The following is a 98,525-nucleotide window of genomic DNA, read 5'->3' on the forward strand; positions in this document are numbered from 1 at the left end:
TAAATACTGACCGTCCCTTAACAAAAGTTTGGAGTACACGCCCCTGAAAACGTGCATTCTCAAAAGGTGTGTTTTTTGAGTGTGAATGCAGCATATCTACAGATAATATCCACGGTTCATCAAGATCAACTAAAATAAGGTCTGCACGAGCGCCTTTTTTTAGTGTGCCTGCATTTAAGCCAAAGAGTTTTGCAGGGGCAGTTGATAAAAGTTCAGCCAATCGTAAAAGAGGCACGGTTTCATTGTGGTAAAGGCGTAAAGCTAAACTAAATAAAGTTTCCATACCAATAGCGCCTGCTTCAGCATCTTGGAATGGTAAATGTTTTACATCGATATCCTGAGGATCATGGGAAGAAACGATAATATCCATTGTGCCATCTTTTATGGCTTGAATCATTGCTATGCGATCTTCTTCTGCGCGTAATGGAGGTGTTAATCGAAAAGATGTACGATATTCGCCAATGTCATTTTCATTAAGGGATAAATGATTAATGGATACACCAGCTGAAATTTTTGTATTACACTGCTTTGCAGTACGAATTGCGTCTGCAGACATAGCTGTTGATATTTGTGCAGCATGATAGCGTGTTTGTGTCAGTGCAGCCAGTCGTAGATCTCTTTCTAGTGGTATGATTTCAGCTTCACGTGGTATTCCGGAAAGACCAAGCCAACTTGCTAGAAGACCTTCATTCATAACACCCTGACCTGTAAGGTCTTTGTCTTGTGTTTCGTGAATCAAAGTGATATCAAAGTCACGTGCGTAAGTCATTGCCCGTCGCATAACAGATGCGTTTTGAAGCGTCTTTTTTCCTTCACTGAAGGCAACAGCGCCTGCATTTTTCAACAAACCAAATTCAGTTATTTCTCTTCCGTTGAGACCTTGGGTAATAGCGGCGACAGGATAAATATTTACCGAAGATATTTCGCGTGCTTTCTGTGTGATAAATTCGACAAGCGCTACATTATCAATGACTGGCTGTGTATCTGGCATCATAAGAAAGGAGGTAATACCACCAGCTGCTGCTGCTTGGATTGCTGAAGCAATCGTTTCACGATGTTCAGCTCCTGGCTCACCAACAAAAACGCGAGCGTCGACCAGTCCAGGTAAAATTGTTTTATTTCGTGCATCAATAATTTCTGCATCCTCTGGTGTTCCTTGATTTAAGGCTTCTTTTCCAGAGGTTGTAATAAGTCCATTTTCAACAATAACTGTACCCACTTCATCGATCGCGCGTGAAGGATCAACAATACGAGCGTTTTGAAAAACAATTGGCCGTGTCATTTTTTTTCTCCACTCCAGTTATGGCGCGAATCTAATAAAGCTTCTATAATGGCCATGCGTACAGCAACTCCCATTTCTACTTGTGTATGGATCATACTTTGTATCCCATCTGCTATATCAGAGGCAATTTCCACACCACGGTTTATTGGACCGGGATGCATGATGATGCAATCACTTTTAGCGTAAGATAAGTTTTCTTTATGTAAACCAAAATGATGAAAATATTCATGAACGGAGGGAATAAAAGCACCTGTCATGCGCTCTCGTTGTAAGCGTAGCATCATGATGACGTCAGCCTCTTTGAGGCCTTCTTTCATCGTGTTAAAAACTTCAACACTCATATCTGCAATTCTGGTGGGTAGAAGCGTTGAAGGAGCAACAACACGAACACGTGCTCCTAAAGTATTGAGACTTATTATATTAGAACGTGCAACGCGTGAATGCAGGATATCACCGCAAATTGCAACGGTTAATCCTTCAATACGGCCTTTTGTTTTTTTGATGGTTAAAGCATCTAATAAGGCCTGCGTTGGATGTTCATGTGCACCATCACCTGCATTAATTACACAACAATCAACATGTTGCGCTAAGAGGGCAGCTGCTCCAGCGCAATTGTGGCGTACAACAAGTATATCAGGATTCAACGCATTGAGGGTCATTGCTGTGTCAATTAATGTTTCTCCTTTTTTTACGGATGAATTGTTAATAGCTATATTCATCACGTCTGCACCTAATCTTTTACCCGCTAACTCGAACGATGATTGTGTTCGCGTGGAAGCTTCAAAAAAAAGATTAATTTGAGTTCGTCCACGTAATGTGGATTTCTTTTTACTAATTTTCTTGGAAAGAAGAATATTTGCATCTGCACGATCGAGTAATGCGGCAAGATCTTGTACACTTAGGCCTTTAATGCCTAAAAGATGTTTATGGGGAAAAATTGGAAAAAAAATATTTTGAGTCATAGTGCTATTTTCTATATCTCTTTAAAAAGAGATTAAACAAGTATTTATCCGAATGTAATAAATGTTTTTAACTACAAAAAGATAAATAGTCTATGATACAAATGATTCGAATGATAGGAATACACCTATGAGCGCTGTGTCTGTGCAGAACCTCCATCGAAAAAATGCATTTCTTAGTGATACGCTTATGTTGCGTATAGCATCCACATTACCTACATCTTTATTAGCGAGTTTTGAAAAAATGGGGGATTTTGTGGTTAGTCACAGAGCGCTAAATCTCTCTTATTTGGCAAATCATTATAGGCCAGTATTGCATCATGATAAAGCATGGGGGCAGTCAACAGAACAATTAGAGCTACATCCCGCGTATCATACACTTCAACAATATTCTAGAGAAGCGGGGCTAATCACTTCACTTTGGGAGAATACAACTGAAGACAATGGAGTACGTTATCAGGCACGTGCTATCCGCTTGTCTTTGATTGCTGGTTTAGAAACAGGACATTTGAATGAGATTAGTACAACAAGTGCAGTCATCGCAGTACTAATTGGGGATATTGCGTTATTTAAAAAATTGCAAAATGCACTTTTGTCGCGTCAATATGATTCATCTTCTAGACCGATTGATAATAAACAGGGAGCTTCGCTTACCTGTGCTTTTGATAATATTGAGACAAGCGAAAAATCCTCTTCTAACTTTCCAACTGCTCAAAAGGTTTCTTTTGATGGGAAGATGGGGCGTGACTTATATTGTTTAAATGGTACTAAAGCCAATGTCATTAATCCGATGGCAGACGGATATCTTGTCAGTGCAGAATTAGATGGTCATTTAAGTTGCTTTTTAATCCCACGCGTGCAAGAAAATGGTACGTTGAATGGTGTCATATCAGTCCGTTATTTAGTGCAGCGCTCTGGAGAATATTCAACACCAGAAGGTATTGTGAATTTCCAAAATAGTTATGGTTGGCTTGTAGGTAATATTGGAGAAGGCGCTAAGATAATGAAGGATATCGAAACCATGATTCGTTTCGATCAATCCGTAATATCGGCTGGTGTTTTGCGATCAGCGCTTCAATTTGGCATAGATTTTTTTCGGCAAAAAATGCAGGGTCAGAATTTCCCACCATTAACAGAACGTATTTTTGCAGATATCGCACTTGATATTGCTGGTTCACAAGCATTGGTTCTGCGTTTAGCACGAGCATTTGATAATGCTGCCAATAATCGTTCTGAAGCAGCTTTTGCACGCATCATGACACCTATTATTGCTTATCATGTGAGTCAATTGGTTGTTCCTATCGTTGGCGAAATTATTGCACAACTTGGTTTGGATAGTTTTATGGAAGGAAATCCATTGCCGCAAATGTTGCGTGATGGACCTGCACGGATTGTTAGAAATAATGGCGCGAGCCAATTGGTTAAAGATGCCATTCTCATAGCAGATAAAGCACCTGGATTATTTCAACAATCATTGGAAAAAATTGCAGCTGATATTGGGACAGCAGGGCCACGGGCAGTTGAAATTGTTAATTCTGCTGTGCAGATGGCATCAACAAACGGGGGGGCTGGCAGATTTTTCATTGAACAAGTTGCATACGCAACAGCTGTAGCAGCACTCAGTTTCTCGGAAATGGGGCATGTTGCGAATGCTTACATGGAAAGCCGTCTCGGAGGGCAGTGGAGATCATCTTATGGCATGCTAATTACACGATATAATGCGGGACAATTGTTAAATATCCTTTATCCTTCCGTATGATGAAGGATCTTGATTCTATCAAGAGCGCCTTGTAATATAAAAGCAGCGGCTGCTGAATCAATACGTGTTGCTCTTTTTGCACGTGATACATTCATTTCTAAAAGGAAACGTTGGGCTGCAATAGTCGATAATCGTTCGTCCCAAAAAACAAATGGGGTTTTTGTATGTGTTGCCATATTACTAACAAAAGCTCGAGTGGCTTGAACTCGCGAGCCACTACTTCCATCCATATTAATAGGTAATCCGATGATGGCAACACCTACATTTTCATTATCAAAAATTTGTATAAGCGCGCGAGCATCCAGCGTAAATTTCTTTCGTTGCAGAACAGGGCGAGGGTTTGAAAAAGTCAAACTGATGTCTGAAATAGCAATGCCAATGGTTTTGGTACCAAAATCCAAACCTGCTATTGTTTGCTCGGATAAAAGATGCATGCTAACTTCATCTATGTTAATAATATTCATGGAATTCACGATTGGAGCTTTGTTCTATTTTAGGTTAGTATTTATAATGAAACCACTGTGCAAATATCAATATTTTTGCTCTTAATAAACAGAGATTTGTATAGCCGAAATATGAATAGATTAATGTCGAAATAAAATTTAAGCAGAAAGGCATAATATGTCTGTTGATACTAAAACAGTCAAGCGGGTAGCACATTTGGCACGTATTGCTATCCATGATGATGAGGCAGAGCGTATGACAAAGGAGCTTAATGCTATTTTAGGTTTTGTAGAACAACTTAATGAAGTTGATGTCAATGGAATTGAACCATTAACATCAGTGATGCCAATGGCTTTGCGAATGCGTGAAGATAATATCACAGATGGCAATAAAGCTACAGATATTGTAGCAAATGCACCTGTAACGGAAGAAAATTTTTTTCTTGTTTCAAAAGTCGTTGAGTAATTTTTTATATTTTTAAATTCGAGAATCAATATGACCGATTTAACAACCCTAACAATTGCACAAGCCCGTGATGCTTTAACAAAGGGAGATCTGAAAGCAACTGAATTAACAGAAGCTTATTTAAAAGCAATTGAATTGGCTAATCCAACTTTAAATGTCTATGTAAAAGTAACAGCAGAACAAGCGATTAAAATGGCTTCTAAATCGGATGATCGTTTAGCCAAAGGGCAGGTCGGTATTTTAGAGGGAATTCCTCTGGGAATTAAGGATCTCTTTGCAACACAAGATGTTCATACTCAGGCTTGTTCTTATATCCTTGATGGTTTTAAACCAAAATATGAATCAACTGTAACCGCTAATTTATGGAAAGATGGAGCCGTTATGCTGGGCAAACTTAATATGGATGAGTTTGCTATGGGGTCATCTAATGAGACATCATATTATGGGCCAGTTATCAATCCATGGCGGAAAAAGGAATCAGATGAAAAGCTCGTTCCAGGTGGTTCCTCAGGTGGTTCTTCGGCTGCTGTTGCAGCGCATCTTTGTGCAGGTGCGACGGCAACTGATACTGGTGGTTCAATACGTCAGCCAGCAGCTTTTACTGGTACAGTGGGGATAAAACCAAGCTATGGACGGTGTTCACGGTGGGGAAGTGTAGCTTTCGCTTCATCGCTCGATCAGGCGGGGCCTATCGGGCGTGATGTGCGTGATTGTGCGATTATGCTTCAGTCAATGGCTTCTTTTGATGATAAAGATTCAACTTCTGTTGATTTACCAGTCCCTAATTATGAAAGTTATCTTGGCAAGTCTATCAAAGGAATGAAAATTGGTATTCCAAAAGAATACTATATGGAAGGAATGTCTTCAGAGATCATAGAGCTTTGGCAAACAGGAATCAAATGGTTGCAAGAAGCAGGAGCTGAGATCATCAATATTTCATTACCCCATACAAAATATGCCTTGCCAGCTTATTATATTGTTGCTCCTGCGGAAGCGTCTTCTAATTTAGCGCGCTATGATGGTGTTCGTTTTGGACTTCGTATTCCGGGAAAAGATATCATTGAAATGTATGAAAATACACGCTCAGCTGGTTTTGGTGATGAGGTAAAACGGCGTATTCTGATTGGTACTTATGTTCTTTCAGCGGGTTATTATGATGCCTATTATCTTAAAGCTCAGAAAGTACGAACATTAATAAAACGTGATTTTGACCAATGCTTTGCAGATGGTATTGATGCTATTTTAACTCCTGCAACACCAACACCAGCTTTTGGCATTGCTGATGAAAGAATCAAAAATGATGCCTTGGCAATGTATCTCAATGATATTTTTACAGTACCAGTTAATATGGCTGGGCTACCAGGAATTTCTGTTCCTGCTGGTTTATCAGCTAATGGTTTACCGCTAGGATTGCAATTGATTGGTAGACCTTTTGCCGAAGAAGTTGTTTTTCAGATAGCTCACATTATAGAACAGGCAGCAGGAACGCTGAATCCTGAAAAATGGTGGCCATAAAATAAAAAAGTTTAAGTTTTCTATCAAATCAAAAACATTTCACTTAAAGAAAAAGCACCTCTTTTAAGAGGTGCTTTTCTGGTATAGTTTTTTAATCATTATACGAGCATTTAGCCACCGAGATATGCTTCTTTGACACGTGGATCAGACAGCATATCTTTTCCTTCCCCATGAAATAAAATTTTTCCTATTTCTAGAATATAGGCATAATCAGCAATGGAAAGTGCTGCAAATGCGTTTTGTTCAATGAGAAGAACAGTTTTCCCCATATCATTAATTTTTCGGATAATCGAAAAAAGTTCTTGTACAAGAAGTGGTGCTAAACCAAGAGACGGCTCATCCAATATAACCATGTCAGGGTTACTCATAAGTGCGCGACCTACAGCGAGCATTTGTTGTTCTCCGCCTGACATTGTACCGCTCAACTGCTTAGATCTTTCACGTAAACGCGGGAATAGATCAAATATCCACTCGATAGCACGAGTGATACTAGCTTTATCATTGCGAATATAAGCTCCTAGCTGTAGATTTTCCAAAACAGTAAGATGGGGTATAATACGCCGCCCTTCGGGACTCAGTGCAATTCCTAATTTCAAAATTTCTTCAGGTTGTTTTTCAACAATGGATTGACCTTTATATATAATCTGTCCACCAATAGATCGATTAAGCCCTACAATAGAACGTACAATACTGCTTTTTCCTGCTCCATTAGCACCAATTAAAGTGACTATACTCCCTTCTTTTATCGACATAGAAAGGTCGTGAATAGCTTCAATGGCACCATAATGAACGTGAAGATTTTTTATTTCAAGAATATTCATGTATATCTCCGCCAAGATAAGCTTCAATCACTTTAGGGTTGTTGCGAATTTCATTTGGTGTTCCATTGGCAATACAACGGCCATATTCTAGAACCCAAATATCTTGGCAAAGCCCCATAACAACCCTCATATCATGTTCAATGAGAAGAATTGTAAGATTAAACTCTTCTCTTACTTTTGCTATAAATTTCCTAAGATCTTCGCTTTCCTGTGGATTCATCCCAGCAGCAGGTTCATCAAGAAGAAGCAATTTGGGTTCTGTTGCTAAAGCACGTGCAATTTCCAACCGCCGTTGTGCACCATAGGGCAAAGTTGTTGCTAATTGGTTGGCGAGATGAGCAAGCTGAAGCTGTTCAAGGAGTTTCATTGAGTGTTCATAAATCTTATTTTTCTCTTTAATTGCATTTGGTAATAATAGAGCTGAGGCAAACCATGGGTATTTTTGCCGAATATGAGCACCTAGCATAACATTTTGTAAGACTGTTAATCCTGAAAAAAGGCGAATATTTTGAAATGTCCGTGCAATATGGTATTTACAGATGATATGAGGTGGCAGCCCAGAAACCTTTTGCCCATCCAAGAGAATTTTTCCACTCGTAGGTGCATAAAAGCCAGAAATCATATTGAAAACAGTCGTTTTTCCAGCCCCATTCGGACCAATCAATCCAGTAATTGTATTCCGTTTAATCGCCATATTAATATTGTTTACAGCGATCAATCCGCCAAAACTTATCGTGAGATCATTGAGTAAAAGGATGCTGTTGTTCATGGCTTTTTCCCACTATTAGAGAGTTTTTTGCGTTTTAAAAAGCAATAAATCCAATTCCATGAAAATTCACGTTGGCCGAATAATCCTTTTCGCCAGAACAAGATAATTGCCAACAATAAAAGTGAAAAAATAACCATTCGTAGTCCTGGTATTCCTGGAATATGTATAAAACCTAAGTTTAGCGGACTTTCGATAATACGAAACCATTCAAGCATTACTGTAATAATAATACTACCAACAATACTTCCAGTAATAGAACCAAGACCACCAGCAACAACAATCATCAAAATATTAAAAGTGAGGAGAAAGTTAAACATTTTGGGATCGATGGTTGAAATAAGAGCAGCCATCAATGCTCCTCCAATGCCTGCAAAAAATGCACCAACAGTAAAGGAAAAGCTACGGTAGAAAAAAGTATTAACCCCCATTGTTTTGGCAGCAATTTCGTCATCACGAATAGCGCGTAATACGTTACCAGTATTGCTTCGTAATAGAATAGCAATAAAGATAATTGTAAACGCTAGCCAACCATAGTTCCACCACAATGAAGCATTTTGAGGTATTCCTTTAATTCCTAATGCACCATTTGTTATAGATGTTGCATTGGTAATGATAACACGAATAATTTCTGCAAAACCTAATGTTGCAATACCAAGATAATCACCAGCAAGACGTAATATAGGCAATGCAATCAATAGACCTATAGTTGCAGCACATAGACCACCGATAACAACAGAAGCAAAAAATGGCAATTGCAGATTTTGCAATGGTTCAGCTATCGGTTCTAGAATCCACATGATTTCTTTTTGTTCAGGAGAAAGCAGAAGAATTGCACATACATAAGCACCGATGGCTATAAAACCAGCATGTCCAAGAGAAAACATGCCTGTAAATCCATAAATTAAATTGAGCGAGATTGCTAATATTGCATTGATGGCAATAAGATTGATTATACGGAGTGTATAGTCGTTAAAATGATTATCAGCATAAAATAAAAAGCTGATAAGAATTATGATACCAATAAATGACAGAAAACATGTCGTTGATTTTGCCATTAGATTTTCTCCTGACTTTTTTTGCCCATTAAGCCAGTAGGCATGGCCAATAAGATAAGAATCAATAAAATGAAAGCAAAGGCATCTCGATATCCGGATAAAGCTGGAAAGAAGGCGACAATCATAATTTCGATAAATCCTAGCAAAAATCCACCAAGCATTGCTCCTGGAATTGAGCCAACACCTCCGATAACGGCAGCTATAAAAGCTTTCAATCCGGGAAGAACGCCCATATAAGGTTGAATTTGAGGATAGCGTAAAGCCCACATAATTCCTGCGACAGCTGCTAGTGCTGAACCTATAGCAAATGTGAATGCAATAATTTTATTAACAGAAACACCCATTAAACGAGTCGTTTCAATATCGTGCGAGATTGCACGCATAGCAAGACCAGGTTTTGTTTTATTGATAACCCATAGCAATAAAATAACAAGAATAAAGGAAACAGCAGGAACAATAAGAGACATGGGAACGATGCGAACAATATCGTTTGAACCTTGTCCAAAATGCCATTGAATTGGTGTTGCAAAAAAATCTGGCTGCTTTACACCTTTTGGAACACCGCTAAAGAGAACGGTTGCAAGATTTTCAATAAAAAAAGACACTCCAATTGCACCAATAAGTGCTGAAATACGAGGAGCATCACGCAGGGGCTTATAAGCAAACTGATCAACAGCAACACCTATTGCGCTTGTAATAAAAATTGAAAAACAGAGGGCTAAAATCCAAATAGGCGCAAAATCTTGAGGGTCAATTTTTGAATAATAAATAACCCCAAAGACAAGAATAAGAAAAACGCCAATCCAATAGTTTTTTGGTCTTGTTTTGAATCCTACAAATACTGAATAATAAATAAAAACAGCCAACAATATAAGCAAAACGGCGATCCACGCAGGCATAAAGCTAATTGTCGAAAAGAAAACAAAATACGCACCCAGCATGAAGACATCACCGTGGGCAAAATTAATTAATCTTAGAATACCATAAACCATGGTATAACCAATTGCGATAAGCCCGTAGAGTGATCCTAACGCTAATGCATTAAAAAAATTCTGGATGAACATTTCAGTGCTCATCTCTTATCCTTCCGTGTTTATGAATTCACATAAGATGAAATGTGATGCTTCTAAATGATCTGGTTAAAAATGTTTTTTAACTAGATGTTATTCTTTAATAAATCATTGCTTTAATGCGTCTTTTAAAAATGCGTCTTTTAAATGGCAGGTTCAGCTTCATCTAAATAAATACGTTTTCCGTTCTTTATTTCAATTACACCGATAGGCATTTTTGGGTTATGATTTTCATCTATGCTCATTTTACCAAAAGGCGTCTGAAAATCTTTTAATATGCTAAGCTCTCGTGTGATCGCTTCACGATCAGTACTGCCAGCATTTTCAATAGCTTTCATAAACATCATATAACTTGTATATCCTAAAACCGAATTCATATTTGTTTCTTTATCAGGATAAGCTGCCTTCCATTCATTTGTAAATTGTTGTGCAGATTCTGACATGTTTGGCATATTTTCATCATAGGAATGTGTTGTGTGTAAAAAGCCTTCAGCTGCTTGTCCTGCAATTGCAATCGTTTCTGGATTATCCATTGCATCGCCGCCCATAATACGGAACTTTGCACCCAGTTCACGTGCTTGTTTTATTATAATAGCGCCTTCAGAAAAATAAGATGTGATAAATAAGACATCAGGTTTTTGTGCTATAATTTGTATGAGAGCAGCTGAAAAATCTTGATCTCCAGAATTGTAATTCAAATTCGCAACAATTTCACCGCCTAATTTTTTGAATGATCTACTAAAGTAACTTGCAAGACCAATACCGTAATCGCTTGATATATCTTTTAATATGGCTGCTTTTTTTACACGTAAATTACGGATCGCGTAAGTTGCTGCACCTGCACCTTGATGAGAGTCAACAAAGCAAGCGCGGAAGTAGTATTTTTTCCCTTGTGTTACGAGCGCATTTGTTGATGACGTCGCTATGGCAGGAGTTTTTGCTTTTTCAGCAACTTCTCCGCCTGCCAATGACAATGAGGATCCATAGCTTCCAATAATACCATGAACTTTATCACTAGCAATTAATCGCATAACAGCATTAGCAGCCTCTACCTTATCAGATTTATTGTCAATGACAACAAGCTCGACTTTACGTCCTAATACTTCTGGCATTTTTTTATGTGCTAACTCTATTCCTGCAATTTCAAGCTGTCCTCCAAATGCATTTTGGCCAGTTAATGGTAGATAAACACCGATTTTTATAGGATCGCTAGCATAGGCGTTTACTACAAATGTCATCGCCGTAACCGCTGCGGTCATGAGTTTCCTCAATTTCATTGCGTATTCCCTTTAACTATAATTATAACCTTCATACATTATCTTGGACTTTATTGTCATGCAAGTTACTCAATAAAAAATAATACTGTGCATGAGAATTTTTTATCTATTATTTCCGATTAATAGTATAAAATTATACCTAATAGGATGAAGTATATGATTAAGTATTTTTACCAGAATTAATGATCTATCAATTATGAGCGGATACGACAATATGGGGAAATGTTATCTTAGGGCTTGCTTGTTCATGTAAGGACAATGTTTACTGACAATAAGAGAATCAATTTGTAGAATTTATATCTACAGAATCATTTTAATTATAGACCTACAGGATTGTGTTTATTTATGATGAGTAAGGATGCATTAAAGAATTATTCCCCGTCTGAAAACAATCTCAGTGTTGATGATGAAATTATTGAAATTAGTGGTGTCATTAAATGGTTTGATGGCAGTAAAGGCTATGGGTTTGTTGTGCCTGATATTTCTGGACTTTCAGATATATTATTGCATATTACTGTAATGCGGCGGGATGGTTTTCAAACAGCTCTAGAGGGTGCTAAAATCATTTGCGCAGTACAACAGACTAAACAAGGATTAAAATGTGTACAAGTCAAATCAATTGATTGCTCATCGGCTGTTCATCCATCAGAAACTCCAGTACGTACACATGTTATGGTTACTCCTGAAAGTGGTTTAGAACGTGCAATTGTTAAGTGGTTCAATCGTGATAAAGGATTTGGCTTTCTTAGTCGGGGAGAAGGAACAGAAGATATTTTTATTCATATGGAAACATTGCGTCGTTTTGGTTTAGCGGAACTTCGTTCTGGTCAAGTTGTTATTGTGCGTTTCGGTCAGGGAAAAGATGGCTTAATGACAGCAGAAATTTATCCTGATATAGCGCTTCCATTTACTACGCACTAAATTTTATGATTATTAAGATGACTTTTTTTTGTGATACATCTGATTTAAAGCTGGAGTAAAGTTTTTGAAGTTATTTATGAGAAAACACATCTCTTGGTTTATATTATTTTTGGAGATAGGAGTAAGTGTTTTTATACTACTAGAAACAGGTGTTGCTGGAGTAAAAAAACCTTTGGCGTTTTCGGTTCATCCAATTCCTTTAGAGATACAGACAGAGCAAAGGGTGGTTTCTTATCAAGTTGAAATTGCTTCTTCGCCTACTCAGTCTCAGGCTGGTTTGATGTATCGTACTGATTTTCCTCGTGATCGTGCGATGCTATTTATGAATCTGTTGAGTGATGCTGCAAAAGATAAGCAAGAAATTCTTATGTGGATGGCAAATACACCTTTACCTTTGGATATGATCTTTTTAAACGCTGAAGGGATAATCGTTTCAATTTTTGAAAATACTATTCCATTTTCAAGAAACGTTATTTCATCAAAGGTACCTGCAACTTTTGTTATTGAGGTTAATGCAGGTGAGGTTGTTGATAAACAAATACAAAGAGGACAGCGTGTTATTCATCCTGCTATTTGCGGGAAATGTGAAAGTGATAAAAAATGACAGCAGAAGATATTCGTTTTTTTGAAAATGATGGTTTACGATTAGCTTACCGTGAAGAAGGACAGGGTGTACCTATTCTGTTGATTCATGGCTTTGGATCTTCTGCACGTATTAATTGGTGTGCAACGGGTTGGTTTCGGACTCTTGTTGAGGCTGGTTATAGAGTGATTTCTTTTGACAACCGTGGACATGGTGATTCAGACAAGAGTTATGATCCTTTATTTTATACACCCCAAGCGATGGCGGGTGATGCAGTTAAACTGCTTCAGCATTTAAAATTATCTAAGGCTCATGTTATGGGATATTCTATGGGCGCTAGAATTAGTGCATTTATGGCGATTTTGTATCCAACATATGTACATAGTGTTATTTTTGGTGGATTAGGTATTGGCATGGTTACGGGAGCAGGGGATTGGGAGCCTGTTGCAGAAGCTCTTTTAGCAGAAGATGTTTCAAAGATCATCAATTCACGTGGCTTGATGTTTCGGAAATTTGCAGATCAAACTAAAAGTGATAAACGTGCCCTTGCTGCTTGTATTATAACATCGAAACAAGAACTAACAGCATCTGATGTTTACAAAATTAAACAACCAGCACTTGTAGCAGTTGGTTCTCTGGATGATATTAGCGGTGAAGCGGAACCATTGGCGGCTTTATTGCCACATGGTGAATCTTTACAAATTCCAGATCGAGATCATATGCTAGCAGTGGGAGATAAGATTTATAAAAAGGGTGTTATTGATTTTCTTTCTCGTTATCCTATCCTCTGAAAATTATTTATAGTTTACAGAGTCTGAAAGAAAATTTGGAATTTTACTATCTCTAGAATATAAAAAAGCTGTTTCAATTTTTTTTCTGTTGTCATGTAAAATCTGTTTGCAGGATGAAAAAGCAGAGAGGTAGTGGATTCTGTTTATAAAATTGCTTTATCTATGAGATGTGTATTTTTGATGTTTATTTTTTTACAGTTATTTAAAAGAAATTGTTTTTAAGTGATGCAACTGATTTGTAAAAAACAATTCATTTTTACAAAAGAACATATTTCTGCCTAAATTTACTTTAGGCAGAACAGATAAAAATATAACAAATAGCACTGAAAGATTCATCAATGTATGCTTTGATTGCATACACTAAATTTTGTGAAAACATTAAAGAATGCTAAAGATTCAATAATTTTTTCTTTTCCTGTTATTTAAAAATCTATCCCAATATATTCAATGAGTATAGACTCTTTAGTAAAGAATAGTCACTAATGTTTGTAAAAATCTTTCTGTTTTATGTGTGAATCACATAATTAAAGCCTTAGATTAAGGAACTTTTACTATCTTTACAAAGTTATCAGAGTATCTTATCTGCCGATAAAGAATTATTGATAATTTCAAAATACAGGAGAGCACAGTGAATGCGGATGAAATAAAAAAACTTGATAATTATTTTAAAACCACATTCCAGAATTCAGCATTGCATGTGAAAGCACGTCCGAAAAAAGGTGATTCTTGCGAAGTTTATATTGGAGATGAGTTTTTAGGTGTCATTTATCGAGATGAGGATGAAGATGAATTATCCTATAATTTTTCTATGGCCATATTAGATATTGATTTAAAAAATTGATTCGTATTTGAATAAAATTTTATTCAGTCAGTGTTTCTTATAGAAGCTTTAATGATTTAAAGCTTGTATAGTCGTTGCGTGCGATAATAAGGTGATCATGAATAGCAATTCCTAATGCATTTGCCACATCTTTTAGTCTATGTGTCATTGATATATCTGCTTGGGAAGGTGTAGCATCACCTGAAGGATGATTGTGAACTAAAATAAGTCCTGATGCGGATAATTCCAAAGCACGAGAGATTACTTCACGAGGATAAACAGGAGTATGATCAACGGTTCCAGTTTGTTGCACTTCATCAGAAAGAAGTCCATTTTTCTTATCAAGAAATAAGATACGAAATTGTTCACGTGTTTCGTGAGCCATGACAGCTTTACAATAGGCTAGTACTTTATCCCATGACGAAAAAATATCACGTTTAGATAACTGTGCGCGAATGATGCGTCCTGCTATATCTGAAATAATTTTTAGATCGGTTGCAACAGCTGGACCGCATCCTTGAATTTCCTGAAGTCTGTGAATATCAGCACCCAACACATCAGCCAATGATCCAAAACGTTCTATTAAGTTTTTGGCTATTGGTTTTGTGTTTGCTCGAGGGATAGTACGAAACAGTAATAATTCAAGATATTCATAATCTTCAATGGCACCACCTTTCGTTTTTAAATAGCGATTGCGAAGACGTTCACGGTGTCCTTTATGCTCTTGATGTGTTTGTGCATTTTTCTGAACTTTTTCATTTTTCGTCTTTGGCATTGGATTCAGTAGAGAATCTGATACCAATTCAAAACAATTGCTTTTGGCGACCTTATATTTATCTTTATTTAATTTTTTAGCCATGGCATCTTTATATTTTATTAGGATTTTTTATTTGAAATAAAAAAAATATTTTTAGGAGATTGAGTAAATATTTCGCACCCATCATTTGTAACACCAATTGTATGCTCATACTGTGCGCTAAGAGAACGATCACGTGTAACTGCAGTCCAACCATCTGGTAAAATTTTAACCTGTGGTTTACCTAGGTTAATCATGGGTTCAATTGTAAATATCATACCTTGTTTAAGTTCTTCCCCTTCTTTTCGTTTTCCATAATGCAGAATATTTGGTGCATCATGAAAAAGCTGACCAATTCCATGGCCACAGAAATCTCTTACGACTGAGCACCGTTCAGATTCTGCATAACGCTGAATAGCTTCACCAATATCGCCTGTAGTTGCTCCAGGTTTTACAGCAGCAATTCCTCGCATGAGGCATTCGTGTGTTATTTCCAGTAAGCGTTCTGCTGCACGTCTGATTTTCCCAACAGGATACATACGGCTTGAATCTCCGTGCCAACCATTAAGAATAAAAGTTACATCCACATTGACGATATCGCCTTCTTGCAAAGGTTTTTTATTTGGTATACCATGACAAACAACGTGATTTATAGATGTACAGCATGAATGGCTGTATCCATGATAATTAAGGTCAGCGGGGAGGGCACCCCGTTCAGCTCCAAAAGTAAAAACAAAGTCATCAATTTCTTGCGTGGAAATACCAGGTTTAATGATATCTGTAAGTGCGTCTAGGCATTCTGCAGCAAGACGACCGACTTTACGCATTTCAGAAAAAGCCAAGTCATCAAAAAGGCGTATTTGTCCATTAAATTTCAAGGGTGTTTTATTGTATTCAATATAATTAACCATTTTTTTTGCTATTTTCTATTTCTATTGGGTGAATTGGAAAAATACCTTTTACACTTACGTGGCATTTTATAGCATAAAATTCTACTCCTGATTTTAATGCTAAATTAAATTGGCGCCCGTAAATAGGATCAAGGTCATGACAAATTGTGAAAGCAGAGCAATCTTCTCGCTGAATTACGTATAGCATAACTGCTCGTTTTCCTTGTTGTACAATTTTTATAAGCTCTTCGAGATGGCGTGTGCCGCGTTTTGTTATGGTATCTGGGAATTCTGCTAATCCTTTTTGACGAATAAAGTGAACGTTTTTTACTTCTAGATAACATTCTGGAAGAATGTCATCGCGTAGCAGAAAATCAATACGTGATTGTGTACCGTAGCGCTGTTCACTTAAAATTGTTTTATATCCACTTAATTTAGGTAATAACCCGCCCTGAATTGCTTCCAACGCAAGTTTATTGGGCAAAGTTGTATTAATACCAACCAAGGTATTATTTGTTTCAACAATTTCTAATTGATACGCGTATTTTCTTTTGGGATTGTTGCAATATGAAAGCCAAACATTAGAATTGGGGGTTGTTAATCCAAGCATCGAACCAGTATTTGGAACTGAAACAGTGAAGATGCATTGATCATTACCTCTGACATCAGCAAGGAAGCGTTTATAACGACGAACAAGTTTTGCAGGAAAAAGTTCAGGAATAAAGAGCATATTCCCTTATTAAAAGGTATGATTTTATAATTCAATTTAAATTATAATCATACAAACTGTAATACATCAAAGAAGGTTACATTAGCGCAAAAAAAACGGTCACAACAACTAGCACTATTACTATAGGTGCAAAGGAGATTTTTTTGTTAATATTATTTAATCATTTCTTTCTTTCAGATTTTTTTATCATTTATGATTGTTCTCACAACCAATTACCTCTTATTAGAGCGGTAAAATTTGTCTATAATTTGTCTTTAAAGAGGTTATTTAATGAAATGCTTATTTAAGAGGTTAAGTATAGCAAAAATAAACCATAAAAAATTAGCATAAAGCTTAATTTACAGGGTTGATGAAAGGTATGGCTGGAACAAATCGAAATCGTGAAAATTTAACAAATGGTCCAATTATTATCTTAGTTGAACCACAATTACCTGAAAACATTGGTATGGTAGCAAGAGCAATGGCAAATTTTGGATTATCTAAGCTGCGGCTCATTAAACCGCGAGAATCATTTCCAAATGAAAAGGCGAGAGCTGCTGCTAGTAAAGCGGATCATATCATTAATGGTACGCTAATTTTTGATACATTACAGGATGCGATTGCAGATTTAAATTATGTTTTTGCTACAACGGCGCGTGAAAGATGTGGCTTTAAAAGTGTCAAAAGCGCTGTAGAAGCAGCAAGTATTTTGCGTTATCGTGAAAGTATCGGTCATAAAACAGGTATTTTATTTGGAAGAGAAAGGTGGGGTTTAGAAAATAATGAAATGAGTCTAGCTGATGAAATCATTACTTTTCCAGTCAATCCCGCTTTTGCATCACTTAATATTGCGCAAGCAGTTTTGCTTATGTCTTACGAATGGATGAAATCAGGTTTAGAAAATGCGAGCGATACAGCTTTTCGTGCAGCAGAGATGAAGCCCGCTGATAAAGCAACACTTCATGGCTTTTTGTCGCAGTTAGAGGATGCTTTAGATGCTCGTGGTTATTTTAGGCCTCAAGAACGCAAAGAGGTGATGATCATAAATATACGCTCTGTTTTTACACGCGCTCATTTGAGCGAATCTGAAATTCATTTGTTGCGGGGAATTGTATCTTCATTGGATCATTTTTTGCCTGAGTTTCCACGTGGTAGTAGAGCACCCATAGGGCTTGATCGCAAAAAAAAACAAAACAAGTGTGAATATTGATGAGTAAACAGCCACTTCTTTTTTTTGATAGCGGCATTGGTGGATTAACGATATTGAGGGAGGTGCGTGCTCTTATCCCTGAATCCCAATTTATTTATGTTGCTGATGATGCAGGATTTCCTTATGGTATTTGGAATGAGGACATTTTAAAATGCCGTATTTTAAAAATTTTTGAAAATCTTTTAAAGCTTTATAAGCCTGCGTTATGCGTCATTGCCTGCAATACTGTTTCTACACTAATGATAACAGATTTACGACAAAAATTCTCTAATACTCTTTTTGTCGGAACTGTACCTGCAATTAAAACAGCAGCTGAACAAACAAAGTCTGGTTTTATTTCTGTATTAGCAACGCCAGGAACAGTCAAGCGTGCATATACACATGAATTAATCGATTCTTTTGCTGGTCAGTGCCAAGTTCAGCTTGTTGGAAGTGAAAAGCTGGCTGGATTTGCTGAAGATTATTTACGTGGATGCCCTATCAATCATGAAAAATTGCGTCAAGAAATTCTTCCATGTTTTGTTGAAAAAAATGGTAAATGTACTGATACTATTGTTTTAGCGTGCACTCACTATCCTTTTTTAATCAACTTGTTTCGTCAACAAGCTTTGTGGCCAGTTGAGTGGATTGATCCAGCAAAAGCTATCGCTCAATATACAAGATCATTATTGCCAAACGGAATACAGAACAAAAAAGCAAAAAAGCTTAAGGATTTTGCTTTGTTTACCTCGCAAGATATAAGTTTTCCAACTAAGCGCTTGTTCCAAAAGTTTGGACTAAATACAATAAAAGGAATTGACTTTGGAGTGTAAGATAAAATAGAGTTATTTTAGCTTTTTCTTTCGAGAAAATAGCATTCACTAACGTGTCCCGTGGATATCTTTGCATTTAGCATAAAGTGTTCTGTCAGCTTTCATTTTGAAAGCAGAGGAGGGTGCGTTTCCTGGAGATCTCATTTGATCTTGTTTTTTATTTAAAAGGAAATGCGATGAGTAAACGCGAATCGACGAAGTATAAAATTGACCGCCGTATGGGAGAAAATATTTGGGGGCGTCCGAAGTCTCCTGTTAATCGCCGTGATTACGGTCCAGGTCAACATGGTCAGCGCCGTAAGGGAAAGCTTTCTGATTATGGTGTGCAGTTGCGCGCTAAGCAGAAGTTAAAGGGGTTCTACGGAGATATCTCGGAAAAACAATTCCGTAAAACTTATGAAGAAGCTGTCCGCCGTCGTGGTGATACTGGTGAAAATTTAATTGGCCTTTTGGAGTCACGTTTAGATGCTGTCGTTTACCGGGCGAAATTTGTATCTACGATTTTTGCTTCTCGTCAATTTATCAATCATGGTCATGTCAACGTAAATGGTCGGCGCACAAATATTCAATCATATCGTTGTAAACCAGGCGATGTTATTGAGGTGCGCGAAAAATCAAAAAAACTTGTTTTGGTCTTAGAGTCTGTGCAATTAACTGAGCGTGATGTCCCTGAGTATATTGAGGCAGATCATAACAAGATGAAAGCAACATTTGTTCGCATCCCTTCTTTTGCAGATGTTCCTTATGCTGTGCAGATGGAGCCAAATTTAGTTGTTGAGTTTTATTCTCGATGAGCTTTTGAATGCAGAAGTTCATTTCTCTTTATTTTGCTACATACTAAGAAAATGCTATATTATTTTTAGGTATTAGAATTAGCAAACATTTTTGAATGGAGTTATATTCAGTTTATAGTTGTTTTTCATTACATTGTTCTGTTTATAACTCTATCGCTTTTTGTATTTATATCAAATATTGCAAATGATTATACCAATCTAATCTACGCTGTATCTTTTCTGTTTATATTGTTATTTTGATGAGAACGAGTGGATTGTATGAGTATGGTATATAATAAACCCCAGTTGAATAATTGAATATCGGACAATGGAAGAAAATATAGGTATAGGTAATCCTTTGGAAGAGGAAGCCGATGATTGTCATCCAATGTTTCGGGTTGCTCCATCAACTGTAGAGTTTAATAAATTACGTAAACGCCTTTTGCGTCATATTCGGCAGGCATTTGATGATTTTTCTATGTTATCTTCAGGGAAAAAATGGCTTGTGGCTTTATCTGGCGGAAAAGATTCTTATGGTCTCTTAGCACTTCTTCTTGATTTAAAATGGCGCGGTCTTTTGCCTGTTGAAATTTTAGCCTGTAATCTTGATCAAGGTCAACCAGGATTTCCTAAGCATATTCTTTCAGATTTTTTAAATTCTTATCAAATTCCACATCGCATCGAGTATCAAGATACTTATTCAGTTGTCACAAATAAGCTGGAACATACACAAACATATTGTTCTCTTTGCTCTCGATTACGACGCGGAAATTTATATCGCATTGCACGTGAAGAGGGATGTTCTGCATTAGTGCTTGGACACCATCGTGATGATGTTCTAGAAACGTTTTTTATGAATTTATTTCATGGTGGTCGATTAGCAGCTATGCCTGGAAAGCTTATAAACGATAACGGTGATCTATTTGTCTTACGTCCTCTTGTTTATGCATCTGAAGAGGATATGGAAAGATTTTCTCAAGCAATGCAGTTTCCTATAATTCCTTGTAATCTTTGTGGTAGTCAAGATGGTTTGCAACGTACTGCCATGAAAGAAATGCTAAATGATATTGAAAGAAGAATGCCAGGAAGAAAAGATACTATGATTCGGGCTTTGGCAAATGTACGTCCTAGCCATTTGCTCGATAAAAAATTCTTTGATTTTAATTTTTTTACTATAAAATCAAATGGTAATGGATGATTTATTCAGGAAAAGATGAAAGACGCTAAATATATTAACAATAACGAAATCAATAGTTTGATGTTTGTATAAGATTTCATATTCTTCGAATCTAGGTAGGTTTGTTATAATTTTTGCAGAATTTATAAGTGATTTAGTTAATCGAAAGAAATAAACTGAATATAAGGTAAAGTCATAAATTCTTTATAAAGAGTACTATATTTATTAATTTTATTTATTAAAAAAATATAATAATGTATTATAATATTTGTATTTTTATTATTGATAATATAGTTATTATAATAAATTATATAAATTTTTCTATTAAAATATATAATATAAAGTTGTAATGAGAAAATTATTCTTTTTTTATAGAAGTGATTGGAGTATGGCTTACTTATATTTAAAAATTATTTAGTTATTCAATATCGACGAATAAGCCCAACAAGTTTACCTTGTATTTGTATACGCTCTGGTCCGTATATGCGTGTTTCATAATGAGGGTTTGCAGCTTCTAATGCAATAGAAGCTCCTTTGCGTCGATAGCGTTTTAAAGTTGCTTCTTCTCTATCAATTAATGCAACAATAATTTCGCCTGGTGTTGCTGTATTTTGGCATTTGACAATTACAGTATCTCTATCGAGAATACCTGCTTCAATCATAGAATCACCCTTTACTTCTAAAGCATAGTACTCACCTAAGCCAATCATATCTGCTGGAAGAGAAAGCGTATTCGTTTGTTGTTGTATAGCAGAAATAGGTACACCAGCAGCAATACGACCCATAATAGGAATTGTGGTATTTTTTTTCTCTTCCGCATCCATATCATCAAAATTGCCAAAATTTTTCGACATTTTTCTTTTGTTTCTTCCTATTGCACTTGGTAAAATTTTACGAGCTGAAGAAAGATCGAATGTTATTTTATCAGGAAGACGCACAACTTCCACTGCGCGGGCACGATTCGCTAAACGGCGTATAAAACCCCGTTCTTCTAATGCCGTAATAAGCCTATGAATGCCAGACTTTGAGGCAAGCTCTAATGCATTTTTCATTTCATCAAAAGAAGGTGGAACACCTGTTTCTTTTATATGATTGTGAATGAACAAGAGTAGCTCATATTGTTTACATGTCAGCATTCAACATTCCAATCAAAAAATCGAAAAAGAAACAAATAGCAAAAACATATGTGTTCTATAATGGTTCTACAAGTTTTTATGAAATAAAGCAAAACCCTTTACTTTATTTTTGAGTTTAGAAGAGACAAGAAGAAATACAAATTGAATTGCAAAATACTACTATATATATTATTAAATTGATATTTAATACCTATATTTAGAATATGTTGACTGTGCCTAAGGCATATATGATGATTAACAAACGAAGAAACGCTTAAAGTTTTGAATGCGGTTAATACATAGTTTATATTGTTTTTATATTTGTTTCTTTACAGATATACTTTATTTTCACAAATATACTTTATAATGTTATTTTTTACAGTTACGCATAAAAACTCTTTCTCAGATCAGATAAGTTTTTTCCGATTATGATTCTGTAATTTACGTTTGTACTTTTTTGTTCGTAGTGAATTGACCACAAATGGAATGCTTATTCACTATTTTTCTTGATTTTTCAGATATTTTTGAATGTTATTTATCAAGAATTTTCGCTCTTTATTTACAATTGACAGCTGTTTGTATAAGATGATTATGCCTAAATCATGCGAAAGAAAGTAGCAAAATAACAGTTAGAGATATGAATACTGGGTATTCTATTTTTACTTGGTCAACACCTTTTCTTTTTTTTATATTGTGGGTAGTGGAATATAATGGTGTAAGCTGCTGATTTTATTCTTTTTGAGTAATTTAATTTTAATTGTTTTCAATGTGCTCTACTATGTCTACACTGACCTCAGTTTTCTAATCATTTTAAAGTTTTACTAATATATACTCTTAAATATTTAGATCATTATTTCTATCTAAGCTGAACAGAATGGGATAGGATATATACAATGCTGAGAAGGAAAAAAATGAATGAAATTTTGATAAATAGAATAAAGAATAATATTTTTTTTGAAAAGGTGTTGACCAAATGAAAAGTCGACCGTATGTTCCACTCACTTCTCGTAAGCAAGATGGCTTATTCGAGAGCGCGTAGCTCAGCTGGTAGAGCAACTGACTTTTAATCAGTAGGTCCAGGGTTCGAATCCCTGCGCGCTCACCAATAGGTGGTGTCTTTATTTTTCCAGATGGTGAGAACTATAAAGTTGTTTTATTGCTTTTATTCAGCAGTGTTTTTCATTGCTATTTAATAAGAATTCCTTTGTTTTTTCACAGTTTATATTATTGTGTTTCATTGTTTTTTTTAATTCCAATGCTTGTAAATGGCAGTTGTTTTTTGCAAAATGATGTAAGTATTTCTTTACGTTGTATTAATCTTTTGATAAAAGGAAAATTCTAAGAATATCATGAATTTAGGTGGGAATGTGTAGTTTACAAGTGTAAATTTCTTTATTAATGGAAAATAAAATCAATCCCCAAACGCTCAACAGATAACAAAGGGCTAATAAATGCTTTTAAACAGCAAAGATAAATTTATTTCCTTTATTCAATTAAAACCTCAATTTATTCCTATAATAATTGTTGCTCAGTTATTAACAGCTTGTGGGAGTCAAACAACGCAGTTTGCAGTCAAAAATTCTAAAGATGATACGATACCTCAAATAGAAAATGCAAAAGTGACTTCTGTGCCTGAAAATAATTTAAATAAGCAAAATAAATCAAAAAGTATAAATGGTGGGCGTGCTGTTGTTGGAAAACCTTATCAGATAAAAGGAAAGTGGTATTATCCAAAAGATGACCCAACCTATAAACGTGTTGGAGAAGCATCGTGGTATGGGATAGATTTTCATGGGCGTTTAACTGCAAATGGTGAAATCTATGATATGAATCTCTTGACTGCTGCCCATCCTACAATGCCTTTACCCAGCTATGCCCGCGTGACTAATTTAGAAAATGGATCTTCTATCATTGTTAGAGTGAATGATCGTGGTCCATTTATGAAAGATAGAATCATTGACTTGTCAAAACAAGCAGCAACAATGCTGGGATATGTAAATGAGGGTATCTCAAATGTTGAAGTAGAATATATTTCAAGAGCTCCTGTTGATGATTATGATACATCTTATTTGATGGCTTCTTATGTTCCTGGAGATTATGCTCCCTCCGTAATGGTATCAGAAGATACTACAGAGAGAAAAGATCCTGTACTTTTTTCTGAACTTAATGCGGATAGCCAAAGACGATTAATTGAAGCTTTGGTTAGCGGAAAACGGTTAATGAACAATACTTTAATAGGATTGCCGGACGTTGGTCCTGTTTTGGTTGATAAGCCTGTATCATTTGGTCAACTAGCTTCTGTCCGATAGAGAAACAAAAATTCCGATAAACAAACAAAAATATTGTGGTGGTTCAGTTGTAATTATTTTAAAGGTAAGGAAGTGGTATCTAGCTTCACAATATGCGATCTTAAAAACAGTTATGATCTAAGATAGTGATTCGATTGAGTTAAGGCTGCCAAGGATTCAATTTTTATAATAAAAATAATTCGTTATCTCGGTTATTTTATTTTTAAAAGGAAGTTGCTTGTAGGAAGTTTGTTGTTAGAGGTCTTTCTTTGCACTTTAAAAATTGAGAGCATTATTGTTTTTTATGATTCTAAATGAGATCTGAAAATTACTAGCTCTGTCAATATATTGGATACTTTTCTTTTAAAAAGTGAATAAATCTTTTTTTGTACAATATGTTTCTTTATACTGATTCCTCGGATGGGGAGGGAATCAGCATGCTTAAAATGTTAAGGCTTTTATGGGTCTTATTTTTTGTATTAATATTCAATGAGCAGGGGAAAGCACAAAATTTTCAAACCTCTGCATCGCAAGTTTTGTTATTAGATGACAATACAGGCACAATACTTTTTGAAAAGCAAAGTGATATTGCTTTCTTTCCTGCTTCATTAGTAAAATTAATGACGGCTGAAGTGGTATTTCATCAGTTAAAGCAAGGGATACTAAGCAAAACACAAACATTTAAAGTCAGTGAAAACGCTTGGCGAAAGGGCGGGGCACCTTCAGGTACAACGACTATGTTTGCAAAAATTAATACAGAAGTTAGTGTTTTTGATCTTTTGCAGGGTTTAATTATTGTCAATGGAAATGATGCGGCCATTACTCTCGCTGAAGGGATAGCGGGAAATGAAGCGGCTTTTGCGCAACTCATGAATAAACGCGCTAAGACTCTTGGATTATTGCATAGTCACTTTGTTAACGCGACAGGGCTTCCTGAAGAAGGGCAATTTGTAACGTTACGCGATATGATTATATTAGCGCGCTATATTGCTCATGAATACCCCGATTATTATACACTTTACCGTGAACCTCATTTTACTTGGAATAAGATTTTTCAACGCAATAAAAATCCTCTTATTTCCCAAGAAATTGGCGTGGAAGGATTAGGTTTTGGATATAGTGAAAAAGAAGGGTTTTCAATGGTTACAGCTACCTATATAAACAATAGGCGTCTTTTTTTGGTAATAAATGGTTTGCAAAATAATAAAGAACGCACAAAAGAAGTGGCTCGCATTCTCCAATGGGGAATAAGGGCGTTTGATCTTAAAACAGTTTTTGCAAAAGGAGAAGTTGTTGGTCATGCTTTTGTTTATGGTGGATTGCAAAATTCTGTTTCACTTATTGTTGAAAAGCCAATAAGTTTTATGCTGTCGAACGAAAAAGATATTAATGTTAAAGCAATCATTAAATATCGTGGCCCATTGAAAGCTCCCATTTTTGTGGGGCAACAAGTTGGTTCTATTCAAATTTTAGTAGATAAAAAGATTCTTCTCGAAAAGCCAATTTTTACTGGAGCTAATGTTCAGGAAGGCGGATTCCTTGTCAAATTAAAAGGTGCACTTTATGAAATAACAATTGGATGGTTACGAAAATACCTATAATATTATATATCAAATAAGAAATTAAAAGGTGATATATGTCGGGTTATTTTATCACATTCGAAGGAGGAGAAGGAGCGGGAAAGACAACCCAAGTTTCTTTGCTTGCACAGTACTTTCGTAGCAAAGGATATGATGTTATCACAACACGAGAACCTGGAGGAACTGTCGGTGCAGAAGTTATGCGCTATATTTTATTATCAGGTAATGCGGAGCAATATGGAACATTAATTGAAGCGGTTTTATTTACAGCAGCACGCGCTGATCATGTTGCTGAAGTGATTGCACCGGCTTTACGGGCAGGTAAAATTGTTTTATGCGATCGCTTTGTTGATTCCACCTGTGTTTATCAAGGTCTAAACGGTAAAGTGAATTCTCATATTCTTTCTATTTTAGAGCGTATTGGTATAGATGGGGTAATGCCCAATTTAACGTTTTTGCTAGATATTCCAGCAGTATATAGTATGGATCGTGTAAATTTGCGTAGAAAAAAAACTAAAGAAATTGATTATTTCGAAAAAGATGAATTAAATATTCAAGAACAGAGACGACAAGCTTTTCTTCAATTAGCTCGAAATGAACCTCATAGATTTCAAATTATTGATGCAACATGCGCGATAGAAACAATCGCGCACCAAATAAAAGACATCTGTCATCGGACAATGTCGGATCATATCCTATGAATGATATAAATTTTTTGAGCAAATATGATGATATTGAGGGCGTTTTATCCCCATCACAAAACAATATCCTCATTGGCCATGAAGAAGTTCGCCATTTTTTAGCACAAATGCGTAGAGAAGAGCGTTTACATCATGCTTTATTGTTTGAAGGAGAGCAGGGAATTGGAAAGGCGACATTAGCTTTTCATTTTGCTTGGAATATTTTAAGCAATCAAAAGAATGGGTTTCTACAGCCAGAGCATAATTCAATCATATGGAACCAGATTGCACAGGGCAGCCATCCTGCTCTATTACATGTTTCACGTCACTTTGATTTTAAAACAAAAAAGTTCAAAACAGCTATAACAATTGACGATATTCGCGATGTTATGCATTTTTTAAACCAAACATCTCAAGATGGAGGATGGCGTATTGTTATCATTGATCCTGCAGATGATATGAATAAAAATGCCGCTAATGCAATTCTCAAAATGCTTGAAGAACCTCCAAAGAAGACTTTATTCATTATCATTACGCATTCTCTAGGAAAATTACTTCCGACAATTCGTTCACGTTGCCAACAGGTTTCTTTACGACCATTGCATAATGATGAGATGAAGCAAGCTATTTCACATGTTTGTTCTAATCAGATGCTGACTGATACAGAAATCGAAACAATCATGCAAAAATCCCAAGGCAGCCTTCGAAAAGCGGCCTTACTTATTTGCTATGGTGGACTTGAAATTGTTAAAACTATTGATAATCTCTTAAAAAACTCTACTTGTAATCCTGTTATTGTACACAACCTTGCCCAAACACTTTCATCTTTTGATGCAGATATCCAATTTAAACAATTTTGTGATGAAGTTCTTGATATAGTTCGAAAAAGAGCTTTCATGCTAGCTGAAAAGGGTGCCTTTTCTCTCTCAAAACAGTGTGCACAAACATGGCGAGATATTCATCAAGAGATAGTAGAACTGCGATCATTTAATCTTGATAAAAAGCAGTTTGTTATCAATATGCTTTTTAAAGTTCATAAGATCATTCACGAATACGAGCTTTTTCCGTGACAATGCAATTGACAAGCGTTATGTGATTATATCCTTTATTGCAATTCAGTGGGTATAACATGCGTGATACATATTATATAACAACTCCAATTTTTTATCCTAATGGCGCTCCGCATATTGGACATGCCTATAATGCAATTGCAAGTGATGCTCTAGCTCGGTTTCAACGATCAGATGGTAAAGATGTATTTTTCTTATCCGGTACGGATGAGCATGGTTTAAAAATGCAACAAACCGCAGAAGCATTGAATATAACACCTCAACAACTTGCAGATCGCAATAGTGCTATTTTTCAAAAAATGCTCACAGCATTAAATTGTTCTAATGACGATTTCATTCGCACAACAGAAGAGCGGCATCATCAAGCATGTCAAGCGATTTGGAAAAAGATGGAAGCGAATGGCGATATTTATCTTGATCGTTATGCTGGTTGGTATTCCGTTCGTCAAGAGGCTTACTATGAAGAAAAGGATACTGAAATTAGGGAAAACGGAGTTCGTTATGAGAAAGAATTGGGATCTCCAGTTGAATGGAATGAAGAGGAAAGTTATTTTTTTAGACTTTCCCGTTATGAAGAATCTCTTCTTGAGCATCATGAAAAATATCCTGATTTCATTGGTCCCAATGAACGACGTAACGAAATTATAAGTTTTATTAAATCAGGTTTGAAAGATATCTCTATTTCACGGACGAATTTTAATTGGGGAGTTCCCGTTCCTGGTAATCCAAAGCATGTAATGTATGTATGGGTTGATGCACTTACAAATTATCTCACTGCAATTAGCTTTTTCGATGAAACCTCAAAAACACGTGATTTTTGGCCTGCAAATAATCATATCATTGGTAAAGACATTATTCGTTTTCATGCAATCTATTGGCCAGCATTTTTGATGTCAGCTGGAATTGAATTGCCTAAGCGCATTTTTGCACATGGCTTTTTGCTCAATTGCGGTACAAAAATGTCAAAGTCTGTTGGAAATGTTGTTGATCCTTTTGAAATGATCGATCGTTACGGTCTCGATCAGGTACGTTACTTTTTTCTCCGTGAAGTGCCATTTGGGCAAGATGGCAGTTATAACCATGAGAGTTTTGTGAACCGCATTAATGCAGATCTTGCTAATGATCTTGGTAATTTGGCGCAGCGCTCTTTGTCTATGATTGAAAAACATTGTGATTTAAAAGTTCCTGTACCAGCAGCATTTTCAGTTCAAGATACGCAACTTTTAGAACAATCTCTTGAAGCGCTTGAAATAGCACGTCAAGCAATGGCGCGCCAGGCACCACATTTAGCGCTTTCAGCTGTTTTTTCTGTTATAGCTGACGCTAACCGCTATTTTGCAAATGAAGAGCCTTGGAATTTACGTAAAAATAATTCAGAAAGATTTTGTACAGTTCTTTATGTGACTGTGGAAGTTTTGCGGCGGATAGGCATTATGCTTTTGCCTTTCATTCCGCAATCAGCTGCTAAGCTTCTTGATAGCCTTGCAATAGCTGAAAAAGATCGATTATTGTACCATATAAGCAACTGTAAAATTAAAGAAGGTATAACTCTTCCAAAACCAGAACCAATTTTCCCACGTTATACTATTAAAGAAGGCTGAACTAATGATGCTCATTGATACACACTGTCACCTTGATTTTGAAGAGTTCACACAAGATTTGGATGGTGTTGTTCAACGAGCTTTGGCTGCTGATGTTGGACGTATGATAACAATTTCAACACATGTTCATAAATTGGATAAACTTTTAGAAATTGCAGAAACTTATGAACAGGTGTTTTGTTCCGTCGGCACACATCCAAATTACGCGCATGAAGAAAAAGAGAAAAATATTAAAGCTGAAGATCTTATTTGTTTGTCGAAACATCCTAAAATTGTCGCACTTGGTGAAGTTGGGCTCGATTATTATTATGACTATGCTTCACCGCAAGAACAAAAGGAAAGTCTCCTAGAACATATCACCGCTTCTCGAGAAACACAGTTACCTATTGTAATTCATTCACGAAATGCTGATACGGATATGGAGCAGATATTACGTGAACAAATGAAAGAGGGAAGCTTTCCATTTGTTCTGCATTGTTTTTCGTCTGGAATACAACTTGCTCGCGCTAGCATTGCACTTGGTGGTTATATATCTTTTTCAGGTATTCTCACTTTCAAAAATGCATCTGAAATCCGTGAAATAGCGAAAATCATTCCACATAAGCACTTACTCGTTGAGACTGATGCACCATTTTTGGCGCCGGTTCCCTATAGAGGAAAAACAAATGAACCATCTTTTGTGCGTCATACAGTGGCTGTTTTAGCAAAAACAATTGGCTTAAGTATTGAAGAAACAGCTCACATAACAACACAGAATGCTTTTCGTTTGTTTAGCAAAATGAAATAAGGTTAAAAAAGCATGTTTGATAAATATCGGTTTACAATATTAGGGTGTGGCTCATCTATGGGAGTACCTCATCCAAACGGTTATTGGGGGGATTGTAATCCGGATAATCCTAAAAATAAACGCTATAGAAGCTCTTTATTAGTTGAACGCATTCATACATCAGATAAAAAAACAACAGTTGTTATTGATACTGGTCCAGATTTTCGATTACAAATGATTAATGCACGTGTTAGCCATCTTGATGCTGCTATTTACACACATTTTCACTCAGATCACTGTTATGGTATTGGTGATTTACGGTGTTATGCACATGCACAAAAATGTTTGATAGATATTTACGCCGATGCATTTACGCTAGAGAATCTTAAAAATGCATCCAGTTTTTGTTTTCAGACCCCAAAAGATTCATATTATCCACCTATTTTAAAAGAAAATCTTATTAATGAAGAAAGCATATTTACAGTCCAAGGTCAGGGCGGGGCAATTACTTTTCGTACACATCCACAATCTCACGGTGTTATCCATTCTCTGGGTTTTCGTATTGGTAATGTTGCTTATTGCACAGATGTTAACCAATTTCCTACCAAAGCACTACCAAACCTGATGAATTTAGATGTTTTAATTATTGATGCTCTTCAATTTAAACCTCATTCAAGCCATTTTTCAGTTGATCAAGCATTGCATTGGATAGAGTATTTAAAACCGAAACGTGCTATATTAACACATATGAGTGGTTCACTTGATTATGATGATGTTGTAAATTATGTCCCATCACATGTTGAACCTGCTTATCAAGGCCTTACTTTCGAAACACGCGCTGACTAGAAATTATTCTCAATTTAAATAATCAACACATTATTGCCATAATGATGTTTTAATAATGCTCATATTATGACAATAATATGAGCATTACGTATTTATTGCGTATAAGATGGGGGGTATATCTCATATCAATCGGGGGACCCTTTTTATTATCTCATATCATATTATCGCATAATATATATTATGGAACTAAATTAGAAAGGGCATTGATATTATGGCAATGGCAGTTTGGGGTTTAACATCAACACTTTTGTGGATATTTTCTACACCCTTCAAAAGTAACTGGGATTTGTGGTGGGTACCTTTTTACTAAGTGTTAGTGTTAAATGTATTTTTAAAAATTAAAAAGAAAGTTGGGTCAGATAGTTCACTGACCCGATATTCTTTTCTCCCATAATAAAAGAAATTCTATCATTTTTTGTTATTTTTTTGCGCACCTAAGTTGGGGAATACTTGCATGATAGCACCGATACAATAAATATAAATACCAGTTGATAAAATTCCAATCTTAACCCAAGATGGAACATTCAGTTGGTAAAAAAATGCAGCAATGCTAAAGAAGCACCACATGAGAAAAATAGAAAGATTAAGTGCACGTAAACGAATAACTCTTACTGGGTGGATAAAATAAATTGGTAAAAAAGATATAATTGCTGATAAAATAACAATGGTGAAAGCAATCCATTCTTCCGGTTTTACCACAAAAAGTACGAAAACAACCATATTCCAAACGACAGGAAACCCTTTAAAAAAGTTTTCTTTTGTCTTCATTCTGGTATCTGCATAGTAAATAGCTGATGAAATGACAATAACAGCACTCAATAAAAACGATAATCCTGACCCTATAAGACCACTTTGATAAAGCGCAAAGGCTGGAATTAAAACATAGGTCACATAGTCAATGATGTTATCCAGTAGTTCACCAGACCATATTGGTAGTATATATTTAACATCAAGTTTACGCGCTATTGGTCCATCGATACCATCAACGAGAAGTGCAAGACCGAGCCAAAAAAACATAGCAGTCCATTCTTTTTCAGCTGCGGATATTAGAGAAAGAAATGCCAAAAACGAACCTGAAGCTGTAAGCAAATGGACAGAAAATGCTTTTGCCTGTGGCATTGTTACGGTTTTATGGCGTAGCCGATCAGAGTTAGTTTGGATTTTTTCTGTTAGTTTACATTTCAACGTTTTTTATCCTCTTTTCTAGAGTGTATGACTAATATTTATATAAAGATGATTACTTCTTATATTTGCAATATTTATTATATAAAATTTATTATAAAATATATTTATTTATTATATTTTAAGTATACTTAAAATATAATGGAAAGGTTCAAGCAATTGTGACATTTGAAACAAACAAAGAGAATATTGCCGTTATTGGTGCAGGCCCAGTTGGTATGTTAGCAGCACTTAGTCTTGCGCATAGAGGCTATTCTGTTGCCCTTATCGGTCCATCTACTTACGCTGATGAATTACGAACGACTGCTCTTATGATGCCAGCAATTCACATGCTTCAAGAACTCCATATTTGGAATACTATCAAAAATCGTGCAGCAGCTTTATCTTTAATTAGAATCATTGATGTAACATCCAGGCTTGTACGTGCCCCTAATGTCAATTTTTGTTCTGCTGAAATTGGCGAAGAAGCTTTTGGTTATAATATACCAAATTTAATACTAAATAAGGCTTTAAGCGATTCTATTGCGCATACGTCAAACATTATAAGGTTTTTTTCTTCAGCAAAATCTTTTCGACATCAACAAAATCATACATCTATTACTCTTACAGATAACAGAGTTATTCATGCATCACTTATTGTTGCTGCTGATGGACGTCATTCTCCAACACGTGCTGCAGCTGGGATTGGTGTCAAACAATGGAATTATCCGCAAACAGCACTTGTTTTAAATTTTTCACATGATTTGCCTCATAATAATATATCAACTGAATTTCATACAGAGAATGGTCCCTTTACACAGGTCCCTCTCCCGGAAAATCAATCTAGCTTAGTATGGGTTGTTAACTCTTCTCGCGCTAAAGAATTATTAAGTATGGGATCAAAAGCAATTGCAAAAGTAATAGAAGATCAGATGCAGTCAATGCTTGGCAAGCTAATAGTAGAAACATCAGTTCAAACATGGCCTCTTTTAGGTATGATTCCTGATTGTTTTGCTGCCAATCGAACAATTTTAGTGGGAGAATCAGCCCATGTCTTACCTCCTATTGGAGCGCAAGGATTGAATCTAGGGTTTCGTGATGTTCAAACTTTGATCAACATTCTGTCAAAAACAACTTTCGATTCTAATTCTAAAGCGCTCACTGCGCATTATAATCAATGCCGAAAATCTGATATATTTATTCGAAGCGGATTTGTTCATGCGCTCAACTATGCTTTACTTTCCAATATGTTGCCTATTCATATTATGCGAAATATTGGGCTTGAATTATTGCGTAGTTGCTCACCATTGCGTAATTTATTTATGCGAGAAGGAATACATCCCGGTGATGGCTTAAAAGAAATTATGCAGATATTCACAACAAAATAACTCAAACAATTACGCAGATATGATAGAAATAAATGGTACTGATATAGCTTATGACAAACGTATTTTGATAAATAATACACATTTTTTGCAAGTCGGTGCGCTCGTTTATCGCGTAAAAAGTGAAAATATTGAATTTCTTCTTATTACAAGTCGAGGATCTGGTCGATGGATTATACCAAAAGGATGGCCAATTCCAGGAAAAACTTTGTCACAAACTGCGCTGCAAGAAGCTTTCGAGGAAGCTGGAATACGTGGTATTGTTGAGACGTCTCCTATTGGTACTTATGAATATGAAAAATTAGATTTACCGATAGTAAAAAATGGCAAATTCTGTGTCTATGTCTTTTCTGTTCTTTATTCGCATCAAGAGAAAAAATGGCCTGAACAAAATCAACGTATATATGAATGGGTTACAGCTTCAGAAGCGGCAAAACGTGTTGATGAACAGCAGCTTAGAAAAATTTTATTGTATTATAAACCACATTAAAACCAATATAAATCATCAACCCATCAATTAATATGAATACTGTAAACTATGAAAGATAAGATTTGCAGTTAAAATTTTATAATGATGTTCAACAAAATAGATTGGGAACCAATTCGCAATGCAAAGGTTAAATTAATGTATACAAAGTAAATATTAAAAAACATTTTTTTAATAAATGGTTGCAAGATGAGACTAAAGAGAAATTTTATATCAATTCCTTTTTTTATAATGATTGTTTATCTCTCATCTATAATTATGGCGTTATCAAATGAGCTTGTTGACAATCCCTATCCCTATTGTCAAACTCTTGAGCATATCTTCATCCAAAAAAATATCACTAAAGCAGGACAAAACTCATTTACTGCTTCACAAATTAAAAAACGTATAATGAAAAATGGCCTCGATATTAAACAATTGCGTTTAGATGACAAAGGTATTTGGCGCGCTTTAGTAGAATTCAACAAGTGCCATTTTCTCATATCGGTAGATTATTCTGGAATAATTAGTATTTCAAATGAGAGAAAATAATATGATTGATTTTGAAGCTTACAACGATATTAATTCAAATATTCAAAAGAAAACTTTTTTAAAAGAAATCTATCATTCTATTAGAGAATCTGCACTCATTGGGGGAATAAATGGTAGTCTATCAGGAGCAATTGCAGCAATTCTTGCTGCTTATGGTTACATTTCTCTGCCAGGATTTGGTCCAATTATCGCCATGGGTACAAGTGTAGCGCTCCCTGCTGGCATAATAATGGGTGCTATGATAGGATCAATAGTTGGTATTGTCATTGTTACAGTTTTTAGCTTTCTATGTAATTAAGTGTTTCTATAATGTGGAATTGTGTATTATTAGTATAAAAAAGAATATATAATTTAAGAATTAGTTGTGATTAAAATATCCAAACAATTAATTAAAAATGCTTAATTTAAGTGATTGACCTTTTGTAAAAATTTTGTAAAAAGGCTTAATGTTTTCTCTAAAATAATATTTTTATTTTGGAGGGGTGGTCGAGTGGTTTAAGGCACCGGTCTTGAAAACCGGCGTGCAGGGAACTGTACCGTGGGTTCGAATCCCACCCCCTCCGCCATGCATGAATTTTTATGCTATATAAATTTTACGCTATAGTGATTTGATTTTATTAGATTTTTTTCAAGGTAAGGGATGATAAAATAAGGTTAGCGAATAGGATTTTTCAACTCGTTTTAAAAAATAGCTGATTGCTGTCCTTCAACCTCCCCTGCTATTTCTTTAAATTTTGCATCTGTAAAGTGTATAATAATATAAAAATAGAGCTATCAATAAAGTCGCTTTATTTTCATTTTAGCTGTTGCGTTACCCTCACAGACAAAAACATATTTACTCTTCAACTGCTTTCGTATCAACTGCTTTCGTAACACACACAGATCTTTTCATTTTCTTACTGAATAGCGCATCTTCCGCCATCTGAACACTGACTCACCGTAGTACTTGTTGGAAAATGCTTCGTACCTCTTCTGCCTTCTCCCTCTCCAGTGCAATTACTTTGTGACATAACAAAGTTCAAAGGCTTTGATTCTAACCCGACTAGCTGCAATGTTGTCATAAAATTAATAGAATCTTCTCCACTAAGTCGCCTATAGGCGACTTCTGGATTATTAATTTCTGCAGTATAAGCGTTAAACTGTGCACGCGTTAATTCAGCATTTGTCGGCAACAGATACAGTCCATTATTGCCACGAACTATTGGTTGTGCGTGCCCTTGTGTTTCTCCATTTGGCAAACGATAGTCTAGCACAACTATCCACATTGTTCCCGCAGATGCAGCCAGCATTTCTCTGAAGTGATTGATCATTGCAGAACGATTAGTCAATATAGGTGACCGCCTCCAAATATAACGTGGTAACATAATTTCTGTTATTGATTCCAAAATTCTCATAGTAAAATCTTGTGATACAATATTTGAATCATTTGAAGGCAAAACATAATCACGACCATACACTCGAGGAGCATCTTGCAAGTAATTGTAAACAGCAGGATATCTTTCTCTGAACGAAATCATCGGATCTATACCCGGCTGAATATCAAAGAAAAAACCTCTTCTACCAGAGAAAGAAGGATTGTTTGGATAAGATTGCTGCAGCTCCATAATCATCTCATAAGTTTGCAAAAGACACACGCCACATGCGCCTGCTGCAATTGTATCACCATCTCTTGTAGAGGTCACAATTTCATAAAGCCGTGCGCGCCATTCGTCGGTCAGTTGAAATTCACTTGGCAACTCACGCTTGACTCTTCTTAGATATTTGGAAGATGGAGTAGGAATAGGTTTAGAAATTTCAGTAGCGGCAGCTAGCTCGCTATTAACAACCGGCTTGCTATCAACAGCCGGACAATAGGAAAGTGCATCTAGTAAATTGCCATAAACGTAATGATTCCAACGCTGCAAATCATACGACACACTAAACTCAGACGTAGGTGAATCCTTTGTATCATCTTTAAGAGAAGACGTTTTTATCGTATAAGGAACGCCCCACTTGGAGCCCTGTCGAGCAACTCTCAAAGGACGGCCCTTATAATCCAAAATAGAGCCTACACCTCCAGCCAAATAACCAACATTCCAATAATTAGCATCCTTTCCTCTGTCGCTGTCTGCGCATGATATTAAAGCAACCCAATTCCGATCTTCTGAATCAGTTTGTCGGGACGTAATACAATACATTTTGCCTGTAGAATAATAATAGACAGCTATGTGACCATTTTCCGGATTGTAGTAAAAATCATAGACATCTGGTTTGGGACCATTATTTGAAATATAGTACATCTTAAAACTGTTACGCGTTACCTCTTTCCAACCTATAAATATTTTGGAGCTCAAATTGACCGGCTGCGCAATCGTTTTTATCCATCTATCCATCTCATCGCTCTTGTCGATTGTATGATCGTGATAATCTCCTGAGTTTTTTGAAATATAGGTTTTCCAATAATAGTCTTTAACCCGGAACCTCCTATCAGCCGTATAAACAGCTCTGTCTTCAATAATCCACCGTTGGTTTGCATCATTGATGACACATGGACTTAGCCGAAGATAATCCCAGCTTTCGGTTGAACGCCTACCAATACCTGTCACAGAACTCGGTGCTGTCATGCACAGCCAAAAACCATTAACCTCCCAAGCAATCCTCTGAAAAACATCATATACGGCTTTACGCGATTTGTCCTCTGAACATATGCCAAGAACAACATAGCCATCACCATTCTCAATCTTTGGAGTGTAGCAAAATACCCTATTGTCATGAGTCCGAATATTAACAAGCCTTTTATAAGGAGGAGAAGTATTCCATTCATTATACAGACCGCTATTATCCTCATAACGATCATCATTATACCTATCTTTATAAGAAAAAGAAAAATCATAATCATAAACAGCAACTGCACTGCTGATTTGTAAAAAAAAGATGAAAAAAAATAAAAATAATCTTAAACTGTAATTTTTCACAGAACTACACTCATCTTTTTAAAATGCAATTTTTCGGTACACTCATGGTGTATACACAGCTTAGTTTCACTATTTTTAATTAAATAATAAATACATTATGTATTTATATATAAAGCTGTTCCGTGATTTGACAACAATATTTTTGCTTTTCTTTTAGGATTACAGAGATCATTCAGCACTTTAAAAGCCATTTTTTCAAATGGGTTTTGTCTATTCTGTTCATTGTGCATTCCCATGGAATTGCTCTCTCAAGCAAACAAGCCACTGACTAGTGAGCTTTAGTTGTCAAAACCACTACTTTTTCTGTTCCGTCTTGTCGTTGCACAGTGAAAGTGACACAATCCATTCATTATAATCAGCAACAGCTGAAGCAATAGTGGCTATACTAAAATTCACCACTTCGGCACCAAAAGCCATTGTTCTGCTTTCGAAAACAACACTAAGACGCTCAATTAAAGATTTAGCATATTTGTTATTGGCTTGCGCGCTGAATCCTCGTTCTCTTTCATGACTAGATGCTCAAGTAGAAAATGCCCTAGAAGGGTATTATGAACCTCGTTTCAGAAGTCATCGAGGATATGAAACTCAATGGAAAAGAAATTCCTACTTCTTAAAAATATCAAACAGTTTGTCGAGAAAACTAATATTTTCTACGTTTAGCAGAATAAATTTGTTTGTGACTGAAACATTATTATTATCATTTGACGGAAAATTTTTGGGCGAAGTGTTATATTGGTGATACTTTTGTACATTGATCTTGCAAAGAGCGTCTTCCACTCGTTGTTACCAATGAACATTATCACGATCATTAAAGTAATGGGCTTGCCAAAATTCTAGTTTTTATCGTTAAATGCTCAGAGCTTCCGCCGTTCCTGAATCACTTTGCCTGCGACATCAACGCCGTTTTTTTAAAGCAATAAGTCCTTCTTTGGATAACTTTTCGATAGTTGTTTCAGCAACACTAGCTGCTAAATCAGAAAATGATGCATAACCGTTACCAACGCTTATACCTTTAGCCACCCATATAGTTTCTTGGTTTTTTGCATTTCTAAGATGCACATTAATTCTCATCAATGGTTTATCGATAGTATAGCCTCCACTCGTATAACCAGGCGTTGTGTATGTCTCAACAGTGGCAGAGTTGTCAGATACAGAAACATGACTCGTAGATTTTTCAGGGTGATATGTCGGAGGAACATATTTTTCTAATACATCACGATCATAAGCACTGATAATTAAAATAGTATCCGCACCTTGATTTTCTGCAATTTTATAAATTTCTCTGCTTTCTGCAATTTTATAAATGTCTTTTTCTGAATAACCCCTAGTCGGAGGAAAAATATCCAATCCACGCAAGATTTGAGTATCGTATTTGACGAGAGATTTTGCTAAGGTATCTTCTAGAATTTTTTGTTCATGGGTTGGCATACCAACGCCCAAAACAACCATCTTTCGAGTTTGAAAATTACCTCTATAATTTGGATCAACAATTCCGCTCAGCTGCGTCTGCGTAGCTACATTATTACAAGCAGTGAGCATTAACAAACACAATAAAAGAATAAATTTTTTCATTATCATTAGCCCCTAATTAATCTATAAAAACAAATAGTGTACTATTCTTAATATGGAACATATGAAAATATAGAAAATAAAAATTACGAATATTTCACATACTCTTATGAAACAACAAATAGTCAATCAGCTTATTCTGCCCATCTAAATACATCAGCAAAAACGCATCGCGTTATACTCAAAAATTCCAAAACGTAATCATTTATTGTCTCGTAATAAAACAATATGTAGATAAACCTGTTAGGCTTCTCAATATCACCTTTTGAAAGAAAAAAAGCACTTACACTGTTCACGATTCTTCAGTTCACGATTCTTCAAGAGAAAAAAATACTGTCCGTGAATGGAAATACGAATTTAAAAGTCTATGTTGAATTCACGAAGGCGTTAAAAGAAAAGATCTTCCTCTATCTTAATTTTTCTGCCTATTTGCACTAGGTGTGAATTTTTGTTTATTAAACTAGCGACAACAAGGTGTTTTATGCGTAATTTTTTTTTTCCTTTACTGGTTTCACTCGCATTTTTAAGTTCCAGCCTCACTGCACTGGCGACATCAATTCAAGTCCCAATCTATGAATTGGGAGAAAACAATGCAAAGAAGCCCATAGGTATAATTCAAATTGAAGAAAGTGCTCACGGTTTAACTTTTACGCCCAATTTATCTATGTTACCAAAAGGTTCTCACGGCTTTCACGTACATATGAATCCTTCATGTGAAATGAAAGACAACGTGATTGGAGGTGCTGCAGGAGGACACTATGATCCACAAAACACTAACAAACATCTCGGACCTTACAATATCAATGGCCATCTTGGTGATTTGCCTGCACTTTATGTTGATGAGCATGGCCAAGCAACAATGACTGTGCTTGCACCACGAATTAAAAAAATTTCTGAAATTAAAAATCGCTCGTTAATAATTCATGTAGGAGGCGACAATCAATCGGATAAGCCATTGCCGCTTGGTGGAGGTGGCTCACGTTTAGCGTGTGGTATTATCGAATAATAAGATCAAAATATTTTTGTTGCAGTTTTCTTTTGAACTCCTCATAGGAATAAGGAATATATATTATGTAACGCGTTGTTCTGACTTCTCCTGAAAAAGAATTAATTTCAGTTGAAAGCTTGGTAAACTTCAGAAACAGCGCCTTTTCTTCTAAGTTTGTGAAGAGTTTATCTGTTAAAATTTTTAATTTTCGTGAGAAAACCCAAATCGTAGAGTGCCATCTATATAAAAATTTTCTTCACCCGAATAAACCTTCTGTACACTGAATAAGCTCCCTACATTTGCTAAAATTGAATTTCCTGGTCATTTCGTTGGAATCAGAAAATAACTTAATGAATAACTTTATCGTATAGATTAAAATTAAAAAATTATAGCCTTTTTAGTACCATCCGACAGCGATTTGCGCTTCTTCTGACATGCATTCAGGTGTCCACGGTGGATCAAATGTCATGGTTACCTCGACATGCAAAACACCTTCAACTGCACTCACTGCATTTTCCACCCAACCCGGCATTTCACCTGCAACAGGACACCCCGGCGCTGTAAGTGTCATTTCAATTTTTACCGAACGATCATCTTCAATATCAATACGATAAATAAGTCCTAACTCATAAATATCAGCAGGAATTTCCGGATCATAAACTGTTTTTAAAGCAGCAATGATATCATTCGTCATACGCTCAATCTCATCAGCCGGTATCGCTGATACATGCGTTTGACTTTCTTCACTCTTCACATCATCAAATGGAGTAGAATGCGATTCTTCAATTGGTTCAATCATTAAAAAACATCCTTGCTTTTTCCAATGCTTCAACAAATTGATCAATATCTTCGTGATTACTATACATAGCTAACGATGCACGACAAGTAGATGTTAAACCAAAACGTTGTAATAAAGGTTGTGCGCAATGCGTTCCTGCACGTATAGCAACACCTTGCCGATCAATAAACATAGCAATATCGTGCGCATGAATGCCTTCAACTTCAAAAGATATAATAGCGCCTTTATTGGGAGACCGGCCATAAATATGTAACGATTTAACCGTTTCAAGCTTGTTATGTGCATAATCCAAAAGTGCCACTTCATGCGCGTGAATAGCAGTTCTGTTCTTTTCTCGTACGTAATCAATAGCAGCAGCTAACCCAACAGCTTCAACTATGGGAGGAGTACCAGCTTCAAAACGATAGGGAAGAGTGCTATAAGAAACTTTATCAACAGTCACTTCCTCAATCATCTCTCCCCCTCCCTGAAAAGGGTACATTTCCTCTAATCGATATTTTTTACCATAAAGAACACCGATACCTGTAGGGCCATAAAGCTTATGACCAGTAAAAACATACCAGTCACAATCAAGATCTTGCACATCAACTGTTAAATGCACTGCTCCTTGAGAACCATCAATAAGAACAGGAATAGCATTTTCATGCGCTAACTGAACTATCTCCTTAACAGGAGGTACAGTGCCTAATATATTAGACATATGTGTGATAGTGACAAGCCGTGTTTTATCGCTTAAAGCCTTTTTAAAATCCTCAATATGTAAAATACCATTCTCATCAACTGGCACAAAAATAAGCTTAACCCCCTTTTTTTCACGAATAAAATGCCAAGGAATAATATTTGAATGATGTTCCATAATTGTGAGAACAATTTCATCACCTTCATTCAATTTAGGCATTCCCCAACCATAGGCAACGGTATTAATGGCTTCCGTTGCATTTTTCGTAAAAACAATTTCCTCGGTAGTTGGAGCATTTAAAAAAGAACGAACTGTTTCGCGAGCATCTTCATAAGATTGTGTTGCTGCATTGGACAAAAAATGCATGCCTCTATGCACATTGGCGTAATGACATTGATAGAAACTACTCATTGCATTTAGCACCGATTGCGGCTTATGAGCAGATGCACCGCTGTCAAGGTAAGCCAATCGCTTACCATAAATATTACATTGTAAAATAGGAAAATCACGTCGAATAGCTTCTACATCATAACTTAATGTTTCTACGTTATTTTCTACTTTTTCTGCCTCAAACATTTTTTTCTAACCACTTACCAATAACATTATCTAGAGCAGATTTAACGTTATCCTGCTTGATATCATCAATTAATTCTGAAACGAACCCTTTAATTAAAAGCCCACGAGCAATTTTAAAAGAAATACCACGTGCCATTAGATAAAAAAGGTGATCATGGTTAATTTTAGCGACTGTCGCACCATGAGCGCACGTAACATCATCAGCAAAAATCTCTAATTCAGGTTTTATATCAAATTCTGCATCATCTGCAAGAATGAGACTATTACAAGCCATGCGTGCATCTGTTTTTTGAGCTTTTTGTGCAACACGTATCATTCCTTGGAAAACACCATGCGCTTTATCGGTAACAACATTGCGTATAATCTCTGTAGAAGTTGATTTTTCTTCAAGATGGTGAACAGTCATCGTAAGATCACTATGCGTCTTTCCAGATAATAAATTTATTACCCGTAATTGAAAATTAGATGCTTGCCCCTGTAATTCAATATCAATTTCTTGACGATTAAGTTGGCTACCTATGTTAATTACATAAAGCGATAACCTAGCATCCTCACCGAGCATAGCACGAAATCGACTAAATTGCGTAGCATCAAAACCTAGATCTCGAATAAGAATCCACGTAACGTTGCTATGCGCTGCAACATCTAATGAAAATATCGAACTAACAAAAGTATCTTGACTATTACCAATCTGGCGCTCAATAATCGTGGCTTGGCTGTTTTTACCAATTTTGATTTCCGAAAAAATATGCGACTGCCCGCTCATTTGAATATTTTGCAATTCAATAGGAGCGGCTAATTTTGTATTTTTAGAAATCTGAAAAAACCAACCATCTGTAACAAAAGCTGTATTTAATTGCCCAATAAAATCTTCATCCGCAGTGACTTGATCTATTTTTGTAGGATCTTCTTCCAACACATCGACAAAACGTTTTACTTTTACGCCTTCTATTTTCGACTGCATAAATGTTTTGCCATTTTCAATAGAAAAAATAGCACTATCTGAGAGTAAAGATTCAACCAATTGCTCACTATTTTTTTCTGAAAAATCACTAACAGATTTTAATAAAGAGCGCAGATTAGTGTAATGCCAACTTTCAATTTTACGTGAAGGAAGTTGCGCTTTTTGAAATAATTTAATAGCTTTTTTGCGTACATCACGCACGGCCCTATTACCGGGTAAATCATCAATACGTTGGTTAAAATGATTTATAATATCCGTTTCAACTGCTATCAATTCTCGCTGTGAGTTCATATGCATATTCAAGAACCTTAAGCTGCTTCACCGATAATATCAGCATATCCATTTTTTTCTAAATAAAGCGCGAGTGATTTATCTCCACTTTTTATAATACGACCTTTATAAAGAACATGAACTGTATCAGGCACAATATAATCAAGAAGGCGCTGATAGTGCGTAATAACCAAAAATGAACGCTTGTCACTACGCAGTCTATTCACACCCTCTGCAACAATTTTTAGCGCATCAATATCTAAACCAGAATCCGTTTCATCTAAAATACAAAGTGTAGGTTCAAGCAGAGCCATTTGAAGTATTTCAGCTCTCTTTTTTTCTCCACCTGAAAAACCAACATTCAATGGACGCTTGAGCATAGACATATCTATTTCAAGCTTAGAAGAAATTTCTTTAACACGTTTAATAAATTCTGGAACTTTAAGCTCTTCCTCACCACGGAGTTTGCGTTGAGAGTTCATAGCCACCTTTAGAAATTCCATTGTTGCAATACCAGGTATTTCCATGGGATATTGAAAGGCAAGAAATACACCAAATGCAGCACGTTCTGCTGGATCCATTTCTAAAATAGAGCGTCCATTATATAAAATATCACCTTCTGTTACTTCATAATCATCACGACCAGCAAGCAAATAAGATAAAGTAGATTTTCCGGCTCCATTTTGCCCCATAATGGCAGCAACTTCGCCATCCTGAACTGTTAAATTTAAACCACGAATAATTTCTGTATCGGTTTTAGAAATACGGGCGTGCAAATTTTTGATCTCTAACATATAATTAATCCTGTTTGCTGATATACACTCAACGTATCATGTGACCTAATGAACAATTAGCCTACGCTACCTTCAAGGCTGATACCGATAAGCTTTTGCGCTTCAACAGCAAATTCCATTGGAAGTTTTTGAATAACTTCTTTTACAAAGCCATTAACGATTAATGCAATAGCCTCTTCCTCAGGAATTCCCCGCTGCATAACATAAAAAAGCTGATCGTCGGAGATTTTTGATGTTGTTGCCTCATGTTCAAATTGAACTGTCGCATTTTTTGCTTCAATATAAGGTATTGTATGAGCACCACAGTTATTGCCAATTAACAAACTGTCGCATTGAGTAAAATTACGTGCATTCTGCGCTTTTCGGTGAGCAGTGAGCTGTCCGCGATAAGTGTTATTTGAAAAACCAGCAGAAATACCTTTAGAAATGATACGGCTTGATGTATTTTTTCCTAAATGGATCATTTTTGTACCGGAATCAATCTGTTGATGACCATTCGCGACAGCGATAGAATAAAACTCCCCACGTGAATTATCACCACGTAGTAAGCAAGATGGATATTTCCAAGTAATTGCAGAACCAGTCTCAATCTGAGTCCATGAGATTTTAGAATTATCACCTCTACAATCTCCACGCTTAGTTACAAAATTATAAATCCCCCCCTGTCCTTCTTTATCGCCGGGATACCAATTTTGTACGGTGGAATATTTAATTTCTGCATTCTTTAGCGCAATAAGTTCAACAACAGCAGCATGAAGTTGGTTTTCATCACGTTGAGGCGCAGTACACCCCTCAAGATAAGAAACATAGGAATCTTCATCCGCAATAATCAGTGTTCGCTCAAATTGGCCTGTATTGCGCTCATTAATCCTAAAATAGGTTGAAAGCTCCATGGGACAGCGAACACCTTTAGGAATATAAACAAATGAACCATCTGTGAAAACAGCTGCATTTAAAGCAGCATAATAATTATCACCGACCGGAACAACTGCACCTAAATATTCCTTAATAAGATTAGCATGTTCAACAATAGCCTCTGAAATAGAACAAAAAATGACACCCGCACGCGCTAACTCTTCTTTAAACGTCGTCACAACAGAAACGGAATCAAAAACTGCATCAACAGCAACTCGCCCTGATGCATACATATTATCACTGGAAGGTGAAAAATCAGCCTGTTTTTGCACTCCAGCCAAAATTTCCTGCTCCTTGAGAGGAATGCCAAGTTTTTCATAAGTGGCTAATAATTCAGGATCAACTTCATCCAAAGATTTTGGCCCCGTATGATTTTTAGGTGCTGCGTAATAATAAAGCTCCTGAAAATTAATCTTTGGATATTTTATACGTGCCCAATTAGGTTCTTCCATTTCAGACCAACGATGAAAAGCTTGCAAACGCCATGCTAACATCCATTCAGGCTCGCATTTTTTAGCGGAAATGAAACGAATAATATCTTTATTCAAACCTTTTGGCGCTTTATCTGTTTCAATATTAGTTTCAAAACCGTATTTATATTGGTCAACATCTATTTCACGTACCTGACGTATTGTTTCCTGTATTGCCGGCATAAGCTTTCTCCCTTCTTCCCGGAGTCAAGAACCGGTGATCAAGATCTTGTTTCTTTACAAGACTAAAGCAAGCAATTTACTCTCTTTAAATTATATGCAAAACAAAAGAACTTCAACCAAGCTCATTTATGATAAAAGGCTCCTTTTGTATATAAAAATGATACACAAAAATAGTTCTAAGTTTTCTAATGACGAATTCTATTTTTTTTATTAGCTAAAATTTGAGAAAAAACCAATAAAAAATCATCAATATCTTTAGCAGTCGTACAGCGCCCCGTTGAAACACGAATTGCACCATTTGGCAAATGATACCCCATTGCTTCCAAAACCCTACTTTGTTTTACTTTCCCTGAAGAACAAGCAGAACCTGCTGATACAGAAAATCCTGCTAAATCAAAATAAATTTGCATTGTTTCAGCTTTTATATCTTGTACAGAAAAATAAGTTGTATTGGGTAAACGCGGGGCATATTGGCCAAAAATCTTAACATCATTGCTTATTTGCTGTAGCCCTTCCTCTAATCTATTACGTAAAAATATCAATCGTTTTATCTCGTTCTGATTGAAGCAGTCAGTCATCGCTGCTCCAAAAGAAGCAATAAGCGGCAAAGCTTCTGTTCCACCACGCAACCCCTTTTCTTGTCCACCCGCGACAATAAGAGGATTAGGCATAAGAAGTCCACCACATGAAACAAAAGCACCAATTCCTTTAGGTCCACCAATTTTATGGGCTGATAGTATAAAAAAGTCACCCCCAATTTGATTAATGTCAATAAGATTTTTATCTACATATTGGACCAAATCAACAATTAAAATACCTCCAGCATCCCGAACAATGTCAGCTATCTCTCTTATCCTTTGAATAACACCAGTTTCACCATTTGCAGCTTGAATAGCAATAAGAGGCAAACCTTTTGTGTTATCATGTGCAGCTAATAAACATTTGAGCTTATCTTGCTGGATTAAACCATCCTGATCAACAGCAACTATACTCACCAATGCTTTAGAAAAACGCCCTCCTTTTGCAATAGATAAATGCTCACTGGCTCCAATATAAAGGTGGGAGAATCGAACTTCAGAGCGCCCCATATGATAAAGAGGCGTTAGTAAAGTCATCGCCGCTTCGCTCGCACCGGATGTAAATACAATATGGCCCGGATCTGCATTAAGCCTCTCAGCAATTTGCCGACGTGCCTTTTGCAATAACGCTTTAGCAGCGCGCCCTTCTGCATGAACCGAGGATGGATTACCAAATATCTCCAAAGACTCCAATAATGCAGCCCGCGCAGCCTCTGTAAGTGGTGCTGTTGCATTGTAATCAAAATATCGGCGCTCCGCAGCCATTTCAAATACCAATCATTAGTTCCTATAAGATTTTAAAAAAATAGCGCAATTTTCTTGAAAAACGTAGCAAAAACAGAATATCTAACGATTAATAAAGTAAAATTACTGCACAAAGCAAATTTTATGATAGAATTTGATCAAGATCAAAAAGAATTTGTAGCATTTAAGGAGCATTTTTAATGCCAGAAATCATTTTTAACGGTCCCGCAGGTCGTCTTGAAGGGCGTTATCAACCTTCACAACAAAAAAATGCACCGATCGCAATTATTCTGCACCCCCATCCCCAATTTGGCGGAACAATGAATAATAAAATTGTCTATGATCTATTCTACATGTTTCAACAACGTGGCTTTACCACATTGCGGTTTAATTTTCGTGGTATTGGTCGAAGCCAAGGTGAATTTGATTATGGAACGGGAGAACTTTCAGATGCCGCTGCTGCACTTGATTGGGTGCAAACACAACATCCTGATTCTAAAAATTGCTGGGTAGCTGGATATTCATTTGGCGCTTGGATTGGTATGCAACTTCTAATGCGCAGACCGGAAATTGAGAGCTTTATATCCGTGGCTCCTCAACCGAATATTTATGACTTTTCATTTCTTGCTCCTTGCCCCTCTTCTGGCCTTATAATTCATGGTGACATTGATAAAGTTGCCCCCCCAAAAGATGTTCAAGGACTGGTAGACAAATTAAAAACTCAAAAAGGTATTGTCATTACACAAGAAATACTAGAAGGAGCTAACCACTTTTTTAGTGGATGTAGTGAAGAGCTGATTGAAAGATGTGCAAAATATCTGGACAATCATATTGCAGGCGAATTCCCGACTCTTCCACATAAAATACCAACACTCACAAAGCGCTAAAAATTTGCAAAAATAAACAAAGATCATGTTTATAACAAAGTGATGATGCAATATGTTTTTGTCGGAAAAAATCAATAAATACCTGATTTCTGAAGAATCATAATTGATGATCTTCAAGAATTATAATTGATGGATGCAAGCGATTCTTATTTGCGTGATAGCTTACTAATCCCTGCTCTATCCATAACATAGCAACTGTTCTTAACGCTTCACATTAAGTAGTGATCGATAATCCTTATTTGATAAGAATCATAATATGTCCTCCTACATCAATGCTAACGTCATCTGTTGCAAATAAAACAGTATCACAATCAGTTTAGGAGATATCATCTTATTAAACTAACCACTATTATTATCGCCAACATTTTTCGTTCCCAACATTTTTCGTTCCTTGTGAGCTACACATTATTTATGATAGAAACAGCGCAATGATGATCAACGATATAAACAAATACAACATCAGGAAATAAAATTCATGCCTGCCTTTAAATCTGAGTTTTTACATATCATGAACGAACGTGGTTTTATCCATCAACTTTCAGATGATAAAGGCTTAGATCATCTGTTTTCAAAAGAAGTTATAACCGCTTATATTGGATTTGATCCTACAGCTTCTAGTCTTCATGCTGGAAGCCTCCTTCAAATTATGATGCTCCATTGGCTGCAAAAAACTGGTCATCGGCCTATTGCCTTAATGGGTGGTGGAACAGGTATGATCGGTGATCCTTCCTTCAAAGATGAAGCTCGACGCCTTCTCACACAAGATGATATCGCTGCAAATATCGCTGGCATTAAAAATGTATTTTCTAGCTATTTAACCTTTGGTGATGGCAAAACTGATGCGCATATTGTCAATAACGCTGAGTGGTTATGCAATTTAAACTATCTAGAATTTTTACGCGATGTAGGAAAACACTTTTCAGTCAATCGTATGTTATCATTTGATTCTGTTAAAATGAGGCTTGAACGTGAGCATTCTTTATCGTTCCTTGAATTCAATTATATGATTCTACAAGCCTATGATTTTGTTGAGCTCAATAAACGCTATGGAGTACGTGTGCAAATGGGAGGTTCTGACCAATGGGGCAATATTATCAACGGAATCGAACTAGGACATCGTTTAGGTACATCACAGTTATATGCTCTAACCTCGCCGTTGCTGACAACATCTTCCGGTGCAAAAATGGGTAAATCACTGAATGGTGCAATCTGGCTTAACGCAGATATGCTTTCACCTTATCAGTTCTGGCAATATTGGCGCAATACCGAAGATGCTGATGTCACGCGATTTTTAAAGCTTTATACCACATTGCCAATGGATGAGATTGCTAAACTTTCTGCATTACAGGCTAATGAAATTAACGAAGCAAAGAAAATTTTGGCAACAGAAATTACAACAATGTTGCATGGACAGAATCTCGCACACGCAGCAGCAGAAACTGCACGAAAAACCTTTGAAGAAAAAACACTTGGAGACAATCTTCCGACGATTGAAATCAATGCTACAGAATTAAAAAAAGGCATCGGATTGCTAACCCTTTTAGTGCAAGCAGGCCTCGCTAAATCTAACGGTGAAGCACGTCGACATGTTCAAGGAGGCGGTGTTCGTATCAACGATCGAACTATTGAGGATGAAACACGCTTTATTATGGAAGAAGATGTTAACAATATAGGAATGATTAAGCTATCCTTTGGTAAGAAAAAACATGTTCTGATTAAACCGCTATAATAAAACTATAATTTTTTTAATTTTAGCTTGTAATGCTTTACGTTTACTCAATACAAAAACCTGTATTTTTCACGTTGATCTCACTCCATTAATTCACAACTCATGATACTTATGGATTGTATACAACAGAGAAAAAATCTCTAAAATAATTGATCACACAAAATTGAATAATTATTTTTGCTATTATCCCGAAGTTCAATATTTATGCAAAAAAAGAAAGACAATACAATGACAAAACTCACAAAAGGTGATATCGCTCCTGATTTCAATTTGCCACGTGATGGTGGAGGTCAATTATGCCTTTCTAATCTTCGAGGGAAACCAATTGTCCTATATTTTTATCCGAAAGATGATACTAGTGGCTGCACAAGTGAAGCAATTGACTTTACACGATTGAAAACAAAATTTGATGAAATCGGAGTCATCATTATAGGTCTATCTCCAGATAATGTTAATAAACATAATAAATTTAAAGCAAAGCATGAACTTGATATTATCCTTGTTTCAGATGAAGAAAAAACAACACTTGAAGCTTACGGCGTATGGGTAGAAAAAAGTATGTATGGGCGTAAATATATGGGAGTCGAACGGAGCACCTTTTTGATTGATTCAACCGGAAAAATAGTAGAGGAATGGCGCAAAGTTAGCGTATCTGGACATGCAGAAAATGTTTTAGCAGCTGCGCGCGCTATTGTGTAATAGCGCTCATAAGCTCATTTGTTCAACGTACTTTTAATAGCTAACTAATACTACTGCTCTCAACCGCCTTTGTCTTATTGATTGATAAACATCTAATCATAACAGCTTAAAACCGATAAATAGAATAATAATGCCGTTATGATTTAGGTCGATATCGTTAATCAATATCCTCAATCTTTTGGTCTTTTCCGTAAACCCGTTTAGCAAGAGCAGCTTCTATGAACGCATCTAAATTACCATTCAATACGGATTGTGGATCAGTACTTTCAACACCCGTACGCAAATCTTTGACAAGCTGATAAGGCTGAAGAACATAAGATCTAATTTGATGCCCCCATCCAATTTCTGTTTTAGAGGATTCCGTGGCATTGGTCTCTTCTTCCCGCTTTTTAAGCTCTTCCTCATAAAGGCGTGCACGCAGCATAGACCAAGCAGTTGCTTTATTTTTGTGTTGAGAACGCTCCGTTTGACATTGAACAACAATGCCCGTCTTTATATGGGTAATACGCACTGCAGAATCCGTCGTATTGACATGTTGTCCTCCAGCTCCCGAGGCACGATACGTATCAATACGAACATCAGACTCTGAAACATCCACTTCAATATTATCATCGACAACCGGATAAACCCAAATACTTGCGAAAGAAGTATGACGCCTTGCATTTGAATCATATGGTGAAATGCGCACCAAGCGATGAACTCCTGATTCTGTCTTCAGCATACCATAAGCGTTATGCCCTTTTACGAGAATAGTAGCTGATTTTATACCCGCTTCTTCTCCATCATGAATTTCTAAAACGTCAATCTTCATTTTATGCTGTTCAGCCCAGCGTGTATACATACGCAAAAGCATAGAAGCCCAATCTTGGCTTTCCGTACCACCTGCCCCAGCATGAATTTCTAAATAAGTATCGTTTGAATCTGCTTCTCCTGAAAGAAGTAGATCAATTTGTCGTTTATCTATTTCACCTTTAAGTTGACGTATTGTATTTTCCGCATCCGTGATAACTTCTACATCACTTTCTTCTTCAGCCATCGCAATTAATTCAATGCACTCTTGAAGTGTTTGCGTAAATAATAAAATACCATTTATTGAATCTTCGAGATTTTGGCGCTCACGCATCATATCTTGAGCTTGTTGTGCATTATCCCAAAGTGATGGATCTTCTGCTTTTTGATTAAGATATTCAAGACGTTTCAGTGACTGATCCCAGTCAAAGATGCCCCCTTAGCAACTCAATTGCCTGCTGAATTTCATAAACTAATATCTCTATTTCTGCTCGCATAATTCAATACCTTAAATCTTTATCTTTTAACTTTTTTCCATTACAACTCCCTCAGCATTCTATATCTGACAGAAGTGATAGCAAATGTTAAATTGTATAAATCTATGAACCATAGCTTAAGAATAAAAATAGACGAATTATTTACATCCGCCTATCCTATCAACAGAATTCCCTTTCAATTAATATAACCCACCAGTGCCACTTTCAAGAGCTTTGTTTACCTGTGGAGAAGTAGTAACTATGGGAACACCTTCTTGAAAATAATTTGTTCCACCAATGACCTGATATATATCAGCAGGACCAGTTCCTGGCTTAAATGCTTCTATAATAACGTCACGATCTCCCTCTTCAGCACGCATACCTGTTTTGCGATTAATGGGCATTAAAATCATACCATCTGGTACCTTGAACGGCACATTTGGCTTATCTTTCAGGGCATCGCGCATAAATTCAGCAAAAACAGGCGCTGCTAATGAACTTCCTGTTCCTCTGGAACCTAATGAAATTGGTTTATCGTAACCAATATAAACACCCACTACAAGATCAGGTGTAAAACCCATAAACCACACATCTCTGGAATCATTTGTTGTACCTGTTTTTGCAGCGATATGACGATTAAGATAGCGTAAACGTGCAGCTGTACCTCGCTGAACAACCCCCTCCATCATTGATGTAATCTGATAAGCCGTCATAGGATCAAGAACTTGATCTCGTTCATCAATCAATATTGGTTCACTTTGATTATCCCATGATTGAGTATTACAATTTTCACATATGCGGTTATCATGACGGTAAATAGTTCTTCCATAACGATCTTGAATTCGGTCTATAAGTGAAGGTTTAATAGAACGCCCTCCATTTGCAATAACGGAATAAGCTGTTACCATTCGTAAAACTGTTGTTTCACCGGCTCCCAAAGCCATAGGAAGATAAGTCTGCAATTTATCTGTAATACCAAAACGTTCGGCATATTCAGCAACAAGTGGCATCCCCATATCATTGGCGAGCCGTACAGTCATAAGATTACGAGAATATTCAATGCCATAACGCAATGTCGAAGGCCCCGCAAATGTCCCGCCATAATTTCTAGGTTGCCAAATTTTACCATTATCTTGGCGGATTTCAACGGGACCATCTAAAACAACCGATGCCGGTGTATATCCATTATCGAGTGCTGCTGCATAAACAAATGGCTTAAAAGCAGAACCGGGCTGGCGACGAGCTTGTGTAGCACGGTTAAATTCAGATGCAGAGAAAGAAAAACCGCCCACCATTGCAAGAACACGTCCTGTGTGAGGCTCCATAGCAATAATTGCACCTTCAACCTTTGGTATTTGTCGCAAGCGATAAACATTGCCTAACTTCGATACTTTTTCAACAAAAATCACATCTCCAACATGAAGAACTTCAGATAAATCTCGAACATTTCCCCCATGCCCCTCATCATCAGCAATAGTCAATGCCCATTTTGATTCAGATACAGATAATATAGCAATTTCCCGTTTTTTCGATAATAAACCTGAAGCCTCACGCTGTGGTTGCAATCCAATTTTCACGTTATTGCCATCCGTAGAAAGAACAACCGCTAATTGCCATTCAGGTACATCACTTAACCCAGCAATATCTGCAAGTTCTACACCCCAATCATCCTCGCAAGAGATACGCTTATAAGCTCCACGCCACCCTTCAGAATAATCCAATTTAATTAAAGCATTTTGCAAAGAACGTCGCGCAATCAGCTGTAATTGCGGATCAAGTGTCGTACGGACTGAAAGCCCTCCTTCATAGAGTGTTTTAGCACCATAACGACGCGATAAATCACGGCGGATCTCTTCGGTAAAATAATCAGCCGCAAAAACATAACTATCATTACCACGTATTGTTACGCCTAAAGGTTTTTCTTTAGCTTGTTTAGCCTGTTTCGATGTTATATACCCGTTTACAACCATACGATCTATAACCCAATTACGCCGATCAATAGCGCGTTGTGTATTTTTGAAGGGATCATAATTGGCAGGACCTTTAGGAAGAGCAGCCAGATAAGCAATTTCTTCTAAAGTAAGTTCATCGACGGATTTATTAAAATAAACCAATGAAGCAGCAGCAATACCGTAAGTACTACGACCGAGATAAATTTCGTTGAGATAAAGCTCGAGAATATGGTCTTTTGAATAAGTTTTCTCAATACGCATCGCAAGGATAGCTTCTTTTAACTTACGTTCAAACGTTGTATCAGAGCTTAAAAGGAAATTTTTAGCAACTTGCTGCGTAATGGTTGACGCTCCTTCTGGACGACGTCCAGAACCGATATTACGGATATTATTAACCAAAGCTCTAGAAAGCCCTTCAGGATCTAAACCAAAATGGTTATAAAAATTCTTATCCTCAGCTGAAACAAAGGCTGCCTTCAAAAGATCTGGTACTGACTGAATTGGCAAATAAAGACGACGTTTTGTAGCAAACTCTGCCATAAGGCTACCATCAGAAGCGTGAATACGTGTCATCACAGGCGGTTCATACAAAGAAAGCACTTCATAATCAGGAAGCTCTTTGGCCTGAATATTCGTTATTGCCGCCAACATCACTACACCACAAAACCCAATAATAATAGGAAAACTAAAAAGATATCTAGAAAAATTCATCATTAAAATGGGTATCTCTTTCTTCAGAATTGGTTTAAGGAAACATATTTATCTCACCACCAATGGATATAATTTCACTGAATTGAGACAAATGCAAAGCTATTTTCTACTATTTTATTACTTTATACTAAAATTAGTGTTGATACCCTATTTTCTTACATATTTAAAGATACTGCATGATTTCTTGCCGATATTTGGCAAACTGACGAATAGAATGAGCAATAGAAATTGCCATTTGTTTTCTCCATTCGGGATTATTTAACAATTTTTCATCCTCTTTATTAGATAAATAGCCTATCTCTATCAAAACAGAGGGTATATCTGGAGCTTTTAAAACTTGAAAATCAGCATATCTATGCGGATTGTTTATCAAATTGATATTACTTTTTGATAAATTTAAAATAACACGATCAGCAAAATTAACTGAAAATGTATGGGTTTCACGTTGAGCAAGATCGAGCAAAATGTCTGTAATTTCAGGAATTTCTTCGACTGAAAATCCATCAAGAAGATCTGCCTTATTTTCACTCTCAGCTAAAGATTTCGCAATTTCATCAGATGCTTTGTCAGATATGGTATATACTGTAGCACCCCGAAGGGAACGCACATCAATGGTATCAGCATGGATAGATATGAAAAGATCAGCACCAAATTTCTGTGCTTTTTTAACTCTTTCCCTTAACCTTAGAAACACGTTAGAATCGCGTGTTAAAGTAATATCAATATTAGAATCCTTTTTTAATTCATCTCGCAATGTGCGTGCAAAAGCAAGCGTTATATCTTTTTCTAAAATTCCAGTAACACCTTGAGCACCACTATCAATTCCACCATGACCAGGATCAAGAACAACACGAAACCGACGCTTTGGATTCAGCTGTATTTTTACATCATCGTTGAGCTGTCGTTGCTTTTTCAATGTTTCATCAAATTTTTTTCGCGTACTTTGGCTAATATCCACTAATAACTGCCATAAACCATTATCTAATTTTTGCACTATACTTTTTTCAACGGTAAAATCGGTTTTGCTTGTCAAAATAATGTGTGATGATTGCACATCATAAAAACCATAATGCACATTTGAAACCATACCGGATAATATATTTTGTTCTCTTGAAGACAGATCTTGTGTGGAAAAATCAACAATAGGTAAATTTATAATTAAACGCGCAGGTGTATCAAAAATCTGTAGATAAAAATTTGGTTTAGCATCAAAAACTGCAATAATACGCGTGTATGTATCATCACCGATAGTTCGCAGATTCACAAGTTTTAGAGAATTTGCAGCGTGGATATGTGTTAGCAGCATCATAAAAAATAGTAGACAAACTGCAAAGCGCAAAAGAACACTCCAATAAGCTGCTATTTGTTTTTGGATGGAGAATTGTTTTATCATAAGTGAAACACTCTATATATTAACAATCATTTTCATCGTATAAAAGTGATACATCCAATATACGTTATAGTCTCCAACAAATTCTAAATCTTTTATCAAAAAATTAGCTTAAAATAAAAGATACAATTTATAATAGTACGTATTTATATTGTCACTTGCCAAAAGCATGATATCAACTTAAAAGAATATTTACGCTTCCTAAGCGATGATAACTGTCTAGTATTGACCTTAAATTATCAATAATTAAGTTAAGTTGTCTTTAGAGGAATTATCGCACACTATGCATTTAGGCTTTTTTATGGATAAAAGTCTTCGTGTCTCAAAAGTAGGATTGCGTTATAAAAGATTCGCTAGTTCGGACATCCGAACTGTTTTCAAATTGTTTTGCCGGAGACTTGCAAAAATATGAGTCACACAAAACAGATAGGACTGATGATTGTAAACAGTATAAATGCTGTAAGATATCTGCGCGTAATAACTCCTTCTGTTATGTCGGCACCCCCTTTTTATGGCAGACAGCCCTTTATATCCGCGAATAATTATACTGTTTATTTGGATAAAGTTGCGCATATCGCCTTCAGGATTTTAATTTATGTCAAACAAAATGCTTATCGATGCCTCTCACCCGGAGGAAACACGTGTTGTTGTTGTTCACGGCAACAAAATTGAAGAACTTGATTTTGAATCAGAACACAAAAAACAGCTCAAAGGAAATATTTACCTAGCGCGCATTACACGCGTTGAGCCATCACTTCAAGCAGCTTTTGTAGAATATGGTGGCAACCGACATGGCTTTTTAACATTTTCGGAAATTCATCCTGATTATTACCAGATTCCTGTTGCTGATCGTCTTGCTCTTCTTGAAGAAGAGGAGCAAGCTATCATTGATGAAAATAATGCAGATGACCTTGTTGAAGAAACAAACAAAAATAAAAAGTGCTCAAGAAAAACAAAAAGACATAAAAGTGATAGCATTATATCAGCAGATGTTGAAAGAGATATCATATCCGAAGCAATAATAACCAATGATGCAGAAGAAGCGCCGGATATAAGTGTTTCTGATGATTATATCGAAATGGTTGGCACAGAAGACTTAAGTGAAGAAATTCCTATTTATCAACGTAAACAAGGACGTCAATATAAAATTCAAGAAGTTATCAAACGTCGTCAAATTCTATTAATACAAGTCATAAAAGAAGAACGTGGCAATAAAGGTGCAGCACTCACAACTTACTTATCGTTAGCGGGCCGTTATTCTGTTCTAATGCCAAATACAGCTCGGGGTGGTGGCATTTCACGAAAAATAACCAATATACAAGATCGCAAACGTCTCAAAGATATTGTAAAAGAATTAGAAGTTCCAAAAGGTATGGGGGTTATTCTAAGAACTGCCGGAGCAAATAGAACAAAAGCTGAAATTAAGCGCGATTATGAATATCTCATGCGGTTATGGGATACTATTCGCACTTTGACACTCAAATCAAACGCGCCTTGCCTTATTCATGAAGAAAGCAGTCTTATAAAGCGCTCTATACGCGATCTTTACAATAAAAATATCAATGAAATTCTCGTCGCTGGCGATCAGGGATATCGTGAAGCTAAAGACTTCATGCGCATGCTCATGCCAAGCCATGCAAAAGTTGTCCAACCTCATCGTGGTTCTATCCCTATTTTCTCATGCAACAATATTGAAACTCAACTTGATAAGATATTGCACCCACAGGTTTCTCTAAAATCTGGTGGGTATCTGGTTATTAATCAGACAGAAGCACTTGTTGCTATTGATGTAAACTCTGGTCGTTCTACAAAAGAACATTCTGTTGAAAAAACAGCACTACAAACCAATCTTGAAGCCGCAGAAGAAGTGGCTCGCCAATTGCGCTTACGTGATCTGGCTGGTTTAATTGTAATTGATTTCATTGATATGCTCGATAATCGCAATATTAAGCTTGTCGAAAAAAAATTAAAAGAGTGTTTAAAAAGCGATCGTGCTCGTATCCAAGTTGGCCACATTTCACATTTCGGTCTCTTAGAAATGAGTCGTCAGCGCATTCGCATATCAGTTCTAGAAAGTACAATGCAACCCTGCCCACATTGTGCTGGAACTGGAAATATACGTTCTGAATCATCAATTGCTTTACATGTCATACGTTCAATTGAAGAATATCTTCTTCACAATTCGCAATATAATATTATTGTGCGTACATCCGTAGCAACAGCACTGTATGTACTCAATCATAAACGCAATATCCTCATTGATTTAGAAACACGTTTTAAGCTTAATATTAGCATAGAAGCAGATGATAGCATTGGCATGCAACATCTCGTTATTTCTAAAGGCACGATAGCAGAGGGAATCTCTCAAACTTCATTAACTATTGAAAATAATAGTAAAGAAGGAGAGAACAATGCAATTTTAATAGAAAACGAACCTGTAGAAAATAAAACATCAGTTAAAAAGAACCAGAGGTTTCAGCGTAAAAATCACAAAGATGAACTCAATAACGGTTCTCTTGCCACTACTCATCTTACCACTGCTCATAAAGATAGTATTCAAAACGACGAAGATATCCGCCGTCGTGGACGTCGTCGTGGACGTCGCGGAGGTCGTCGTAATCGGGATAATGATTTTTATCAGTCTCGTGTTCCTTACGCAGAACCAGTTGGGTTTAGTGAACAAATAAGTAATATGAAAAATTTAAGTGCACAACAAAATGAAATTCAAGAAGATAATACGGTTACAAAACCTAAAAAGCGTAATATGAATCTCAAAAAAACGCAGAAAAGTAAACAGATCCTTGAAAATGATCAAAGTAACGATCAGAATGAAGTGATATCAGAGCTTATTGTAGAAAAAACAGCCTCTAATAATACTCATAAGCCTAAAACAGAGAAAATGGGTAAAGCAGTTAATGAGGAGATTAAGGATTCTTCTAGAAATACGCCGAAATCAAGAAAACAAACACGAAAAAAAGCTGTTTCTAAAGAAGCAATGCCAATAATGGAAATACCAGAACTGGAATCCGTAAAAGAAAACATTGTAGAGCAAGCTACAGCCAAAGTTGAAAATACATCCAACGAGCCTGTACTTACCTCATCAACACCCGAAGATGCTCCAAAAACAAAGCGTGTTGGTTGGTGGAAACGTAGAATTTTTTCTGAAAAATAAAATAACTACAAATTGCTACAAAATATCTTGTAGCAATTTGAAAAAATCTCAATAAAGTTATTCTTTACTGTGTATTTTTCTTAGCTTTTTCCTGCTCAGCCCTCATACGATCTTCAATCTCTTTTTGCTTTAATTGAATAGCTTGCTGCAACTTCATTTGTTCTTGTCGGAAGACCTCTTCATCCATCCCAGGGCCTGTGTACGCAGATGTAAAACCATTGAGAGAAAACTCTATGGGATTAGCTGTCCCTCGGAAATTAACTGTGGTTACAACCATTTTGGAACCAGTTTTCATAGCAGCAATTAGCTTATCATCTAAAGCACCATTGGCAATGCAGCTTAACGTATTACAAATAATATAAGAAATTTTCTGAGAGAAATTATTCCCAATTTGAATATGAACACCTTCTGGTAAAAAACGACCTGTAGGAACTTGAATACCTACACGTTTTTCATTCTGTTTTCCCTTTATTTCGACCAAATTAATAGCCGTTAATGGTTGACCAGTGTTTGATACAACAGTGTTCATCGTGTTACAAATATCAACATCTTGCTGCTTATTACAAACTTTGTACCAACCTTGAGATAAGTTTTGTGCATTTGCTAAAGTATGAAATGTAGAAAAAAGAGACGCAGCTCCAGCCAATACTAAAATAGCAGAATAGGCATATTTATGCGACATGAGTAACTAATCCTTTCAACGCGCTCGTATAATCATTTCTCGTATCATTCAATGCGCTTTTAAAATAATTCCAGCATAAGAATATTCAATACGATTTTCAATTAAATGTGTTAAATTAATGACAGCCCCCGCATATTATTCACGCTAGCACAAAAAAGAAAAATCATAAAAACTCTATCATATCTTTGTTCATTGTATTAGTTTTTATGAAATGTGCTCATAAAATAACCTTACATTACGCAATAACGTAAATTACGTAAACGAATCATAATCGACTATGAGGAAAATCAGATCCCATGTCATTCTACAGTTCTCATTATCTTAAATGTTTATTTGCTTTCATAATTTTTCTCTCCAATTATGCAGCTACAGCAAGTGGTATTGCAATGCATGGAAAACCAAAATTACCAGATAAATTTGACTATTTTTTTTACGCATCTCCCAATGCAAAAAAAGAAGGCAAAGTAACCTATGGTGTTGTTGGAACATTCGACGGTTTAAATCCATTTGTTATCCGTAGTTTTCGGACAACAGCCAGAGGACTTTTTTCTGATGAGCAATTTTCCGGCCTTGTTTATGAAACAATGATGGTGCGTTCTCGTGATGAACCCTTTACGCTTTATAGCCTCCTAGCAGAAAAAGTTGAATTAAACGATGAACGAACTGAAATTACCTTTTTTCTTAATCCAAAAGCATGCTTTTCAGATGGAAAACCTATAACCGCTGAAGATGTTTTATTTACGATCGAGCTTCTTAAAAACAAAGGAAGACCACCATTTAATCGATATATGAAACGTATAGAATCCGTCGAAAAAATGAGCGATCATAGTATTATAATGCGCTTTCCAAATTCGAAAGATCGTGAATTTCCACTTATATTGGCAAGTGTAATGCCAATATTACCAAAACACGCCATTAATGTTGATAATTTTGAGAAGAATGGCTTAATTAAAATTCCAGGAAGTGGACCCTATATTATCGGACATGTCGATCCAGGTGAGCGGATTATTTATAAACGTAATCCTCATTATTGGGGAAACAATCTCCCTGTTAATAAAGGATTAAATAATTTCGATACGATTCAAATTGAATATTTTCGAAATGATACAGCACGCTTTGAAGCTTTTAAAAAAGGTTCAATTGATGTTTTTATTGAAACAAATCCAAACCGCTGGCAATTATCTTATAATTTCCCAGCTGTTCGTGATGGCCGCGTTATAAAGGAAAGCTTTTCAAAAGGAACACCTGCTGATATCATTGGTTTTGTTTTTAATACGCGCCGTGCAATTTTTAAAGATAAGAAAGTACGACAAGCATTATCAATGCTTTTTGACTTTGAATGGGTGAACCATCACCTTTTTAATGATATCTATACCAGAACAGAAGGTTATTGGGATGGCTCTATTCTTTCATCTATCGGAAAACCTGCAAGTGAAAAAGAAAAAGCTCTTTTAGCACCTTATCCGGATGCGGTTCTTCCTGAAGTAATGAATGGAATCTGGCATGTTCCCAAAACAGACGGATCAGGTATGGAGCGAATAATTGCTGAAAAAGCTTGGAAACTTCTACAAGAAGCAGGTTTTACCAGAAAAAATAATAAAGCTATTGCTCCCAATGGAATGCCCTTTCAATTTGAAATTATGACTCAAACACTTGAAGAAGAAAAGGTTGCACTTGCATTCCAAAGCACCTTATCACGTCTTGGTATTCATATTGAAATCAGAACCGTTGATGATAGCCAATATCAAAACCGCCTAGGAATGTTTGATTATGATATGATTATTGGAAAATTAAGAAGCTCTTTATCGCCAGGAAATGAACAAATAAATCGCTGGGGTTCCGTTTCTCGAGATTTAAAAGGGAGTTTTAATTTTGCAGGAACAGCTGATCCTGCTATAGATGCTATGATAACAGCAATGCTCGATGCACGATCAACAGCTGATTTTATTGCGGCAGTTCGCGCTTTAGATAGAATTCTTATTTCTGGTAGCTATTATATACTACTTTCTCATTTGCCTAAACAATGGGTAGCGCGCTGGTCATATATTAAGCACCCAACTTATACGTCCTTATATGGGTATCGCCTTCCAGCTTGGTGGCGCGAATGAAAAAAAAACGTGAAAACTCAAATATTTTATTCGTATTGTTTCATATCTCATTTTTTTAAAATGTTATTTGAACTCAATATTTTACAGATACAATTATATTTTCAATATCATTGATATCTACATATACTTTTAACAATAATTTCAATAAGATAATATGAAATTATTATCATCTTACATTAAAAAATTATAGCAAAAAAAGATGCTCTTATGAAACCGAATATGTACGTAACTAACCATGAGAAAAACGAACAATGCACCACATAGTGCGCAAAGAATAGCTTCAACTTTAGCCATTAAATCAAAGTTTATTATATTATGAAAATTCAGCTCTAAAAAGGATTTTTGCTCAATTCTCTTCAATAAACCAGTGGCTAACTTCGAATCAACAAATGCAAAAAATCACTAAACAAGATATTATTGCACCATTTCTGCAAGTTGTTTCATAATAGCTTCAGCTCCAGAGAATCTTTGATCTGCTGTTGGCCAATCACGAATAAAAACAATGCTTTGATCGGGGCGAATTTTTGCCATTGAACCTTGTTCTCCAATCCATTTAACAAGACCTGCACTATTTTCAAAATAATTATTACGAAACTGTATAACAGCTCCCTTTGGTCCAGCATCCAATTTTTCTACATGCGCTTTTCGACATAATGCCTTGATATAAACCACTTTAAGAAGATGTTGAACTTCTTGTGGGAGCGAACCAAAACGATCAATCAATTCAGCGCCCAATTCATTAATATGCTCCAAGTCATCAAGTTCCATCAAACGACGATAAAGTCCCATACGGAGTGATAAGTCAGGCACAAAACTTTCCGGTATCATCACTGTTGTACCCAGTGAAATTTGAGGAGACCATTGACTATCCTCACTATATTCGCCATCTTTTAACTCAGAAACTGCCTCTTCAAGCATTTTTTGATACAACTCAAATCCAACTTCCTTGATATGCCCTGATTGCTCTTCACCCAAAAAATTTCCTGAACCACGAATATCCATATCATGACTAGCCAATTGAAAACCTGCGCCTAACGTGTCAAGGGATTGCAAAACCTTAAGGCGACGATCAGCGGTAGGCGTTAAAACTTTACCAGAAGGAAAAGTAAAAAGTGCGTAAGCGCGTTGTTTTGAACGCCCTACTCTACCACGTAATTGGTAAAGCGCAGAAAGACCAAACACCTCAGCGCGATGCACAATTAATGTATTGGCAGTTGGAATATCAAGGCCCGATTCAATGATGGTTGTTGACAGTAGTACATCATACTGTCCATCATAAAATGCATTCATAATATCATCAAGCTGCCCTGCTGGCATTTGTCCATGGGCTACAACAAATTTAAGCTCTGGAACGTGTGTTTTAAGATACTCTTCTACAAAAGAAAGATCAGAAATACGTGGACAAACATAAAAACTCTGCCCCCCACGATAGTATTCTCGAAGTAATGTTTCGCGTACAACGAGTGCATCAAAAGGTGAAATAAAAGTACGGACCGCCATTCTATCAATGGGTGGTGTTGTTATCAATGAAAGTTCACGTAACCCCGATAAAGCAAGTCCTAAAGTTCGTGGTATAGGCGTTGCTGAAAGTGTGAGAACATGAATATCACTCTTCAACCCTTTTAGACGCTCCTTATGCTTTACGCCAAAATGCTGCTCCTCATCAATGATAAGTAATCCTAATCGTGCAAATTTGATGGATTCACTCAGTAACGCATGCGTTCCAATGACAATATCAATTGTTCCATCTGAAAGTTCCTTTTTAACTTGTACAAGTTCTTTAGCTTTCACAAGCCTTGAAACATGACCAATCTTAATAGGTTGTCCTTGAAAACGTGAAATAAAAGTTTTGTAATGTTGTCGTGAAAGTAAAGTGGTTGGAACAACTACAGCAACTTGATAACCATTCAGTGCAGCAACAAAAGCGCTTCGAATAGCAATTTCTGTTTTTCCAAAGCCAACATCCCCGCAAATCAACCGATCCATCGGTTTTCCTGCCGCTAAATCATCCAAAACAGCATCAATTGCATTCATCTGATCTTCAGTTTCTTCATAGGGAAAGCGTGCAACAAACTCGTCAAATTGCTCCATCGGTGGAACAAAAGCAGGTGCAGAATGCATAGCGCGTTCTGCGGCTATATGAATCAATTGACCTGCAATCTTTAATAAATTCTTTTTCAGACGCGCTTTTCGTGTTTGCCAAGAAACACCACCTAACTTATCTAACGTTACATCTGTCCCTTCAGATCCATAACGTGATAGAAGTTCTATATTTTCAACAGGTAAAAATAAGCGATCGCCTCCAGCATAGTGGATTTCAAGGCAATCACGTAAAATCCCTGTTGTTGTAATTGTTTTGAGACCGACAAACTTTCCAATACCATGATCAACATGAACAACGATATCACCAGAATTTAAGGAACTAATTTCAGAAATAAAAAAATGTGTATTGCGTTTACGCCGTCTTGGCGATCTTATCAATCGATCGCCAAGGATATCTTGTTCCGCTATAATAACAAAGTCTCCGGCCTCAAAACCGTGCTCAATCATGATGACAGATGCCAATATACGATCACGTGGCGTCGCCTTTACAGTTTGCAACGATTTTACAATTTCTATTTTTTTTAATCCGTGCTCATCAAGAATCTGCAACAAACGATCCATAGATCCTTCACTCCAACAAGCTAAAAGCACCTTCTTTCCAGAAGCCCGTAATGAAGCAATATGATCAACCACACTTGAAAAAACATTTTTATCTGGAGCGTTGCGTTCTTGTACAAAATCGTACCCCGGTGTTACATTTGCATGAATAACCGTTTTTCCAACAGTTTTTGGAACACTAAAGGGGGAAAAATCAATACATTGACCAGATTGTTGTGCGCGTGCAAAAACTTGCTCTGGCGTTAGATAAAGAAGGTTTGGCTCTATTGGATGATAAGAAAAACTATTCTCTTCATCGCTTTCACGCTCTTTACGGGCACTATAATAATCTTCAACCAAGCAATAGCGCTCACTCAATACTTCTTCGACGAGGTGATCAAAAACAACAGGTAAATTACCACAATAGTCAAAAAAACTATCAAGATTTTCATAAAAAAATGGCAACCAATGTTCCATACCAGAAAAACGCCGCCCTTGGGAAATAGCCTCATAAAGCATATCATTTTTTTTAGGATGACCAAATGCACGGATATAATTGCTTTTAAATCGGCTAATGAACTCAGAAGTGAGAATAATCTCGCTCATCGGCTGTAAAAAAATTTCAGTTTTATTGGCCGTTGTCCGTTGCGTAGCTGAATCAAATACGCGAATTGTTTCTAAGGTATTTCCAAAAAAATCAAGACGCAAGGGTTCAACATCACCCGGAGAGAAAATATCAACAATCCCCCCTCTTACAGCAAATTCACCAACATCACGTACAATCGCAACACGTTCAAAACCGTTACGTTCTAAATAATGGATCAAATGATTCATATTAACGCACTGACCAATACGCATATGCAGAATCTGATCAGAAATCATTGCACAAGGTGGCAATTTTTGAATAATGGCATTTGCTGTTGTCAATATAATCGCAGAATGCGGATTTTTACGCAAACTTGACATATGCGCCAAAGCCAAAATCCGACGCGCAGTAACAGCAATCCCAGGTGATACACGATCATAGGGTAAACAATCCCATGCAGGAAACTGTACCACTGGTAAATTTGGTTCAATAAAACTTAATACTTGTTGCAAATTGGCAATTTTTGTTCCATCGCGGACAACATAAACAAGCGGTTTACCTTGAGCAATTTCTGAACTCAATTTAGCAAGCGCAAAAGCTTCAAATCCATCAATAACACCATCAAAAATCATGCCAACATGAGCATCTTTTGGAATAACAATTTTTTTAAATATAGGCATCTTGATCAATTTAAATTTATACAAATACGATAATTAACAATATCACGAAAAAGTTGACTATCCACTTCAGGTGGTGGAGTAATTTCCCCACTAAACCAAGTAAGCAAATCGCGATCTTCAAAAGACATAATATATTCAAGTTCAGAGACTGTTTCATCGCTCATCCCAACAATATGCGCCTCAACATATTGTCCAAAAATTAAATCCATTTCACGAATACCTCGGTGCCATGCACGAAAAACCAATCGGCGACGACGCGTGTCCAATTGACGTTCATCAACCAACTTTGTCATAAAACCTCCCCAATAGGAAAAATAAACATAAACGATTATAAACTTTACCTCTCACATTTAAGGAAGCTCAATAATTTTACGTTCTTTGAGCGTAATTCGACGATGCATCTGTTTAGCCAAACCATAATTGTGTGTCGCAATGAGTGCAGCAAGCCCAGATTGACGTACAAGCGCAGATAAAGCTTGAAAAACATAAGCTGATGTTACAGGATCAAGATTTCCTGTAGGTTCATCAGCCAAAAGTACGGAAGGTGCATTTGCTACTGCTCGAGCAATCGCAACACGTTGTTGCTCGCCCCCTGATAATTCTGATGGGCGATGTTTGGCACGATGGTCAACACGAAGATATCTTAATAATTTAAGTGCACGATCCAATGCTATCGACTTTTTAAATCCTGCTATCATTTGTGGTATCATTACATTTTCTAACGCAGTAAATTCCGGAAGCAAATGGTGGAATTGATAAACAAAACCGATATCATTTCGTCTGATTGCAGTCCGCTCGTTATCAGAGCGTTTTGCACAAGAAATACCGCGCAACAAGACATCACCTGCTGTTGGTTTTTCCAATAATCCAGCGATATGAAGAAGAGTTGATTTTCCAGCACCAGATGGTGCAACAAGCGCAACAAGCTCCCCACGGTTAAGCGTAAAATTGGCTTTGTCTAAAATAACCAAAGGTCTGTCGTTATCAAAAAAGCGCCGCTCAATATCGACAAGCTCTAAAACAACAGACATTATTCGTACCTCAAAGCTTGTACAGGATCTAACTTAGCGGCTCTCCATGCCGGAATAAGTGTTGCAAGAAACGATAAAAATAAAGCCATCACAGTTACCATGGCAGTTTGTCCCCATTCAATCCGCGCTGGTAATTTTGCTAAAAGATATAATTGAGGATTAAAAACATCAACTTTAAAAAGCCAAGATATAAAATTTTGAATATAGTTGATATTCGCAGTCGCTATAATACCCAAAATCAAACCCAATATTGTCCCAACAACCCCAATCATCATACCAGTTGTGATAAATATACGCATGATTGCCCCCTGTTGTGCGCCCATCGTGCGCAAAATTGCAATGTCGTAGCTTTTATCTTTCACCAACATAATCAACCCCGAAATGATATTCAAAGCTGCAACAAGAATAATAAGGGAAAGAATAAAAAACATCACATTACGCTCAACCTGTAAAGCTGAAAAGAAAGCCTGATTGCGCATACGCCAATCAATCAAATAAATTTGTTGATCAATTGCTGCCTTTATCGCCGGTTTTATTTGATCAACCGCATCAGGATCATTTAAAAATAACTCTAAAGATTGAATTTTATTCTCTAAATTAAAAAACATCTGAGCTTCATGAAGAGGCATAAAAACGAATATAGAATCATATTCAGACATACCAATTTCAAAAATAGCAGTTACTTTATACGCTTTAACACGTGGCATAACTCCAAAAGGCGTTACATCACCATCTGGTGTGATAATACGAAGATCACTTCCAATAGTAAGCCCCAATTTTTCCGCCATGCCAATTCCAATTGCAACACCTTCTTCTTCATCAAATTTTGATAATGTACCCAATTTTATATTTTGAGCTACCGTTTTAAGTTTTTCAAAATCTTCCTTACGCATACCGCGAACTAAAGCACCTGTTCCTCCACCAATATCACCCTGAACAAGTGCCTGACCTTCAATAACAGGCAGAGCAGATCTTACACCGTTTATAGCCTCTAAAGAAGAAATAATAGGATTATAATCCGAGAAATCAGAATCTATTGTTTGAATAACAAGATGCCCATTCATGCCAAGAATACGATTGAGAAGCTCTGTACGAAAACCATTCATCACCGCCATAACAACAACTAAGGCAAAAACTCCCAACATAATTCCAATTAAAGAAATAACTGAAATAACAGACGTAAATATATGTTTTTTATTAGGAAGCATATAACGAAAAGCAACCATCCATTCATACGATGAAAACCTTCTACTTTTCAAACCACTCATAATACTGCCTATCAAATCGTAGTGAACCGGTTCATTGCAGCTTCAACTGTTAAGACTTCTTTATTCCCTGTTTTCCGATCTTTAATTTCAACCTCATTTTGCGCTACACTTCTCGGACCTACAATCATTTGCGTTGGCAAACCAATCAAATCCATTGTCGCAAACTTTACTCCAGGACGCTCATTTCTGTCATCTAACAACGGATCAAAGCCAGCATTAATAAGTCCCTGATAAAGAGCTTCACATATGTGGTTACATCTTTTATCATCTGGTTTCATATTGATTATAACAACATCAAACGGCGCCATCGGCTTTGGCCAAATAATACCATGTTCATCATGAAAAGCTTCTATTGCCGCTGCGACAAGACGAGAAGGCCCAATTCCATAAGATCCCATAGAAACCAAATGCTCTTTTCCATCTTGCCCCATAACCTTTGCTCCCATTGGTGCAGAATATTTTGTGCCAAAGTGAAAAATATGCCCCACTTCAATGCCGCGTGCCGAAACTCTAGCGCTTTCAGAAACATTACTCCACTCTTCTTCATTATGCATTTCTTCCGTAGCAGCATAAAAAGACGTCCATTGTTTAACGATATCGGCTAAAATAGCCTTATCCCTAAAATCGATTGAAGTATCTGGAACTGTAAGATCAAGAAACCGCTTATCGCAGAATATAGCGCTTTCACCTGTGTCAGCTAAAACAATGAATTCATGACTAAGCTCACCGCCAATAGGACCTGTATCAGCACGCATAGGAATTGCTTTTAAACCGGCGCGGCAAAAAGTGCGTAAATAAGCAACAAACATACGATTGTAGGATATTTGCGCACTTTCATAATCAAGATCAAAAGAATATGCATCTTTCATTAAAAATTCTCGCGAACGCATCACACCAAAACGCGGACGAATTTCATCACGAAATTTCCATTGAATATGATAAAGATTGAGTGGAAGATCTTTATAAGAACGAACATATGAACGGAAAATATCCGTTACCATCTCTTCATTCGTTGGACCATAAAGTAAATCTCGTTCTTGGCGATCTTTTATGCGCAACATTTCCATGCCATAATCATTATAACGACCACTTTCACGCCAAAGATCAGCAGATTGAATCGTAGGCATCAATATTTCTAAAGCACCAGCTCGTTCTTGTTCTTCACGAATAATCGTACAAACTTTATCGAGTACTTTTTTACCCAATGGTAACCAAGTATAAATTCCTGCTGTTTGCTGACGAATCATACCTGCACGCAACATGAGTCGGTGCGACACAATTTCAGCTTCTTTGGGATTTTCTTTTAAAATAGGTAGGAAATATTGAGAAAGGCGCATAAAGATTATTAACTCCTAATCAGGCTTATCGAATCGGAGAAGTTTAAACAAATTACACGCTAATCTATAACTACATTCTGAAAGCTTGCAAACATAACGATCACAATATTCAAAAAAATTATACGTTAAACTCTCAGTATTTCATTTCGTATAAAATATAGAGGATACATATATTTTAGCGATAAAACGAATCTAAAAATTTTTCTCTCTATTTTTAATTAATAAAGAAATAACGTAATATTAAAATACTTTTTTTATTTTGATCGATGCAAGAAAACGATACAGATAGGCTTCTTACCCCAAACTTTATTAACAGCAGATCTTACAGCCTGCAGTGTAGCTTTTTGAATAAGATCATTATCTTTCCGTTTAATACGCGGAATATTATTAATAGTGCTTTCGACAACGTCTAAAAGAATATCTTCCAATAATTCCCCGTTTCCATTATTTTTAGGCAAACCAAATGTGTTAAGACCAATATCATCAAGTAAATCATGCTTACTATTCATATGAAGAGAAACAGCAACATGACCAACATAACTTAATTTGCGACGCTCGCTAATTCCTAACTCATCTTCATCACCTATAAGATAACTATCCTTATAAATACGACCAACAGGTACTTGATCAATGACTCTTACTGGTTCAGGAGCAAGACGGAGCATATTGCCATTTCTAATTTCAGGAACAATTTTAATACCAGCTTGATGAGCCAATGCAGCTTGAGCAGAAAGATGCAGTGCTTCACCATGTACGGGAACAAGGATTTTTGGTTTTACCCAATCATACATCTGCAAAAGCTCCGGACGACGGGGATGACCAGAAACATGAACGAGAGCATCATCATTCGTCAAAACTTTAATGCCCTGATCAATTAAATGGTTTTGTATATCAATAATAGCTTTTTCATTACCTGGAATACTCCGTGATGAATAAATAACCGTATCACCAGGAGATAACACTATATTTTTCATTTCCTTTCGCGAAAGCTTTGCTAATGCAGCGCATGGCTCACCTTGACTACCAGTAACTACCAAGACAATATCTTTGCGCGGAATATAGCCATAATCATCTTCCGTTAGAAATGGTGCCAAACCGTCCATATAACCAAGATCTTGCGCTACTAAAACACTACGTTTTAAAGAGCGTCCCATCAAAAGAATTTTTCGCCCAGCAGCTTCAGCAGCAAGAGCGATTGAACGAACCCGACCAATATTAGATGCAAAAGTTGCAATAACTACTCGACCTTCAGCTTTCAAAATAATTTCAGAAAGACTGTCCTGAACTTGTTGTTCTGATGGTGATAGACCATCCTGAAGCGCATTAGTGGAATCACATAGCAATGCTAACACACCTTTGTTTCCTAAGGCGCGAAATCGTTTTTCATCTGTTACAGCCCCAAGAGAAGGTGTACTGTCAATTTTCCAATCTCCAGTATGAATCACACTTCCCAAAGATGTGGTGATTGCTAAGGAAACAGATTCTGGAATTGAATGATTGGCAGAAATGGCTTCAATTCCAAACGAACCAACCTGAAAAAAATCACCCGCTTTAAAAATATTCAATGGAATTGTATCAAATCCAAAATCCAATGACCTTTTGCTTTCCAATAATCTTGCTGTAAAAGAAGTACAATAAATTGGAATTTTAAGTTTTGGCCATAAATCTAAGACAGCACCATAATGATCTTCGTGGGCATGTGTTAAAATCAGAGCACGTACGTTATGTTTTTCACTTTCCAGAAAACGAATATCCGGTAAAACAAGGTTTACCCCCGGAAATTCTGGACCAGCAAAACTAACCCCCATATCAATAAGCAACCATTCACGATTTTCTTGTGAACCAAATCCATAAGCAGCTAGATTCATTCCTATTTCTCCCACCCCTCCCAAAGGTAGAAAAACCAACTCATTCTTATTGGCAGCAGCCATAAATATCTCCTAAACTATCTAAAAGATAAGCTCATGATAAAATAAAATTTTATAAATTAGTAATGATCTGTGTTAACAGAAGCAACTGAACCAAAATGAACATCTCCAGCTGTTATGATTGCTTTCTGACCATTTGTCTGCTTTACAATACAGTTAAAATCATAATCAAGGCCATCAAAAATACCTTCTATGATCTCTTCACCATTGATTATTTTGATATGTTGCCCTAGATGAGCACAATATGAAAGCCATTTTTTTCGGATTATATTAGAACCTCCTGCTTGTTTCCAAAGAAGGTAATTTTCAGCAAAATACTTTGTTAAAACCCTAAATAATTGTTTATTATCAACATCTAAACCAATATTTTTCATGCTTGATGTGGGGTATGGTGCATCTTTATAATGATGCTTTATATTCATTCCTATACCAATAACCAATGCATATTTCTGCGGCGTCAAGTCAGAAAGCTCGAGCAAAATTCCAGAACTTTTTGCTCCTTTAAGCAAGATGTCGTTCGGCCATTTCAAGCCCACAATGTTACGAGCCCGTTTTTTATCTTTTATAAATTGTTTGACCGCCTCTACCATACTTATTCCAGCAACGAAACCAAGCTGAACTGTAGCTTGATGAATAATATTATCAACTAACAACAGGCTAGAATAAAGATTTCCTTTTGGACTATGCCATATTCTACCTCTTCTGGCTCTCCCTTGTGTTTGCTCTTCCGCAACAATCCAAAGATAGCCATGATGTCCAGCTTTTGCTTTCCGCTGTGCAACAAAATTTGTTGAATCTACACTCTCATATGATTCAACATCATATCCTTGTTTCTTTGCAAAATTTGATAGTGTGTAAACCATGCTCATTAAAACAATGATATCGCTGCTTTTTCTGCCAGCTCAGAAAACCAAATCCCAAAAACTATGTAAGATAAAACAAACAATGCAGAAAGACCGAGACAAAATTTAAGTTCACTTGATAATAAAATAATGGAACTCGATTTGACATCATCAAACCACATAATTTTAATGATTCTTAAATAGTAAAAAGCACCAACAACAGAAGCCACCATACCAACGACTGCAAGTGGAATAAGTCCCGCATGAACGGCTGCAGAGAATGTATACCATTTACCTAAAAACCCCGCCATAGGTGGTATACTTGCTAAAGAGAAAAGCTGTATAGTCATTACAACGGCCATAAACGGATTGGTTTTAACCAAACCTGCAAGGTCATAAATATTTTCAACATGTCCATTACCAAATCGCAACCCTAAGATAAAAGCAAATGAACCTATTGTCATGCCGAGATAAATGGTCATATAGAGTATAATACCTTTTACTCCAAGCACATTTCCAGCCGCCAAACCAACAAGCGCATATCCCATATGACTAATGGACGAATAAGCCATTAAGCGCTTGATATTGCTCTGACCAATTGCAGCAAATGCACCCAAAGCCATTGATGCAATAGCCATGAATACTAAAATTTGCTGCCATGCAGGCATAGTGCCATCAGAACTACCTAAAGGAACAAATCCAACAACAATAATACGAACGATTAATGCCATTGCTGCAATCTTAGGAGCACCAGCAAAAAATGCTGTAATAGGAGTTGGTGCCCCTTCATAAACATCAGGAGTCCACATATGAAATGGAACCGCAGAAATCTTAAAAGCCAAACCAGCTAGAATAAAGACAATTCCAAAAATAACTCCTAACTGTAAAGTCTCACCCTTTAAAGCAACAGCAATTTCGTGAAAACCAATTTGGCCAGTAAAACCATAAAGTAATGAAATACCATAAAGCAGCAAGCCAGAAGACAATGCACCTAAAACAAAATACTTGATTCCCGCCTCTGAAGATTTCACATTATCACGATTAATTGCAGCTAAAACATACAAAGCTAGAGATTGTAATTCTAACCCCATATAAAGTGATAACATATTACCAGCTGAAATCATGATCATCATGCCAAGAGTCGCTAAAAGAACCAACACCGGAAATTCAAATATACCGAACTTCTGAGAACAAGAAAAATCAACAGACATAATGAGAGCAAATAATGCACCAATAAGTGTTAAAATTTTCATATAGCTACTAAAAGAATCAATGATGAGCGCATCTATACAGAAAAAACCACTTTTCGGAAAAATAATCATAATAATAATGATTGCAACAAGAAGAGCAATCGCTAAACCAGTGACTGTTAAATATGAGCGTGCACTAGAATAAGCACCAATTAAAAGCAACACCAGCCCTCCCAATGCAATTAACATTTCTGGAAGAATTAACACTAATTGAGCTATTATTTCAGTTTGCATAAGCGTTCATCTCTTAAATTTAGTGCAAATTATTGATAAGGGCTTTTACGGCAGATGTCGTCGTTTTTAAAATCGGCATTGGATAGACACCAAAAAATATTGTCAGAACAACCATCGGATAAAGAAGGCTCTTTTCTCTGAAAGATAGATCAGCAAGTACTTTTAAACTCTCTTTATCCAAAGAGCCAAAAACAACACGCCGATAAAGATAAAGTGCATAGGCTGCCGACAAAATAACACCAGTTGTAGCAAAAACTGCAACCAATTTATTGACTTGAAAAACGCCTACTAAAGTTAAAAATTCACCTAAAAATCCCGAACTTCCAGGTAAACCAACATTTGCCATAGTGAAGATTAAGAAAACAACAGCATAATTGGGCATGTTGTTCACTAAACCACCAAACGCCGAAATTTCACGTGTATGCAGACGATCATAAATAACTCCAACACAAAGAAATAAAGCGGCAGAAACAATCCCATGCGACAACATCTGATAAATAGCACCTTGGATACCTTGTTCAGTGGCAGCAAAAACCCCCATTGTCACGTATCCCATATGAGCTATCGACGAATAAGCGATCAGTTTCTTTATATCACTTTGAACAAGCGCAACCAACGATGTGTAAATAATCGCAATAATCGACAATGTAAAAACAAAAGGAGCAAAATCAGCTGAAGCAATAGGAAGCATTGGTAAAGAAAACCGAAGAAAACCATAACCACCCAATTTGAGCAACACACCAGCTAAAATAACAGACCCCGCCGTTGGTGCTTCTACGTGTGCGTCAGGCAACCACGTATGAACTGGCCACATCGGCATTTTAACAGCAAAAGAAGCAAAAAATGCAAGCCATAACCACATTTGCATCTGCACAGGAAACTGGTAGGTCAATAAAGTTGGTATATCAAGTGTGCCAGCTTCCCAATACATAGCCATCATGGCAACCAGCATCAATACTGAACCGAGCAAAGTGTATAGGAAAAACTTCATGCTGGCATAAACACGACGCGCCCCACCCCAAACACCAATAATAATAAACATTGGAATCAGACTGCCTTCAAAAAAGACGTAAAACAATATCGCATCAAGAGCACAAAAAACTCCAATAATCGCAACTTCAAGAAGAAGAAAAGCAATCATATAAGCTTTTAATCTATCTTTAATGGTTTCCCAACTTGCCAAAATGCAGAAAGGCAATAAAAAAGCTGAAAGAACAACAAAAAGAATAGAAATACCATCAACACCCATATGATAGCTGATGCCACCACCTAACCAATTGAATTTTTCAACCATTTGGAAATGTGGATTTTTATTATCAAACCCTGCCCAAATAACTAAAGAAATTACAAAAACAAATACAGTCGTAAAAAACGCTACATTACGTATATTACGTTTTGCTACTTCACTATCGTCTTTAATAAATAAAATCAAAACCACACCAACAAGTGGCAAAAATGTAACTGTAGAAAGAATAGGCCAGTCGGTCATCAGTTAAAACTCCCGATCATCATCCACGTGATGAGCGCTGCAACACCAATCAGCATCACAAATGCATAGTGATAGAGATAACCTGTCTGCATCCGAACAACTTTATTTGTAATATCAACAATGCGTACAGCAATACCATTTGGTCCCAACCCATCAATAATCTTACCGTCACCTATTTTCCAAAAAAAGCAGCCAATTCCCAAAGCAGAACGGACAAACAAAATATTATACAATTCATCAAAATACCATTTATTATAAAGAAAACGATACAATGCAGGCATTAACTCAGCCAGCTTCTTCGGAATTGAAGGAAAACGAATATAGAATAGATAAGCTAAAATAAATCCAAGAACCATTGCTGTAAATGGCGACCATTTTACCCAATTCGACACATCATGTGCCTCATGAAGAATATGGTTATGACTGCCCGTAAACAATGCTCCCTTCCAAAAGGTATCATAGCAATCACCAAAAAAGTAAGGTTGAAAAATCGCACCGGCAAACAATGCTCCGATAGATAAAACAAACAATGGAATCAACATAACTGGAGCTGATTCATGAACATGATGCATGACATCAACCGTTGCACGCGGTTTTCCATGAAATGTCATAAAAATGAGCCGCCAAGAATAAAAACTTGTCAATAAAGCAGATACAACAAGAAGCCAAAAAGCATATCCTGAAGCAATATTATGCGATGCAAAAGCAGATTCTATAATCGCATCCTTTGAAAAAAAACCTGCTGTCCCCAAAAAGGTTCCCGGAATTCCAACACCCGTTAATGCAATGGTGCCTATAATCATCATCCAATAAGTTGCTTTAATATATTTACGCAACCCTCCCATTTTTCGCATATCTTGCTCATCAGATACCGCATGAATTACAGAACCCGCACCAAGAAATAATAATGCTTTAAAAAAAGCATGTGTAAAGAGATGAAAAACTGCTGCTCCATACGCTCCAACGCCTAAAGCAACAAACATATAACCAAGCTGCGAACATGTGGAATAAGCAATAACGCGCTTTATATCATTTTGTACCAGCCCCACAGTTGCTGCAAAAAACGCTGTCGTTGCTCCAATAATAACAATCACTGTTAAAGCCATCGAAGAAAGTTCAAAAATTGGAGACATACGTGCAACCATAAAAACACCAGCTGTTACCATTGTTGCAGCATGAATGAGTGCAGATACAGGTGTAGGCCCCTCCATCGCATCTGGAAGCCATGTATGCAAAAGGAATTGCGCTGACTTACCCATAGCACCAATAAATAAAAGAAGACATGTAACAGTAATCGCTGCCTGTCCATTAAGCTGCCAACCCAAAAATGTCATTTCTTGTATAAAATTATTGTCCGCAGCCTTTGCAAAAATAGAGGAAAAATTAACTGACTGAAATAAAACAAAAATACTGAAAATTCCTAAAAGAAAACCGAAATCTCCAACACGATTAACCACAAAAGCTTTCATTGCTGCCTTGTTAGCAGAATCCCGTTGAAACCAAAAACCAATCAGCAAATAAGACGCAAGTCCAACACCTTCCCACCCAAAAAACATTTGGACTAGATTATTGGCCGTCACCAACATAAGCATCATAAATGTAAACAAAGAAAGATAGGAAAAAAAACGAGGCCTTGAAGGATCATGATGCATATAACCAATTGAATAAATATGCACCAATGCTGAAACACTATTGACCACAACAAGCATAACAGCTGTCAATGTATCAACATGCAATGACCAATGAAAATTTAACTCACCTACAGTTATCCAATGTAATACCGATATATCAACTGCTGGAGTATTACCAACAGCAATATTTAAAAAAGCTACCCATGATAATGCAGCAACAACAACCATAAAACTACATGTTGTCAACTCACTCGCGCGAGCTCCTATTGTTTTTCCACATGTAGCAGCAATTAAAAACCCCAAAAACGGAAGAAAGACGATTGCATAATACATCACTCATCAGCCTTTCATCATATTAACATCTTCAACCGCAATAGAACCACGATTACGGAAAAAAACAACAAGAATCGCTAAACCAATTGCAGCTTCAGCAGCGGCCACTGTCAAAATAAATAACGCGAATATCTGACCAACTAAATCATGAAGAAATGCTGAAAACGCAACAAAATTGAGATTGACTGAAAGCAATATAAGCTCAATCGACATAAGAATAATAATCACATTTTTTCTATTTAAAAAAATACCGAAAATACCAATTGTAAACATCATGGCAGAAACAGTGAGATAATGAACAATATCAATATGCATGATGATCTTTCCACTAGATACCTTTGCCAGATTCAACTTTTTTGATTTCGATTGCATTTTCTGCTGTCCTAGCAACCTGCGCTGCAATCGATTGCCGTTTTACACCCGATTTATGGCGGAGAGTCAAAACAATAGCACCAATCATTGCAACCAATAAAATCATCCCAGCAATTTGAAAATAAAAAACATAATCCGTATAAAGAATATCTCCTAAAGCCTGTGTATTTGTGCGTTGTTCTAAATCTGGCATTGGTTGTGCAGTATGCGTTTTTAAAATTGGAGAAAATCGGCTACCAACAAACACAACAATGAGCTCTACAACAATAATAATACCAACAATAGCACCAATAGGAGCATATTGAAGTGCACCACTTTTCAATTCAGCAAAATCGACATCAAGCATCATAACCACAAACAAAAACAAAACGGCCACAGCACCAACGTAAACAACCAGCAAAAGAAGCCCTAAAAATTCTGCTCCTACGAGCAAAAACAAAGCTGAAGCATTAAAAAACGCTAATATTAAAAATAAGACTGAGTGAACTGGATTACGTGCTGCAACAACAATAACGGCACTTACCAGCATCATAAAAGAAAATAGATAGAAAAATGCCGCCGCTAGACCTGTTAGCATGGGCTTCCCCTCAATTAACCAAACAAATTGGCATGAAAACTCATACCAGATTACAATTTATCGGATAAATTATCCGACCACTCACAACGATACACTTAACGATAAGGTGCATCTATCAATATATTACGGGCGATTTCTCGTTCCCAGCGATCTCCATTACTCAAAAGCTTTTCTTTATCATAATAAAGCTCTTCACGCATTTCCGTCGCAAACTCAAAATTCGGCCCCTCTACAATAGCATCAACCGGACAAGCTTCTTGACAAAAACCACAATAAATACACTTAACCATATCAATGTCATAACGAATAGTTCTACGTGTGCCGTCATTGCGCCGGGGTCCTGCTTCAATTGTAATAGCTTGCGCAGGACAAATTGCTTCGCACAATTTGCATGCAATACACCGTTCTTCACCATTTGGATAGCGACGTAAAGCATGCTCACCACGAAACCGTTCCGAAACAAATCCCTTTTCATAAGGGTAGTTAATCGTAGGCTTTGGCGAGAAAAACTGACGCATTGCCAAGAAAAAGGCACTCACAAATTCCAACAGAAGAAGTGACTTTGCTGCCTGCATAAGACCTGACATATAAAACATCCTTTTAAGAAAAACCAGTATATTTTAAGAAAGCAGCAGTCATCACAACCATTGCCAACGAAATAGGAAGAAATATTTTCCAACCAAGCCTCATTAACTGGTCATAGCGATAACGCGGCACAAAAGCTTTAACTATTGCAAACCCAAAAAAGACAAAACAAACCTTTAAGATAAACCAAATAACACCAGGAATCCAATTAAGCCACCAAACATCTAAAGGAGGTAACCAACCACCTAAAAATAAAATAGTTGCCAACGCACACATTAAAACGATAGCAACATATTCACCAAGGAAAAAAAGCATATAAGGTGTCGAAGAATATTCAACCATGTGACCAGCAACAAGCTCAGATTCTGCTTCGACCAAATCAAAAGGAGGACGATTTGTTTCTGCAAGTGCAGAAATAAAAAATATAATAAACATTGGAAAAAGAACCAACCAATTCCAATCCAGAAAGCTATTAAAAGGTAAACCCAAATGCGTTCCCAGCCCATGACTTTGTTCGCGAACAATCGTTGTGAGATCCAATGAACCACTTACTAAAATAACCGTCACAAGAACAAAACCAATTGAAACTTCATAAGAAACCATTTGCGCTGCCGAACGAAGTGCCCCTAAAAAAGGATATTTCGAATTTGATGCCCAACCTCCCATAATCACACCATAAACCTCAAGAGACGAAATAGCCAAAATATAAAGTAAACCAATATTAATATGAGCAACTTCCCAACCTTCATTAACCGGAACAACCGCCCAAGTTGACAATGCAAGCGTGGCAGAAACAAAAGGCGCTAAAAGGAAAACGCCTTTATTAGCACCAGAAGGAATGATAGGCTCCTTAAGAGCAAATTTAATCAAATCAGCAAAAGACTGAAACAAACCCCACGGACCAACAACATTTGGACCACGTCGTAGTTGTACGGCCGCCCAGATTTTCCTATCTGCATAAAGAAGATAAGCAATCAAAAGCAACAAAAGAACCAAGAGAAGAAGCGTTTTTCCAACAACAATCAGCAATGGTAACAGCCAAGTTATAAAGAAATCGTACATAATTATCCTTTTTTCCTCCGCCCTTACTTGCTCAATTCCATCACACGACTCTTTGCAAGAGATGAACATTCGGCCATAACTGCAGAAGCACGCGCTATCGGATTTGTCAAATAAAAGTCTTTAATAACAGAAGAAAATGCCTGTGTCCCCAGAACAACTATCTGTGAACCAAGCAATTGCAGATCACTTATACACGAAGGTGCTATATCATCAATAGCACAAAAATGTGGAAAATCACGAAACAAATTCTGTCTTAATTGAGATAATGAATCAAAAGGCAGTTTTTTTCCTAAAATATCAGATAAAGCACGCAAAATGGCCCAATCTTCCTTGGCTTCCCCTGGAGCAAAACCAGCACGGTTTGTCATTTGTACTCGGCCTTCTGTATTAACATAAATCCCTGATTTTTCAGTATAAGCTGATGCTGGCAAAATCACATCAGCAGCATGTGCACCATCATCGCCATGACTGCCAATATAAATTGTGAAAGCCTTGTTATTGATTAACTCCACTTCATCAGCACCAAGCAAAAATAAGACTTCACAAGTTTCAACAATATTTTGCGTCCCAAGTTCAGAAGTGAAACCAATATCCAATCCCCCAACAATCGACGCTGCATTATGAAGAATTCCAAATCCATTCCATTCTTCATTCACAGCATCAACAATATCGGCTAATTTTGCAAGACTTTTTAAAACAGATAAACCTTCACTACCTAAAACAGCTCCTTCTCCTATAAGAATGATCGGTCTCTTCGCCTCTTTCAGTACATTAAAAAATGCATTTTCTCCACGAATAAGTGCATTCAAAACATCAGTACCCGCTCCAAGATAAGAATACGGATAACGTAAGTTTACCTGCTCTCCGATTAATGCAATTGGAAACTTCCCCATTCTTTGACGCTTTAAAATACGTGCGTTTAAAACAGCAGCCTCAGCACGTGGATTAGAACCCACGATAAGCAATGCATCCGCTTTCTCAATACCTGCAATAGTTGGATTAAAAACATAACTCGAACGCCCCAATTCAGGTGATAAAGCCATCCCTCTTTGACGACAATCAAAAAGCTGTGAGCCCAATGAAGTTAGCAATGTTTTAAGCGCATACATTTCTTCAACAGACGCAAGATCCCCAGCAATTGCACCAATTTTATTTGCCGAAGTCTTAGAAATCGCCAATTTAATTTTAGAAAAAGCCTCGGACCAACTTGCAGACTGAAGCCTTCCATCTTTACGAACGTACGGCCTATCAAGCCGCTGAGTACGCAATCCATCCCAAATAAAACGCGTCTTATCAGAAATCCACTCTTCGTTTACATCTTCATTCACACGCGGCATAATCCGCATAACTTCACGACCACGACTATCAATGCGGATAGCGCTCCCAAGTGCATCCATCACATCAATTGATTCTGTTTTAATCAATTCCCATGGACGTGCATGAAATGCATAAGGCTTTGAAGTCAAAGCACCTACAGGACAAAGATCAATAACATTTCCCTGTAACTCAGACGTCATCGCTTTTTCAAGATATGTTGTAATTTCAGCATCTTCACCACGACCAATCAAACCAAGTTCCGAAATACCTGCAACTTCCGTCGTAAAACGAACACAACGTGTACAGTGAATACACCGCGTCATAACAGTTTTTACAAGCGGACCAATATATTTATCTTCTACAGAACGCTTATTTTCTGCATAACGAGAACAATCACGCCCATAAAACATAGCTTGATCTTGAAGATCGCATTCACCACCTTGATCGCATACAGGGCAATCTAACGGATGGTTGATGAGAAGAAACTCCATAACACCTTCACGAGCTTTTTTCACCATCTCTGTATTGGTAAATATTTCAGGTGCTTCACCATTGGGTCCCAACCGTAAATCACGAACCCCCATAGCACAAGAAGCCTGAGGCTTTGGAGGGCCACCTTTGACCTCAACCAAACACATGCGACAATTTCCAGCAATTGATAAAGATTCATGAAAGCAAAAACGTGGCACCTCAACACCTGCAGCCTCAGCGGCTTGAAGTAGTGTATAATAGTCAGGAACTTCAATTTCTTTACCATCAACTTTGATATTTATCATCATCAATTCAGCCCGCGGATAATCTATCTAAACCTGCATTCTATCGTTCTAGAACAAAACTTTTATTCAAGTGCTTCTAAAGCAATATTTTTGCTTTGAACTGCATTTCGCGTATAATCATCAATCCTCTGCTCAATTTCTGAACGAAAATTACGTATCAACCCCTGTATCGGCCACGCTGCAGCATCACCAAGAGCGCAAATAGTATGTCCTTCAACCTGTGTGGAAACTTCAAATAGGAGATCAATCTCACGCTTTTGTGCCTTTCCCTCAACCATACGTCCCAAAAGACGCATCATCCAACCGGTACCCTCGCGACATGGCGTACACTGCCCACAGCTTTCATGTTTAAAAAAAGCTGCTATACGCCAAATCGCCTTAATAATATCGGTTGACTTATCCATAACAACCATACCACCCGTACCAAAAGAAGATCCAACATCACGCATTCCATCAAAATCCATAATTGCATCCACCATATCCTCTCCGCGAACCACTGGGCAAGAAACCCCGCCTGGAATAACTGCTAAAAGGTTACCCCATCCGCCACGAATACCACCTGCGTGTTTTTCAATCAATTCACGGAAAGAAATACCCATAGCTTCTTCAAATGTACAAGGCGCATTCACATGCCCAGAAACCATAAATAATTTTGTTCCCACATTGTTAATACGACCAATCGATGAAAACCACGAAGCACCACGACGTAAAATCGTTGGAACAACTGCTATAGATTCAACATTATTAACTGTTGTTGGACAACCATACAAACCCATATTAGCGGGGAATGGAGGCTTGAGCCGAGGTTGTCCTTTTTTGCCTTCAAGACTTTCAAGAAGAGCTGTTTCTTCACCACAGATATAAGCACCAGCACCATGATGCACAACAATATCGCAAGCATGTCCATGTTTGGTCTTTTTGCCAAGCAAACCGGCATCATAACATTCATCAATTGCAGCCTGAAGCGCTTCACGCTCACGAATATATTCACCACGAACATAGATAAAAGCAACATTTGCTCCCATAGCAAAAGTCGCAATCACACACCCTTCAATTAAAGTATGAGGATCATGCCGTAAGATATCACGATCCTTACATGTTCCCGGTTCTGATTCGTCTGCATTCACCACCAAATAGTGTGGCCGACCATCAATCTTTTTAGGCATAAAAGACCACTTCATACCTGTAGGAAAACCTGCACCACCACGGCCACGCAAACCTGAAGCCTTCACTTCATGAATGATCCAATCACAACCCTTTTCAACAATTGCCTTGATACCATCCCAATGCCCACGAGACATTGCAGCTTTCAACGATTTATCTTTTAAACCATAAATATTGGTGAAAATGCGATCTTTATCAGCCAGCATATCCGACCCTTTTCTCTATCATCGATAGTATTATGAGCATTTTCTTAAATTCAATCCTTAACATCTTTTCAAGATTTTCTACGTCTACTAAGATGTTTGCACAATGGATAAGCAGTAGACAACCCCATCAACTAAAGCAATATTTATCCTGCTTTCATTTCTTTATCACTCTTTTTCTTTGAAGTTTTAAAGACTTCTTTTCCCCTATGTCTTCCTCAATCAAAGAAGTTAAACCGTTTATAGGCTCCGATGATTTACGGCTATTTTGCGGACCCACAGCTATATCAGCTCCCCTACCGGCCTTAAATGCATCAATAATTTCCTCAAGACGCTCAGCTGTGAGATCCTCATAAGTATCTCTAAAAATCATAACCATTGGGGCATTAACACAGGCGCCAAGACATTCTACTTCTTCCCATGATAATGTTCCATCCTGATTCGTAACAAAAGGCTCTTGATGAATTTTCTTCTGACAAACTTTAATCAATTCACTAGAACCACGTAGCATGCAGGGGGTTGTACCACAAACTTGAACATGTGCCTTTGTTCCAACTGGCTTAAGCTGGAATTGGGTATAAAAAGTTGCAACTTCTAAAACACGAATATAAGCCATGGAAAGTATCTGAGCAATATGTTCAATTGCAGCACGCGTTACCCAGCCCTCTTGTTCTTGGGCACACATCAACAAAGGAATGACGGCGGATTGTTCACGCCCTACAGGGTACTTTTTTATGGTATTTTGCACCCAAATCTGATTTTCTTTTGTAAAAGAAAATTCGACTGGTTGGTGGACATCATCTGCAAGACGGCGCACAGACATTAGCGATCAATCTCCCCAAAAACAATATCAATCGAACCCAAAATAGCTGTAGCATCTGCCAGCATATGACCTCGCGTTAAAAAATCCATAGCTTGAAGATGAGCAAAGCCAGGAGCACGTAACTTAATACGATAAGGCTTATTGGTTCCATCAGAAATAAGATAAACACCAAATTCACCTTTCGGAGCTTCTACAGCGACATAAACTTCACCAGGAGGAGTGTGAAAACCTTCCGTATAAAGTTTAAAATGATGAATAAGCGCTTCCATTGAACTTTTCATTTCACTACGCTTGGGTGGGACAATTTTACGATCCAAACTCGCAACAGGCCCATGTCTCTCAGTGCCAAGCAAACGATTTACGCATTGACGCATAATGGCCGCTGATTGACGCATCTCTTCCATACGAATGAGATAACGATCATAACAATCGCTATTCTTACCTACAGGAATATCAAATTCCATTTCATCATAACATTCATAAGGCTGGCTTTTACGCAAATCCCATGACACACCAGCTCCACGAATCATTACGCCGGAAAAACCACGCGCCCAAGCCTCATCAATGCTCACCACACCGATATCTACATTACGCTGCTTAAAAATCCGATTCGGCGTGATAAGCGCATCAAGATTACCAAGAGCAATAAGAAATGGATCAATAAAATTACCAATATCTTCAATTAAAGACTCTGGTAAATCTTGATGCACACCTCCAGGACGAAAATAATTCGCATGAAGACGCGCACCACATGCACGCTCATAGAAAATCATCAATTTTTCACGTTGCTCAAAACCCCAAAGCGGAGGAGTCAAAGCACCCACATCCATTGCCTGAGTTGTTACATTAAGCAAATGATTAAGAATACGCCCAATTTCAGAAAACAGAACTCGAATCAGCTGCCCTCTTTTAGGAACTTCAACACCCAACAATTTCTCAATAGCAAGCACAAAAGCATGCTCCTGATTCATAGGCGCAACATAATCCAAACGATCCAGATAAGGCCCCGCTTGAAGGTAAGTTTTTGTTTCCATCAATTTTTCGGTACCGCGATGCAATAATCCAATATGCGGATCTACACGCTCAACAACTTCACCATCCAATTCCAGAACCATACGCAAAACACCATGCGCGGCAGGATGCTGTGGACCAAAATTAATATTAAAGTTCCGGACATTGATCTCAGCCACAATCAACCCCCTTGATTTTCTGAACATGCTCCAATTTGAATACTAACAAAGCTCTACCTACTATGCCGTAAAAACAACCACCAACTCCATGCAAACGATCCATATGCCATATGTAAGCATATGCTATCCTTTGCCCAAAAAATACTTATTCACCTAAAGTTTCCACTACATTAATACTGTATTTATCATTTCCAACATCATTTTTCACTTATCGGCTTTTCATTACATGGAGGAATACACTCTGTCCCTTCCCAAGGTGAAAGAAAATCGAAATTGCGCATTTCCTGTCGAAGAACGACAGGCTCATAAATCACCCGCTTTTCTTCATTATCATAACGGCATTCAACAAACCCCGTAACAGGAAAATCTTTGCGCAGAGGATATCCTTCAAACCCATAATCCGTTAAAATGCGTCTTAAATCCGGATGTCCTGAAAACAAAATACCATACATGTCATATGCCTCACGCTCATACCATTCTGCCCCAGGAAAAATCGAGCAAACAGAAGCAACAGGAATATTTTCATCAGTACGCACTTTAACACGTAACCGCAGATTCTGACGAGGAGACAATAAGTGATAGGAAACATCAAAGCGTTTGTCACGAGAAGGATAATCAACACCGCTAATATCTATAATATTAATAAACTGACAGCGAGAATCATCACGTAAAAACAGTAAAACATCAGTAATTGCATCAAGACGCGATATAATAGTCAATTCGCTAAACGCAAATACACTCTCTTCCAGCTTACTCCCCAATTTCTCTTTCAAATAGGAATCAAGCTCAATCAATGATTCACTCATCATTACAAAGCCTTTATCGCTCTATAGATCCGGTACGACGGATTTTCTTTTGCAACAATAATATACCATACAACAACGCTTCCGCTGTAGGAGGACACCCTGGGACATAAATGTCCACCGGCACTATACGATCACAACCACGCACAACCGAATAAGAATAATGGTAATATCCACCACCATTTGCACACGACCCCATAGAAATGACATAACGAGGTTCAGGCATCTGATCATAAACTTTACGCAAAGCAGGTGCCATCTTATTGGTTAAAGTACCAGCAACCACCATCACATCTGATTGTCTAGGTGAAGCACGCGGTGCATACCCAAAACGCTCATTATCATAGTGAGGCATTGAGCACTGCATCATCTCAACAGCACAACAAGCCAAACCAAAACTCATCCACATCAATGAGCCAGTACGCGCCCAAGTCACCAAAGCATCTACCGAAGTTACCAAAAAGCCTTTATTTCCCAACTCAGCATTAATATCACAGAAAAATTGATCTTTAGAACCTAATAACTCGCCCGTATTTGGATCAATAATCCCTTTTGGTTTTGGAGCAACAACCGTTGAATTATTAAAGATCAATCCCATTCGAGAGCTCCTTTTTTCCATTCATATATAAATCCGATCGTCAAAACCGCTAAAAATACAATCATCGACCAAAAACCGAACATGCCTATAGAGCCAAAAGAAACAGCCCAAGGAAAAAGAAAAGCAACTTCAAGATCAAAAATAATAAATAAAATTGAAACGAGATAAAATCGAATATCAAACTTCATACGAGCATCATCAAACGAATTAAATCCGCATTCATAAGCTGATAATTTTTCAGGATCAGGAGCACGATATGCCACAATATAGGGTATAACCAAAAGAATCCCAACAATAACTGCTGAAATAACAATAAAAATTAATACCGGTAAATAAGAGCTCAATAAATGAGTCATAATCTTCTTCCGCCTTAATGAAGTGCTTGAATTAACGTAATCATTCAATATTGTCTAGATCAAAATTATTTAGATCAAACATATACAATATATACGTTGTAACGGCCACTTCATTACCCCCTACTCGAACAGCCCCAAAAGCATGCCGCGCAACATTTTTCTTATCGGCATAGGTACCGCAGAGCAAAGGAAGACGCAAGCCCCTATCCTAATAAACTATATGGAAAAAGAGAAAAACACGTTCTATATAGAATCCTAAAACCGTTGTGCGACCTACAAAGAAAAAGCAATATACAAATTAAGATGTTTCTATCACGAGAAAAAATAAAATGGCGCGAGTGACGGGGCTCGAACCCGCGACCTCCGGCGTGACAGGCCAGCACTCTAACCAACTGAGCTACACCCGCGCATCTTCTTCAAACCAATTTAAATTGGTATAAGTGGTCGTGTAAGGGGTTCATTCGTTTCTGTCAAGCGGTCTTAAGCGTTTTTTTCAAAATTCAAACAAACAACGTATTTATTTTTGCATTGTGTTTATTTCTGTATTTTTATTCTTGCGTTTGAAAAAAAAATTTCCTAATAGAGTGCTTGTCCAATTATTAGGTTATTGCATTGGGCGATTAGCTCAGCTGGTAGAGCGCCTCGTTTACACCGAGGATGTCGGGAGTTCAAGTCTCTCATCGCCCACCATTTTTTACTTCATATATTTAGTCTTGCAGCTTATACTTTTAAGGTTAAGGGTATTAGAGCCATTTCTAAAACCATCAAATATCTTTAATGGCATCGTAATATTTACTGGATCTGTTTGTAAAAACATCTTCATTAGGACATTTTTGAAATGTCTATATATAACGCCATGACTGAAAAAACTTACACAAACAATTGTGTATATCTCTTAAAAATCCACCTAATACCAATCAACTAAGTGTCGAATTATAAACTACATCTCAAAATTAAATGCCGCTCAATTCACCCTTCTTGTCCTTGAACAAACAAGCACTCTTAACACCCAAATAGCATTTGAAACATATAAAATTTCATACATCTGAGAGAAATAGCAATTCAATGTAATTCAACAATATGCAGTAAAAACAATGAGAAGCGCTAAGACTTTTTTTCTATGGGGAAATATTGCACATACATTACAAAGATCATGCTGTTGGTGTCCTTGTAAATTTCATTATTTCTCGACGAATAAATTAATTAAAATAAACGCTGCAAAAATTCATAAAGAGTGAATTATACATTTTTAAAATCAAGATACTTTCCATCTATAAATATACTCTATATAGCCTATCAAATAGCTTTGGAGATATTCTTATGTCAAATACACTAACAGTACCGATTGTTCCTATTTATCCTATAACAAGAATGTTAAAGCAATTTTTTCTTATTATTGTCTTAGCGTTTTTAGTACCATTTCTAAGTGGTTGCGGATTTAATACAATACCAACATATGAAGAAAAAGCACATGCTGCATGGAGCGAAGTGCTCAATCAATATCAGCGCCGTACAGATCTTATTCCTAATCTCGTAGAAACTGTCAAAGCTTATGCTTCCCATGAGCAAGCCGTACTTACTGACGTTGTTGAAGCACGTGCAAAAGTAACGCAACCAAACATTAATGCCGATATGTTAAATAATCCGCAAGCTATGCAACAATATCTCGATAATCAAGCAAATTTATCGAGTGCACTTTCACGCCTTATGGTTGTTGTTGAAAAATATCCTGATCTCAAAGCGAATCAAAACTTTCTTGCACTCCAATCACAATTAGAAGGAACTGAAAATCGTATTTCTGTTGCTCGCCGTGATTATATTGAAGCAGTGCGTGCATACAATACTGCACTTAAAACAATGCCAACAATGATTTGGGCGAAATTATGGTTTCGCGATGCCAAACCTATGCAAACATTTACTATTGATAGTAATGCCCAACAAACACCGAAGGTCAATTTCAATTAATGGTACCTTTCCGCCATTCTATTCAATGTAGTGTCTTCTCATATTTGTGGGCTTTCATAAGCCTTCTGTGTTGGGTCGTTACATTGAATAGTTCTGCTTACTCGCAAATTCAATTCCCCCCTCTAACTGGTCGTATCAATGATGCTGCTCATTTGCTCGATTATGCAACAATACAAAGCCTAACGAAAAAACTGGCTACGCTAGAAAAAAAATCAGGGGATCAAATTGTCGTTGTAACTGTTCCTACCCTTTCAGGTATTGACATAGAAACTTATAGTAATTCCCTTTTTCGCAAATGGGCCTTAGGTCAAAAACAAATCAATAACGGCGTGCTACTTGTCGTTGCACCAAACGAACGCGAAGTGCGTATTGAAGTAGGTTATGGTTTAGAAGGAGAGTTAACAGATGCAATTTCTTCAGTCATTATTCATAGCCTTATCCTTCCTAACTTTCGCGAAAAAAATCATCAAAAAGGAATCGTAGAAGCAGTTAATGCGCTTATCAATATCATTACAGGAAATGATTCTGATTTTACCTCTCGAATCAAATTACAAGCTAAAAATCTTGAAGTAAAACGTAAAAAAGCTGAAAAAGAAGAAATGATAGCAAATGCAGTTATATTTTTAATTTTTTTTACAATGCTTGGTTTACCTCTGTTAGCAATGATTTTTGGTCAAAAAGTAGGTCCTCAAAAATATCGCTGGATGGGTATTGTTTTTACACTCTGGTTTATCGGCTATACTGGTGGCAGACGCTATGATGGAGGTTTCAGAAAACGCTCAAATGACCGTGGATTCAGAGGTGGTGGTGGAACATCAGGTGGTGGGGGAGCATCGGGAAAATGGTAAAATAACCTCATAAATCGAGATTATATTTTGATTTGTACAACAAACTTGCTTATCGTAAAATTTACAACCACAATGTTGCAACCACCATGAACAGTAAATAATGTAGAAGCTTAGCTCCATCAAATTCAATTCATAGCTTTAATATAACATATACCTACGAACAATAGAGCATCAGATCTGTGATAAACATTAAAAGAAGCACGTAAAAAATGAGAGTAAAACTATTTCAATTTATAAAAAATAATTCATTTAAAACAATGTGATAATAGAAATTTGTAATATAAATTCTAAAAAATACGTTTTTCGACTAATTATGGAAAGTTAATGATATAATATACCATAACTGGAATAAGAGGATCTATTGCCAACTTAATATAAAGTATCTAGCCAACTTTAGAAGAAAATTGCGTTCTTTTCCAATTTATTACGCAAATTGTTACATACTTATTTTATTATACACCGATCATAAAGAAAGTGATTTCTTTCAACTAATAACAATCTTAGACAATTAAACCTCTTTGCAGAAAAAAAAGAAAAATATAAATATCTTTCTTTTCTATTGCAATTCTAACGCACAAACCAATATCTTGTTATGTTCATTACTTTTACTGACAACAAAATATTCCTCTAACATAAATAATACTGATGACTCTCAACTTGCAACATACTGATCGAGATCACTTATCGTATAATTTTAAAACAAACCACCGCGCACCACCTGTTGAATGGAAAATAAGTGATAAATTGGTAGAATATCCTGAAGCACTACACTATATGCAAGAGCGCGTAGACAGTATTTCTGCCGAAACCGCGCATGAACAAGTTTGGCTTCTCGAGCATCCATCCCTTTATACAGCTGGCACAAGCGCTAAAAAGAAAGATCTTTTAGCACCCAATTTGTTTCCTGTTTATGAAGCTGGGCGGGGTGGTGAATTTACATATCACGGTCCAGGACAGCGTATCGCCTATATTATGCTTGATCTGAAACGCCGTAAACAAGACATACGCGCTTTTATTAGTGCATTAGAACAATGGATCATAGAAACGCTTGCACAATTTAATATTAAAGGCGAACGCCGTAAAGATCGGGTTGGCGTATGGGTCATACGACCAGATCGCTCACCAATAAACGGACTACCAGCCGAAGATAAAATTGCTGCAATTGGTATCCGTATGCGCAAATGGGTAAGCTTTCATGGAATTGCTATCAATGTCGATCCTGACTTATCCCACTACTCAGGTATCGTTCCCTGTGGAATTGCAAATCATGGTGTAACCAGCTTACTTGATTTAGGTTTACCCATAACAATGCATGACGTCGACATTGCTATGAAACAAGCCTTCGAAACAATTTTTGGTCCAACAATTGATGTTCCCTGAGTGCATTGATTTTTAAATAAAAAACAGGCATAAAAATCATTTGGATTAAAAGTTTATTTTTAAAAACCTTAATTTGGATAGATAACTGAACGCTATGAGCGATAACAACAAGGATCTTTTTAGTATTTTAAGTAATACTCAATCTCGTATGGGAATGAAAACAAAAAATCAGCAAACTCCTGTGAACGCACAAACAGTACCTTCGCCAACACCTGTATCTGCCTCAAAAAACAATACAGGAGAAAGTGGCTATAATGCTTTATCTATACGGGTTCTTGAAGGTTTAGAGCCTGTACGTTTGCGGCCAGGCATGTATATCGGTGGAACAGATAGCAAAGCACTCCACCATTTATTTGCTGAAATCATCGATAATGCAATGGATGAAGCTGTTGCTGGTTATGCTGACTTAATTGATGTATCATTGGATGGGAACGGTTATTTAACGGTTACAGATAATGGACGTGGCATTCCCGTTGAAAATCATCCGCAAATGCCAGATAAGTCTACTCTTGAAGTCATTATGACACAGCTCCATTCAGGTGCAAAATTTGATGGAAAAGCTTATCAGACCTCTGGAGGATTACACGGCGTAGGTATTTCTGTAGTCAATGCTCTTTCTGACGATATGGAAGTTGAAGTAGCACGAGAGCGCAAACTGTATCGCCAACGCTTCTCACGTGGTATTCCCCAATCTGGATTAGAAAATTTAGGTGATGTTTATAACCGTCGTGGAACGCGTGTTCGCTTTCATCCTGATAGTGAAATTTTTGGCAACAAAATAACTTTTGAGCCAGAAAAAATTTATAAGATGGCGCGCTCTAAGGCTTACCTTTTCGGTGGCGTAAAGATTCGCTGGAGTTGCGATCCTTCAATACTTGAAGGCGTAAAAAATATTCCCGAAAAAGATGTTTTTCATTTTCCAGATGGACTTAAAGATTATTTATTATCGTTATTGGAAAATGAATATCGGGTAACAGCTGAAGTTTTTTCTGGTAAAACAAATCAACGTGGTGCTCATGGTTCAGTTGAATGGGCGATAGCTTGGCACGGTGGAGATGCCAATGTACAATCTTACTGTAATACAATTCCTACTGGAGAAGGTGGAACGCACGAAACAGGACTTCGACAAGCTCTTCTGCGTGGATTAAAAGCTTATGCTGAATTAATAGGGAATAAACGTGCTGCTATCATTACTGCCGATGATGTTATGATCTCAACGGTTGCAATCCTATCAGTTTTTATCCGAGAACCTGAATTTGTTGGACAAACTAAAGATCGATTAGCCACACTCGAAGCATTACGCATCGTCGAAAATGCAATACGCGATCCTTTCGATCATTGGCTTGCTAATTCTCCACAGGAAGCAACAAAACTTCTTGATTGGGTTGTAGAACGAGCTGAAGAACGCGTTAAACGACGCCAAGACAGAGAAATAAATCGAAAAACTGCTGTGCGTAAATTGCGTCTCCCCGGAAAACTAGCAGATTGCAGCCAAAATTCTGCTACCGGTGCTGAGCTATTTATCGTTGAAGGTGATTCTGCTGGAGGATCTGCTAAACAAGCACGAAATAGAACAAACCAAGCCATTTTACCTCTTCGTGGAAAAATTTTAAATGTAGCCAGCGCTGCACGCGAAAAGATGAGTGCAAGCCAAACAATTAGTGATCTTATACTTGCTCTTGGATGTGGAACGCGTTCCAAATATCGTGAGGAAGATCTCAGATATGAGCGCATTATTATTATGACAGATGCAGATGTTGATGGAGCTCATATTGCTTCACTCCTAATTACTTTTTTCTTTCAAGAAATGCCTGATCTCATTCGTAATGGACATTTATACCTTGCAGTACCCCCTCTCTACAGAATATCGCAAGGAGGAAAAGTCGCTTATGCCCGTGATGATACCCATAAAGATGAATTGCTAAAAACAGAATTTACTGGAAAAGCTAAAATCGAAATCGGACGATTTAAAGGGCTTGGAGAAATGCGTGCTGAACAGCTTAAAGAAACAACTATGCATCCTCAAAAACGCACACTTCTCCGCATTTCCATCGATGCAATTGAAATGCAAAAAACGAAAGATACAGTAGACAATTTAATGGGAACTAAACCAGAAGCGCGGTTTCGTTTCATTCAAGAAAACTCTACTTTTGTGTATAATTTAGATATTTGATTTTCGAAAATACACCTATCAGGCTACTGCAGCCGCATCTATAACGTGCAATTGTGGACTTACGTTTCCCTTCCAATAATTTAGATTGAGATGACCTGCCAAATGAATCGTGCTTCCGATATTTTCAATAAGAAAGCTACCAAGTGCTGTTCCTACAGCACGAAAAGCTATTCCTTGCAGTTTTTTGCCTTCAATATTGGAAATAGCAAGCTGGAGATGCCCTTTTCCTACTTCGCGTAAATTAATTAACCGATGAGAAGGAAAAACAAAGGTAGGTGTCGTATTTCCCAAACCAAATGGACCTGCTTTTTCAATCATATTAAAGAGATCTGCATTCGCACCAGAAGCAGAAAGACAGCCATCTATTCTGAGAGATTTTTCAGCACGCAACTGTGAAACTATTAAAGAAACTTTTTCTACCAACCATTCTCGAAAAATTTCGATTTTTGTCGACTGGATCGTGATCCCAGCTGCCATGCTATGTCCACCACCCTTTTCTAATAAATTCAATGTAACAGCTTCACGAACAAGTGCCCCTAAATCTATACCGCTAATTGATCGCCCAGATCCTGTACCACTTCCATCTGCTTTCAAAGAAATCACAAAAACAGGACAGCAAAAACGCTCTTTTAAACGAGATGCGAGGAGACCAACAATTCCCTGATGCCATTCTTGATGAGCAAGCACAAGTGACGATGGCATTTCCCCATCTTGATAAACAGAATCAATATAAGCTTCCGCTTGAGCTAATTGCATGCTCTCCATCTTTTGGCGTTCTTGATTAAGCTGATCTAATTGTTCTGCCATTCTATCGGCTTCATTTCTATTATCACAGCAGAGCAAACGTGCCCCTAAAGCCTGATCTCCAATACGTCCTCCGGCATTAATTCTAGGGCCCAACAAAAAACCTAAATGAAAACTATTAAGCGGCTCACCTATACGAGAAATCTTTGCCAAAGCAGCTATTCCAGGATTGTGTAAAAAACGTGCAACCTGAAGTCCTTTAACCACAAAAGCGCGATTAACACCTTGTAACGGAACCACATCACATACGGTAGCCAACGCAACAAGATCAAGCATACTCATAAGATCAGGAAGATCTCCACCATTCCATTTTCGCTTCCGCAATAAATGATTAACCCATACTAATGTAACAAACACCACACCAGCAGCACATAAATGCCCCTGTTCAGATAAATCATCAGGGCGATTAGGATTAACAAGAGCAACAGCCTCTTGATGAATATCCGTCATTTGATGATGATCTAAGACTACAACATCAGCACCTGCGAGCTTAGCAGCCTTCACTGCATTTAGACTATTTGCACCACAATCAACGGTAATAATCAGACTAGCTCCTTCTTGTACCAACATCTCCATTGCCTGTTCATTTGGGCCATAACCTTCAACAACACGATCAGGAATATAAATCCTAACCACTATACCAAAATAACGTAAAAAGCGTGCCAGAAGCGCTGATGAACAAGCACCATCAACATCATAATCACCGAACACAGCAACCTGCTCTTTCTTCATAATGGCTTGAATCAAACGCTCTGCTGCACATTGCATATCCATAAAACTTTCTGGATTAGGCATTAAAGTGCGCAATGTTGGGTTAATAAAACTCATGGCTTCAGATTCATCGACATCTCTTGCCGAAAGAACTCGAGCCAATTGATCTGGTAACCCAAACTTTTGAGAAATAGCACGAGCGTTGTTTATCCCCTGAACATCAAGAGCATCCAACCAAGCTCGACCACAAGCAGAAGATTTAACATTGAGAAAATAACGGAACCGCTGCATTATTACTTTTTGTACAGTAAAAACAGCCTAAAAACAATCAAGAATTAAAAATCAAGCATTCTGTAATCTATAACATCATATTTCAAATATGAACAAATCATCACAGATAAAGGTATTATAATACCTATTGCATAACACATTGTTTTACAAGTTTTATTTTTTCTTGACGCAAATCATAAGACGTTATATCAAACAAAAAACATGTATTCATGTATATTTTGTTGTGACAAAAATTCGCAACACTAAGCAACAAAAAATGCCCTATATTCATATTAAAGGGTTTCAATAGAGGATACTTCTATGGCAACTTTTTCACAAAAGCCAGCTGAAGTGGTAAAAAAATGGGTTATTATTGACGCAGAAAATCTCGTTTTAGGTCGTCTTGCTACACTCGTTGCAAACCGCTTACGTGGAAAACATAAAGCTACTTTTACGCCACATGTCGATGATGGTGATCATGTCATCGTTATTAATGCAAGTAAAGTGGTTCTCACTGGCAAAAAATATACGAATAAAAAATATTATTGGCATACCGGCTACATTGGCGGCATCAAAGAACGTACAGCTCGTCAAATACTTGAAGGTCGTTTTCCTGAACGTGTTGTTGAGAAAGCTGTAGAGCGCATGATTCCTCGTGGTCCATTAGGTCGTCGCCAGATGAAAAATCTACGTGTTTATGCTGGTAGCCAACATCCGCATGAGGCACAACAGCCCGAAGCACTTGATGTCGGTACTCTAAACCGCAAAAACAAAAGGATTGCTTAATTATGGTTGAAATTAATTCCCTTTCTCAACTTGGTGCTGCAACAGGAATTACAGAAGTGAATGAAAATGTTGCTACTGTTCACGTACAAAAGCTTGACTCACAAGGACGCGCTTATGCAACAGGAAAACGTAAAAATGCTGTTGCTCGTGTATGGATAAAACCAGGTTCCGGAAAAATAACCATTAATAATAAAGAGTTCGACACATATTTTGCACGTCCTGTTCTTAGAATGCTGCTTCGTCAACCAATTGTTGCAGCGAACAGAGAAACTCAATTCGATATTGTTGCAACCGTTACTGGTGGTGGTCTTTCTGGTCAAGCTGGTGCAGTGCGACACGGTATTTCCAAAGCTTTAACTTATTATGAACCGGAGCTTCGTGCCATCTTGAAGAAAAATGGCTTTCTTACACGTGATAGTCGTGTTGTTGAACGTAAAAAACACGGTAGAGCTAAAGCGCGTCGTTCTTTCCAATTTTCAAAGCGCTAATTTTAAGTGTTGTAGAACATATAGACCCCGTTTTCAGCGGGGTTTTTTGTTTTAAGAATTGGCAAATAAAGTCACTGTATTGAAAGTGCTCTTTCAGTATCTTTTTTCATCACTATTTATAAAGAAAGTTCCTATAAAGCTTTAGTCTAAAAAGCGCTTCACCATTGTAATAAAGTGAGGAACAGAGATAGGCTTTGACATATATTCTTCACATCCACTTGCACGAATCCGCTCTTCATCGCCTTTCATCGCAAAAGCCGTTACAGCAACAACAGGAATGAATTTAAGTTCTTCATCCGCTTTCAACTGTTTAATAATATCAATCCCTGACACCTCAGGCAATTGAATATCCATAAGAATTAGAGAGGGCATTGATGAACGAGCCAAATCTAATGCAGCTAGGCCATTACGTGTTTCAACAGTTTCATAGCCACTCGCCTCTACGAGATCGCGGAATAATTTCATATTAAGCTCATTGTCTTCCACGATCATGACTTTTTTAGACATCAATATAACTCCACCCTTCTTACATAAAGGGACATATATATAAACCAAAGTGCATTATCACCTAGCTAAAATAAAATGATAAAAAAAATTGTAAAGCATAATAAGCCACACTCGCAATAACCTTCTCTCACTGCTCTTAATAATACAAATTGGCAATGATTTCTTCAGTCCATGAAAATTGAAGCCCAAAATGTTTGTATAATCGATATATTTACCTAATTTACTCCCCGAGAAATAAACTTCCCTATCCAAAATTTCTGCTAAATTGAATAACTTTTTTATAGCAAAACACCTATATAAACACCTACTTTTAAAGGAAACCTAACCCAATAACATTACGTGATTTATACAATAGCTCTATTTTCCAAGTATGTTCCCAATCTACAAAATTGATGTCGCTCTGCAAATTCTAAAATATGATTAATCTAAGAGCAATAAGTGCTAAAATAACAGATTTGCTTTCTTTTCTAGCACTTTTCCTAAAACACAAATAACATGCGCATATTCATTACCTAAAATACGCGCATATTCATTTCTTAACAATTGTCTTTTTGTCTTGTATCACTACGACAGTAAAAATAGCATTTTAAGATTTACCTCTTCCAAAAAACACATCAATAGCTATAAATTTGTAAAAAACAGTACAACAAAATCAAAAATATAGAGTGTAATTTCTATAAAGAGCTATCAAAAACAGAGGCTAAAAATAATAGCGTAATCCCCCAGAAAAACTGGTTCCAGAAAATCCAGCTTTTGTAAGCTTATGCTGATAAGTCAAATCACTGTGAAGCTCTAGATTGGAAGACAATTGTGCATTAATACCCAAACTGGCCTCTAAGGAAGAACCAAAGTCACCTAACTGAAATGAATCTTTAAAATACGCAAACTGTTTATCTTCAAAAATACGTGCAAGATAGAGCTTACCATAAAAAGAAACGGCACGTGCATTTTCTGTAGCTGTAAGAGACTTTGTTAAACGTCCACCAAAAAGCATAATCCACCGATCTGGTTTGCCAATCTCAACATCAAAACCATCAACATCACGAACGGTGTCAAAGAAGAGACTCTGATAAACAAGCTGAATCTGTGGATCAAAAATAAAACCCGCATGTTGTGTTGCAAAAGCCTGCCCCGCAGTCACTGAAGCACTCAATGGCTGTCCCTTCAAGCTTGCCGTTTTTCCCCGCGCAAATGTTGAAACATCACCATTAAACAGGCCATAGGATAAAAGCCCATCCACGTACACGCCCTTGTCATGCTGTATACTAGCATAAGTTGTTAGTGACCATTTTTCAAAAGTACTTTTCTGACTATCTTCAACATTCTGAGGTTCAAGAGATAATCTACCATAAGTCCCCATAACACCAAAAGATGCGATACCATATTTGCCTTCTATCGTTTTCAGCAAAGCACCCGCCTCCAGAGCATTATAAGAAAGATCAGCTCCATAACCGTATTCAAAATCAGACAAATTTGAAGCATAATGGTAACTACCACCATAACCACGTATAAAAAATGCTGGGTTTTTCTCATTTATCAAAAACCCACAGGGATCAGTGCGTACAATTTCCAACCGTTTATTTTGAGTACTAATTTCCATTAAACCAGCATGGAACAAAGCATTAGGTAAAAGAAGATAGGTTGGTACTTGCGGCACAACAGCTCTTACTCTCGTCTCAAAATGGAACTCAGGAGCAGAAAAATTAGCATTAAACTGAGAATGAAAATCATAAACCTCAACTTCTGACTCAGAAATAACAGAAGTAAAACTAAGATTAGCAGAATCAGCTGAAATCTTTGCTACTGAAGTAGAATAAACACTTGAGTCCTCAGCTTTTTGCCCAGAAACATTAAAATCAGCATTGGATTGAGAACGAATATTTGAATTCTCAGTTTCTAAATCAGAACCAGCAGAGACAGAATTAAGATTAGGAGAGCTGCCTGAAAGCCCCGTTACTAAAGCTGTAGGAACAGAATTAGGATGAGAAGATGAATTATAAACCATACGATCTAAACGCGTCTCACCAGAGAC

At 37.0% G+C, this 98,525-nt stretch carries 83 protein-coding genes, 4 tRNA genes and 1 pseudogene (1 of these 88 cut by a window edge); 37 read left to right on the forward strand and 51 right to left on the reverse strand.

The features are described 5' to 3' along the window. Positions 1-1,282, reverse strand: partial view of a dihydroorotase gene (locus NPX98_RS05130; RefSeq protein ID WP_269023081.1) — the 5' portion only. It extends 20 nt beyond the left edge of the window; 1,282 of the gene's 1,302 nt are visible here — the first part of the coding sequence; the start codon lies at positions 1,280-1,282; its stop codon lies off the left edge, out of view. Further along, on the reverse strand, positions 1,279-2,244 hold the full coding sequence (locus NPX98_RS05135) for an aspartate carbamoyltransferase catalytic subunit (protein ID WP_269023082.1): 966 nt from the start codon (positions 2,242-2,244) through the stop codon (positions 1,279-1,281). Before NPX98_RS05135 ends, NPX98_RS05130 begins: the two co-directional genes overlap by 4 nt. Positions 2,245-2,371: 127 nt before the next feature. On the opposite strand from NPX98_RS05135, the gene NPX98_RS05140 reads away from it, so the two are divergent. Next, a complete protein-coding gene (locus tag NPX98_RS05140; protein ID WP_269023083.1) occupies positions 2,372-4,000 on the forward strand; it encodes an acyl-CoA dehydrogenase family protein in 1,629 nt (542 codons plus the stop codon). On the opposite strand, the gene ruvX is transcribed toward NPX98_RS05140, so the two are convergent. After that, complete coding sequence (gene ruvX / locus NPX98_RS05145; protein WP_269023084.1) at positions 3,985-4,464, reverse strand: Holliday junction resolvase RuvX; 480 nt, start codon at positions 4,462-4,464, stop codon at positions 3,985-3,987. The two genes, NPX98_RS05140 and ruvX, sit on opposite strands and share 16 nt — an antisense overlap. Before the next feature lie 157 nt (positions 4,465-4,621). On the opposite strand from ruvX, the gene gatC reads away from it, so the two are divergent. After that, positions 4,622-4,909: an Asp-tRNA(Asn)/Glu-tRNA(Gln) amidotransferase subunit GatC gene (gene gatC, locus NPX98_RS05150; RefSeq protein ID WP_269023085.1), complete on the forward strand. Its 288-nt coding sequence runs from the start codon at positions 4,622-4,624 to the stop codon at positions 4,907-4,909. 30 nt (positions 4,910-4,939) lie between these two features. Further along, positions 4,940-6,424: an Asp-tRNA(Asn)/Glu-tRNA(Gln) amidotransferase subunit GatA gene (gatA, locus tag NPX98_RS05155; RefSeq protein ID WP_269023086.1), complete on the forward strand. Its 1,485-nt coding sequence runs from the start codon at positions 4,940-4,942 to the stop codon at positions 6,422-6,424. Positions 6,425-6,534: 110 nt separating this feature from the next. Here gatA and NPX98_RS05160 read toward each other — a convergent pair whose 3' ends face one another. From NPX98_RS05160 to NPX98_RS05180, 5 genes are all read right to left on the reverse strand, one after another. Continuing rightward, positions 6,535-7,245 (reverse strand): ABC transporter ATP-binding protein, encoded by a 711-nt coding sequence (locus NPX98_RS05160; RefSeq protein ID WP_269023087.1) that lies wholly within the window; start codon positions 7,243-7,245, stop codon positions 6,535-6,537. After that, complete coding sequence (locus NPX98_RS05165; RefSeq protein WP_269023088.1) at positions 7,232-8,014, reverse strand: ABC transporter ATP-binding protein; 783 nt, start codon at positions 8,012-8,014, stop codon at positions 7,232-7,234. The genes NPX98_RS05160 and NPX98_RS05165 overlap by 14 nt, the downstream gene beginning before the upstream one ends. Further along, positions 8,011-9,069, reverse strand: coding sequence for a branched-chain amino acid ABC transporter permease (locus NPX98_RS05170; RefSeq protein ID WP_269023089.1), 1,059 nt, complete (start codon positions 9,067-9,069; stop codon positions 8,011-8,013). The genes NPX98_RS05165 and NPX98_RS05170 overlap by 4 nt, the downstream gene beginning before the upstream one ends. After that, positions 9,069-10,145 carry a branched-chain amino acid ABC transporter permease gene (locus NPX98_RS05175; RefSeq protein ID WP_269023090.1) on the reverse strand — a complete coding sequence of 359 codons (1,077 nt, stop codon included), beginning with the start codon at positions 10,143-10,145 and terminating at the stop codon, positions 9,069-9,071. Before NPX98_RS05175 ends, NPX98_RS05170 begins: the two co-directional genes overlap by 1 nt. Before the next feature lie 137 nt (positions 10,146-10,282). Then, a complete protein-coding gene (locus NPX98_RS05180) occupies positions 10,283-11,416 on the reverse strand; it encodes an ABC transporter substrate-binding protein (protein ID WP_269023091.1) in 1,134 nt (377 codons plus the stop codon). 345 nt (positions 11,417-11,761) lie between these two features. Between NPX98_RS05180 and NPX98_RS05185 the strand changes: the two genes are divergently transcribed. The 4 genes from NPX98_RS05185 to NPX98_RS05200 all read left to right on the forward strand — a co-directional run bounded on the left by NPX98_RS05185 (position 11,762) and on the right by NPX98_RS05200 (position 14,552). Then, on the forward strand, positions 11,762-12,337 hold the full coding sequence (locus NPX98_RS05185; protein WP_269023092.1) for a cold-shock protein: 576 nt from the start codon (positions 11,762-11,764) through the stop codon (positions 12,335-12,337). A 76-nt stretch (positions 12,338-12,413) separates the two neighbouring features. Then, a complete protein-coding gene (locus NPX98_RS05190) occupies positions 12,414-12,941 on the forward strand; it encodes a DUF192 domain-containing protein (RefSeq protein ID WP_269023093.1) in 528 nt (175 codons plus the stop codon). Continuing rightward, complete coding sequence (locus tag NPX98_RS05195) at positions 12,938-13,711, forward strand: alpha/beta fold hydrolase (RefSeq protein WP_269023094.1); 774 nt, start codon at positions 12,938-12,940, stop codon at positions 13,709-13,711. The genes NPX98_RS05190 and NPX98_RS05195 overlap by 4 nt, the downstream gene beginning before the upstream one ends. 628 nt (positions 13,712-14,339) lie before the next feature. Then, the gene (locus NPX98_RS05200) at positions 14,340-14,552 is read left to right on the forward strand and encodes a DUF3126 family protein (RefSeq protein WP_269023095.1); all 213 of its coding nucleotides are present in this window, start codon (positions 14,340-14,342) and stop codon (positions 14,550-14,552) included. A gap of 37 nt (positions 14,553-14,589) precedes the next feature. Here NPX98_RS05200 and radC read toward each other — a convergent pair whose 3' ends face one another. From radC to sfsA, 3 genes are read right to left on the reverse strand one after another with little or no spacing between them, the layout of a single operon-like run. Beyond that, complete coding sequence (radC, locus tag NPX98_RS05205) at positions 14,590-15,390, reverse strand: RadC family protein (protein ID WP_269023096.1); 801 nt, start codon at positions 15,388-15,390, stop codon at positions 14,590-14,592. A 17-nt stretch (positions 15,391-15,407) separates the two neighbouring features. Continuing rightward, positions 15,408-16,238, reverse strand: a complete 831-nt coding sequence (map, locus tag NPX98_RS05210) for a type I methionyl aminopeptidase (protein WP_269023097.1) — start codon at positions 16,236-16,238, stop codon at positions 15,408-15,410. After that, positions 16,231-16,947 carry a DNA/RNA nuclease SfsA gene (gene sfsA / locus NPX98_RS05215; protein WP_269023098.1) on the reverse strand — a complete coding sequence of 239 codons (717 nt, stop codon included), beginning with the start codon at positions 16,945-16,947 and terminating at the stop codon, positions 16,231-16,233. Before sfsA ends, map begins: the two co-directional genes overlap by 8 nt. 358 nt (positions 16,948-17,305) lie before the next feature. Here sfsA and NPX98_RS05220 point away from each other — a divergent pair. From NPX98_RS05220 to ttcA, 4 genes and pseudogenes are all read left to right on the forward strand, one after another. Continuing rightward, a pseudogene (locus tag NPX98_RS05220) lies at positions 17,306-18,143 on the forward strand (RNA methyltransferase). Then, positions 18,136-18,948: a glutamate racemase gene (gene murI / locus NPX98_RS05225; protein ID WP_269023100.1), complete on the forward strand. Its 813-nt coding sequence runs from the start codon at positions 18,136-18,138 to the stop codon at positions 18,946-18,948. Before NPX98_RS05220 ends, murI begins: the two are co-directional and overlap by 8 nt. 176 nt (positions 18,949-19,124) lie before the next feature. Continuing rightward, the gene (gene rpsD / locus NPX98_RS05230; RefSeq protein ID WP_269023101.1) at positions 19,125-19,742 is read left to right on the forward strand and encodes a 30S ribosomal protein S4; all 618 of its coding nucleotides are present in this window, start codon (positions 19,125-19,127) and stop codon (positions 19,740-19,742) included. A gap of 307 nt (positions 19,743-20,049) precedes the next feature. Then, a complete protein-coding gene (gene ttcA / locus NPX98_RS05235; protein ID WP_269023102.1) occupies positions 20,050-20,919 on the forward strand; it encodes a tRNA 2-thiocytidine(32) synthetase TtcA in 870 nt (289 codons plus the stop codon). A 401-nt stretch (positions 20,920-21,320) separates the two neighbouring features. Here ttcA and lexA read toward each other — a convergent pair whose 3' ends face one another. Continuing rightward, a complete protein-coding gene (lexA, locus tag NPX98_RS05240; RefSeq protein WP_269023103.1) occupies positions 21,321-22,034 on the reverse strand; it encodes a transcriptional repressor LexA in 714 nt (237 codons plus the stop codon). 1,008 nt (positions 22,035-23,042) lie between these two features. Here lexA and NPX98_RS05245 point away from each other — a divergent pair. The 8 genes from NPX98_RS05245 (at position 23,043) to NPX98_RS05280 (ending at position 30,844) form a co-directional block, all read left to right on the forward strand. Next, positions 23,043-23,118 (forward strand) — tRNA-Lys (locus NPX98_RS05245). A 346-nt stretch (positions 23,119-23,464) separates the two neighbouring features. Beyond that, positions 23,465-24,322, forward strand: a complete 858-nt coding sequence (locus tag NPX98_RS05250; protein ID WP_269023104.1) for a septal ring lytic transglycosylase RlpA family protein — start codon at positions 23,465-23,467, stop codon at positions 24,320-24,322. Positions 24,323-24,738: 416 nt separating this feature from the next. Then, positions 24,739-25,902 carry a D-alanyl-D-alanine carboxypeptidase family protein gene (locus tag NPX98_RS05255; RefSeq protein ID WP_269023105.1) on the forward strand — a complete coding sequence of 388 codons (1,164 nt, stop codon included), beginning with the start codon at positions 24,739-24,741 and terminating at the stop codon, positions 25,900-25,902. 35 nt (positions 25,903-25,937) lie between these two features. Then, positions 25,938-26,582, forward strand: a complete 645-nt coding sequence (gene tmk / locus NPX98_RS05260; protein WP_269023106.1) for a dTMP kinase — start codon at positions 25,938-25,940, stop codon at positions 26,580-26,582. After that, positions 26,579-27,631, forward strand: coding sequence for a DNA polymerase III subunit delta' (locus NPX98_RS05265; protein WP_269023107.1), 1,053 nt, complete (start codon positions 26,579-26,581; stop codon positions 27,629-27,631). The genes tmk and NPX98_RS05265 overlap by 4 nt, the downstream gene beginning before the upstream one ends. 59 nt (positions 27,632-27,690) lie before the next feature. Beyond that, entirely contained in the window at positions 27,691-29,232 is a 1,542-nt protein-coding gene (metG, locus tag NPX98_RS05270) for a methionine--tRNA ligase (RefSeq protein WP_269023108.1), read from the forward strand. Between the two features lie 7 nt (positions 29,233-29,239). Continuing rightward, a complete protein-coding gene (locus NPX98_RS05275) occupies positions 29,240-30,019 on the forward strand; it encodes a TatD family hydrolase (RefSeq protein WP_269023163.1) in 780 nt (259 codons plus the stop codon). A 12-nt stretch (positions 30,020-30,031) separates the two neighbouring features. Further along, positions 30,032-30,844, forward strand: a complete 813-nt coding sequence (locus tag NPX98_RS05280) for an MBL fold metallo-hydrolase (RefSeq protein ID WP_269023109.1) — start codon at positions 30,032-30,034, stop codon at positions 30,842-30,844. 408 nt (positions 30,845-31,252) lie between these two features. Here NPX98_RS05280 and pcsA read toward each other — a convergent pair whose 3' ends face one another. Continuing rightward, positions 31,253-32,029, reverse strand: coding sequence for a phosphatidylcholine synthase (gene pcsA / locus NPX98_RS05285; RefSeq protein WP_329957909.1), 777 nt, complete (start codon positions 32,027-32,029; stop codon positions 31,253-31,255). Positions 32,030-32,187: 158 nt separating this feature from the next. Here pcsA and NPX98_RS05290 point away from each other — a divergent pair, with 158 nt between their 5' ends. The 5 genes from NPX98_RS05290 to NPX98_RS05310 all read left to right on the forward strand — a co-directional run bounded on the left by NPX98_RS05290 (position 32,188) and on the right by NPX98_RS05310 (position 34,974). Further along, on the forward strand, positions 32,188-33,393 hold the full coding sequence (locus tag NPX98_RS05290) for a UbiH/UbiF family hydroxylase (RefSeq protein WP_269023110.1): 1,206 nt from the start codon (positions 32,188-32,190) through the stop codon (positions 33,391-33,393). A 19-nt stretch (positions 33,394-33,412) separates the two neighbouring features. Continuing rightward, complete coding sequence (locus NPX98_RS05295) at positions 33,413-33,880, forward strand: NUDIX hydrolase (RefSeq protein ID WP_269023111.1); 468 nt, start codon at positions 33,413-33,415, stop codon at positions 33,878-33,880. Between the two features lie 186 nt (positions 33,881-34,066). Then, positions 34,067-34,408 carry a hypothetical protein gene (locus NPX98_RS05300; RefSeq protein WP_269023112.1) on the forward strand — a complete coding sequence of 114 codons (342 nt, stop codon included), beginning with the start codon at positions 34,067-34,069 and terminating at the stop codon, positions 34,406-34,408. After that, entirely contained in the window at positions 34,395-34,706 is a 312-nt protein-coding gene (locus tag NPX98_RS05305) for a hypothetical protein (RefSeq protein WP_269023113.1), read from the forward strand. The genes NPX98_RS05300 and NPX98_RS05305 overlap by 14 nt, the downstream gene beginning before the upstream one ends. A gap of 178 nt (positions 34,707-34,884) precedes the next feature. Continuing rightward, positions 34,885-34,974 (forward strand) — tRNA-Ser (locus NPX98_RS05310). A 330-nt stretch (positions 34,975-35,304) separates the two neighbouring features. Here the strand turns inward: NPX98_RS05310 and NPX98_RS05315 are convergent. From NPX98_RS05315 to NPX98_RS05325, 3 genes are all read right to left on the reverse strand, one after another. Further along, entirely contained in the window at positions 35,305-37,362 is a 2,058-nt protein-coding gene (locus tag NPX98_RS05315) for a DUF1561 family protein (protein WP_269023114.1), read from the reverse strand. Between the two features lie 294 nt (positions 37,363-37,656). Next, on the reverse strand, positions 37,657-37,779 hold the full coding sequence (locus NPX98_RS05320) for a hypothetical protein (RefSeq protein WP_269023115.1): 123 nt from the start codon (positions 37,777-37,779) through the stop codon (positions 37,657-37,659). A gap of 477 nt (positions 37,780-38,256) precedes the next feature. Continuing rightward, positions 38,257-38,934: a hypothetical protein gene (locus NPX98_RS05325; protein ID WP_269023116.1), complete on the reverse strand. Its 678-nt coding sequence runs from the start codon at positions 38,932-38,934 to the stop codon at positions 38,257-38,259. Between the two features lie 478 nt (positions 38,935-39,412). Between NPX98_RS05325 and sodC the strand changes: the two genes are divergently transcribed. Then, positions 39,413-39,937: a superoxide dismutase [Cu-Zn] SodC gene (gene sodC / locus NPX98_RS05330; protein ID WP_269023117.1), complete on the forward strand. Its 525-nt coding sequence runs from the start codon at positions 39,413-39,415 to the stop codon at positions 39,935-39,937. 379 nt (positions 39,938-40,316) lie between these two features. Here sodC and NPX98_RS05335 read toward each other — a convergent pair whose 3' ends face one another. The 6 genes from NPX98_RS05335 to NPX98_RS05360 form a co-directional block, all read right to left on the reverse strand. After that, positions 40,317-40,718: an SUF system Fe-S cluster assembly protein gene (locus tag NPX98_RS05335; RefSeq protein ID WP_269023118.1), complete on the reverse strand. Its 402-nt coding sequence runs from the start codon at positions 40,716-40,718 to the stop codon at positions 40,317-40,319. Further along, positions 40,711-41,973, reverse strand: a complete 1,263-nt coding sequence (locus NPX98_RS05340) for a cysteine desulfurase (RefSeq protein ID WP_269023119.1) — start codon at positions 41,971-41,973, stop codon at positions 40,711-40,713. Before NPX98_RS05340 ends, NPX98_RS05335 begins: the two co-directional genes overlap by 8 nt. After that, the gene (gene sufD / locus NPX98_RS05345; protein ID WP_269023120.1) at positions 41,966-43,234 is read right to left on the reverse strand and encodes a Fe-S cluster assembly protein SufD; all 1,269 of its coding nucleotides are present in this window, start codon (positions 43,232-43,234) and stop codon (positions 41,966-41,968) included. The genes NPX98_RS05340 and sufD overlap by 8 nt, the downstream gene beginning before the upstream one ends. A gap of 11 nt (positions 43,235-43,245) precedes the next feature. Next, on the reverse strand, positions 43,246-44,001 hold the full coding sequence (gene sufC, locus NPX98_RS05350) for a Fe-S cluster assembly ATPase SufC (RefSeq protein ID WP_269023121.1): 756 nt from the start codon (positions 43,999-44,001) through the stop codon (positions 43,246-43,248). 56 nt (positions 44,002-44,057) lie between these two features. Further along, positions 44,058-45,569: a Fe-S cluster assembly protein SufB gene (gene sufB, locus NPX98_RS05355; RefSeq protein WP_269023122.1), complete on the reverse strand. Its 1,512-nt coding sequence runs from the start codon at positions 45,567-45,569 to the stop codon at positions 44,058-44,060. Positions 45,570-45,754: 185 nt separating this feature from the next. Next, complete coding sequence (locus NPX98_RS05360; protein WP_269023165.1) at positions 45,755-46,912, reverse strand: cysteine desulfurase family protein; 1,158 nt, start codon at positions 46,910-46,912, stop codon at positions 45,755-45,757. Between the two features lie 179 nt (positions 46,913-47,091). Here NPX98_RS05360 and NPX98_RS05365 point away from each other — a divergent pair, with 179 nt between their 5' ends. The 3 genes from NPX98_RS05365 to NPX98_RS05375 all read left to right on the forward strand — a co-directional run bounded on the left by NPX98_RS05365 (position 47,092) and on the right by NPX98_RS05375 (position 50,206). Beyond that, entirely contained in the window at positions 47,092-47,778 is a 687-nt protein-coding gene (locus tag NPX98_RS05365) for an alpha/beta hydrolase (RefSeq protein WP_269023123.1), read from the forward strand. A 475-nt stretch (positions 47,779-48,253) separates the two neighbouring features. Continuing rightward, positions 48,254-49,507, forward strand: coding sequence for a tyrosine--tRNA ligase (gene tyrS / locus NPX98_RS05370; RefSeq protein WP_269023124.1), 1,254 nt, complete (start codon positions 48,254-48,256; stop codon positions 49,505-49,507). Between the two features lie 228 nt (positions 49,508-49,735). Further along, a complete protein-coding gene (locus tag NPX98_RS05375) occupies positions 49,736-50,206 on the forward strand; it encodes a peroxiredoxin (RefSeq protein WP_269023125.1) in 471 nt (156 codons plus the stop codon). A 157-nt stretch (positions 50,207-50,363) separates the two neighbouring features. Here NPX98_RS05375 and prfB read toward each other — a convergent pair. From prfB to NPX98_RS05390, 3 genes are all read right to left on the reverse strand, one after another. After that, positions 50,364-51,492 (reverse strand): peptide chain release factor 2 gene (gene prfB, locus NPX98_RS05380; RefSeq protein WP_269023126.1). Its coding sequence is split into 2 segments (ribosomal slippage): positions 50,364-51,422 and positions 51,424-51,492, totalling 1,128 coding nucleotides; the frame shifts between segments, so codons are not numbered across the junction. Between the two features lie 179 nt (positions 51,493-51,671). Continuing rightward, complete coding sequence (locus NPX98_RS05385; RefSeq protein ID WP_269023127.1) at positions 51,672-54,137, reverse strand: penicillin-binding protein 1A; 2,466 nt, start codon at positions 54,135-54,137, stop codon at positions 51,672-51,674. A gap of 160 nt (positions 54,138-54,297) precedes the next feature. Then, positions 54,298-55,527, reverse strand: coding sequence for an N-acetylmuramoyl-L-alanine amidase family protein (locus NPX98_RS05390; RefSeq protein WP_269023128.1), 1,230 nt, complete (start codon positions 55,525-55,527; stop codon positions 54,298-54,300). A gap of 592 nt (positions 55,528-56,119) precedes the next feature. Here NPX98_RS05390 and NPX98_RS05395 point away from each other — a divergent pair. After that, entirely contained in the window at positions 56,120-58,696 is a 2,577-nt protein-coding gene (locus NPX98_RS05395; RefSeq protein WP_269023129.1) for an Rne/Rng family ribonuclease, read from the forward strand. A 64-nt stretch (positions 58,697-58,760) separates the two neighbouring features. On the opposite strand, the gene NPX98_RS05400 is transcribed toward NPX98_RS05395, so the two are convergent. Beyond that, on the reverse strand, positions 58,761-59,378 hold the full coding sequence (locus NPX98_RS05400; RefSeq protein WP_269023130.1) for an invasion associated locus B family protein: 618 nt from the start codon (positions 59,376-59,378) through the stop codon (positions 58,761-58,763). 296 nt (positions 59,379-59,674) lie between these two features. Here NPX98_RS05400 and NPX98_RS05405 point away from each other — a divergent pair, with 296 nt between their 5' ends. Continuing rightward, complete coding sequence (locus NPX98_RS05405) at positions 59,675-61,486, forward strand: extracellular solute-binding protein (protein ID WP_442864469.1); 1,812 nt, start codon at positions 59,675-59,677, stop codon at positions 61,484-61,486. A gap of 414 nt (positions 61,487-61,900) precedes the next feature. On the opposite strand, the gene mfd is transcribed toward NPX98_RS05405, so the two are convergent. The 22 genes from mfd to NPX98_RS05515 all read right to left on the reverse strand — a co-directional run bounded on the left by mfd (position 61,901) and on the right by NPX98_RS05515 (position 86,968). Next, positions 61,901-65,392: a transcription-repair coupling factor gene (gene mfd / locus NPX98_RS05410; protein WP_269023132.1), complete on the reverse strand. Its 3,492-nt coding sequence runs from the start codon at positions 65,390-65,392 to the stop codon at positions 61,901-61,903. A 5-nt stretch (positions 65,393-65,397) separates the two neighbouring features. Continuing rightward, positions 65,398-65,685 (reverse strand): FAD assembly factor SdhE, encoded by a 288-nt coding sequence (locus tag NPX98_RS05415; RefSeq protein ID WP_269023133.1) that lies wholly within the window; start codon positions 65,683-65,685, stop codon positions 65,398-65,400. 57 nt (positions 65,686-65,742) lie between these two features. Continuing rightward, on the reverse strand, positions 65,743-66,423 hold the full coding sequence (locus tag NPX98_RS05420) for an ABC transporter ATP-binding protein (protein WP_269023134.1): 681 nt from the start codon (positions 66,421-66,423) through the stop codon (positions 65,743-65,745). Next, positions 66,423-67,691 (reverse strand): lipoprotein-releasing ABC transporter permease subunit, encoded by a 1,269-nt coding sequence (locus tag NPX98_RS05425; protein WP_269023135.1) that lies wholly within the window; start codon positions 67,689-67,691, stop codon positions 66,423-66,425. Before NPX98_RS05425 ends, NPX98_RS05420 begins: the two co-directional genes overlap by 1 nt. 11 nt (positions 67,692-67,702) lie before the next feature. Beyond that, the gene (gene proS / locus NPX98_RS05430; RefSeq protein WP_269023136.1) at positions 67,703-69,028 is read right to left on the reverse strand and encodes a proline--tRNA ligase; all 1,326 of its coding nucleotides are present in this window, start codon (positions 69,026-69,028) and stop codon (positions 67,703-67,705) included. Positions 69,029-69,282: 254 nt separating this feature from the next. After that, positions 69,283-70,959: a ribonuclease J gene (locus tag NPX98_RS05435; RefSeq protein WP_269023137.1), complete on the reverse strand. Its 1,677-nt coding sequence runs from the start codon at positions 70,957-70,959 to the stop codon at positions 69,283-69,285. A gap of 56 nt (positions 70,960-71,015) precedes the next feature. Next, positions 71,016-71,825 carry a biotin--[acetyl-CoA-carboxylase] ligase gene (locus tag NPX98_RS05440; protein WP_269023138.1) on the reverse strand — a complete coding sequence of 270 codons (810 nt, stop codon included), beginning with the start codon at positions 71,823-71,825 and terminating at the stop codon, positions 71,016-71,018. After that, the gene (gene nuoN, locus NPX98_RS05445; RefSeq protein ID WP_269023139.1) at positions 71,825-73,282 is read right to left on the reverse strand and encodes an NADH-quinone oxidoreductase subunit NuoN; all 1,458 of its coding nucleotides are present in this window, start codon (positions 73,280-73,282) and stop codon (positions 71,825-71,827) included. Before nuoN ends, NPX98_RS05440 begins: the two co-directional genes overlap by 1 nt. A gap of 19 nt (positions 73,283-73,301) precedes the next feature. Continuing rightward, positions 73,302-74,771: an NADH-quinone oxidoreductase subunit M gene (locus NPX98_RS05450; protein ID WP_269023140.1), complete on the reverse strand. Its 1,470-nt coding sequence runs from the start codon at positions 74,769-74,771 to the stop codon at positions 73,302-73,304. Continuing rightward, positions 74,771-76,735 (reverse strand): NADH-quinone oxidoreductase subunit L, encoded by a 1,965-nt coding sequence (gene nuoL, locus NPX98_RS05455; protein ID WP_269023166.1) that lies wholly within the window; start codon positions 76,733-76,735, stop codon positions 74,771-74,773. Before nuoL ends, NPX98_RS05450 begins: the two co-directional genes overlap by 1 nt. A 6-nt stretch (positions 76,736-76,741) precedes the next feature. Further along, positions 76,742-77,050, reverse strand: a complete 309-nt coding sequence (gene nuoK / locus NPX98_RS05460; RefSeq protein WP_269023141.1) for an NADH-quinone oxidoreductase subunit NuoK — start codon at positions 77,048-77,050, stop codon at positions 76,742-76,744. 13 nt (positions 77,051-77,063) lie between these two features. After that, positions 77,064-77,684, reverse strand: a complete 621-nt coding sequence (locus tag NPX98_RS05465; RefSeq protein WP_269023142.1) for an NADH-quinone oxidoreductase subunit J — start codon at positions 77,682-77,684, stop codon at positions 77,064-77,066. 95 nt (positions 77,685-77,779) lie between these two features. Further along, the gene (gene nuoI, locus NPX98_RS05470) at positions 77,780-78,271 is read right to left on the reverse strand and encodes an NADH-quinone oxidoreductase subunit NuoI (protein WP_269023143.1); all 492 of its coding nucleotides are present in this window, start codon (positions 78,269-78,271) and stop codon (positions 77,780-77,782) included. Between the two features lie 13 nt (positions 78,272-78,284). Beyond that, positions 78,285-79,331: an NADH-quinone oxidoreductase subunit NuoH gene (gene nuoH / locus NPX98_RS05475; RefSeq protein ID WP_269023144.1), complete on the reverse strand. Its 1,047-nt coding sequence runs from the start codon at positions 79,329-79,331 to the stop codon at positions 78,285-78,287. 23 nt (positions 79,332-79,354) lie between these two features. After that, positions 79,355-81,424, reverse strand: a complete 2,070-nt coding sequence (gene nuoG, locus NPX98_RS05480) for an NADH-quinone oxidoreductase subunit NuoG (RefSeq protein ID WP_269023167.1) — start codon at positions 81,422-81,424, stop codon at positions 79,355-79,357. Between the two features lie 62 nt (positions 81,425-81,486). Further along, positions 81,487-82,794 carry an NADH-quinone oxidoreductase subunit NuoF gene (gene nuoF, locus NPX98_RS05485; RefSeq protein WP_269023145.1) on the reverse strand — a complete coding sequence of 436 codons (1,308 nt, stop codon included), beginning with the start codon at positions 82,792-82,794 and terminating at the stop codon, positions 81,487-81,489. A gap of 154 nt (positions 82,795-82,948) precedes the next feature. Continuing rightward, positions 82,949-83,614 (reverse strand): NADH-quinone oxidoreductase subunit NuoE, encoded by a 666-nt coding sequence (gene nuoE, locus NPX98_RS05490; RefSeq protein WP_269023146.1) that lies wholly within the window; start codon positions 83,612-83,614, stop codon positions 82,949-82,951. Next, complete coding sequence (locus tag NPX98_RS05495; RefSeq protein ID WP_269023147.1) at positions 83,614-84,804, reverse strand: NADH-quinone oxidoreductase subunit D; 1,191 nt, start codon at positions 84,802-84,804, stop codon at positions 83,614-83,616. The genes nuoE and NPX98_RS05495 overlap by 1 nt, the downstream gene beginning before the upstream one ends. A gap of 197 nt (positions 84,805-85,001) precedes the next feature. Next, on the reverse strand, positions 85,002-85,610 hold the full coding sequence (locus NPX98_RS05500) for an NADH-quinone oxidoreductase subunit C (RefSeq protein ID WP_269023168.1): 609 nt from the start codon (positions 85,608-85,610) through the stop codon (positions 85,002-85,004). A gap of 13 nt (positions 85,611-85,623) precedes the next feature. Further along, positions 85,624-86,205: a NuoB/complex I 20 kDa subunit family protein gene (locus NPX98_RS05505; RefSeq protein ID WP_269023148.1), complete on the reverse strand. Its 582-nt coding sequence runs from the start codon at positions 86,203-86,205 to the stop codon at positions 85,624-85,626. After that, entirely contained in the window at positions 86,196-86,561 is a 366-nt protein-coding gene (locus tag NPX98_RS05510) for an NADH-quinone oxidoreductase subunit A (RefSeq protein WP_269023149.1), read from the reverse strand. The genes NPX98_RS05505 and NPX98_RS05510 overlap by 10 nt, the downstream gene beginning before the upstream one ends. Positions 86,562-86,891: 330 nt before the next feature. Then, positions 86,892-86,968 (reverse strand) — tRNA-Asp (locus NPX98_RS05515). A 207-nt stretch (positions 86,969-87,175) separates the two neighbouring features. Between NPX98_RS05515 and NPX98_RS05520 the strand changes: the two genes are divergently transcribed. The 5 genes from NPX98_RS05520 (at position 87,176) to parE (ending at position 92,927) form a co-directional block, all read left to right on the forward strand. After that, positions 87,176-87,251: transfer RNA gene (locus NPX98_RS05520), tRNA-Val, on the forward strand. A gap of 681 nt (positions 87,252-87,932) precedes the next feature. Then, positions 87,933-88,526 (forward strand): LemA family protein, encoded by a 594-nt coding sequence (locus NPX98_RS05525; RefSeq protein WP_442864471.1) that lies wholly within the window; start codon positions 87,933-87,935, stop codon positions 88,524-88,526. After that, entirely contained in the window at positions 88,526-89,374 is an 849-nt protein-coding gene (locus NPX98_RS05530; RefSeq protein WP_269023151.1) for a TPM domain-containing protein, read from the forward strand. Before NPX98_RS05525 ends, NPX98_RS05530 begins: the two co-directional genes overlap by 1 nt. Positions 89,375-90,031: 657 nt before the next feature. Next, entirely contained in the window at positions 90,032-90,754 is a 723-nt protein-coding gene (gene lipB / locus NPX98_RS05535) for a lipoyl(octanoyl) transferase LipB (protein WP_269023169.1), read from the forward strand. Between the two features lie 154 nt (positions 90,755-90,908). Continuing rightward, positions 90,909-92,927, forward strand: coding sequence for a DNA topoisomerase IV subunit B (parE, locus tag NPX98_RS05540; protein ID WP_442864472.1), 2,019 nt, complete (start codon positions 90,909-90,911; stop codon positions 92,925-92,927). A gap of 18 nt (positions 92,928-92,945) precedes the next feature. Here parE and recJ read toward each other — a convergent pair whose 3' ends face one another. Further along, positions 92,946-94,733: a single-stranded-DNA-specific exonuclease RecJ gene (recJ, locus tag NPX98_RS05545; RefSeq protein ID WP_269023153.1), complete on the reverse strand. Its 1,788-nt coding sequence runs from the start codon at positions 94,731-94,733 to the stop codon at positions 92,946-92,948. Between the two features lie 300 nt (positions 94,734-95,033). On the opposite strand from recJ, the gene rplM reads away from it, so the two are divergent. Both rplM and rpsI read left to right on the forward strand, forming a co-directional pair. Continuing rightward, the gene (gene rplM, locus NPX98_RS05550) at positions 95,034-95,498 is read left to right on the forward strand and encodes a 50S ribosomal protein L13 (RefSeq protein WP_269023154.1); all 465 of its coding nucleotides are present in this window, start codon (positions 95,034-95,036) and stop codon (positions 95,496-95,498) included. A gap of 2 nt (positions 95,499-95,500) precedes the next feature. Next, positions 95,501-95,986 (forward strand): 30S ribosomal protein S9, encoded by a 486-nt coding sequence (rpsI, locus tag NPX98_RS05555; RefSeq protein ID WP_269023155.1) that lies wholly within the window; start codon positions 95,501-95,503, stop codon positions 95,984-95,986. 141 nt (positions 95,987-96,127) lie between these two features. Here rpsI and NPX98_RS05560 read toward each other — a convergent pair whose 3' ends face one another. Beyond that, complete coding sequence (locus NPX98_RS05560) at positions 96,128-96,493, reverse strand: response regulator (protein ID WP_269023156.1); 366 nt, start codon at positions 96,491-96,493, stop codon at positions 96,128-96,130. 700 nt (positions 96,494-97,193) lie between these two features. Beyond that, on the reverse strand, positions 97,194-98,525 hold a 1,332-nt coding region (locus NPX98_RS05565; RefSeq protein ID WP_269023157.1), incomplete at its 5' end, for an autotransporter outer membrane beta-barrel domain-containing protein.

Source organism: Bartonella sp. A05 (assembly GCF_026930145.1).
Taxonomy (GTDB): domain Bacteria; phylum Pseudomonadota; class Alphaproteobacteria; order Rhizobiales; family Rhizobiaceae; genus Bartonella.

What these genes read in the sequence shown, in the direction of transcription:
- ttcA (WP_269023102.1), top strand. Translation starts at nt 20,050, where the DNA reads ATGGAAGAAAATATAGGTATAGGTAATCCTTTGGAAGAGGAAGCCGAT.
- NPX98_RS05300 (WP_269023112.1), top strand. Translation starts at nt 34,067, where the DNA reads ATGAGACTAAAGAGAAATTTTATATCAATTCCTTTTTTTATAATGATT.
- NPX98_RS05365 (WP_269023123.1), top strand. Translation starts at nt 47,092, where the DNA reads ATGCCAGAAATCATTTTTAACGGTCCCGCAGGTCGTCTTGAAGGGCGT.
- NPX98_RS05175 (WP_269023090.1), bottom strand. Translation starts at nt 10,145, where the DNA reads ATGAGCACTGAAATGTTCATCCAGAATTTTTTTAATGCATTAGCGTTA.
- NPX98_RS05165 (WP_269023088.1), bottom strand. Translation starts at nt 8,014, where the DNA reads ATGAACAACAGCATCCTTTTACTCAATGATCTCACGATAAGTTTTGGC.
- NPX98_RS05390 (WP_269023128.1), bottom strand. Translation starts at nt 55,527, where the DNA reads ATGATAAAACAATTCTCCATCCAAAAACAAATAGCAGCTTATTGGAGT.
- sufB (WP_269023122.1), bottom strand. Translation starts at nt 45,569, where the DNA reads ATGCCGGCAATACAGGAAACAATACGTCAGGTACGTGAAATAGATGTT.
- proS (WP_269023136.1), bottom strand. Translation starts at nt 69,028, where the DNA reads ATGCGCCTTTCTCAATATTTCCTACCTATTTTAAAAGAAAATCCCAAA.
- nuoN (WP_269023139.1), bottom strand. Translation starts at nt 73,282, where the DNA reads ATGCAAACTGAAATAATAGCTCAATTAGTGTTAATTCTTCCAGAAATG.
- sodC (WP_269023117.1), top strand. Translation starts at nt 39,413, where the DNA reads ATGCGTAATTTTTTTTTTCCTTTACTGGTTTCACTCGCATTTTTAAGT.
- NPX98_RS05505 (WP_269023148.1), bottom strand. Translation starts at nt 86,205, where the DNA reads ATGGGATTGATCTTTAATAATTCAACGGTTGTTGCTCCAAAACCAAAA.
- NPX98_RS05440 (WP_269023138.1), bottom strand. Translation starts at nt 71,825, where the DNA reads ATGAGCATGGTTTACACACTATCAAATTTTGCAAAGAAACAAGGATAT.
- NPX98_RS05305 (WP_269023113.1), top strand. Translation starts at nt 34,395, where the DNA reads ATGAGAGAAAATAATATGATTGATTTTGAAGCTTACAACGATATTAAT.
- NPX98_RS05510 (WP_269023149.1), bottom strand. Translation starts at nt 86,561, where the DNA reads ATGACTCATTTATTGAGCTCTTATTTACCGGTATTAATTTTTATTGTT.
- sufC (WP_269023121.1), bottom strand. Translation starts at nt 44,001, where the DNA reads ATGTTAGAGATCAAAAATTTGCACGCCCGTATTTCTAAAACCGATACA.
- NPX98_RS05435 (WP_269023137.1), bottom strand. Translation starts at nt 70,959, where the DNA reads ATGGCTGCTGCCAATAAGAATGAGTTGGTTTTTCTACCTTTGGGAGGG.
- NPX98_RS05385 (WP_269023127.1), bottom strand. Translation starts at nt 54,137, where the DNA reads ATGATGAATTTTTCTAGATATCTTTTTAGTTTTCCTATTATTATTGGG.
- NPX98_RS05135 (WP_269023082.1), bottom strand. Translation starts at nt 2,244, where the DNA reads ATGACTCAAAATATTTTTTTTCCAATTTTTCCCCATAAACATCTTTTA.
- NPX98_RS05275 (WP_269023163.1), top strand. Translation starts at nt 29,240, where the DNA reads ATGCTCATTGATACACACTGTCACCTTGATTTTGAAGAGTTCACACAA.
- NPX98_RS05255 (WP_269023105.1), top strand. Translation starts at nt 24,739, where the DNA reads ATGCTTAAAATGTTAAGGCTTTTATGGGTCTTATTTTTTGTATTAATA.
- NPX98_RS05280 (WP_269023109.1), top strand. Translation starts at nt 30,032, where the DNA reads ATGTTTGATAAATATCGGTTTACAATATTAGGGTGTGGCTCATCTATG.
- rplM (WP_269023154.1), top strand. Translation starts at nt 95,034, where the DNA reads ATGGCAACTTTTTCACAAAAGCCAGCTGAAGTGGTAAAAAAATGGGTT.
- NPX98_RS05325 (WP_269023116.1), bottom strand. Translation starts at nt 38,934, where the DNA reads ATGAAAAAATTTATTCTTTTATTGTGTTTGTTAATGCTCACTGCTTGT.
- tyrS (WP_269023124.1), top strand. Translation starts at nt 48,254, where the DNA reads ATGCCTGCCTTTAAATCTGAGTTTTTACATATCATGAACGAACGTGGT.
- NPX98_RS05360 (WP_269023165.1), bottom strand. Translation starts at nt 46,912, where the DNA reads ATGGCTGCGGAGCGCCGATATTTTGATTACAATGCAACAGCACCACTT.
- parE (WP_442864472.1), top strand. Translation starts at nt 90,909, where the DNA reads ATGAAAACAAAAAATCAGCAAACTCCTGTGAACGCACAAACAGTACCT.
- gatC (WP_269023085.1), top strand. Translation starts at nt 4,622, where the DNA reads ATGTCTGTTGATACTAAAACAGTCAAGCGGGTAGCACATTTGGCACGT.
- NPX98_RS05265 (WP_269023107.1), top strand. Translation starts at nt 26,579, where the DNA reads ATGAATGATATAAATTTTTTGAGCAAATATGATGATATTGAGGGCGTT.
- NPX98_RS05500 (WP_269023168.1), bottom strand. Translation starts at nt 85,610, where the DNA reads ATGAGTGAATCATTGATTGAGCTTGATTCCTATTTGAAAGAGAAATTG.
- nuoG (WP_269023167.1), bottom strand. Translation starts at nt 81,424, where the DNA reads ATGATAAATATCAAAGTTGATGGTAAAGAAATTGAAGTTCCTGACTAT.
- NPX98_RS05415 (WP_269023133.1), bottom strand. Translation starts at nt 65,685, where the DNA reads ATGACAAAGTTGGTTGATGAACGTCAATTGGACACGCGTCGTCGCCGA.
- lexA (WP_269023103.1), bottom strand. Translation starts at nt 22,034, where the DNA reads ATGCTGACATGTAAACAATATGAGCTACTCTTGTTCATTCACAATCAT.
- nuoH (WP_269023144.1), bottom strand. Translation starts at nt 79,331, where the DNA reads ATGTACGATTTCTTTATAACTTGGCTGTTACCATTGCTGATTGTTGTT.
- NPX98_RS05525 (WP_442864471.1), top strand. Translation starts at nt 87,933, where the DNA reads ATGTTAAAGCAATTTTTTCTTATTATTGTCTTAGCGTTTTTAGTACCA.
- map (WP_269023097.1), bottom strand. Translation starts at nt 16,238, where the DNA reads ATGGTTAATTATATTGAATACAATAAAACACCCTTGAAATTTAATGGA.
- NPX98_RS05160 (WP_269023087.1), bottom strand. Translation starts at nt 7,245, where the DNA reads ATGAATATTCTTGAAATAAAAAATCTTCACGTTCATTATGGTGCCATT.
- NPX98_RS05295 (WP_269023111.1), top strand. Translation starts at nt 33,413, where the DNA reads ATGATAGAAATAAATGGTACTGATATAGCTTATGACAAACGTATTTTG.
- NPX98_RS05195 (WP_269023094.1), top strand. Translation starts at nt 12,938, where the DNA reads ATGACAGCAGAAGATATTCGTTTTTTTGAAAATGATGGTTTACGATTA.
- murI (WP_269023100.1), top strand. Translation starts at nt 18,136, where the DNA reads ATGAGTAAACAGCCACTTCTTTTTTTTGATAGCGGCATTGGTGGATTA.
- NPX98_RS05530 (WP_269023151.1), top strand. Translation starts at nt 88,526, where the DNA reads ATGGTACCTTTCCGCCATTCTATTCAATGTAGTGTCTTCTCATATTTG.
- NPX98_RS05340 (WP_269023119.1), bottom strand. Translation starts at nt 41,973, where the DNA reads ATGTTTGAGGCAGAAAAAGTAGAAAATAACGTAGAAACATTAAGTTAT.
- nuoL (WP_269023166.1), bottom strand. Translation starts at nt 76,735, where the DNA reads ATGTATTATGCAATCGTCTTTCTTCCGTTTTTGGGGTTTTTAATTGCT.
- NPX98_RS05180 (WP_269023091.1), bottom strand. Translation starts at nt 11,416, where the DNA reads ATGAAATTGAGGAAACTCATGACCGCAGCGGTTACGGCGATGACATTT.
- rpsD (WP_269023101.1), top strand. Translation starts at nt 19,125, where the DNA reads ATGAGTAAACGCGAATCGACGAAGTATAAAATTGACCGCCGTATGGGA.
- NPX98_RS05320 (WP_269023115.1), bottom strand. Translation starts at nt 37,779, where the DNA reads ATGGCTTTTGGTGCCGAAGTGGTGAATTTTAGTATAGCCACTATTGCT.
- NPX98_RS05560 (WP_269023156.1), bottom strand. Translation starts at nt 96,493, where the DNA reads ATGTCTAAAAAAGTCATGATCGTGGAAGACAATGAGCTTAATATGAAA.
- nuoI (WP_269023143.1), bottom strand. Translation starts at nt 78,271, where the DNA reads ATGTCAGGTCTTATGCAGGCAGCAAAGTCACTTCTTCTGTTGGAATTT.
- gatA (WP_269023086.1), top strand. Translation starts at nt 4,940, where the DNA reads ATGACCGATTTAACAACCCTAACAATTGCACAAGCCCGTGATGCTTTA.
- ruvX (WP_269023084.1), bottom strand. Translation starts at nt 4,464, where the DNA reads ATGAATATTATTAACATAGATGAAGTTAGCATGCATCTTTTATCCGAG.
- NPX98_RS05375 (WP_269023125.1), top strand. Translation starts at nt 49,736, where the DNA reads ATGACAAAACTCACAAAAGGTGATATCGCTCCTGATTTCAATTTGCCA.
- NPX98_RS05465 (WP_269023142.1), bottom strand. Translation starts at nt 77,684, where the DNA reads ATGCTAACAGGTCTAGCGGCGGCATTTTTCTATCTATTTTCTTTTATG.
- radC (WP_269023096.1), bottom strand. Translation starts at nt 15,390, where the DNA reads ATGGCTAAAAAATTAAATAAAGATAAATATAAGGTCGCCAAAAGCAAT.
- mfd (WP_269023132.1), bottom strand. Translation starts at nt 65,392, where the DNA reads ATGCCTATATTTAAAAAAATTGTTATTCCAAAAGATGCTCATGTTGGC.
- NPX98_RS05335 (WP_269023118.1), bottom strand. Translation starts at nt 40,718, where the DNA reads ATGATTGAACCAATTGAAGAATCGCATTCTACTCCATTTGATGATGTG.
- NPX98_RS05140 (WP_269023083.1), top strand. Translation starts at nt 2,372, where the DNA reads ATGAGCGCTGTGTCTGTGCAGAACCTCCATCGAAAAAATGCATTTCTT.
- recJ (WP_269023153.1), bottom strand. Translation starts at nt 94,733, where the DNA reads ATGCAGCGGTTCCGTTATTTTCTCAATGTTAAATCTTCTGCTTGTGGT.
- NPX98_RS05170 (WP_269023089.1), bottom strand. Translation starts at nt 9,069, where the DNA reads ATGGCAAAATCAACGACATGTTTTCTGTCATTTATTGGTATCATAATT.
- NPX98_RS05190 (WP_269023093.1), top strand. Translation starts at nt 12,414, where the DNA reads ATGAGAAAACACATCTCTTGGTTTATATTATTTTTGGAGATAGGAGTA.
- metG (WP_269023108.1), top strand. Translation starts at nt 27,691, where the DNA reads ATGCGTGATACATATTATATAACAACTCCAATTTTTTATCCTAATGGC.
- NPX98_RS05420 (WP_269023134.1), bottom strand. Translation starts at nt 66,423, where the DNA reads ATGTCTGTTGTTTTAGAGCTTGTCGATATTGAGCGGCGCTTTTTTGAT.
- rpsI (WP_269023155.1), top strand. Translation starts at nt 95,501, where the DNA reads ATGGTTGAAATTAATTCCCTTTCTCAACTTGGTGCTGCAACAGGAATT.
- NPX98_RS05400 (WP_269023130.1), bottom strand. Translation starts at nt 59,378, where the DNA reads ATGTCGCATAAATATGCCTATTCTGCTATTTTAGTATTGGCTGGAGCT.
- nuoE (WP_269023146.1), bottom strand. Translation starts at nt 83,614, where the DNA reads ATGTCTGTGCGCCGTCTTGCAGATGATGTCCACCAACCAGTCGAATTT.
- NPX98_RS05405 (WP_442864469.1), top strand. Translation starts at nt 59,675, where the DNA reads ATGTCATTCTACAGTTCTCATTATCTTAAATGTTTATTTGCTTTCATA.
- NPX98_RS05185 (WP_269023092.1), top strand. Translation starts at nt 11,762, where the DNA reads ATGATGAGTAAGGATGCATTAAAGAATTATTCCCCGTCTGAAAACAAT.
- NPX98_RS05425 (WP_269023135.1), bottom strand. Translation starts at nt 67,691, where the DNA reads ATGAGTGGTTTGAAAAGTAGAAGGTTTTCATCGTATGAATGGATGGTT.
- nuoF (WP_269023145.1), bottom strand. Translation starts at nt 82,794, where the DNA reads ATGCTGGCTGATAAAGATCGCATTTTCACCAATATTTATGGTTTAAAA.
- sufD (WP_269023120.1), bottom strand. Translation starts at nt 43,234, where the DNA reads ATGCATATGAACTCACAGCGAGAATTGATAGCAGTTGAAACGGATATT.
- NPX98_RS05250 (WP_269023104.1), top strand. Translation starts at nt 23,465, where the DNA reads ATGCTTTTAAACAGCAAAGATAAATTTATTTCCTTTATTCAATTAAAA.
- tmk (WP_269023106.1), top strand. Translation starts at nt 25,938, where the DNA reads ATGTCGGGTTATTTTATCACATTCGAAGGAGGAGAAGGAGCGGGAAAG.
- nuoK (WP_269023141.1), bottom strand. Translation starts at nt 77,050, where the DNA reads ATGCATATTGATATTGTTCATTATCTCACTGTTTCTGCCATGATGTTT.
- sfsA (WP_269023098.1), bottom strand. Translation starts at nt 16,947, where the DNA reads ATGCTCTTTATTCCTGAACTTTTTCCTGCAAAACTTGTTCGTCGTTAT.
- NPX98_RS05450 (WP_269023140.1), bottom strand. Translation starts at nt 74,771, where the DNA reads ATGACCGACTGGCCTATTCTTTCTACAGTTACATTTTTGCCACTTGTT.
- NPX98_RS05395 (WP_269023129.1), top strand. Translation starts at nt 56,120, where the DNA reads ATGTCAAACAAAATGCTTATCGATGCCTCTCACCCGGAGGAAACACGT.